General features: G+C 34.8%; 116 protein-coding genes, 2 tRNA genes, 1 pseudogene and 1 CRISPR repeat array (2 of these 120 cut by a window edge). Of the genes and pseudogenes, 63 read left to right on the forward strand and 56 right to left on the reverse strand.

Annotation, left to right across the window (positions count from 1 at the left end):
• Positions 1-84: the start of a Cas10/Cmr2 second palm domain-containing protein gene (locus Dongsha4_RS17650; RefSeq protein WP_330203593.1), read on the reverse strand. The gene continues 1,464 nt to the left of window position 1, outside the view; only the first 84 of its 1,548 coding nucleotides appear in the window; it begins with the start codon at positions 82-84; the stop codon falls past the left edge of the window.
• A gap of 268 nt (positions 85-352) precedes the next feature.
• Between Dongsha4_RS17650 and csx18 the strand changes: the two genes are divergently transcribed.
• The 6 genes from csx18 (at position 353) to Dongsha4_RS17680 (ending at position 6,419) form a co-directional block, all read left to right on the forward strand.
• On the forward strand, positions 353-652 hold the full coding sequence (gene csx18 / locus Dongsha4_RS17655; protein ID WP_330203594.1) for a CRISPR-associated protein Csx18: 300 nt from the start codon (positions 353-355) through the stop codon (positions 650-652).
• Entirely contained in the window at positions 649-1,641 is a 993-nt protein-coding gene (cas1, locus tag Dongsha4_RS17660) for a CRISPR-associated endonuclease Cas1 (protein ID WP_330203595.1), read from the forward strand. Before csx18 ends, cas1 begins: the two co-directional genes overlap by 4 nt.
• On the forward strand, positions 1,641-1,922 hold the full coding sequence (gene cas2, locus Dongsha4_RS17665; RefSeq protein ID WP_330203596.1) for a CRISPR-associated endonuclease Cas2: 282 nt from the start codon (positions 1,641-1,643) through the stop codon (positions 1,920-1,922). Before cas1 ends, cas2 begins: the two co-directional genes overlap by 1 nt.
• Positions 1,923-2,103: 181 nt before the next feature.
• Positions 2,104-3,910: a CRISPR direct-repeat array (repeat unit 36 nt; unit sequence ATCGCTATCTTTTTAGGTAGTGGAATTAATGGAAAC).
• 247 nt (positions 3,911-4,157) lie between these two features.
• The gene (locus Dongsha4_RS17670; protein WP_330203597.1) at positions 4,158-4,694 is read left to right on the forward strand and encodes a hypothetical protein; all 537 of its coding nucleotides are present in this window, start codon (positions 4,158-4,160) and stop codon (positions 4,692-4,694) included.
• Positions 4,695-4,737: 43 nt separating this feature from the next.
• Positions 4,738-5,895, forward strand: coding sequence for a DNA-processing protein DprA (gene dprA, locus Dongsha4_RS17675; protein WP_330203598.1), 1,158 nt, complete (start codon positions 4,738-4,740; stop codon positions 5,893-5,895).
• 20 nt (positions 5,896-5,915) lie between these two features.
• Complete coding sequence (locus Dongsha4_RS17680) at positions 5,916-6,419, forward strand: HAD family hydrolase (protein ID WP_330203599.1); 504 nt, start codon at positions 5,916-5,918, stop codon at positions 6,417-6,419.
• Positions 6,420-6,522: 103 nt separating this feature from the next.
• Here Dongsha4_RS17680 and Dongsha4_RS17685 read toward each other — a convergent pair whose 3' ends face one another.
• Positions 6,523-7,017 (reverse strand): DUF2808 domain-containing protein, encoded by a 495-nt coding sequence (locus Dongsha4_RS17685; protein WP_320000969.1) that lies wholly within the window; start codon positions 7,015-7,017, stop codon positions 6,523-6,525.
• A 220-nt stretch (positions 7,018-7,237) separates the two neighbouring features.
• Between Dongsha4_RS17685 and Dongsha4_RS17690 the strand changes: the two genes are divergently transcribed.
• From Dongsha4_RS17690 to Dongsha4_RS17705, 4 genes are all read left to right on the forward strand, one after another.
• A complete protein-coding gene (locus Dongsha4_RS17690; RefSeq protein ID WP_330203600.1) occupies positions 7,238-8,341 on the forward strand; it encodes a metal-dependent hydrolase in 1,104 nt (367 codons plus the stop codon).
• Between the two features lie 47 nt (positions 8,342-8,388).
• A complete protein-coding gene (locus tag Dongsha4_RS17695) occupies positions 8,389-9,486 on the forward strand; it encodes a hypothetical protein (RefSeq protein ID WP_330203601.1) in 1,098 nt (365 codons plus the stop codon).
• On the forward strand, positions 9,476-10,486 hold the full coding sequence (locus Dongsha4_RS17700) for a hypothetical protein (RefSeq protein WP_330203602.1): 1,011 nt from the start codon (positions 9,476-9,478) through the stop codon (positions 10,484-10,486). The genes Dongsha4_RS17695 and Dongsha4_RS17700 overlap by 11 nt, the downstream gene beginning before the upstream one ends.
• A 126-nt stretch (positions 10,487-10,612) precedes the next feature.
• Positions 10,613-11,260 (forward strand): hypothetical protein, encoded by a 648-nt coding sequence (locus tag Dongsha4_RS17705; RefSeq protein WP_330203603.1) that lies wholly within the window; start codon positions 10,613-10,615, stop codon positions 11,258-11,260.
• Between the two features lie 70 nt (positions 11,261-11,330).
• On the opposite strand, the gene Dongsha4_RS17710 is transcribed toward Dongsha4_RS17705, so the two are convergent.
• Entirely contained in the window at positions 11,331-11,492 is a 162-nt protein-coding gene (locus Dongsha4_RS17710) for a hypothetical protein (protein ID WP_330203604.1), read from the reverse strand.
• A 17-nt stretch (positions 11,493-11,509) separates the two neighbouring features.
• Here Dongsha4_RS17710 and Dongsha4_RS17715 point away from each other — a divergent pair, with 17 nt between their 5' ends.
• The 9 genes from Dongsha4_RS17715 to Dongsha4_RS17755 all read left to right on the forward strand — a co-directional run bounded on the left by Dongsha4_RS17715 (position 11,510) and on the right by Dongsha4_RS17755 (position 19,910).
• The gene (locus Dongsha4_RS17715) at positions 11,510-12,196 is read left to right on the forward strand and encodes a hypothetical protein (RefSeq protein ID WP_330203605.1); all 687 of its coding nucleotides are present in this window, start codon (positions 11,510-11,512) and stop codon (positions 12,194-12,196) included.
• A gap of 41 nt (positions 12,197-12,237) precedes the next feature.
• Positions 12,238-15,303, forward strand: coding sequence for a hypothetical protein (locus tag Dongsha4_RS17720; RefSeq protein WP_330203606.1), 3,066 nt, complete (start codon positions 12,238-12,240; stop codon positions 15,301-15,303).
• Positions 15,300-15,869: a thermonuclease family protein gene (locus Dongsha4_RS17725; RefSeq protein WP_330203607.1), complete on the forward strand. Its 570-nt coding sequence runs from the start codon at positions 15,300-15,302 to the stop codon at positions 15,867-15,869. Before Dongsha4_RS17720 ends, Dongsha4_RS17725 begins: the two co-directional genes overlap by 4 nt.
• Positions 15,869-16,993, forward strand: coding sequence for an ATP-binding protein (locus Dongsha4_RS17730; RefSeq protein WP_330203608.1), 1,125 nt, complete (start codon positions 15,869-15,871; stop codon positions 16,991-16,993). The genes Dongsha4_RS17725 and Dongsha4_RS17730 overlap by 1 nt, the downstream gene beginning before the upstream one ends.
• Positions 16,977-17,660, forward strand: coding sequence for a hypothetical protein (locus Dongsha4_RS17735; protein WP_330203609.1), 684 nt, complete (start codon positions 16,977-16,979; stop codon positions 17,658-17,660). Before Dongsha4_RS17730 ends, Dongsha4_RS17735 begins: the two co-directional genes overlap by 17 nt.
• Positions 17,661-18,158: 498 nt before the next feature.
• Positions 18,159-18,416 carry a hypothetical protein gene (locus Dongsha4_RS17740; RefSeq protein ID WP_330203610.1) on the forward strand — a complete coding sequence of 86 codons (258 nt, stop codon included), beginning with the start codon at positions 18,159-18,161 and terminating at the stop codon, positions 18,414-18,416.
• A gap of 617 nt (positions 18,417-19,033) precedes the next feature.
• Positions 19,034-19,210, forward strand: a complete 177-nt coding sequence (locus Dongsha4_RS17745) for a hypothetical protein (RefSeq protein ID WP_330203611.1) — start codon at positions 19,034-19,036, stop codon at positions 19,208-19,210.
• Positions 19,211-19,267: 57 nt separating this feature from the next.
• The gene (locus tag Dongsha4_RS17750; protein ID WP_330203612.1) at positions 19,268-19,609 is read left to right on the forward strand and encodes a hypothetical protein; all 342 of its coding nucleotides are present in this window, start codon (positions 19,268-19,270) and stop codon (positions 19,607-19,609) included.
• Between the two features lie 73 nt (positions 19,610-19,682).
• Entirely contained in the window at positions 19,683-19,910 is a 228-nt protein-coding gene (locus Dongsha4_RS17755) for a hypothetical protein (RefSeq protein ID WP_320000958.1), read from the forward strand.
• Between the two features lies 1 nt (position 19,911).
• Here the strand turns inward: Dongsha4_RS17755 and Dongsha4_RS17760 are convergent, their stop codons facing one another.
• Together Dongsha4_RS17760 and Dongsha4_RS17765 are read right to left on the reverse strand one after the other, a co-directional pair.
• A complete protein-coding gene (locus tag Dongsha4_RS17760; protein WP_330203613.1) occupies positions 19,912-20,037 on the reverse strand; it encodes a hypothetical protein in 126 nt (41 codons plus the stop codon).
• 415 nt (positions 20,038-20,452) lie between these two features.
• Positions 20,453-20,653, reverse strand: a complete 201-nt coding sequence (locus Dongsha4_RS17765; protein WP_330203614.1) for a hypothetical protein — start codon at positions 20,651-20,653, stop codon at positions 20,453-20,455.
• Between the two features lie 175 nt (positions 20,654-20,828).
• On the opposite strand from Dongsha4_RS17765, the gene Dongsha4_RS17770 reads away from it, so the two are divergent.
• From Dongsha4_RS17770 to Dongsha4_RS17790, 5 genes are all read left to right on the forward strand, one after another.
• On the forward strand, positions 20,829-21,059 hold the full coding sequence (locus Dongsha4_RS17770) for a hypothetical protein (RefSeq protein WP_330203615.1): 231 nt from the start codon (positions 20,829-20,831) through the stop codon (positions 21,057-21,059).
• A 74-nt stretch (positions 21,060-21,133) separates the two neighbouring features.
• A complete protein-coding gene (locus Dongsha4_RS17775) occupies positions 21,134-21,637 on the forward strand; it encodes a hypothetical protein (protein WP_330203616.1) in 504 nt (167 codons plus the stop codon).
• A gap of 75 nt (positions 21,638-21,712) precedes the next feature.
• On the forward strand, positions 21,713-22,198 hold the full coding sequence (locus tag Dongsha4_RS17780) for a hypothetical protein (RefSeq protein ID WP_330203617.1): 486 nt from the start codon (positions 21,713-21,715) through the stop codon (positions 22,196-22,198).
• A gap of 88 nt (positions 22,199-22,286) precedes the next feature.
• Positions 22,287-22,571 (forward strand): hypothetical protein, encoded by a 285-nt coding sequence (locus Dongsha4_RS17785; protein ID WP_330203618.1) that lies wholly within the window; start codon positions 22,287-22,289, stop codon positions 22,569-22,571.
• Positions 22,572-22,670: 99 nt separating this feature from the next.
• On the forward strand, positions 22,671-23,078 hold the full coding sequence (locus Dongsha4_RS17790; RefSeq protein ID WP_330203619.1) for a hypothetical protein: 408 nt from the start codon (positions 22,671-22,673) through the stop codon (positions 23,076-23,078).
• On the opposite strand, the gene Dongsha4_RS17795 is transcribed toward Dongsha4_RS17790, so the two are convergent.
• The 3 genes from Dongsha4_RS17795 to Dongsha4_RS17805 form a co-directional block, all read right to left on the reverse strand.
• Complete coding sequence (locus Dongsha4_RS17795; protein WP_330203620.1) at positions 23,070-23,264, reverse strand: hypothetical protein; 195 nt, start codon at positions 23,262-23,264, stop codon at positions 23,070-23,072. The genes Dongsha4_RS17790 and Dongsha4_RS17795 overlap by 9 nt on opposite strands.
• On the reverse strand, positions 23,252-23,599 hold the full coding sequence (locus tag Dongsha4_RS17800) for a hypothetical protein (RefSeq protein WP_330203621.1): 348 nt from the start codon (positions 23,597-23,599) through the stop codon (positions 23,252-23,254). Before Dongsha4_RS17800 ends, Dongsha4_RS17795 begins: the two co-directional genes overlap by 13 nt.
• A 230-nt stretch (positions 23,600-23,829) precedes the next feature.
• Positions 23,830-24,348 (reverse strand): hypothetical protein, encoded by a 519-nt coding sequence (locus tag Dongsha4_RS17805; protein WP_330203622.1) that lies wholly within the window; start codon positions 24,346-24,348, stop codon positions 23,830-23,832.
• Positions 24,349-24,545: 197 nt separating this feature from the next.
• Between Dongsha4_RS17805 and Dongsha4_RS17810 the strand changes: the two genes are divergently transcribed.
• The 9 genes from Dongsha4_RS17810 to Dongsha4_RS17850 all read left to right on the forward strand — a co-directional run bounded on the left by Dongsha4_RS17810 (position 24,546) and on the right by Dongsha4_RS17850 (position 27,767).
• On the forward strand, positions 24,546-24,905 hold the full coding sequence (locus Dongsha4_RS17810) for a single-stranded DNA-binding protein (RefSeq protein WP_320000949.1): 360 nt from the start codon (positions 24,546-24,548) through the stop codon (positions 24,903-24,905).
• A gap of 42 nt (positions 24,906-24,947) precedes the next feature.
• Positions 24,948-25,184 (forward strand): hypothetical protein, encoded by a 237-nt coding sequence (locus tag Dongsha4_RS17815; protein WP_320000948.1) that lies wholly within the window; start codon positions 24,948-24,950, stop codon positions 25,182-25,184.
• On the forward strand, positions 25,159-25,347 hold the full coding sequence (locus Dongsha4_RS17820; RefSeq protein ID WP_320000947.1) for a hypothetical protein: 189 nt from the start codon (positions 25,159-25,161) through the stop codon (positions 25,345-25,347). Before Dongsha4_RS17815 ends, Dongsha4_RS17820 begins: the two co-directional genes overlap by 26 nt.
• 52 nt (positions 25,348-25,399) lie before the next feature.
• A complete protein-coding gene (locus Dongsha4_RS17825; protein ID WP_320000946.1) occupies positions 25,400-25,807 on the forward strand; it encodes a four helix bundle protein in 408 nt (135 codons plus the stop codon).
• A 70-nt stretch (positions 25,808-25,877) separates the two neighbouring features.
• Entirely contained in the window at positions 25,878-26,405 is a 528-nt protein-coding gene (locus Dongsha4_RS17830; protein ID WP_330203623.1) for a siphovirus Gp157 family protein, read from the forward strand.
• Positions 26,406-26,463: 58 nt separating this feature from the next.
• Positions 26,464-26,673 carry a hypothetical protein gene (locus tag Dongsha4_RS17835; RefSeq protein WP_320000944.1) on the forward strand — a complete coding sequence of 70 codons (210 nt, stop codon included), beginning with the start codon at positions 26,464-26,466 and terminating at the stop codon, positions 26,671-26,673.
• 19 nt (positions 26,674-26,692) lie between these two features.
• Positions 26,693-26,899, forward strand: a complete 207-nt coding sequence (locus Dongsha4_RS17840; RefSeq protein WP_320000943.1) for a hypothetical protein — start codon at positions 26,693-26,695, stop codon at positions 26,897-26,899.
• Positions 26,900-26,913: 14 nt separating this feature from the next.
• Positions 26,914-27,108 (forward strand): hypothetical protein, encoded by a 195-nt coding sequence (locus tag Dongsha4_RS17845; protein ID WP_330203624.1) that lies wholly within the window; start codon positions 26,914-26,916, stop codon positions 27,106-27,108.
• An 11-nt stretch (positions 27,109-27,119) separates the two neighbouring features.
• Complete coding sequence (locus Dongsha4_RS17850; RefSeq protein WP_330203625.1) at positions 27,120-27,767, forward strand: hypothetical protein; 648 nt, start codon at positions 27,120-27,122, stop codon at positions 27,765-27,767.
• 33 nt (positions 27,768-27,800) lie between these two features.
• Here Dongsha4_RS17850 and Dongsha4_RS17855 read toward each other — a convergent pair whose 3' ends face one another.
• The 6 genes from Dongsha4_RS17855 to Dongsha4_RS17880 all read right to left on the reverse strand — a co-directional run bounded on the left by Dongsha4_RS17855 (position 27,801) and on the right by Dongsha4_RS17880 (position 31,527).
• Entirely contained in the window at positions 27,801-28,631 is an 831-nt protein-coding gene (locus Dongsha4_RS17855; RefSeq protein WP_330203626.1) for an ATP-binding protein, read from the reverse strand.
• Positions 28,632-29,159 (reverse strand): hypothetical protein, encoded by a 528-nt coding sequence (locus Dongsha4_RS17860; RefSeq protein WP_320000940.1) that lies wholly within the window; start codon positions 29,157-29,159, stop codon positions 28,632-28,634.
• Positions 29,160-29,297: 138 nt separating this feature from the next.
• Positions 29,298-29,546, reverse strand: coding sequence for a hypothetical protein (locus Dongsha4_RS17865; protein WP_330203627.1), 249 nt, complete (start codon positions 29,544-29,546; stop codon positions 29,298-29,300).
• Between the two features lie 64 nt (positions 29,547-29,610).
• Positions 29,611-30,888: a hypothetical protein gene (locus tag Dongsha4_RS17870; protein ID WP_330203628.1), complete on the reverse strand. Its 1,278-nt coding sequence runs from the start codon at positions 30,886-30,888 to the stop codon at positions 29,611-29,613.
• Positions 30,875-31,012: a hypothetical protein gene (locus tag Dongsha4_RS17875; protein WP_330203629.1), complete on the reverse strand. Its 138-nt coding sequence runs from the start codon at positions 31,010-31,012 to the stop codon at positions 30,875-30,877. The genes Dongsha4_RS17870 and Dongsha4_RS17875 overlap by 14 nt, the downstream gene beginning before the upstream one ends.
• Positions 31,013-31,122: 110 nt before the next feature.
• The gene (locus Dongsha4_RS17880; protein ID WP_330203630.1) at positions 31,123-31,527 is read right to left on the reverse strand and encodes a hypothetical protein; all 405 of its coding nucleotides are present in this window, start codon (positions 31,525-31,527) and stop codon (positions 31,123-31,125) included.
• 140 nt (positions 31,528-31,667) lie between these two features.
• Here Dongsha4_RS17880 and Dongsha4_RS17885 point away from each other — a divergent pair, with 140 nt between their 5' ends.
• Positions 31,668-32,042, forward strand: a complete 375-nt coding sequence (locus Dongsha4_RS17885; RefSeq protein ID WP_330203631.1) for a helix-turn-helix transcriptional regulator — start codon at positions 31,668-31,670, stop codon at positions 32,040-32,042.
• A gap of 8 nt (positions 32,043-32,050) precedes the next feature.
• Here Dongsha4_RS17885 and Dongsha4_RS17890 read toward each other — a convergent pair.
• A pseudogene (locus Dongsha4_RS17890) lies at positions 32,051-33,121 on the reverse strand (YifB family Mg chelatase-like AAA ATPase); the annotation flags it as partial.
• Between the two features lie 150 nt (positions 33,122-33,271).
• Here Dongsha4_RS17890 and Dongsha4_RS17895 point away from each other — a divergent pair.
• Positions 33,272-33,343, forward strand: a tRNA-Lys gene (locus Dongsha4_RS17895).
• 175 nt (positions 33,344-33,518) lie between these two features.
• On the opposite strand, the gene Dongsha4_RS17900 is transcribed toward Dongsha4_RS17895, so the two are convergent.
• Complete coding sequence (locus tag Dongsha4_RS17900; protein WP_330203633.1) at positions 33,519-34,139, reverse strand: hypothetical protein; 621 nt, start codon at positions 34,137-34,139, stop codon at positions 33,519-33,521.
• Positions 34,140-34,220: 81 nt separating this feature from the next.
• On the opposite strand from Dongsha4_RS17900, the gene Dongsha4_RS17905 reads away from it, so the two are divergent.
• Positions 34,221-36,122, forward strand: a complete 1,902-nt coding sequence (locus Dongsha4_RS17905) for a response regulator (RefSeq protein WP_330203634.1) — start codon at positions 34,221-34,223, stop codon at positions 36,120-36,122.
• A gap of 79 nt (positions 36,123-36,201) precedes the next feature.
• Here the strand turns inward: Dongsha4_RS17905 and Dongsha4_RS17910 are convergent, their stop codons facing one another.
• Complete coding sequence (locus Dongsha4_RS17910; protein ID WP_330203635.1) at positions 36,202-36,927, reverse strand: Tic22 family protein; 726 nt, start codon at positions 36,925-36,927, stop codon at positions 36,202-36,204.
• Between the two features lie 427 nt (positions 36,928-37,354).
• On the opposite strand from Dongsha4_RS17910, the gene Dongsha4_RS17915 reads away from it, so the two are divergent.
• Positions 37,355-38,650, forward strand: coding sequence for an aminopeptidase P N-terminal domain-containing protein (locus Dongsha4_RS17915; protein WP_330203636.1), 1,296 nt, complete (start codon positions 37,355-37,357; stop codon positions 38,648-38,650).
• Positions 38,651-38,741: 91 nt separating this feature from the next.
• On the opposite strand, the gene Dongsha4_RS17920 is transcribed toward Dongsha4_RS17915, so the two are convergent.
• Positions 38,742-40,364: a DUF2079 domain-containing protein gene (locus Dongsha4_RS17920; RefSeq protein WP_330203637.1), complete on the reverse strand. Its 1,623-nt coding sequence runs from the start codon at positions 40,362-40,364 to the stop codon at positions 38,742-38,744.
• Positions 40,365-40,533: 169 nt separating this feature from the next.
• Between Dongsha4_RS17920 and crcB (Dongsha4_RS17925) the strand changes: the two genes are divergently transcribed.
• Positions 40,534-40,941, forward strand: coding sequence for a fluoride efflux transporter CrcB (crcB, locus tag Dongsha4_RS17925; RefSeq protein WP_330203638.1), 408 nt, complete (start codon positions 40,534-40,536; stop codon positions 40,939-40,941).
• A gap of 196 nt (positions 40,942-41,137) precedes the next feature.
• Here the strand turns inward: crcB (Dongsha4_RS17925) and crcB (Dongsha4_RS17930) are convergent, their stop codons facing one another.
• Entirely contained in the window at positions 41,138-41,527 is a 390-nt protein-coding gene (gene crcB, locus Dongsha4_RS17930) for a fluoride efflux transporter CrcB (RefSeq protein ID WP_330203639.1), read from the reverse strand.
• A gap of 92 nt (positions 41,528-41,619) precedes the next feature.
• Here crcB (Dongsha4_RS17930) and Dongsha4_RS17935 point away from each other — a divergent pair, with 92 nt between their 5' ends.
• Positions 41,620-43,245, forward strand: coding sequence for a Ppx/GppA phosphatase family protein (locus tag Dongsha4_RS17935; protein ID WP_330203640.1), 1,626 nt, complete (start codon positions 41,620-41,622; stop codon positions 43,243-43,245).
• Positions 43,246-43,347: 102 nt separating this feature from the next.
• Here Dongsha4_RS17935 and Dongsha4_RS17940 read toward each other — a convergent pair whose 3' ends face one another.
• From Dongsha4_RS17940 to recG, 4 genes are all read right to left on the reverse strand, one after another.
• Positions 43,348-44,328, reverse strand: coding sequence for a succinylglutamate desuccinylase/aspartoacylase family protein (locus tag Dongsha4_RS17940; RefSeq protein WP_330203641.1), 981 nt, complete (start codon positions 44,326-44,328; stop codon positions 43,348-43,350).
• Between the two features lie 38 nt (positions 44,329-44,366).
• Positions 44,367-45,254 carry a hypothetical protein gene (locus tag Dongsha4_RS17945; protein WP_330203642.1) on the reverse strand — a complete coding sequence of 296 codons (888 nt, stop codon included), beginning with the start codon at positions 45,252-45,254 and terminating at the stop codon, positions 44,367-44,369.
• 162 nt (positions 45,255-45,416) lie between these two features.
• Positions 45,417-47,510 carry an elongation factor G gene (gene fusA, locus Dongsha4_RS17950; protein WP_330203643.1) on the reverse strand — a complete coding sequence of 698 codons (2,094 nt, stop codon included), beginning with the start codon at positions 47,508-47,510 and terminating at the stop codon, positions 45,417-45,419.
• Between the two features lie 437 nt (positions 47,511-47,947).
• Positions 47,948-50,437, reverse strand: coding sequence for an ATP-dependent DNA helicase RecG (recG, locus tag Dongsha4_RS17955; protein WP_330203644.1), 2,490 nt, complete (start codon positions 50,435-50,437; stop codon positions 47,948-47,950).
• A gap of 740 nt (positions 50,438-51,177) precedes the next feature.
• Here recG and Dongsha4_RS17960 point away from each other — a divergent pair.
• Genes Dongsha4_RS17960 through Dongsha4_RS17970 form a run of 3 tightly spaced genes read left to right on the forward strand, consistent with a single transcriptional unit; the run spans position 51,178 to position 55,061 of the window.
• On the forward strand, positions 51,178-52,995 hold the full coding sequence (locus Dongsha4_RS17960) for a glycosyltransferase family 2 protein (protein ID WP_330203645.1): 1,818 nt from the start codon (positions 51,178-51,180) through the stop codon (positions 52,993-52,995).
• 49 nt (positions 52,996-53,044) lie between these two features.
• A complete protein-coding gene (locus Dongsha4_RS17965) occupies positions 53,045-53,863 on the forward strand; it encodes an ABC transporter permease (protein WP_330203646.1) in 819 nt (272 codons plus the stop codon).
• A complete protein-coding gene (locus Dongsha4_RS17970; RefSeq protein ID WP_330203647.1) occupies positions 53,853-55,061 on the forward strand; it encodes an ABC transporter ATP-binding protein in 1,209 nt (402 codons plus the stop codon). The genes Dongsha4_RS17965 and Dongsha4_RS17970 overlap by 11 nt, the downstream gene beginning before the upstream one ends.
• A gap of 182 nt (positions 55,062-55,243) precedes the next feature.
• Here the strand turns inward: Dongsha4_RS17970 and Dongsha4_RS17975 are convergent, their stop codons facing one another.
• The 10 genes from Dongsha4_RS17975 to Dongsha4_RS18020 form a co-directional block, all read right to left on the reverse strand.
• Positions 55,244-57,169: a GTPase gene (locus Dongsha4_RS17975; protein WP_330203648.1), complete on the reverse strand. Its 1,926-nt coding sequence runs from the start codon at positions 57,167-57,169 to the stop codon at positions 55,244-55,246.
• A 215-nt stretch (positions 57,170-57,384) separates the two neighbouring features.
• Complete coding sequence (locus Dongsha4_RS17980; RefSeq protein ID WP_330203649.1) at positions 57,385-58,230, reverse strand: hypothetical protein; 846 nt, start codon at positions 58,228-58,230, stop codon at positions 57,385-57,387.
• A gap of 284 nt (positions 58,231-58,514) precedes the next feature.
• Positions 58,515-58,631 carry a photosystem II reaction center protein J gene (locus Dongsha4_RS17985; RefSeq protein WP_015218560.1) on the reverse strand — a complete coding sequence of 39 codons (117 nt, stop codon included), beginning with the start codon at positions 58,629-58,631 and terminating at the stop codon, positions 58,515-58,517.
• Between the two features lie 29 nt (positions 58,632-58,660).
• The gene (locus tag Dongsha4_RS17990; protein ID WP_169245740.1) at positions 58,661-58,780 is read right to left on the reverse strand and encodes a photosystem II reaction center protein L; all 120 of its coding nucleotides are present in this window, start codon (positions 58,778-58,780) and stop codon (positions 58,661-58,663) included.
• Positions 58,781-58,790: 10 nt separating this feature from the next.
• Positions 58,791-58,925: a cytochrome b559 subunit beta gene (gene psbF / locus Dongsha4_RS17995; RefSeq protein WP_015218558.1), complete on the reverse strand. Its 135-nt coding sequence runs from the start codon at positions 58,923-58,925 to the stop codon at positions 58,791-58,793.
• A gap of 31 nt (positions 58,926-58,956) precedes the next feature.
• Complete coding sequence (gene psbE, locus Dongsha4_RS18000; RefSeq protein ID WP_015218557.1) at positions 58,957-59,202, reverse strand: cytochrome b559 subunit alpha; 246 nt, start codon at positions 59,200-59,202, stop codon at positions 58,957-58,959.
• A gap of 55 nt (positions 59,203-59,257) precedes the next feature.
• Positions 59,258-60,283: a photosynthesis system II assembly factor Ycf48 gene (locus tag Dongsha4_RS18005; RefSeq protein ID WP_330203650.1), complete on the reverse strand. Its 1,026-nt coding sequence runs from the start codon at positions 60,281-60,283 to the stop codon at positions 59,258-59,260.
• 45 nt (positions 60,284-60,328) lie between these two features.
• On the reverse strand, positions 60,329-60,676 hold the full coding sequence (locus Dongsha4_RS18010) for a rubredoxin (RefSeq protein ID WP_330203651.1): 348 nt from the start codon (positions 60,674-60,676) through the stop codon (positions 60,329-60,331).
• Positions 60,677-60,853: 177 nt separating this feature from the next.
• Positions 60,854-62,455 carry a CTP synthase gene (locus Dongsha4_RS18015; protein WP_330203652.1) on the reverse strand — a complete coding sequence of 534 codons (1,602 nt, stop codon included), beginning with the start codon at positions 62,453-62,455 and terminating at the stop codon, positions 60,854-60,856.
• A gap of 304 nt (positions 62,456-62,759) precedes the next feature.
• Positions 62,760-63,389 carry an SMI1/KNR4 family protein gene (locus tag Dongsha4_RS18020; protein WP_330203653.1) on the reverse strand — a complete coding sequence of 210 codons (630 nt, stop codon included), beginning with the start codon at positions 63,387-63,389 and terminating at the stop codon, positions 62,760-62,762.
• An 86-nt stretch (positions 63,390-63,475) separates the two neighbouring features.
• Between Dongsha4_RS18020 and Dongsha4_RS18025 the strand changes: the two genes are divergently transcribed.
• Positions 63,476-65,404 carry a long-chain fatty acid--CoA ligase gene (locus Dongsha4_RS18025; protein WP_330203654.1) on the forward strand — a complete coding sequence of 643 codons (1,929 nt, stop codon included), beginning with the start codon at positions 63,476-63,478 and terminating at the stop codon, positions 65,402-65,404.
• Positions 65,405-65,428: 24 nt separating this feature from the next.
• Positions 65,429-65,860: a YlqD family protein gene (locus Dongsha4_RS18030; protein ID WP_330203655.1), complete on the forward strand. Its 432-nt coding sequence runs from the start codon at positions 65,429-65,431 to the stop codon at positions 65,858-65,860.
• 27 nt (positions 65,861-65,887) lie between these two features.
• Here the strand turns inward: Dongsha4_RS18030 and Dongsha4_RS18035 are convergent, their stop codons facing one another.
• On the reverse strand, positions 65,888-66,223 hold the full coding sequence (locus tag Dongsha4_RS18035) for a DUF86 domain-containing protein (protein ID WP_330203656.1): 336 nt from the start codon (positions 66,221-66,223) through the stop codon (positions 65,888-65,890).
• Positions 66,210-66,536 carry a nucleotidyltransferase family protein gene (locus Dongsha4_RS18040; RefSeq protein WP_330203657.1) on the reverse strand — a complete coding sequence of 109 codons (327 nt, stop codon included), beginning with the start codon at positions 66,534-66,536 and terminating at the stop codon, positions 66,210-66,212. The genes Dongsha4_RS18035 and Dongsha4_RS18040 overlap by 14 nt, the downstream gene beginning before the upstream one ends.
• A 316-nt stretch (positions 66,537-66,852) precedes the next feature.
• Between Dongsha4_RS18040 and Dongsha4_RS18045 the strand changes: the two genes are divergently transcribed.
• The 3 genes from Dongsha4_RS18045 to Dongsha4_RS18055 all read left to right on the forward strand — a co-directional run bounded on the left by Dongsha4_RS18045 (position 66,853) and on the right by Dongsha4_RS18055 (position 69,432).
• Positions 66,853-67,824, forward strand: coding sequence for a glycosyltransferase family 2 protein (locus tag Dongsha4_RS18045; protein ID WP_330203658.1), 972 nt, complete (start codon positions 66,853-66,855; stop codon positions 67,822-67,824).
• Positions 67,825-67,902: 78 nt separating this feature from the next.
• A complete protein-coding gene (locus Dongsha4_RS18050) occupies positions 67,903-68,535 on the forward strand; it encodes a DUF3038 domain-containing protein (protein WP_155082736.1) in 633 nt (210 codons plus the stop codon).
• Positions 68,536-68,628: 93 nt separating this feature from the next.
• The gene (locus Dongsha4_RS18055; RefSeq protein WP_330203659.1) at positions 68,629-69,432 is read left to right on the forward strand and encodes a hypothetical protein; all 804 of its coding nucleotides are present in this window, start codon (positions 68,629-68,631) and stop codon (positions 69,430-69,432) included.
• A gap of 245 nt (positions 69,433-69,677) precedes the next feature.
• On the opposite strand, the gene Dongsha4_RS18060 is transcribed toward Dongsha4_RS18055, so the two are convergent.
• Entirely contained in the window at positions 69,678-71,012 is a 1,335-nt protein-coding gene (locus tag Dongsha4_RS18060; protein WP_330203660.1) for a four-carbon acid sugar kinase family protein, read from the reverse strand.
• Between the two features lie 118 nt (positions 71,013-71,130).
• Between Dongsha4_RS18060 and Dongsha4_RS18065 the strand changes: the two genes are divergently transcribed.
• The 5 genes from Dongsha4_RS18065 to Dongsha4_RS18085 all read left to right on the forward strand — a co-directional run bounded on the left by Dongsha4_RS18065 (position 71,131) and on the right by Dongsha4_RS18085 (position 83,660).
• Positions 71,131-71,793: a TIGR00266 family protein gene (locus Dongsha4_RS18065; RefSeq protein WP_330203661.1), complete on the forward strand. Its 663-nt coding sequence runs from the start codon at positions 71,131-71,133 to the stop codon at positions 71,791-71,793.
• A gap of 199 nt (positions 71,794-71,992) precedes the next feature.
• Positions 71,993-72,694 carry a TIGR00266 family protein gene (locus Dongsha4_RS18070; protein WP_330203662.1) on the forward strand — a complete coding sequence of 234 codons (702 nt, stop codon included), beginning with the start codon at positions 71,993-71,995 and terminating at the stop codon, positions 72,692-72,694.
• Between the two features lie 70 nt (positions 72,695-72,764).
• Complete coding sequence (locus tag Dongsha4_RS18075; protein ID WP_330203663.1) at positions 72,765-73,472, forward strand: TIGR00266 family protein; 708 nt, start codon at positions 72,765-72,767, stop codon at positions 73,470-73,472.
• A 314-nt stretch (positions 73,473-73,786) separates the two neighbouring features.
• Complete coding sequence (locus tag Dongsha4_RS18080; RefSeq protein WP_330203664.1) at positions 73,787-81,796, forward strand: CHAT domain-containing protein; 8,010 nt, start codon at positions 73,787-73,789, stop codon at positions 81,794-81,796.
• Between the two features lie 232 nt (positions 81,797-82,028).
• Complete coding sequence (locus tag Dongsha4_RS18085) at positions 82,029-83,660, forward strand: ShlB/FhaC/HecB family hemolysin secretion/activation protein (protein WP_330203665.1); 1,632 nt, start codon at positions 82,029-82,031, stop codon at positions 83,658-83,660.
• Between the two features lie 55 nt (positions 83,661-83,715).
• Here Dongsha4_RS18085 and Dongsha4_RS18090 read toward each other — a convergent pair whose 3' ends face one another.
• Both Dongsha4_RS18090 and Dongsha4_RS18095 read right to left on the reverse strand, forming a co-directional pair.
• On the reverse strand, positions 83,716-84,612 hold the full coding sequence (locus Dongsha4_RS18090) for a hypothetical protein (protein WP_330203666.1): 897 nt from the start codon (positions 84,610-84,612) through the stop codon (positions 83,716-83,718).
• A 202-nt stretch (positions 84,613-84,814) separates the two neighbouring features.
• Entirely contained in the window at positions 84,815-85,156 is a 342-nt protein-coding gene (locus tag Dongsha4_RS18095) for a hypothetical protein (protein ID WP_330203667.1), read from the reverse strand.
• 60 nt (positions 85,157-85,216) lie between these two features.
• Here Dongsha4_RS18095 and aat point away from each other — a divergent pair, with 60 nt between their 5' ends.
• The gene (gene aat / locus Dongsha4_RS18100) at positions 85,217-85,789 is read left to right on the forward strand and encodes a leucyl/phenylalanyl-tRNA--protein transferase (protein WP_330205469.1); all 573 of its coding nucleotides are present in this window, start codon (positions 85,217-85,219) and stop codon (positions 85,787-85,789) included.
• Positions 85,790-85,920: 131 nt separating this feature from the next.
• On the opposite strand, the gene pflB is transcribed toward aat, so the two are convergent.
• From pflB to Dongsha4_RS18135, 7 genes are all read right to left on the reverse strand, one after another.
• Positions 85,921-88,197 (reverse strand): formate C-acetyltransferase, encoded by a 2,277-nt coding sequence (gene pflB / locus Dongsha4_RS18105; protein WP_330203668.1) that lies wholly within the window; start codon positions 88,195-88,197, stop codon positions 85,921-85,923.
• Positions 88,198-89,401: 1,204 nt separating this feature from the next.
• Entirely contained in the window at positions 89,402-89,866 is a 465-nt protein-coding gene (locus Dongsha4_RS18110) for a DUF2214 family protein (protein ID WP_015219713.1), read from the reverse strand.
• 83 nt (positions 89,867-89,949) lie between these two features.
• Positions 89,950-90,540, reverse strand: a complete 591-nt coding sequence (gene cbiT, locus Dongsha4_RS18115) for a precorrin-6Y C5,15-methyltransferase subunit CbiT (RefSeq protein WP_330203669.1) — start codon at positions 90,538-90,540, stop codon at positions 89,950-89,952.
• Between the two features lie 173 nt (positions 90,541-90,713).
• Positions 90,714-91,034: a hypothetical protein gene (locus Dongsha4_RS18120; protein WP_330203670.1), complete on the reverse strand. Its 321-nt coding sequence runs from the start codon at positions 91,032-91,034 to the stop codon at positions 90,714-90,716.
• 76 nt (positions 91,035-91,110) lie between these two features.
• On the reverse strand, positions 91,111-91,569 hold the full coding sequence (gene smpB, locus Dongsha4_RS18125; protein WP_015219710.1) for an SsrA-binding protein SmpB: 459 nt from the start codon (positions 91,567-91,569) through the stop codon (positions 91,111-91,113).
• Positions 91,570-91,754: 185 nt separating this feature from the next.
• Complete coding sequence (locus tag Dongsha4_RS18130; protein ID WP_330203671.1) at positions 91,755-92,237, reverse strand: cupin domain-containing protein; 483 nt, start codon at positions 92,235-92,237, stop codon at positions 91,755-91,757.
• Positions 92,238-92,535: 298 nt separating this feature from the next.
• The gene (locus tag Dongsha4_RS18135; RefSeq protein WP_330203672.1) at positions 92,536-92,871 is read right to left on the reverse strand and encodes an antibiotic biosynthesis monooxygenase family protein; all 336 of its coding nucleotides are present in this window, start codon (positions 92,869-92,871) and stop codon (positions 92,536-92,538) included.
• Between the two features lie 408 nt (positions 92,872-93,279).
• Between Dongsha4_RS18135 and crtD the strand changes: the two genes are divergently transcribed.
• On the forward strand, positions 93,280-94,776 hold the full coding sequence (gene crtD, locus Dongsha4_RS18140) for a C-3',4' desaturase CrtD (protein WP_330203673.1): 1,497 nt from the start codon (positions 93,280-93,282) through the stop codon (positions 94,774-94,776).
• Positions 94,777-94,968: 192 nt separating this feature from the next.
• Here crtD and Dongsha4_RS18145 read toward each other — a convergent pair whose 3' ends face one another.
• The 3 genes from Dongsha4_RS18145 to Dongsha4_RS18155 form a co-directional block, all read right to left on the reverse strand.
• Positions 94,969-95,976 carry a phosphoribulokinase gene (locus Dongsha4_RS18145; RefSeq protein WP_330203674.1) on the reverse strand — a complete coding sequence of 336 codons (1,008 nt, stop codon included), beginning with the start codon at positions 95,974-95,976 and terminating at the stop codon, positions 94,969-94,971.
• A gap of 471 nt (positions 95,977-96,447) precedes the next feature.
• Positions 96,448-96,966 carry a DUF1269 domain-containing protein gene (locus tag Dongsha4_RS18150; protein WP_330203675.1) on the reverse strand — a complete coding sequence of 173 codons (519 nt, stop codon included), beginning with the start codon at positions 96,964-96,966 and terminating at the stop codon, positions 96,448-96,450.
• A gap of 84 nt (positions 96,967-97,050) precedes the next feature.
• Positions 97,051-97,833 (reverse strand): M15 family metallopeptidase, encoded by a 783-nt coding sequence (locus Dongsha4_RS18155; RefSeq protein ID WP_330203676.1) that lies wholly within the window; start codon positions 97,831-97,833, stop codon positions 97,051-97,053.
• Positions 97,834-98,011: 178 nt separating this feature from the next.
• On the opposite strand from Dongsha4_RS18155, the gene Dongsha4_RS18160 reads away from it, so the two are divergent.
• A complete protein-coding gene (locus Dongsha4_RS18160; protein ID WP_330203677.1) occupies positions 98,012-99,160 on the forward strand; it encodes a methyltransferase domain-containing protein in 1,149 nt (382 codons plus the stop codon).
• A 212-nt stretch (positions 99,161-99,372) separates the two neighbouring features.
• Here the strand turns inward: Dongsha4_RS18160 and Dongsha4_RS18165 are convergent, their stop codons facing one another.
• The gene (locus tag Dongsha4_RS18165) at positions 99,373-100,548 is read right to left on the reverse strand and encodes an HhoA/HhoB/HtrA family serine endopeptidase (RefSeq protein WP_330203678.1); all 1,176 of its coding nucleotides are present in this window, start codon (positions 100,546-100,548) and stop codon (positions 99,373-99,375) included.
• A gap of 420 nt (positions 100,549-100,968) precedes the next feature.
• Here Dongsha4_RS18165 and Dongsha4_RS18170 point away from each other — a divergent pair, with 420 nt between their 5' ends.
• Positions 100,969-102,597 (forward strand): ABC transporter substrate-binding protein, encoded by a 1,629-nt coding sequence (locus tag Dongsha4_RS18170; RefSeq protein WP_330203679.1) that lies wholly within the window; start codon positions 100,969-100,971, stop codon positions 102,595-102,597.
• 183 nt (positions 102,598-102,780) lie between these two features.
• The gene (cobO, locus tag Dongsha4_RS18175; protein WP_330203680.1) at positions 102,781-103,392 is read left to right on the forward strand and encodes a cob(I)yrinic acid a,c-diamide adenosyltransferase; all 612 of its coding nucleotides are present in this window, start codon (positions 102,781-102,783) and stop codon (positions 103,390-103,392) included.
• A 58-nt stretch (positions 103,393-103,450) separates the two neighbouring features.
• Here the strand turns inward: cobO and arsJ are convergent, their stop codons facing one another.
• Together arsJ and Dongsha4_RS18185 are read right to left on the reverse strand one after the other, a co-directional pair.
• A complete protein-coding gene (gene arsJ, locus Dongsha4_RS18180; RefSeq protein ID WP_330203681.1) occupies positions 103,451-104,692 on the reverse strand; it encodes an organoarsenical effux MFS transporter ArsJ in 1,242 nt (413 codons plus the stop codon).
• 208 nt (positions 104,693-104,900) lie between these two features.
• Positions 104,901-105,899 (reverse strand): ArsJ-associated glyceraldehyde-3-phosphate dehydrogenase, encoded by a 999-nt coding sequence (locus Dongsha4_RS18185; protein WP_330203682.1) that lies wholly within the window; start codon positions 105,897-105,899, stop codon positions 104,901-104,903.
• 308 nt (positions 105,900-106,207) lie between these two features.
• Here Dongsha4_RS18185 and Dongsha4_RS18190 point away from each other — a divergent pair, with 308 nt between their 5' ends.
• The 3 genes from Dongsha4_RS18190 to Dongsha4_RS18200 all read left to right on the forward strand — a co-directional run bounded on the left by Dongsha4_RS18190 (position 106,208) and on the right by Dongsha4_RS18200 (position 108,062).
• Entirely contained in the window at positions 106,208-106,384 is a 177-nt protein-coding gene (locus tag Dongsha4_RS18190; RefSeq protein WP_330203683.1) for a hypothetical protein, read from the forward strand.
• Between the two features lie 255 nt (positions 106,385-106,639).
• The gene (locus tag Dongsha4_RS18195) at positions 106,640-106,933 is read left to right on the forward strand and encodes a hypothetical protein (RefSeq protein ID WP_330203684.1); all 294 of its coding nucleotides are present in this window, start codon (positions 106,640-106,642) and stop codon (positions 106,931-106,933) included.
• Between the two features lie 316 nt (positions 106,934-107,249).
• On the forward strand, positions 107,250-108,062 hold the full coding sequence (locus tag Dongsha4_RS18200; protein WP_330203685.1) for a response regulator transcription factor: 813 nt from the start codon (positions 107,250-107,252) through the stop codon (positions 108,060-108,062).
• A 143-nt stretch (positions 108,063-108,205) separates the two neighbouring features.
• Here Dongsha4_RS18200 and Dongsha4_RS18205 read toward each other — a convergent pair whose 3' ends face one another.
• Positions 108,206-109,615: a cobyrinate a,c-diamide synthase gene (locus Dongsha4_RS18205; RefSeq protein WP_330203686.1), complete on the reverse strand. Its 1,410-nt coding sequence runs from the start codon at positions 109,613-109,615 to the stop codon at positions 108,206-108,208.
• 261 nt (positions 109,616-109,876) lie between these two features.
• Here Dongsha4_RS18205 and Dongsha4_RS18210 point away from each other — a divergent pair, with 261 nt between their 5' ends.
• Complete coding sequence (locus tag Dongsha4_RS18210; RefSeq protein WP_330203687.1) at positions 109,877-110,458, forward strand: hypothetical protein; 582 nt, start codon at positions 109,877-109,879, stop codon at positions 110,456-110,458.
• A gap of 15 nt (positions 110,459-110,473) precedes the next feature.
• On the opposite strand, the gene menC is transcribed toward Dongsha4_RS18210, so the two are convergent.
• Together menC and Dongsha4_RS18220 are read right to left on the reverse strand one after the other, a co-directional pair.
• Entirely contained in the window at positions 110,474-111,583 is a 1,110-nt protein-coding gene (gene menC, locus Dongsha4_RS18215) for an o-succinylbenzoate synthase (protein ID WP_330203688.1), read from the reverse strand.
• Positions 111,584-111,655: 72 nt separating this feature from the next.
• Entirely contained in the window at positions 111,656-112,159 is a 504-nt protein-coding gene (locus Dongsha4_RS18220; RefSeq protein ID WP_330203689.1) for a DNA recombination-mediator protein A, read from the reverse strand.
• A gap of 139 nt (positions 112,160-112,298) precedes the next feature.
• Between Dongsha4_RS18220 and Dongsha4_RS18225 the strand changes: the two genes are divergently transcribed.
• Positions 112,299-112,372 (forward strand) — tRNA-Val (locus tag Dongsha4_RS18225).
• A 93-nt stretch (positions 112,373-112,465) separates the two neighbouring features.
• Here the strand turns inward: Dongsha4_RS18225 and Dongsha4_RS18230 are convergent.
• Positions 112,466-113,452 (reverse strand): GGDEF domain-containing response regulator, encoded by a 987-nt coding sequence (locus tag Dongsha4_RS18230; protein WP_330203690.1) that lies wholly within the window; start codon positions 113,450-113,452, stop codon positions 112,466-112,468.
• A 10-nt stretch (positions 113,453-113,462) separates the two neighbouring features.
• Entirely contained in the window at positions 113,463-114,659 is a 1,197-nt protein-coding gene (locus Dongsha4_RS18235; protein WP_330203691.1) for a response regulator, read from the reverse strand.
• 129 nt (positions 114,660-114,788) lie between these two features.
• Between Dongsha4_RS18235 and Dongsha4_RS18240 the strand changes: the two genes are divergently transcribed.
• Positions 114,789-115,343, forward strand: partial view of a homocysteine biosynthesis protein gene (locus tag Dongsha4_RS18240; RefSeq protein ID WP_330203692.1) — the 5' end (the start) only. 615 nt of this gene lie beyond the right edge of the window; only the first 555 of its 1,170 coding nucleotides appear in the window; it begins with the start codon at positions 114,789-114,791; the stop codon falls past the right edge of the window.

The raw sequence follows: 115,343 nt of genomic DNA on the forward strand, positions 1-115,343 counted from the left end.
TGCACCGTATAAGTCACGCAGTTTACGAGACTTTTCGATAAATCCTTGTACTGGTGAAAAAGTAATTGCTGTATAAATCACCATATTGGCTTATTCCTTAGCTTCATTACCATTAACTTATCCTATTAATTTTTCTCTGTTTGCTATTTTTAAGCGAATCACAAAAAAATTAATATTGTTTTATCTAAATAATCTTTTTGTTTCAATATCTTTGCAAATAGTAGTATTTGTTAATAAAAAAGTAAGATTTTGATGTTCGCATTAAATTAATAGAATTAAAACAAATTTATTTTATAGTTATTTACTATTGGTGATGGAGGTATCGTTAGTTAATAATAATTAATTTATTATCATGTCAATTTCTTGTGAAGGAAGTCTCATCAAAAGTATTACCGTTGCATTTTTTTATGGTTTAATTACTCTATCTTTATTATTAATTGCTCCTCTGGGATTAACCTCTGTAATTACAAATACTATTGATGTTAGTATTTACAGTTTAGCTGTAACAATAGCATTTGATTTGATTACGGCATTGTTATTAAAATCTTCCGCAAATAAATTTTTAGATTATTCATATCAAGACTTAAAAACTGGTGCGATTAAACTTAATAAAATTAATAATATTCTCCAGAAAAAATACGAAGATAAATGAATACTCTTTATGTTTCCGTTCAAGGTTGTTATCTCTATTTACAAAAGGATTTACTTATAGTTAAACGAGGTAATAACATTATAAATAAAGTCCAATTACCTTTGTTAGAACAAATCCTTATTTTTGGGAAATCTCAGATTACTACCCAGGCTATTAGAGTTTGTTTGTGGCGTAATATTCCTATTGTTTATCTTTCTCGTATGGGTTATTGTTATGGTCGTGCCATTGCTATTGAAAGAGGTTATCGTCAACTATCTCGCTACCAACAACAGTTAAGTTTTTCTGATAAATTAATCACTGCTAGAGCGATCATTAAAACAAAATTAATTAATCAAAAAGTTATCTTACAAAGAAGACAGAAATTAAGAGGTCATTACGATTTCAGTCAATGTTTTAACATCCTTAATTACCTTATTGATAAAATTAATTATGCTGACAGTATTGAAAAAATAATTGGTTATGAGGGTGCTGGAGCAAGTACTTATTTCTCTGTATTTGGACAGTGTATTAATAACCCTGATTTTATATTTTTTGCCCGTAGTCGTCGCCCTCCCGGTAATCCTGTTAATGCCATGCTAAGTTTCGGTTATCAGATTCTCTGGAATCATTTATTGACCTTAATTGAACTGCAAAATTTAGATCCCTATTATGCCTGTTTACATCAAGACAATCAACGTCATGCTACCTTAGCATCAGATTTAATGGAGGAGTTTCGATCGCCCCTTATAGATTCTTTGGTACTTTATGTAATTAATAGAAATTTAATTAATGGGATAGATGATTTCACCTATAAAAATGGCGGTTGCTATCTTAATAATAATGGTAGAAAAAAGTTTCTGAGTAGTTTTTTACAAAGAATGGAGGAATTGGTGAACACAGGAAAGGAAACCAAACAACCCCGTTGGGATTTGTTGATGAGACAAGTTAAACGTTACAAAGAATTTGTTTATAATCCGATTATTGGTTATCAACCCTATCAAATTCGCTGATGTTATTTTATCTTATCGCCTATGATATTCCCGATGATAAACGACGCAAAAAAATTGCAGATATTCTGACAGGATATGGCTCAAGGGTACAGTATAGTGTTTTTGAATGCGTGTTAAATCTAAAACAATATAAAGAATTGAGAAAAAGATTAAAAAAAGTTTTTAAACAAGAAGAAGACAATTTAAGATTTTATCCAATATCTGCTCATACTCTTAAACAAGTGGAGATATGGGGACAAGGTTCGGAACTGACAAATCCGCCTAAATCAACCATCATATAACTGCGACCCTCAACCAAAATGACCTCAAATTAAGTAGATGCACTGTGAGCCTCGATACCATACTAGGTAAGACTTTTAACTATGTACATCAAAGTAAAGGAAAAGCAATCTGAAGAAAATTTAGCGAAGGTTCGCAAACCGTCGCTAGACATCAAACAGGGTAAAGGGTTAGAATATAACTATCGCTATCTTTTTAGGTAGTGGAATTAATGGAAACTCAATATTCTTCTCTGTATATGCTAGAGCGAACTGGCCTAGTTGGATCGCTATCTTTTTAGGTAGTGGAATTAATGGAAACATGACCTTTATAGACGATAAAAATAGTTTACAAACTTATTTAGAAAATCGCTATCTTTTTAGGTAGTGGAATTAATGGAAACAGGTGGAAATCACCAAATGGAATCAATCCCTGTTCGCTACAATCGCTATCTTTTTAGGTAGTGGAATTAATGGAAACAACTACCTTCCCTGTCTCTGTACCGTGACAAACAACATCGCTATCTTTTTAGGTAGTGGAATTAATGGAAACTGTTTTACAGGGGTTGATAAAGATAAACAAGTTTGCATCGCTATCTTTTTAGGTAGTGGAATTAATGGAAACACGCTTTGCTAACTTGGAGGAAGCCCGAAGAGTAGACGACGATCGCTATCTTTTTAGGTAGTGGAATTAATGGAAACATAGCTTTAGCCGTTAAATCGTCTTCTTGCTTGTAGTCAAATCGCTATCTTTTTAGGTAGTGGAATTAATGGAAACCCCATTAAAATGAATCCATCGCCGTGTTGTCTTCCTAAAAATCGCTATCTTTTTAGGTAGTGGAATTAATGGAAACTAGTTACTAGCCACGTGGTGTTTATACCATTGTCGGGCTAATCGCTATCTTTTTAGGTAGTGGAATTAATGGAAACAGTAGAAGGTGATCGCACTGCAAAGACAATGTAGTCCTCTCTAATCGCTATCTTTTTAGGTAGTGGAATTAATGGAAACACTCCTTTTATACTGAAGACCTTTAGGTCAGATGGGGCTATCGCTATCTTTTTAGGTAGTGGAATTAATGGAAACGACTCTAATTAGCAATAGAGACAATACATTAACTGGATGGAACTATCGCTATCTTTTTAGGTAGTGGAATTAATGGAAACCTCTACCTCTTTTCTCTACTAATGCAACTCCATAACCATCGCTATCTTTTTAGGTAGTGGAATTAATGGAAACTTAGCGACTTGGTCTTTGACACCTTTGGTATGAATGCGTTTGATCGCTATCTTTTTAGGTAGTGGAATTAATGGAAACTTTTTGGGAACACGGATCGTCCAATTCTTTTTGATGGAAGCATCGCTATCTTTTTAGGTAGTGGAATTAATGGAAACCAAAACCCTTCTAGCCCCGTCACTGGGCAAGTAGTCTTGTACCAGTAATCGCTATCTTTTTAGGTAGTGGAATTAATGGAAACCTAGATTGATTTCTTCTTACTGAGCTTTGAACGTAAACATCGCTATCTTTTTAGGTAGTGGAATTAATGGAAACAAGCAGATGGCACTATCCCATTTGTCACCATTTTTCCAAGCATTAGTATCGCTATCTTTTTAGGTAGTGGAATTAATGGAAACTGCTTCTTCAACTAGATTTAGGTGGAAGTATGTTATCGCTATCTTTTTAGGTAGTGGAATTAATGGAAACCTCAAGCCTATGATAAGGTGGCTAAAGAAGTTTATGGTGAATCGCTATCTTTTTAGGTAGTGGAATTAATGGAAACACAAGCCAGGAGCTGCAATTTGTACAGTATCTCCACTGTCCACATATCGCTATCTTTTTAGGTAGTGGAATTAATGGAAACTCAGGTACTCCGAGGTGATCGCAGTCGTAGGAAACTGCTTCTATCGCTATCTTTTTAGGTAGTGGAATTAATGGAAACCTATATCCGCAAAACCTTTTTGTTTACCAGCTATAGAAAATCGCTATCTTTTTAGGTAGTGGAATTAATGGAAACTTTAATCCTCCTCGTTTGTGGTTTAGCGAGGTTAAATAAATAAGACTTAACGCCTCGCTCTAGGTATAGTACAGAGCAATCACTATTCTTTCAATGAACAAAATACGGATAAGAGGCGATCGCATTTATTGCTTTAGTGATAGATGGATCGTCTTTTTTACTAAGTTTTTTGTGGTTCGCATGAAAAATAGGAATGCTATATTTAATTTCTTTAATCTATAAATTGTAAGGATTAACAGGGAAAAAGATGTTAGCAACAAATAGAGCTTTCCAGAGTTTTGAGAGTATTGGAACATACCATCCTTATCGTAGAGGGAATAATCCTAATTTTGACCACTGGAGTCAACAGATACTAAATTTGAAAAAAAGTAGAGGAGAAGCAATTCGTTTTTTCAAAAATCAGGTTATCAACTATATAGAAAATGAGCTTAATTATGATATTTCTATTATTACTTATGTTCCTTCCCATGAAGCCCATAAAACAAGTAAAAGTGGTATCGCGATAGTGGCGGAAATAGTAGCGGTACAGTGTGATTTACTTTTTGTGGACTGCTTACAAAGAGTGAGAACTATTGATAAATTATCTTATGGTGGTTGTCGTGATATAACAGTCCATATGAACTCAATAGAAGTAGTAAAAAAAGAATTAATTTATAATAAAAATATATTAGTTTTAGATGATGTTAGTACGACAGGAAATTCATTAAAAGCCTGTGCAATTCTACTGAATAATACAGGGGTTAATAATGTATTTTGTCTATCTTTAGCTCAGACAACTTCCTAAGAAAACATAACCTTTATTGATTAAAATAAGAATGGAGAAAACAATGAGTTACGAAGTGAATAAAATAGATTTATTAGCCGTTAAACAAATCAAAGGAATAGGTAATAAAACAATAATAGATATTATCAATAAATATGGTGATAATTGGCAAGGACAGACAATATTACATGAGATATTAACAAAATATTATAAAACGATAAATAAAATATTAAATATTAGTCAACAAGAAATAGACGATGCTTATAATCGAGCTAGAAAATTATTAATAGAACATGAGGAAAAAGATATTCATGTAATTACTTATCTTGACTCTCAATTTCCTGATACTCTCAAAACAATTAATAATCCCCCCACTGTCATATATGTTAAGGGAAATATTGATTGTATTCACCCAGATAATTCTATAGCTATAATCGGTACAAGACAAGCTAGTCATTATGGTAAAGAAGTAGGATATAGAATAGGAAAAACACTGGCAGAAGAAGGTTTTGTTATTGTTAGTGGTTTAGCATTAGGATGTGATACAGTAGGTCATAAAGGATGTTTAAAAGGTGGTGGTAAAACCATTGCAGTATTAGCTCACGGATTGCAAACCATCTATCCAGTGGAAAATAAAAAACTAGCAGGGGAAATACTAGAGTCTGGTGGTTGTTTAATTAGCGAATACCCTTATGGACATCCAATATATCGTAATAATTTTGTGGAAAGAGACAGATTACAAAGTGCATTAAGTAAAGCAATAATAGTAATTGAAACAGATGTTAAAGGTGGCACTATGCACACCGTCAGATTTAGTTTAGAACAAAATAAAATTTTAGCCTGTATCAATCATTCATTAGAACATAAAAATACACAATCAAGAGGAAATGAAAAATTAATTGCCGAAGGAAAAGCAATTCCTATTACTGATAAAAATGATTTAAACCAATTAATAGAACAGATTAAATTATCGCAACAAACTACTCAAGAAATAGATAATGAAAAACAATTATTAATTACTTTTGAAGAAAATCAAGAATTAGCAATAACTCCATTAACAGGAATACAATTAGCCCGAAGATTAGGAGTATCTTCTTCAGCTATTAGTAACAATAAGAAGAAGGGAAATCAACATCTCATGAAATGGAGTAAAGATAAAGACCCAGAGGGAATGGCATGGCAATATTCAGAAGAAAATAAAAAATATATTGTAGTTTCATAAATAGTTTTATCTCTTTTAATATGATCAAAACAGTTTTATTTGACCTTGACCAAACATTAATTGATTCTCGACAGGCAGAAATTTATCGTAAAAATAGAGAATGGTCTAAAGTGTATGATTTAATCCCCCAATTATTACCTTATAACGGTATCAATGAATTATTGTATAATTTAAAGTCAAATAATCTAAAAATAGGGATTGTGACCTCAAGTCCTAAAAATTATTGTTTAAAAGTAATTAATTATTGGATGTGGCATATAGATAATGTAGTTGCATATCATGACACATTTTATCATAAACCACATCCTGAGCCATTATATAAGGCTATACAACAATTATCAGGTGAGGCAAATTCTGTTATTTATATAGGAGATCAAGAAGATGATATGATTGCATCTAGTCAGGCAGGAATTTTATCTGTGTACGCCACATGGGGGTTAACAAAAGTCAATCAAAATACTAATGCAGATTACATTTTTACTCAAGTATCACAATTGTCGCAATTTATTTTTGATTTAATATAAAAGTAGATCAATCAATATTAATTTTATATTTATGGCAAAAGGAATGGTGTAAATATTTACAGGAAGAAAAAATCTTAATATCAATCATTAATTTAATGAATCGTTAAAATCTTCCCCCCGGTTGGTCAAAATGAAATCTTGCAATACCCAGATATAAACTACGAGGATTATTCCCTTGAGGATATGCTGTAACACCAAATTGATAAATACCCCCATAAAGAGGATTACGAGCTTTTACTTCTAGTTTTAGTGTATTTCCTGATGGAATACTCGGTTCTAATTCAATAATAAGTTCATTTTTATTGTCACTAAGATTATTTATTGCTTTAACATTAATTTTTTGTTGATTATTATTAATGATAAAAGCCTTTGTTTGGTCTGGGAAAAAATCTATAGTTTCCATATTTGTTTGCTGATTAATAACAATTTTTTGCAAGGAATTTATTGCATTTTGAGGTATTTCAATTTCCAAAATATAGGTTGAAATAACATTAGGTAAAGTGAAGGTAGTATGTGTTCTTGCTAAACGGGGAGAGGCACGAAAAAAACTAATTTCCTCAGCATAAACAAAGCTAGGAGATGATTTATCTATAGACAAAACTAAAGAAAATAATATAATAGAAAAAAAAGAATATAGTAAATATTTTTTAAAGGTTAACCTCATTGCTATATTTTGTATTAATTTAGTAAGAAAAAATAAAAAAAAGAAAACTATTTATAATCATTATAGATGGAACAAATTAAGAAATATCATTGGATACAATACGAGCAATTAGAAGATTCTCAGTATAAGGGATAAACAGAGAGAATATTTAAGAGTGTGGAAATCTAAATTCCCTGTTCCCCAAATAACAGTTATGAAAAGTATTAGTCATAGTCTTACAGGTATCATTGCCACATCGTTATTAATTACCTCTAACCCTCTATATCTTGCCGTTGCTTCTATGGTTTCTTTACTCCCCGATTGTGACACCTCCACCAGCACATTGGGACGAATACCACCATTTTCCTTTATTGCTAAATATATAGAACAAAGATACCCTCATAGAAGTATAACTCATTCATTTTTGATAACAGGGATAATAACTTTAGTGACAGCCCCCATAGCCTTAATAAACCCTATCCTCTGGCAAACAATTAGTTTATCTTACTTTGTTGGGTGGTTTGGGGATGTATTTACTAAGTCTGGGGTATGTGCTTTTTATCCCTCTCAAGCACGATTAGTTATACCCGGTAATCCTCGGTTAAGATTATCCACTAATTCCTCTGCTGAATATTGGTTAATTGGATTTTTTACTATTATACTTATCCTTTCTCTTTATATCTCGAATTTAGGCTCTATTACTAATACTTTTAATACTATTTTAAAGTTACCTTCAGGAGCTATAGAACAAATAAAACAGGATATTTCTGAGTATGTTTTATATGCTCAAATACAAGGGTATAATAGCATTACTCAAGAGAGAATTAATGATAAATTTGAAGTGGTAGAATTAATAACTGCTAATGATTTTTTAGGGAAAGATTTAGAGGGTAATTTATATAGAATTGGCAACTCTCAAGAATCTAATATTATAGTATCTAAAATGATTATCAAGAAAGGTAAACCAAGTGAACAAATAATTAAAGAAATTACCATAGAAGATGATGATATAATAGACTACATAAACTATGAAGATAACGGTAGAACTTATGTAACAGGTAACTTAATTATAGAAGATGGAGAAGATTTAATATTACCTAAAAGAGCAGATATTTATAACCCAATTACCCTACAACCATCTAATGATGATAGAGTATTTATTAAGATTAATTCTGCACCATTAAATTACTGTAAACAATATCTTACAGATTATAGTGGAACAGGTACAATTATTATTAGACAAGTGAGGGAACAGGGAACGGGGAACAGGGAACAGTGATTTAACTCGCTTACTTTTAATTTCTGCATTCTGTTGAGGGTAAGATTATGATGATAAAAATTATTAAGAAAACAATTATACTATCTAGTTTATGTAGTTTATTTACAGTTCCTGCAATCCTTGCTAATAATAATAAGTTAGAATCATTAACTCCTACCACTAACATAATTGAAGAACCATTAACCTTTGATGACACTCAACCAAAAAGATTAAAGATTACTGTAAATATTTACAGTCCTGAAGATATACAAGTGAAGGAAGGGGAGATAATAAAGAAAGGAGATATAATCAGCGACCGCACCTTATTAAGAAAAAATTTAGAAAATCAGTTAAGGAGTACGAAATTAGCATTAAACAATATAAAGAGTAGTAAAGTATTAGAACCGATTAGACCGATACCTACACCACCCATACAGAATTTACCACCTGCTAATTTTGCTCAGGAGGAGGCACAAGTAGAGACAGCAGAATTAGAGTATGTACAAGCACAAAGAGCTTATTCATTAGCTTTAGAGAATGACCCATTCATCAGTATAAAAGCGAAAGTCAATCATCAACAGACTGAGGTAGAGGAGGCAATAAAAGAGGTACAGAAACAAGGACAGAAGACAGCTAGTATAGCAATGATCAATAATTTACCTCCTGAAGTAATAGAACATGAAAAATATAAATTAGGACAGAAACAATCGGAATTGAGTAAACAACAGGCAAACTTTGACTTGACCCAAGCCGAACTAAAACAGGTACAGGAAAATAGAATTATCGAACTGCAAAACCTACAAGATAAGGTAAATTCTGCTAGAGCTAAACTAGAACTAGCTAACGCTAAACTCAGGAAAGCAAAAAGTGACCGTTCTCTCCTTGAATATAACCACTCCATTAATACCACCGTTCGTATTGAGGAAGCTAATCAAGCACAAATAGCTTATAACCGACAACAACAGGAATATCAACAGCAGGTAAGAGATAAGGAGTATAAAGTAACCCAATTAACGGATAATATCAGTAATCTTGAGGATAAACTATCATCCATAGCGGTAGTTAAAAGCCCCTATTCAGGACAGATTAAGAAGATTAAATACGAAAATCAGACAGATAATACCATCAAAGTAGAAATTACTCTAGTTCCAGATAATGAAAAATAGATGTAAATATTTACACTTATTATTACTTTCTTTTATCACCGTTCCCTATTCCCTGTTGCCCGTTCCCTCAATTGCCCAAAATTTACTGCCGTCAACCCCAGAAATAGAGGAAGTAGAAGAAGAAGAAGGTAACTTAATAACAGACCCTTTAGAGTTAGAGGAAAATCCCTTACTCGAACTATCAGCATTAGATGACATTGTGGACAGAAAAATCAATCAAGATGTCTGGGAAGAACTTAAGGGAGAATTACCCTGTGCCGAAGCTACCAATTCCTGTACTAATCAATTACAATCCCTTGCTATTAATAACTCTTTTGCTGTTAATGAAATTAATGAAAGAATCGAAGAAATAGAGACAAAAATATCGGAAGCACAGGCAAATAATAGAAAATCAATATTCTGGGATCAATTAAGTCCTTTCCTACAGTATTATCTACAGTCCGATTCTGCTTTCTCCGATGTTGATAGAGTATCAGAGACTAGAGTAGATGCTAACGGTAATATTTATACTATCAGACAACCTTCTCCCCCTGGTCCCATCCAAAGAATATTAGGAGACTTAACCAATCCTCTTAATCTGCTTAATAATGCCCTTAATTTAATTGGTTTACCATTTCTACAAAATAGTTTGGGTGGTGGTACTAATCAAGCACAGACCAGAGCGATCGCTATCGGTGATTTACAGATAAAGGTAGCACAATTAAAAAGAGACCAAACAGAATTAAAACAAGCAATTAGGGATAAAGTAGCCATTGAGTTAATTAACCTTGATAAACTAGCTAAAGACTTCCAAGTCTCTCAAGAAATAGGAAGAAGGGATAAACAAAGAATGGAAATTATAAAAATCTCTTACCGTTTTGGAGACTACGATAGTAAATCTTATTTGGGCGAATTAGCAGGATACGACCGCACTAAAGCTACTGTCTGGAATAATTGGGCTAAATTGAGAACGCAGTTAACAAAACTTAATCAAATAGTATTTGATGATGTAGAAGAATAAATGGGGAATGTAGAGGAGAAATAACTGTTGCCCTGCTCTAAACAAGAAAAAGATAGTAACAAGGGGGACAAATCATATATAATTGTTTAGCTTTTTTACTTTCTTATATACAACCCCTATATTACTATGAAAAAACTTTCTAGTTTAATGTTAGCAGGTTTAGTCTGTGGTTCAATTATTCCATCGGTTTCAGCTCAGATTGCAGTGATAGAGGATGATAACGATATTTACTTAAGCGGTCTAGGTTCTTATCAACAGGTAGAGGTAACTTACGAGGGAGTACCGAAAACATCTAAGAAATCAGCTAATGAATGTGGTTATATCAGACTAAGTTCGACTACTTCTACTCCTTTAAACCCTGCCACTGATAGCATTACTTTTAATGGTACAAACTACCTTTTGGCTAGTGTTCCCCTATCTGGTTCTCTCAAATGTACTAATGGAGTATTAAATGGTAACGTAGTAGGAACAGTACAAAAAGATGCAGATGACCGAGTTTATATTACTGGTTTAACTCCTTTTGGTGATTATGAGGTTAGTTTTGATTCTATTTTCACCACCCGTAAAGTAAAAGCTAATACCTGTGGAATTGCCCGAATATCTCATAGCGATAAATATAATAATACGGCTGGAACAATGACCATCAAAGATGTACAAACAGGAGCATCTTTAGGAGTATTACCCGCAACCATTCCTAACGCAGTCGGACCAATTTGTAAGAAAGGTCAAACCTTTTTACCAGACGGTTATCCTAGTGCAAACAATTTACAGTAAATAAAGGGGAGTATTAAAAATGAGTTTATTACTACCGAAAGGGAGCAGAGAACTTTCTCTTTTCCTTTTATTAATACTCTCCGCCCAAATACCGATAATGGTAAAAGCAGAGACACCACAAACACAAAGCGTAGCACCACCAACTAATGTAGGAACAAGAACCGTAGGGAGATGAAAAAGTTACTTTTACTTCTTTATAGGGAATGGTATTTTCCCCTTTTCCTTCTGCCATTTTTCCTTTTCCTGACCTTGCCTAGTTATGCTCAGTCAGTAATTGGGGTTAAAGATAATAAAGTTTATTTTAATGATTTAATCCCAGAAACAGAGTATAAAGTAGAACAGACAGGCTATATAAAAACCAGAACGGTAACGGCAGACCAGTGTGGCTTAATTAAGATGAGTAACACTGATAGTTACCCTATCCTCAATTCTGGTAATTACCAAGACCTTTATTTTAAAGAAAATGATTATTGGTACTATTGGACTAATTATACTGATTTAACTAATTATCCAAAACCTAGTTGTCAGCAGGTGGGGGGTAGTTATATTCTTGACGGAGTAATATGGGATGCAGGAGATGGTACGGGTAGTATCAGTTTTATTGTCACCCCAGAAGCTATTTATCTTTACCATCCCCAATTGATTCAACCTTACTCGACCCACACTGTTTACTGGTACGGTGAGTGGGACGACAGTAACGGTATTTATACGGGAAATACTAGAATCACTAAATTAAAAGCTAATAGCTGTGGTATCGCTCGACTAAATTTAGCTCCTTTCCAGAAAACTGCTTATGACTTCCCCAATACTAATTATCGATGGACTCTTAAACAAGGGGAAACTAAAGTAATGGACTTTAACCCTAACTCCTCTCAAATTAATTACACTCCTATCTGTAAGAAAGGGATTAAGTTTGAGCCTGTTAGTTATCAATAGGGAACTTCGGAACACACAAGTAACTGATTGAAGATAAAACTATGCCTAGAACTAGAGGAACTTCCGCACCATCTATCGGTACTGCGATCGCACTCAGTGATTCTTTACAATCATTATCTAAATCATTGATAGACCGTATTGATACCTATACCTTTACTTTAACGGAGTTACAGAGAGTTTTCTTAGACTTCTCTGCTAATAACCCTTTAACTGTAAATATTTACAGAGATAATATCTTAATTATGTCTGGTAATGAGGGAACAGACTTTAGTAATTTAGAATTAAGTTCAGGTAATTATCGACTAGAACTAAGACCATTAAGCCCCTTACAATATACTTTTAGTTACAGAACTCTGGATATATTACCCACAGACTTTTACACTAATTTAGGAAATAATCCTTTTCTGTCCACATGGGTAAATAATCAGTCAGAAATAATTGGTGGTAATGATACAGAGGATTTCATTAATTTTAGTCTAACTGATAATGGTAAATATCAATTCTCCATTAATTCTGATGATGTTACTATTAAACTATGGAAAGATGGACAGGTAATTAAAGTACCTATTTTTGACCAAGAATATGGGGGAATTTATACTTATTTATGGGAGTTAGAAGCAGGTAATTATCAAATACAAATACTCTCTAATTCTGACCTACAATTTGATTATAATTTTGCTTTAGTTTCTGTTTTACAAGGGAACGGTGTTTTTTTGCAAGGGAACGGGGAACAGGGAACAGGGAACGGTGTTTTTTTGCAAGGGAACGGGGAACAGGGAACAGGGAACGGTGTTATTGATAATAATAAAAGCTATCAAGGAGAGATAAATCCTGTTACTTTATCCGCTAAACAATCTTTTAATCCTCTTAGCATTGATGAATTATTAACTCAAAATATTAATATTAATTCTTATTATAATCAATTAATTATTCCCTTAATTATCACGGATAATAACTATAGAGAATTTAAAATAACCCAGAATAATAATGCTTTTGTAGATGTTTTATTAAAAGATAATGAAGGTAATGTATTGTACCATCCTCTGATAGAAATGGGAGACGGTGAACAAGTATTTGTTTGGCAATTACAACAAGGAGATTATGAAATAGTCATTACTGATTTATCAGGAAAAAATAATATCGGACAATCCATTAATATTGATTTAACAACCATTACAGATGAACATTATGAGAGTTTTAATATAGCGAAGAAAAATTTACCGCCACCACCGCCCCCAGAAATAAGTGGAGAATATAGTTATACTCCTCTCACTAATATTACAGGTACAGGATTATATTATGAACCGATAATTATCCCTCATACGGGTCTTTATCAATTTACCTTAATCATGGAGACTGGTACTGACTACGATTTAGAGATTTATGATAGTAATGAAGAATGGATAAAAGGTAGCTACAGTATTGACCAACAAGAAGAATTAGTCGTTAATCTTAACCCCGGTACTTACTATTTATCAACATGGTACAACACCGATAATTATGATGGAGTACAACAATGGCAGTTAGAGACAGCGCAGATAACAATACCAATTATTAATTTAGGAACAGAGATAACTGATAGTGGTTTCGGTCATTATCTACTCAGAATAGAAGAAGAAAAAGAGATAGAATTTAACCTCAATATTAATGGTGATGATGATTATGATATTGAACTATTTTCTATTGATAATAATTATATTAATGGTTCTTATAATGTTACATCAGAAGAGAACTTTTCTCAAACACTATCCCCCGGTGATTATATATTAGACATCAATATTTATAATAGAAATGAAGAAGTAGATAATTATAATTTATCAGTTATAAAAGTATTGACTAATTGGGAAAAAGCACAACAGAACCAGCTAAGTGCGCCATCAGAAGAAATAACAATATCGTTAACAGGAGATATTTATTATGGGTTTAGTTTGACAGAACCTCAGTTTATTCAATGGTCATCAACAAGTGGAAATATCTATTTTGCCAATAGCGATAATCAAAATGTAGGATACGGTTCTAAAGATATTCAGTTCTTTCCTGCTGGAGATTATTATTTGTCAAGTTGGTATGACACAGAATTAACCATAGAGAATCCCATAATGGGGATAACAGAGATACCAGACACAACCCAAACAGTTTATGGTTTTAGTTCTAACTTTTATCATTTACCTATAGGTGAACGAGGATTTTATAATCTTACTGTAGAAAAATTAGTAGGTAACTCCTATATTGACTTATTTTTGTATGATGAAAACTTAACTGAAATAGCATCGGTAACAGAAGGCTATTATGACCAAAATTTATCACAATTGTTGGAGGTAGGCAATTATATTGTCAGGGTTGACCAAGAAACTGCTACAGATGTTGACTACAATTTATCTTTCAATTTAGTTGATAATTTCCATTATGACCTCGGTAATGAACAAATATATGATATTACCAATATTAAAGATTTCCAATATACCTCTACCCATATTTATGATCTAATTTATGAGGGTGGTTCTCTAGCAATCCAGATAGTTAACAATACAGATAAAATTAACATGGAATTGTTAGATAGTAGTGGTAATCCATTAGCGGTAATCAATAATAATAATGTGCCAGACTTTAATTGGTATTTTGATTCTCTTAATACCACAGATACTAATTTACAGTTAAGGGTAACAGATGATGGAGACTCATTAGGTAGTTATGGGGTCGCTCTTTACAATAATAAACCGAGAGAATGGCATCCTTATAATTATTCTACTGTCAGTAATGAAGGGTTCAAACTACAAACTATTGGTTCTTGGGGTTATCCTAACAATCTTTTAATGGAAGATTTTGTGGACGCATGGGATGAGAGTGACCATTATACTTTCTCTGTTCTCACTACTAAAGAATATTTAGTTAATGATGGTGGTTATGGTTATCTGAACAGTGGTGAAAATTATGACTATACCATTACTGATGTAGAGACTGGTCTAATTATGGAAAAGAACCCAGACACTGACAAAATGTTTTTAGAAGCTGGTAGAGAGTACGCTTTAGACATTTTTTATACAGGTTCACAGCAATACTTCCAAAATATACCTCATACCAATGATTATCACTTCTTTTTATCATGAATATTAATCCTTTATTCTTACCCTTTATCCTCCTCTTTTTCTCTTTCTTTATAGGCTTAACAGGGAATAGGGAACAGAGAACGGGCAACAGTGTTTTACAAGGGAACGGGGAACAGGGAACAGGGAACAGTGTAAATATTTACAGCAATTATACTGTTATTCCTGATTCTATTTATGATGGTGACACCTTCCGAGTTTTTAAGGATAATACTCAATTAAAGATTCGGTTTGCCTGTGTTGATGCTCCTGAAAAAGCCCAACCTTTAGGTATCCCTAGCAGAGATTATTTGCGATCGCTTCTTCAACAATATAATTATCAGGTATCCCTTAATATTACAGAAATAGATAGATACGGTAGGAGTGTAGCAGAGGTATATTTGCCTAATGGTCAGTTAGTACAGGAGTTACAGGTAAAAGTAGGAATGGTTTACCCTTATGAACGCTATAAAGATGATTGTCCGACATGGGGAAAAGTAAAAAAAGCAGGGGTAATCGCAAAGAGGAACAGAATAGGAGTATGGGCAGGTAATTACGAGAAACCGTGGGATTATAGAAGGAAGAAATAATGAACACGCCACCAGTAAAATTAAATATTAGAAGGGAACAGGAAACGGGGAATGGGCAACAGGGAATAAAGTTAGGTGATAATTGTTACTGGAATCCTGAAACCTTACCTAATCAACATATTGTTACCATCGGAGCTTCTGGTTCTGGTAAAACTCAAACATTAAAGGCGATCGCACTTAATTTATATAGACATTATCCGACTGTAAATATTTACATAATTGATTTTCATGGAGACCAGCAGATAGACCGAGAGCGTTATATTCCCCTAAATATGATTAGTGAGTATGGTATTAATCCCTTAATTATCAATCCAGATCCAGAGGGTGGCGGTAGTAATATTCAATCATTAATTGTTACTAACATTCTCAAACAAACTCTTAATCTCGGTTCTGTACAGGAGGGTAAACTATTACTTATTCTCAAGGAATTATATTTAGATGCAGGTATTCAACAAAATGATATTTCTACATGGTCTAATTCTCCCCCTAATTTTTCTCATTTAGAGGATAAAATTAAATCTCTTGCTGAGTCTGGGGATAAAGATGCTCAGAAATTACAATTAAAGTTAGAACCTACTTTTCAATATGGTATTTTCTCCCGTCCTCAATTACCATTACTCTCTAACGGTGGTATTCTCCGCCTTGACCTCTCCAAATTACCTAATTATATTGGTGCTATAGCAGGTGAATCTTTTGCTTCGCAGTTAATGGTTTCTCATAAACTAATGGGTGATGTAGAGGGAACGGGGAACGGGGAACAGGGAACAGGGTTAAGGACATTTATTTTTATTGATGAAGCGAAGGAAATGCCTAAAAAAGATTACTCGGCTATGTCCAGAATTATGGCTGATGGTCGTAAATTTGGTTTAGGTTTGGTTGTTGCTTCTCAATCTGAACGTCATTTATCCCCTGATGTTATTGGTAATTCCTCCACTAAAATTGTTCTCCCCGTTGACCAAACTGAAGTTAAAAAAGTATCCTCTAAATTCCGTTTTGCCGAAGATAAAATTGCTAATCTCCATCCTCTCTCTGCTTTGATTAGAATGGGAAAAGATGCGATCGCATCCTCTATAATACCTTATTATTTATTAAGGGAAGGGGGAAATTATGCAGAGAAATTATAAAATATTAGAACGGAGAAAAGAGGTATTTAAACTCTGTAAAGAAGCGGAAGCGGAAGGGATTACTTCTTATCCTAAAATTGCTAATTATGTTTATGAGAAGACTGGTAAAAAGTGCAGTTATGATACTATCCAAGCCTATAAACTAGATAAAATAGCACAGGAAAAAGCAACTGGTATCTTAATAACAGAAAAACAATTAATTAAACTTTATTTAGATAATCCTAAACTATTATATCCTGAATATTTAGACAATATAAAAAATACTAAATTTACCCTCAAGAAAAATGTTGCTAACATTATAACATGGGCAATAGCAATTATTATTACTGTTAGTGGATATTTAGCATGGAATAACAGACAATTAATTTTAAACTTAGGAAAGAAAACAACAACAGAAGAAATAAGACTAACTTTAAATAAAGATTATACTACCTCTATCTTTAAAGGAATTAATAAACCATTAGCTCTTGTTTATGGTTATTTATACATTGATTTTATTGAGGAATTATCCGCTCCACCACAAGGAATTTTACTTAATAAAGATAAGGGTTTAGTGATTATTAATAATGTCCCTATTACTGTTTTAATTAATTATTTAGATGGTCAATACGCAGAAGGAGAATTAATCATTACGGGAAAACAAGGAATAGTCAACAGGGAACAGTAATTTAATCACTCTGGTGAAGACTGACTACCGACAGGCTTTCTCATTGTAGCACGGCGAAACATTTAGTGGTGGTCGCTATGCTCCATTTATATTAACGCTCGTCAAGGGTTAACACAAGCTACTAGGGGCTATAGTTTTGTGGTGGTCGCTATGCTCCATTTATTTATTTGCCCCTCTTGCCCTATGACTTCGCTAGTTCGCCGTGCATCCAGAGAGACATTGTTCTTTCGTCCGTCCTCGTCGGCGGTTGGTGTTGTGTCTTTGTTGGCTTTGCCTTTGCCCGTGCGTTCTGGTTTGGGGTCTGGGGTGGTCGGTTTTTCTGGTTCTCGGTCGGTCGTTCCTGCTGTGTTGCCGTTGGTGTTGTCGGGGGTGGGGTCTGAGTCCGTTGTGTTTGTCGGTTGTGCGTCGGGGGTTGACTCGGTTGTCCGTTCTGCTGTGCCGTCTGCCCGTGTGTTTCGGGTGGTTGGTGGTGGTCGTCGTGCTTTTGCGTTGCGCTCGGTGCGGTTTGTTCGGGCTTTGGCTTCTTCGGGGGGGGTGTTGTTTTCTTTCCCCTCTGGTGCTTGTCCTGCGGTGGTTGCCCCTTCCCCTGTTTCTTCGGTTTGTTTCTGTGGCGGCGGTTCTGGTTCTTGGGCTTCTCTCGCCTTTGCCTTGGGTTGTGGTGTTCCTTGTTGCGTTTGGTTGGGTGGCGTTGTTCCTCCTGCTTCGTTCGGGCTGGTTGCAGTTGGTGGTGGCTGGTGGGTTTCCCTGCCGTTCTGAGTTGCTTGGGGCGTTGTCCCCTTTTTTTTTTATTATTGGCGATCGCCCCTGCTGTTACTTATGGTTAACTGGTGGGGTCAGCCCGTCTTAGCAAAGTTTAGTCATTTATTGTCATAGAGACTGGTGAGGGCTACGGGCTTTCATAGACCCACCTTCGCTTAATTAATTAGGTGAGGGCAGTATTCATAAAGTTGGGTGAGGGCAATTTTTCAGGTTTCTCAATTTTAGCTACGGGGTAAAGGGTGGTAGTCAACTAAGCTGTACCGTATTTACTAAGGTCTTCTAAAGTGCGAAATTTGATTGTTTTTTTGTCTTATAAAATACATTGGTGAAATACAAACCCACTGGGAGTGAAAATGGAAAATTTCTTACTAAGAAGATCTAAACAAATAGGCTACAAGCAAGTTTTACTAACCATTACAGAAACTGTAACTAACATTTTCTAAAGCTCTAAATTTAATTGTTTTTTGTCGATCAAAGTTCACTGGTATTTATCCTAATTTACTGGTTCGATCTAAGGAAAATTTATCACTAAGAAAAAGGTAACACCCTTGACTCCCTTCGCTGTGTAGAAAACGACAAAAAATATTTGAGGTAACTAGATTATGTTGCAGTTTATGAAGATTGAAATCTATTTTGAAAACAATCTCCTAGATGAATTAGAGGTAGCTTTTAACGGTACTTTTATTAATTGGCAAGGAGAAATAATGAAAGTAAGTGAGATGAAAAACTATATAGAAAAAATTTTTAAAGAGTATGAAGAAAGAGAAACATACTCTGAAATACCTTTTTAAATAATCAGTAATAAGTAATAAGTAATAGATATTTTTATTGAAATTTAGGAGTAAAAAATGATTAAACAATTAAAAGTAGATTATCCGATGATTGCAGTTATTGCACAAAATTCTTCTGCTATCGATTTTTATTGGAGAGAGAGCGATCGCAGTTATACAGGATATGTAGCCGAGGTATGGTTTAAGCAGTTACCGTCAGAGTTTGCATATTTATGGAGTCAAGCGATAGGGGAGTCAGTACTGGTAAGAAAAGTATCAGAGATGAATAGTTATTGTGTGAGTATTCCGTGTAATGTGCCAGATGGTAGCTTAAAAATGAGAAGCAAAAATAAAAAAGTAAGGCTAGTAATTGAAGGAGACGAAACATTAATTAACAGCTATTACCCCGCATTAAGTTAGTTAATGGGCTGGATGCGATGCCTTAAATCCGCATATTTATCAACCAAAAAAAGAAATAAGGAAAATGAACAAAATGAAATCTAAAGTTTATTATAAAGTAGTTGTCGGCAGTAGTCTATATTATCAGTGTCAATCATGGGCATTGAAGCGATCGCACATAAGAGGAGAATGGTTACTGCACCTAGAATTTGAAGGAAGACCAGAGATATTTGTAAGGAAATGGGTAAGGAAAACAGGAAATATCTTGTTAAACCCACTAGGCAACGATAAATGGTTGGTCAGAGTGCCTGTTGCTAAATAATTCATTGGGGGAGAAATCCCCTTTTTTTGGTCAATGCCTCCTCAAAGGGAACAGGGAACAATGATAAAGAATCGATCGCTTTCTTTTTACCACCTACCGCCCCACCCTGTTGTTGTCGCTGTTTCACTGGTGAAGAAAGAAAACGCTTGATGTTAGTTTACCGCTCCATTGATTGTTTTTCCCCACCCGATGGGCGTAAGTGAGATAAAAATAGTTAGTGTTGTTTTTATGGTTATGGGGTGTGTTGGTGGGGAGTCCGAACGCTTGGTAATTCCGCCCTGTCGGACGGTGTGAGAAATTACCAAATAAATATAGTCAGATTTTTACCTTTATGGGTAGGCTGGAGAGCGTATGATCTACCTTGATAACGAAGTATGTCGGTAATAGGTTTATGTCTAGAGTCAGACCATTTAAGAGTAATTTTAAGCTGAACCCTATTGGAATTATTAGGAGTAAATTCGTAGAAAATATCAGGGTTATGCTTAAGAAATTGATTAATAGTAGTGTATTGCATAGGATAAGCCCCCTTCAGGGGCAATAATTTAAGCTACAAACTGATTAAATTTAATTTCTTCTAATTCATTCTCTAGTCTCTCAATGACAAATTCTAAATAGTATTGAGAACGCCCCAAATCACTAGGGAGATGATAACGATTCATTACATCAGCCAATAAGACGGCAATCGCATCTAAGTCAGATAAAGCACGTTCCAAAGATTTAATATTGTTTAGTTCAGTTCTCATAAGTTACCTTGTTTCTTTTCTTGGTTTATATCTTTATTATAACTTAAATTATCATAAATTGCTAATATTTTATTAGCCATGTCTAATAAAAATATGTTAAAATATTAGTAACCAAAAAAAGAGATAAGTATTTATGTATTATGAACTTTATGTTAAATAATGGAGGGGATAGAGAATGATAGTGTCCTATTCCTACTATGTAATGGATCACTGGGTAGATGTGGAAGAAGACGACGGGGAATATTACGAAGAAGAAGATAATTTAGAGGAGTTGTATTGCTGTTATTATCCCCCATACTATGCCGATGAAGAAGTAACGATATGGGTTGACGACTTCAGAAACTTTGAAGAACCAGAACCACAATACCAGAGATGGCAAGAACCATACAATAACGATAATTTTTAACTCTAATTGTCCAATCCTCTGACGACATTAAAAGCTAGGGAAATAAACCAAAAAAAGAAATTAAGGCTCTAATCATGAACTACTTTAAAGAATGCTCAACAGTAGCGGAAGCTAAAAAACTCTATAAAGAATTAGCGATGAAATATCATCCTGACTTAGGTGGAGACACTGCAACCATGCAAGACATTAATCGCCAGTATGAGGAGATATTAAGACAGTTGGACGGGGAAACCACCACCGACAGCGAAGGTAAAACCCACACCTATAAATATAATCATGAAACTGAAACCGCATTAATGGACATTATCGATAGGCTCTTAAGCCTACAAATGAATAATGTTGATATTTACTTAGTCGGTTTATGGGTCTGGATTGATGGAGACACTAAACCCCATAAAGAAGCCTTGAAAGAGCTTAACTGTAAATGGCACGCTACCCGTAAATGTTGGTATTTTGCCACCACTCCAAGCCGTTACCGTAAATCTTCTAATAAAGGTATCGATGATTTAGCCGAAACTTACGGGGCAACAAAAATACGCAATAAAGCAAAACATAATAAAAAAGCTATCATCGCTTAATTTTATTTGTCCAAACCCCTGACGACATTAAAAGCATGGGGAATAAACCAAAAAAAGAAATAAGGAAACTTTATAATGTCGCATATTCTATATAACTTTACTAATATCTGTGCTGTCACATGGTTGGAACGTAAAGAGATTAAATCTATTACCATAAAATCTCCTGACCATTGTTTAGTTAATCTAAAATCTGGGGAAGTCATCACCGTCAGAGCGTCGGAAGTAAGAGAAGCGATCGCCCTCAACAGAAAGGAAAGAACCGCAGATATAGAGATAATCGACAACCCCGACCATAGTTACACTGCTATCAATGAAGGCAAAGGAACAGAATACTTATTAATCCCCCATGATTCTTATATTTTTTGTAACTGTAACGATTACGCCAATCAATCCATCGCTCTTAATAGTAACGAAGTTTGTTGTAAGCATATTTGGTCATTGTTGGGTTATTTCGGCTTTAACGATTTAGCAGAGTATCAGGACTTTAAGGAAGACGAACACTTAGACCATCTCTATCAACTATACCTCGAAGAACAAGACTACTATCATACCTGTTCTTAAAAGGGAACGGGGAGCAGGGAACAGGGAACAGTGTAAATATTTACACCCCTCGTAAGAGGGGAATTACCAAGCGATAAAGGAGAAACTTATGCTACATATTACTATCGGTATTCAGGAACTATTAGCAGATAACCGTCATTTAGCCTTGATTATTAAGCATATAGCAGAGGCGATCACCACTGAAACAATAATCAATGATGAGTTGCTGAGGGATTTTCAAGTCTGGACGGTTAAAGATAATTACTTATATTGTCAGGCAGATAAAGACGAACCACAACTGTTCAAGATGCGTACTTTGTTTATTCCTAACCTTAAATTTTACTGTTGCTTTAATGGTATCGGTTATACCCTCATGTTACCTGAAGAATATTAGTTACAAGGGAATGGGGAACAGTGTAAATATTTACACCCCATAATAACAATCCCCCGTAATGGGGGAAACACATCTATTAGTTTTTGAAAAATAGTTTTTATGAATCCATCATATCAGTTAATTTCACAGCATTTCACTCATTACCTCATCGATAAAGCCTTATGCTACCTTGACCGCAGTCATTATAATTATCGTTATCAAGACCTCAAAACAGAACTATGGTTTAATGGGTTATGGACTAATTTATCAGGTATCATCAGTTATAGAGATTATGCGGAGTTTCTCTTACTCTATACCCAAGCTAAAAGCTATCAATTACCTTATCAACAAGTAGGACATAATATCTATATAGTGCAGGGCAAACTAGAGAAATATTATACTGTTACCCCTTATAGTTGTAATTGTCCTTTATTTCAGTTAAGGAAGAAGCGATCGCAGGAATTACCACAATTCTTTAAACATTTCCCCATTACTTGCCACCATCACCAATTAATTAAATCACTGTAATCTCTTTTCCTCATTATCTATTCCCTGTTCTCCTGTACTGAACCAACGTTTGGTCATTTTCCGTTTAATTAATAGCCGTTGCCTACGTTGTTTAATAATAGGATGAACCAATAATTTTTTCTCCTTGTAAATATTTACACCTGCCCCGTTCCCCGTTCCCTGTTCCCCGTTCCCTACCTTTTCCATAGTTTTGTCAGATATTCTTCAATGGCATGGGCGATAAACTCACTCCTTGTTAGTCCACTCTCTGAAAGAGCTTCATTAAATAATGGTTCAATATCTTCTGGTATATTGGTCGAATAAGAATGTTTTAAACGAGGACGCTCGGACGGAACTAACCAACCTTCATCCCTTTTCGCTTCAATTATACGAGCATTTTTCTTTGGCGGAGACGATACTGCTTTCTCTAAATCCCATCCCCTTTGTAGTCTAGCATAAACTGTAGGAATAGGAACATCATTGGCGATCGCCTTTTCCCTATATTCATCAGGAAGGATTTTACTTGATTTACGCTTAACCATAAAATTTTGAACAAATATCAACAAACTATTAATAAACGGTAGCCAAAACTAGGAAGTATTAGAAATGTTATCATAGAACTATAGAAAACAAGTTCATTAAAAAGTACTTTTTTTCTTTTTTTGGTTTTATTTTGAGGGGAAACTTCCCCTTTCTAATTAATTATAACTCTTTATGGTAAGTATTCCCTGTTCCTTACCCTTACCTAACGATTTAGAGCTTATATCTATCACTAATCATCTAAATCTTGAGTGAAATATTCAGAAGCACCGCAGACAATGAGGACAGCCGCCACCAAAGCTCTTTTCTGAGCCATTTTCATAATTGTATTAACTACAGAATAATCATAAACACCTCTTTTATCGGTACGGTCAAATTTCTTTTCTTTACTAGAAGCTAAACCATCAGCTTGACCGACTAATTCTCCAAAACGATAGAGATTACAACGAAAATGATAATGAAATAAAGGAGATTGATAGTCAATAATTTTATCAACTAAATCAAAGGTAGGACGTAACTTAAATAATCTGCATAATTTTTCAGCACCAGGCTTAAATAAAACTGGTTTATTACCACAATAAGGGATTGTTCCGTAATCTATTTTTTCTTGTAAATGACGCTTAACATATTCCCGAATCGCAGAAAAAATAAATTGAGCCTGTTCGATGTCTTTATCTTCTAACAAATTAAATTTTAATACTGAATAATCCTCAACTATTGTTACTGTTGATGTGTCTTTAATATTTTCCATTATTGTACCTCTTACTTTACTTTCTTTTATTATATTTTAATATAAAATTATCAAACATGGTTAATAAAATATTAGCAATTTTCGATAAAATTAGTTATAATAGAAACATAGCTTAGGGAAGACTAAGAGAGAGAAAAAAGCCTTAGTATAGAACCGAAGTGAAATAAAACCAAAAAAAGAAATAAGGAGTATTAAGAATGATTAATTCTGTGACAATAGCTGGTTATATAGGTAAAGAACCAGAGATGAATATCTACGGAGAAGCGGTAAAAGTTACCTTCTCAATAGCGGTAAATACGGTTATTAAAGGGGAGGAAAAAACATCATGGATACCCGTAGAATGTTGGGGTAATCAAGCATCTTTTGTGGGTAATTATTTACACTCAGGCAGTTATGTAATTGTACAAGGAAAGTTAGAACAGAGTGTATGGGAAACCGATGAAGGAGAGAAAAAATCAAGATTATTTGTCTATGCTAATCATATTGAATCACCTAAACAAGGGAACAGGGAACAGGGAACAGGGAACGGTGTTAAAGGAGGGAAAAAAGGTAAGTAATTAATGATTTAAAGAGGGTTGACCGCCCTCTTGGAGGTAACAATGAAACGTAGTAAATGGTTACAGCGAAGATTAGAGAGAGAAAGACAGGAAAGATTACAACGTTTTCTCGATGGGTTTAAATACAATTACCTACTAAAAGTTGTTCATTACTATGACCTTAATTGTGCAGATACCAGACAGTTACGGTGTATCTACAAATCAATCAAACAAGCAAAATTAGACTATCAAGATATTTGGAGAGCATTAATTTATGAACACAAAAGTAACAGTAATTGAAAAATGTTTACCTAATATTAATCTCAGAGTAGGTGAAGTTATTTACGATAGTAGTACAGAAGAACAATATTTAGTTATTGATTTTAACGAAGACATAGTTATTTTACAGAAATTAGATGTTAGTGATTATGTCCATAAAGATTATTTAGGTTATTCAATTTAGAAAAAAATAGAGGGTTAAATCCCTCTACTCATAACATTATGGAGAAAAAATAATGACAGAAACTAAACAAGGGAACAGGGAACAGGCAACAGGGAACAGTGTAAATGATTATAAAGATCTTCGGGTATGGAAAAAAGGAATTGATATTGCTGAACAATGTTACAGATTAACTCAATCATTCCCTAAAGAAGAAATTTATGGTCTAACCAGTCAGATAAGAAGAAGTGCCGTAAGTATCAGTAGTAATATAGCTGAAGGTTATGGACGCAGAACTACAGCAGAGTATATCAGATTCTTAAACATAGCTCAGGGAAGCTGTAATGAACTGGAGACTCAATTAATTATTGCTCAAAGAATTGGTTACTGTACATCAGAATCTATCCAAGAGATTAACCAAGAATTATTAAGCATTAACAGAATGTTGATTAGTCTCATTAACAAACTTAAAGAGAAATTCTAACACCAAATTTCGGGGAATTAATCACCGTTCCCCGTTCCCCATCATCACCAACAATTAAGGAGAAAAAACCATGAAATTATATGAATTGAGCGATCGCCTTTGTGAATTAGAGGAAACCATAGAGAATTTAGAAGGTATAGCAATCCCTGCTGATTTACACCTAGAATACTTAAAAATTTTAGCCGAAGCAGACCAGACCAGAGATGATTTTAATAATAAAGTTGACTCTATTTTATCATTAATTCAATCTCGTAAAAAATGGTTAGAAATCAGAAAAGCAGAAGCTGAAAGACTGCAAAATCTAGTTAAAAAAGATGAGAAAACTATAGAATGGTTACAAGAATATCTTAAACAACATTTAGAAAAAATAGGAGTAAATAAACTAAGAACAAATAAGTTTAATCTCTCCATCAGAAAAGCATCGACCGCACCCTTAAAATTATTGGTAGAAGATGCTAAAACATATCCTGAACAATACCAAAGAGTAACGGTAGAAGTAGATAAAAAAGCACTTAAAGAAGCAGTAAAAAATGGAGATACCGAAGCTCTAAAATATGCTGAATTTGGCGAAAAATCTACTTATTTAATGATAAAATAGAGGGAACAGGGAACAGTGTTTGATAGGGGAGAAATCCCCTTAATTTAGGAGGTAATAAATGGAATATCTAAAATGGGAAAAAGAAGTAAATCAAAGATTATCTAAATATTTCTCTGAACGCATCTTAAATAAATATAATAGTAGCTATAAGCATCTATTTAACAACAATCAGACACCACAGGAAGCATCTGATTATCTTCATGAGTACATTAATGATAGCGAAGATGCACAAGGAGAATTTTGGTTTGACATGATTGATTTTGATTAATTAATTGAGGAGGTAATAAATGCAATTAGTCTCATCTTTTGAATGGTATAAATTACGTTCAATTATTCAATTATTAGGTTTTATCAAAATTGATGATTTTATAATTGATGCTCCTGAAGGAATAGCAGATAGAGGATTTAATTTATATGTTAATTCCAGTAATTTAGAGTTTGCCAGAGATTTGTTATATAAAGCAGAAATTAACAAGTTTTTAAATAATAAATAATCAGGAGGTAATAAATGCAGTTAATTACTAATATTAAAGACTTAAAACCACATCATTATTATTATGGTAAATTAAATAATGGTCAATTCTTTAAGGATAAATTATTAGCTAAGAAAAACGTTACAACTCTTATTTTTAAATCCTTTACTTGTAATTATTTAGATATTGCAGAAATCAGAAGAATTAACTTTTTAGATTATGTATTTTAGGAGAATAAAAAATGGAAAAACTATTAATTTATGACTGTGAAATAATCAACTTAATCCGTAATATTAAAGAGCCGATGAACCCTAATTATAGTTACTGCTCTCACTGGTCAGATTTTAATAACATGGGAATCTCAGTGATAGGCACATGGCGTAATTTTGATTTAATTACAGTCTTAGGAAAAAACTATATTATTCCTTTACCTTGGGGAAAATATGAGGCTTTTGTTAATTATCAAGGGAACAGGGAACAGGGAACGGGGAACAGTGAATGTTTCCGTAAATTCTATAAATTATATTGTTTGTGCGATCGCCTCATTGGTTTTAATTCCATTAGTTTCGATGATATGCTGTGTAAAAGTAATGGGATGAAGATTAACACAGATTTTGATTTACTCTGTGAGGTAAGGGAAGCTGTGGGAATGCCCAGACATTATGTAAGAGGAAAAACCAAAGGTGGTTATAACCTTAACAATCTAGCTGTAACTAATGGACTAGGTGCTAAATCTGGTAGCGGTAAACTAGCACCCATACTATGGCAAGACGGTAAACATCAGCAGGTAATTGATTATTGTCTTAATGATGTTAAATTAGTGCGATCGCTCTATTTTAAGTTTATTAATGGATTATTGAAAGACCCCCACAGTCTAAAGTTACTGTAAATATTTACACCGTTCCCTGTTCCCTGTTCCCCTCTATTTACCTAATCGAGTACCCTTCTTCGGTAAACTATAGATAAGTATTCTACTAACACCGATGGCAGTAGTGATAATGCCCCCAAGAAGATAAAGACTGGTATTATTAAGACCTAATCCTATAAATCTAATGATTACCAAACACATTAAGAAAGCCATTAATATAGGTGTACCATCAATCCACTGAGTATGGTCTAAACCAGTATTTTCGATGCCTAGGTATTTCTCTTTTACTACCCTCTCTGCTAACATAGGATTACCTCCTGCACTAGCTTGTAGTTTAGCATAGTCAGCAGATTTGAGGGATAATCCTAGTTCTTCAGCTTTTTCTTGCATTATTTGTCTAATATATTTATCTTTAAGGGGATTTAGTTCAATTCTCGGTAATTTCAGGAATATATCTCTAGCTGGTGGTGTGGTAGCAAGGAGAAGGACAGGACAATTCGCTTCATTCATTAATCGTTCTAGCCATATTCTGATAGTTGGCGGTTGTCTGTGAGCATCGTCCACAAGGAAAATAGTCTGATTCGTTTTGCAGTGTTCAATAATATCCTCCTGCATCATCATAATAGTTTTCTTTTTACCCTCTATCGTTTCCTCATCTATGTTTAGTTTTCTACATACCTTTATCGTTATCTGTCTTACTGTCTCTATGGGGATTATTAAATAAGGATAATGAGAAGCAGAAAAGACATCAGCCAATTGCTCACAGAAGAAAGTTTTACCGCTCCCATTTTCCCCAACAATTAATAGTGACTCACAAGCTAGTAGAGCATTGCTAACTTTTTTTAATTCTTCCTTTCTATAGCTTTCTTTCGCTTTTACGGACATTTAACTCAATTCAGACAATAGATGATTAGCAAATTCTTCTGCTGTTACGGAAGTAGGTAAACACTTCTCATCCCAATGGGCTATTTGTTCTTTCAGTTCATCATCTAATAAATCAGGATTAGCAAGATATTTAGCTATTAATGCTCTCTCTGCTATTAATATCCCCCCTGCTTTCTGTTGGGCGATCGCAACTAATTGAGTAATTTGATTAGCAGTACCATCGGAAGTAAAAGAATGAGAAAACGGGGAGTGGTTAGAGGGATATTCTGGACTCTGGACTTCTGAGGGTAAAACATCGGTACATTGTTGAGTAATAAAAGAAGCGATGGAAGCCTTATCATCAGTTTTAAGGTAGTTGTCAAGGTCATCGAGGGTTTGTATCTGTTCATCACTAAGAAAGAGAATACCATCCTGTTTAGTTTCCTTCATTTCTAACTTTCTTAGTCTGGTATATACGGTATTTTCTGTTATGCCGTAACGTTCACATAAGAGTTTGACTAATTCTGTTTTTGATTCAGCTTTTATCATGACTTTCAAAGGATAATGAAGAATATAGGGAACGAAGAAGGGTGATTCCTACGCTATCGTATTCTCCCCAACCCTTCTCCCGTATAGTTATAAATGTTTATACTCCGTTATATATAAGAGAAAAAAGATTAATGAGAATTAATACCAATAGTCTGTAATATTTACATTATGGGCTTTAGGGGTAATAAAATAAAGATTATCTCTCTTTACTATCGCCCCTACAGACAATAGTTTAGATAGTTGTCGCTTAGTTTGTACTACAGATTTATTGATAGCAAGAGCTATTTGTTCAGGATTTTTACCATTATTTTCTGAGAGAAATTTAATGATATTTTGCCTAGTTTGTTCTCCTTTATAGTGACTAGGAAAAATCTTTAATTCCACCATAATATAGCGATATAATCATTCAAAACTAAATTAACTTGTAGGCAGTAGATTATTAAGTATTCTTTTACTCTGGATTTTGCATTTTATTCTCCTGATAATAATTAATGAGTTTACTAATAGCCGTCTGATAATTATTTAATTTATGTTCTGACCTAAAATCTTCTAACTTTTCAATAACAGAGCGGTCGCATAATAAAGAGTAAGTATCTTTACTAATGGGGATAAGTTGAGGATGATTGAAAGCAGATATATCAGTATCAGAAATTGAAGGAGAGAATAAATCAGTCTTACTGTCTAATTCTGGTTCAGTCAATTCATTATCAGCACAAGAAGAAGTGTCATCCTCTTGCTCTAAATCATCATCAAGAAATTTAATGGCATCTTCAGGATATTGGAATTTACTATCATTATTTACTATGTTCCCTGTTCCCCGTTCCCCTTTCCCTTCTTCATAATCTTTAATGCTTTGTAAATTTTTCTGGCGGCGTTCCGTCTCTGCTATTTCAATTCGCATCTTATGGACTAATTGGTGGGAGACTTTAGCTAGTTTTGCTAATTCTCTGGTACTTAGCTGTGACCATTCGGGGTCATTAAGTAGAGCCATAACAGCCTTTCTCTTATCAGCATTATTACGGCGGAGTCCATGGTCAGCATTAACAGAGATGGTATAAAGCATAGCTTCTCGATAAGTACCAGATTTTTCTGTAAAAGGTAACTCATCAATTTTAGCTAACTTCGCCGCCTCCACTCGGTGAAAACCATCGACCAAATATAAGGTTTCACTGTTGCTTGTTCCCTGTTCCTCATTTCCTTCTATACATCGCCAAACAATAATAGGCGGAAATTCCTCTCCTTCAGATAGTGCGATCGCATAATCAGCAACAGTATCTTGGTTAAGTTTAACTCTCTGTTGTAAGGCAGGGTCAATAGTGAGAGTATAAATATTGATAGTGGGGTGTGAGGAACGACTATTAAGTTTAGACTGTAATTGCTCAAGGGAGAAAAGAATAGGTAAACCAGAATCCTTAATTATTTGTGCTTTAATTTGATTGTCATGGTAAATAAAAGAATGGATAAAACCATCATTAACCCTAGTAGCAACTAAATCATGGAAATTATAGGGAATAAAAGGGATTTTATCTAAATCTTTAGCAATCTCAGCAATAGGAACAGTAGCACTGGAATCACACCATTTAACCCAAAACTGTAGAACTTTACTACCATTAACGGGTACTATATCAGTCACTAACCCAATTTGATTATTCTTGATTACAGTGTCACCGATAGAGATATGGTTAGGATTGACAGATAAATCAGGAGCAGGTAACTTAATCTTCGACATAGCTGACTCCTTTATTAATTGTTATGACGGTTCTTTGTTTTGCCCCTGTCCAGTTTTTTAGATTTTCAATATCAACTATTAGAGTGTTAATGAATCTTGTTGATTCTAATTTATGACCGTGCATTGTGTTAAACTCCTATTATGATTACAGTTTTGATAATGCTGTAGTTTTATTGACTTTGCTTAGTTTCCAGCTTGGAGTTTGAAAAAATTGGCTCTAAGACTCAGGAAACTTTATGCTATTAATTTTTCGGCTTTTTCTCTGTTTATCTGTAATTGCTCCACAGTTTTAATCATATTTTTCCCCTTTTTGATGATTGAACTTAAATAGCGAACGATGGTATCTTCAGTTTGTAAAGATGATTCTTTGCTATCACAAACAAATAATGCTAATTCATCCATCTCGTTCGATAAGCCAATAATTTGTTCCCATACTTTGTAGTAATCCCAATTTTTATCGGCTAATCCTATTCTTTCTATTTTCTTAATCATTAAAGTTCTCCTTACTTGATTAACTCGGATTTTGTAACAAGGACAGTTCCCACAACATTCTTTTGCCCCCGGTAATTTACAGCAAGAACTTGGTAGGGATGCGATCGCATCTGTATAGTCCTCTACTGCTTTCTTGATTAATCTCATTTCTTTCCATGCTCTCTGATTTTTGTTTTTACAGCATTATCACTAAAATACTATCTAGTAATTAGTAGCTACTAATTATTATGATTAGCTACTAATATTGTAGCCATAAAAAGTAAATAAAGAGGAAAAAAAGGAATAAAATGGAAATAGAAACGAATAGTTTTGACAATTTAATGCCAGAAATAAACAAGGAAAAATTAAAAAAACTAATTACAGAATTAAGGGGAGAAGGAACTCAAAAAAGTTTAGCAGAAAAGCTAAATGTAGCCCCTTATACAATTAGCTCATGGGTTAATAAAATATCGTCTCCTTCAAGGGAAAACCTAGATGTAATAGCGGATCATATGGGAATATCTTTAGATATTCTTATGAGTAAAATTACTGATAATTCTAATATTTATTCTCATGATAATATTCCTAAAACCCCTCAAGGATTTTCGAGTCTGTTAGACTATTACCTGTCCAAAGAACAGCAATTAGAACTTGCTAAATTAATCCTTAATAAATATTATTAATTTTTATACCCCCATTGTTGACAAGGACAGGGATTGGTACTAGCGACTAAGGTAAATTGAGCAGGAAAAGCAACAGATTGACGAGCACGAGAAATGGTCACAAATCCATCTTCCAAGGGTTGACGTAAAAATTCTAAAACACTACGCTTGAATTCCGTCAACTCATCTAGAAACAAGATACCATTGTGAGACAATGAGATTTCCCCCGGTTTTGGAAAAGACCCACCTCCCACTAAAGCAACTCCACTAGCTGAGTGATGAGGACTACGAAAAGGGCGTTCTTGAATCAGTTTACCCTGATTTTTTAGCAATCCTGCCACTGAATAAATCTGAGATACCTCCAAAGCCTCCGAAAAGCTCAAAGGGGGGAGAATGGAAGCCATACGCCTTGCTAACATGGTTTTTCCAGCCCCCGGAGGTCCCACAAAAATGAGATTATGCCCCCCTGCCGCCGCAATTTCCAAAGCTCGACGAGCATGATGTTGTCCTTTAACATCTCTCAAATTATAATTACTTTGTTGAAAACTATCATCGAAATTAAGTTCTGGAATAGTCGGAGAAAAAGCAGAAGGATTTTGTAAAAAATCTGCCACCTCATTAATGTTATTTAGACCATAAACTTCTATCTGCTCCACCACAGACGCTTCTTGGGCGTTATCTTTCGGCACAACAATACCCTTAAAACCTAACTTAGAAGCCGTTACCGCCATTGGTAATACCCCTGCGATCGCTCTTAAGCTCCCATCAAGGGAAACCTCCCCCAAAAATAAAAACTCCTCTAAATAGGTAGGATCAACCTGTTCTGAAGCGGCCAAAATACCGATACTAATGGGTAAATCAAAAATCGGTCCTTCTTTCCGTAAATCCGCAGGACTCAAATTAATCGTTATTTGTCTCACGGGAAAAGCAAAACCAGAATTTTTAAGAGCGGCTTTGACTCTTTCTCTCGATTCTTGGACGGCGGTATCTGGTAAACCAACTACAGTTGTTTTTGGTAAACCTCCCGATACATCCACCTCAACTCCTACCTTCACTCCCTCGATACCAAAAATTGTTGCACTCCAAACCCGACTAAGCATCTTTTTTTATCTCATCAGTCCTGATATTCTTTGCTATCTGTAAGATATTACAACAACAGAAAAATAACAACCCTAAAAAATTTTCACCGATTCCCTTGCAATTTTTGGAATCCTTCGTTATATTAGTTAATGTCGTGAAAAACGGCAAAAGGGTCGCTAGCTCAGTGGTAGAGCACTCGGCTTTTAACCGATTGGTCCTGAGTTCGAGTCTCAGGCGACCCATTTTTTTTAGAGTTGAAGGATAATGTCGAAGTATTTAGCTTATACAAAGCAAGTTTAGGGTTTATTTGGGCTTAATTTTTGTTTAATTACCGTTATAAGGATTCGTTACCCAATTACCCGGTATGATGTATAAAAAATAAGTCTTTGGGAAACACTATAGACAGCAATATTTTATTTATTCGCTCATTTCGATCGCTTTTTTTACATCCTTGTTATATTGATCAATATTATCTAAACTCTCTAAAAGTTGATCCTCAATGGTTACTTTGCCGTTGTTATCATTATAATCATTGACATTATTAGGTTTTGTGTCGTTATTTATGGACATTTCGGCAATGGTTTGACATTCTTCAGAGGTTTTTTGAGGGTCTTTTTCACAGACTTTTACTAATTGTTTAATTTTCTCTTTGTGTTTATATTCATCCTGCATGGCTTTTAATTTCTCTAAAAAACCCCCTTTTTTCGGTTTGCCTGATGTTTGGCTATCTTTGGGTAAAAACTCTGCAACAGTTTCAACACTTATTTGCCATAGTTTTGGAAGAAAAGGAAGTGCGATCGCAATCAGTGCTATACTAATCAAAGTTGAGACTAACGTTTTTATACTGCGATTTTGTGACTCTTGATGCTTTAGTTTTTGAAATTCTTGATTTTGTTGTCTTAGCCATTTTTTCTTAACCTGACGCAATTGTTTTTCTTCATCTTCCCCATTTTCCCCCCATAAAGGTTGAGAGTCAGAAATTTCTTTTTGCAGTCTTTCGGTTTTCTTTGATAAGTCGTGGAATTTAAAATAAGACATGGCTAAATTCTGTATAACTATGTATTGTCTCACGAAAATTATAACCTATATATCCGTAATTATCACGAGAAAATTTGTTCTATGAGAATCTTGCTAGTAGATGATGATGAAATTCTCATTGATATTTTAGAAAAAACGCTCCAAAACCAAAACTATACCATTGATGCAGTGATGGATGGACAACAGGGGTGGACTTATGTTTCTACTTATAATTATGATCTGATTATTCTCGATTGGAGTTTACCTAAATTAGATGGTATTAGTTTGTGTAAACGCATTCGTCATTATGGCTATGATATGCCCATTATGATTCTTACTGCCCGTCATAGTAGTCAGGAAAAAAGTTACGCCCTTGATGTCGGAGCTGATGATTATCTTTGTAAGCCTTTTGACATTGAAGAATTAATGGCGAGAATTAGAGCTTTATTGCGACGTAGCCAAAGTTATGATCAATCTTCTCCCTTATTAAATTGGGGAAGCCTATATTTAGACCCCTGTATTTGTCAAGTTAGTTATCAGGGTAATACTATTCAACTTACCACAAAAGAATATCAATTATTAGAATTATTTTTACGTCATCCCCATGAGGTATTTAGTATTGAAGCTATTATCGAAAATTTATGGTCTTCTATTGAGTATCCCTCAGAAGCAACAGTGCGATCGCATCTTCGTTATTTAAGACAGAAATTAAAACAAGCAGGATTATCAGAAAATCCCATCGACACCATAAGAGGAAGAGGATATTGTTTGAAATCTCAACCCATGAAAACAGAAATAAAAACAGAACAAAACACCCTCGTATTTCCCTCAGAAATTGAAAAGGAAAAACACTTACAACAATTAACCGCACTAAATAATATTTGGGAAAAATATCAAGATAAAAGAGAGGAACAATTAAACATTTTACAAACTACATTAAACCAAATCAAGGAACAAAAAATTAATAAAAATCAACTTAAAAAAGCCATTGATAATTGTCATAAATTATCAGGCAATTTAGGTATATTTGGCTTTAATGAAGCCTCATATTTAGCTTCTCAACTAGAGCAGTTATTGAAAGAAAATTTAGAAAAAAAGCTAGATAAAATCAAACAATTTGAGACTATTTTAAATAACTTAATTTGGCAAATCAATCCTCAAAAAGATGAGAAATTAAACCATTTAACCAATCAAATAATTGACCATTGCTCTTTAGTTTTAGTAATCAGTGAAGATGTCCAATTTAAAAAAATTTTTAATCAAGAAGCCGTAAAAAAAGGAATTATTACCATTACCATGACAGATTTAGAAACAGTAAAAATATGGTTTAAGTCTTTAGAAAAAGAGCAGTTTCCCGATGTCGTTATCATGAGTATAGCTTTTAATCAATGGCAACAAGAATTAGTTGAAGAATATCTTGCCTTTATCACAGAATTAAATCTGCAAACTCCTCCTATTCCTAGTATTATAATCGGCGATCGCTACGAACGTAACTTTTCTCATCGCACATCCACCGAAGAAAGACTATTAATCGCAGAAAAAGGAGGCACATTTTATCTAAAAAAACCCGTCACTCCTCAAGAAGCCATTAAATTTTGTCAAATAGCCTTGAAAAGGTATGCCCAAGGAAGAAAAATCATGATTATTGATGAAGATGAAGAATTATTGCGTCTTTTACCTATTTATTTACAGCCTTGGGGTTTTAATATCACAACCCTCCATGATACCCGTCAATTCTGGGATGTGTTATGCGCGATCGCACCTGATGTATTAATATTAGAAATTGAAATGCCCTATCTTAACGGTATTGAAATTTGTAAAATGTTGCGTACTCATACCCAATGGTATCAACTACCAATAATTTACTATACAAAGCATACAGAACCAATAATTCTCGAAAAAGCCTTTAATAGCGGAGCTAATGATATTATCCCGAAAACCTTTACAGAAAGAACATTAGCACAACGTATCATCAAAAATATAGAATTAGGAGTTAGGAGTTAAAATAAAAAAGGAATTTTTCCCCCATTTCCTAAAACTCCAAGCCCCTATCATCCATTTTCCTAAACTCGAAAAGCCCTTTCTATTTAGGAGTATTAGAGCGTAAAAACTCAAGAGACTCTTTAGAAGGCCATAAAACAATTCTCGTCAACATTTCGTCATCCCCTTGCTTCATAGCATCCAACATTCCTTCTAAAATAACAACCTCTATTTGTACAGAATTAGCTAAATCGGGTTGTGCTTTTTTGAAGTTTTCCACTAATTGTTGTACTTGTTGCTTCTCAAAAAAGAAAGGTATAACTTCTTGATCATTTTGTTTAATAGTTAAATAACCTTGGTCTTCCCCTGCCTTAGCTACAAACAAAGGTACTCCACCTTGATATTGATTATTAAGTTGTTGTGCTTGTTCTATTTGTTGAGAGGATGGCACATAGGCAAATTGTACACCATCTTGTTGTTGACTATTTCTTTCCGACAATTGATAAACTTCTGCTAAAGACACAGGCACAACCTGCACTTGTTTTCCTAAATCAGGATTATCTTTTTTCAACCTTTCAACAAAAGAATTGGCATCTTTTTCGCTGATAAAAACTCCTGCAACTCTGCTATTATCATCTGTGGAAGCAATTAATGGTGCGCCTTGAGAGTCAGCGATAGTAAATACAGGTATAGGCTTAAGTTTCTCTAAAATGACTTCTTGAGGTAAAGCTAATATTTTAGTAGTTTGAATTAACCAACAACTAGCAACTGTTGCACCGATAACACTTAACTTTTTGATTTTGTTTAAAAGAGATTTTTGTTCTGACATAATTAATATAAGAATTTTATGCTTACTTGGCAGAGACGATTTTTTCTCTGGATAGTTTCTAAGCTGATCTTTATACTTGAGTATCTTAGCAATTTATTTTTCTTTTTCTCATTACTGTATCTTTTTTTTATGATGATTTTAGCTTTCAATATGCTTTAACTTCTCATTCATCAGACTTCTTGCTATCTCAGGCACTCATGCACAATCAAAGGGCAAGGGGCAAACCCTTCTGTGTCTCCCCTTAAAAGAAATCCCCTTTATCCTTCTTAGAGAGGGGAGAGTAAAAGTGTTTAATTAACGCAAACCCTAACACCCGAAACCCGAAACCTAAAACCTTTTTTTAGTATAACTGCTCAATTGCGCGAACTCAGTTGGTAATGGTCAATGATAGAATTCTAAAAACAATGTATATGGCAAACTTTTCAAGATGATTTCTCCTTTGGAATATAAACAACGTCGGCAAAAATTGATGTCCGCAATCGGTAAAGGTGTAGCAGTGTTTAATAGTGCTCCTTATGCGGTGATGCACAATGATGTAGAATATGTTTACCGTCAAGATAGTGATTTTTATTATCTCACTGGTTTTAATGAGTCTTCTGCTGTTGCAGTATTAGCACCTAATCATAGTGAACATCAATTTATTCTTTTTGTTCAACCGAAAGACTTAGCCAAGGAAATTTGGACGGGTTATCGTGTGGGAGTGGAAGGGGCAAAAGATTTATATGGAGCTGATGCAGTTTATTCCATCGAAGAGTTAGATGAAAAATTACCTAAATATTTAGTTAGTGGCGATCGCATTTATTATCATTTAGGTAGAGACTTAAACTTTAATGCCCGTATTATTCACTATTGGCAAAAACTAACAGAATCTTACCCTAAAAGGGGTACGGGTCCCACTGGTATTGAAGATAGTAATTTTGTTTTACATCCTTTGAGAATGATAAAAAGTCCAGCAGAAATCGAGATGATTCGCAAGGCAACAGAAATTTCAGTCAAAGCCCACAAAAAAGCCCAAGAAATTGCTCAACCGGGTAAATATGAGTATGAAATTCAAGCGGAAATTGAACACACTTTCAGAAGTTTAGGAGGAGACGGGGTTGCTTATCCTTCTATTGTTGCCTCTGGGGCAAATGCTTGTATTTTGCACTACATTGAAAATAATCGCAGAATGGAAGCAGGAGACTTGCTATTGATAGATGCAGGTTGTTCCTATGGCTATTATAATGGCGATATTACCCGTACTTTTCCCGTTGATGGCAAATTTGACCCTCGCCAGAAAGACATCTATCAGCTAGTTTTAGAAGCCCAATTAGCTGCGATCGAAATGGTGAAACCGGGTAATACATATAACCAATACCATGATAAAGCAGTGGAGGTATTAGTAGAGGGCTTAAAAGAATTGAAACTGTTACAAGGAGACAGTAAAGAGATTATAGAGGAGAAAAAATACGAGCCTTTTTATATGCACCGCACGGGGCATTGGTTAGGATTAGATGTTCACGATGTAGGCAACTATAAACAAGATAAGGAAAATTGGACGACATTTCAAGCAGGACATATTGTAACTGTTGAGCCCGGTATCTATATTTCTCCTTACATCACCCCCGCCGAGGGGCAACCCGAAATTCCCGACTATTGGAAAGGTATTGGTGTCAGAATTGAGGATGATGTTTTAGTGACAGAATCGGGTAATGAGGTTTTAACCGCAGGAATTGGTAAATAATAAGCCGTTAAAAAGGATGATTGGGGTTTAGGGTATTGGGGTATTGGGGAGATAAGGTTTCAGGTTTCAGGGAGTAATGAGTAATTATCAACTATTCACCTTTGCCCCTTGCCCTTTTCCTACTGGCTTGTTTTTTTAACAAAATTACCTCATCTTTTTGAGCAACAATCTTATATTCTTCTTTCTCTGTTACCTCTTTAATCAACCCTTGTATGGCTTCTAACCATCCTTTTTCTTTGGTAAAAACAACGCTATAACGTTCTAATTCCCATAAATCAGCGATAATATAGTCAACGGTTTGAGGTTGGTGGCTTGTGTCTAAAAACTCTATCATTGGTAAGCGAATAATTGCCTCTCTACCACTCAGATGAGGAATAATATTATTAGTTGCACTCGCACTGGCATCTTTAGGGATTTGCTTTAAAAGCTGATAAATAGAAGCGGAATGTTGCCATTGACGAGGTAAGGATACATATACTAAGGGTTGAAATGAATCTGGCATGATGAAATAAAAAGCACGGCTTAATTCTGTTGCACTGGAGGTAAAACCTAATAGTAAAGAGATAACAATACAACTAAGCCAAAATCTTTTAAATCTTGCTCCTAATTTTCTCGGTTGAAGTGCTTTTAAATCTTGATAAAAATTGCCAAAAGATTGCCCTCGCCACCATAAAATTGTTCCGTAAAATAGTCCGGGGGTAATCATCATAGCATAACGAATATTTAGGGATAAAATAGATTTTCCTTGACCAAGTAAAGGAGTAAGGAGAGGGAAAAAAGTTATTATCCATGAAGTAGGAGAAAGGGCTGGTATTAAGCCTAAAGATAGCCATTGTCCTAATAAATATTCGATGGTATTATCAAAGGGAGAAATTAATTCTTTTAATACTAATAAAGGTTGAGTTACCATACCCCAAATTACTCCTACGGTGGAGGGGTTATTATCCTGCAAATACTGCCCGAATTTATCTACCATGAATCTTTCCCCAACATCTTTCGTGAATTGGGGCATAATCACGTTAGTAATAAAAATCATATAGATGAAGGAAAAAATAGCCATTATTAATCCTTGAATCCAATGGCGACGGGTGATAATTAAATAAATTCCTATTCCAAATAGATTTAATCCTGCTTCTTGTCTTACACCCAAAAGCAATAAGGAAAATAAAGCGACGAAACCCCATCGATTTTTTTCCAAACATAGGAGAAGACTGAAAGCTAATATGGGCAGTTGAGATATATTATCAAAGTTGGATAAAGTGGGTACAAAAATTGCGATCGCACTGTAAAAACTGACTACAATTAATAAAGAGATAAAATGGGCTATGTGTTGTCGTGCCAGAAAATAAAGGACAATTCCAGCCCCCGTAATTAATAAACATTGTATGATTACTAAAGTGGCAGGGGAAGGGAAAAGAAAATATAGCGGTAAAAATAGTAATAGATTAGGGCTAAAATGATGACCTAAGTAACTGTCATCAACTAAGGGTAAAGATTCGCCACTGGTGACATGAGTGGAAATACCAGAAGCAAGAGAGCTATGATAAAAATTTCCATGTAAATTATTCCAAAAAATTTGATTGAAAATTCCCATATCATAGGATGCAAAAAAACTATAGTAACGATTTAGCCCCAGAAGTAATATTATTATTAAGAAAAAAGTGCTAATTTTGTATAAATTCCTTAATTCATGACTTTTTATATTTTGTTTCACGATAAATAAATATATTCACTAATTCTAAATTTTAGCGTTTTTTATCTGTTTAGAATCAGCTTGATTATATATTATGGTTTTAATGCAATAAAAGCTATTTAATATCAGTTAAATGAAGTGTTATATTTTTTATTAATTTCTTTTCACAAAACTTTATCGTCATTATAATATGGTTAAAAATCCACAAATACGCATTCCTATAATTATTTCTCTAGGTGCGATCGCAGGAGTTTTATGTAGATATTATATAGGCTTGTGGTTACTTCAAAATTTTGAAACTAAATTCCCTATTGACATTTTTTTGATAAACATTAGTGGCTGTTTTCTTATGGGTTTTTTATCTACTATTCTGGCGAGAAAATATCCTTTACATCCCGAATTAGTTTTACTATTAATAACGGGATTTTTAGGAACTTATACAACTTTTTCTACCTATGAATTAAATACCGCAGTCAACTTAAATAATATATATCGAGATTTGCTATATTGGGTTGGTAGTCCAATTATAGGATTATTTTGTCTTGAAATAGGCATTAAATTGGCTCAAATTACTTTATCTATTAAGTCGAGAAGTTAGATTTTTTACATAATTCTAGGAATAATAAATTAGTTGAAATAACTAAAAAAAGGTTAATTTATAATTAGTAATGAGCAATTTACAGAGCCTACAAAATAGCGAAGATGCTTCGTTACACAATCGATTAATAATTATTTTTTCCCGAATTTCCTACTACCCCAACATTTTCCGATTTACTTTGAAATAACCCTGCTCATTAACCTCCTAAACTATAATAAATTCTGGCTGATATAATACCTAATTCGATACAAATAAAACCGATAAGAGGTGTCCCTATCCAATAGAAAATTGCATCTATAAATCTCTTTTCTCGATATAAATTTGAAGTATCAAGAATATAAGAAGAAAACGTTGTATATGCTCCAAGGAAGCCGATTAAAATAAATTGTTGTAATTCTAAAGAAATAATTTTGTAAAAAATAATAGTGGAAATAAAACCTATTAAAAAAGATCCTGATAAATTAGCAAATAGTGTTCCATAACTATATTTATTACCCCACTTATTGAGACAGAATAAAGTTAAATAATATCTACTTAATGCCCCTAAAATTGCACCTAAAGCGATAAAAAAATAAGTCTCTTTCATTATTTAATTGACAATAAATAACGGATCATGAACAATAAGATAATCAGGAATTAATTGTAATCGGACGATCGACTCTCTCTCATCTCAAAGTCATGACTTATACTAATCAGTTATCTTATCAAAGTGTCCAGAAAAAAGCCTTACAAGATTGTATCTTAGGTGCGATCGATATTGGTACTAATTCTATTCATATGGTAGTAGTACATATTAATGCTCAGATACCTTCTTTTTCTATCATCGCTAAAGAAAAGGATACCGTAAGATTGGGCGATCGCGATTTGGATACGGGAAATTTAACTGATAGTGCTATGAATAGAGCATTAGAAGCCTTAAAACGTTGTAACGACTTAGCCAAGAGTTTAAAAGTTAATCAGTTGATAGCAGTTGCCACCAGTGCCACAAGAGAAGCCCCCAACGGACGAGAATTTTTACAAAGAGTTGAAAATGAGTTAGGGATTACTGTTGATTTAATTTCTGGGCAAGAAGAAGCAAGAAGAATTTATTTAGGAGTGTTGTCTGGGATGGATTTTGGCGGAAAAGTCCATGCTGTAATCGATATTGGTGGTGGTTCAACAGAAATCATCTTAGGAGATGCCCAAGAAGCAAGATTTTTGAGTAGTACAAAAGTAGGTGCTGTACGTTTAACTCAAGATTTTATTCAAAGTGACCCCATTAATAGTAAAGATTTTATTCGACTTAGTGCTTATATTCAAGGGATGTTAGAACGTCCTGTGGAAGAATTTAGAAATGCTCTTCATACAGGGGAAAAAGTCATGTTAGTGGGTACATCTGGCACTGCGGAAACCCTCGCCATGATTCATGCCCTTGATGGCAATAGTGTTGAACCCATAACCTTGAATGGCTATAAAATGCCTTTAAAAGATATAGAAGAAATCCTCGTTAAATTAACCAAAATGGATTACAACGAAAGAGTATCCATCACAGGGATGTCTGAGCGTCGGGCGGAAATTATTATTGCAGGTGCAACTATTTTAGTGGAGGCGATGAGAATGTTGGAAGTGGATTCATTGACTGTATGTGAGAGAGCATTGAGAGAGGGCGTTATAGTTGACTGGATGTTGCAACATGGATATATTGAAAATCGTCTTGCTTATCAAGGGGAAGTGCGCCCCCGTAACATTTATAAAATTGCCCATAAATATCAAGTGGACTTACCCCACGCTGAAAGAATAGCTGATTTTGCTTTAAATATTTTTGATAGTATGAAAGGTCAACTGCATTCTTGGGGAGACTTAGAAAGAGAATATCTCTGGAGTGCCACTATTTTGCATAATTGCGGTTTATACATATCCCATTCTGCCCATCATAAACATTCTTATTACTTGATTCGCAATGCTGAATTATTAGGTTTTAGTGAAATTGAAATTGAATTAATTGCTCAAATTGCCCGTTATCATCGTAAGAGTAAGCCAAAACGTAAACATGAAAGTTATGCTTCTTTATCGGATAATCATCGTAAAATGGTTAAGCAACTGAGTGCGATATTAAGACTTGCGATCGCACTTGATCGAAGACAAATAGGGGCGATTAAAGACTTGGAATGTAGATATGATGAAGAATATAAGCAGTTACATCTCCATTTACATCCTACCATTGTTGGAGACGACTGTGCTTTAGAATTATGGAATTTAGACTATAAAAAGCCCATTTTTGAACAAGAATACGGAGTTAAGGTTTTAGTTACACTACACAGATGATTTGGGGTTGTGAGGATTAAAGGGCAATGGTAAATAAGAAAAAACAAAAACATCTGCCACCTGATACCTGATACCTGATACCTTTTTCATAACTCTGAACCCCTAACTCGGGTTAATGGGAGTCATAGCAATATGAATTAAAGCATCTCCCTGATTGACCAATGGATTTTGCACATGAGAAATGACAATACCTTCAATATTACTTTTCACCGCAATGGTTTTATTGCCAAAAGCATCCGTAATCGTACCCACCAACTGTTTTTTTTCTACCCTCGCTCCTAATTTTGTTCTCAACTGAAAAATTCCACTTTGAGATGCCCGTAACCATTTTGATTGGTTAACCCTCACTGACACTTCATCTTTTCCATTTTCCACAGGATTATCATACATCCCTAAAGTTTTCATCACCCGAAAAATACCTCTTACCCCAACTGCGATCGCATCTTGGTCAAATCTTAAAGCCTCTCCCCCCTCATAAAGTAACGTAGGAATACCCTCAGAACTTGCCGCCTGTCGCAATGAACCGTCACGGGTTGTAGCATGAATCATAATCGGACTATTAAAAGCCTTAGCAATACGCATTGTCTCAGGATCATCTAAATTTCCCCTAATTTGCGGTAAATTAATACGATGAATCGCCGCCGTATGAATATCAATCCCGTGAGTACATTTGCCCACCACTTCCCTCATAAAAATATTCGCCAATCGAGAGGCTAAAGAGCCAGTTTCAGAACCCGGAAAGCAACGATTTAAGTCACGGCGATCGGGTAAATAGCGAGATTGTTCGATAAAACCAAATACATTGACAATGGGTACAGTAATCAAAGTACCCTTTAAAAGCCGAGGATTGACATGATTTGCTACTTGACGGATAATTTCTACTCCATTAATTTCATCCCCATGAATTGCCGCATTAACCCATAATCTCGCCCCTTTTTCTAAACCATTAATCACAGTTACAGGCAGACAAATTAAAGTTTGAGTAGGCAATCTTGCCACAGGAATTTCGATTTGCTTAACTTGCCCCGGTTTAATAATTTCTCCTGCAACTTTTATCTTATATTCTTTATTTTTTTCATCCATTTTTTTTGAAAATTTTATAAAAAACGTTAAATATTATTTTATTTATTGACCAATTGACTTAAATCCATTTCATACAAATCCTTTAAAGATATATTAAAGTTAAGATTTAAAAAACGATTAATTTTTAGTAATTCAGTAGCAAAATTAGCTAAATCATAGTTATTTTCTTCTAGCTTTTTCACCAAGCGATAGTTTTTATTTTTCTTGATAAAATCTTCTTCTAATTGTTTTTCTTCCTCCGTTAATTTATCTAAACTTAATAATAATAAAATACCCTCTTTAATTCTTTTTATTTGTTCTAAATTAAGAGGAACATTTTGTAAAATACTTTTTTTAGATTCTTCTTTTTTAGGATGTTTTTCAGTAGGATTATTTTCTGACTCACTATGACTAAAATACTCTTGAATTAAATGAATGTACTTTTCCTTCTGCTTATAAAATTCCCGATGAATAATTGCAATACGAGTGGCATCCCCCACCGCCGTATGAAGTTTTAACGGTAAACGATTTTCCTTTTTTAAATAATTAGTTTCTTTAATCAACTCATCACTAAGGTTAAATAATTTATCTGCATAAACTAGAGATAAGCGATTATTATTGACTATTTCTGCAATATTTTTTTGTAAATCCTCAATCTGAAAAACTTTAAGGTCAATTCCCGCCTGTTCCAATATTTTCAAATCCTGACGATAATCCCAAAATATCAAAGTATCGAAATTATATTTTTTTGTAGCGTCTATAATAACTTTCTTTAACTCTGATAAAACTAATTTTATGTCTTGATTATAGTCAAAATGAAAAGTTTTAAAATTCAAATATTTTTTATTGCTAAACCACGCATAAGCCAATTCAGTAGGTTGTTTATATCGATTATCCCCGTCTTGTTTGTCCTTAAATTCTAAATCTAAATAGGCAATTTTTGTCATTTATACACTGGGGAGGTTTTCAAACTAAGGGAGTGGGGAGTCGGGCGGTTTTCAAAGTAGGGGAGTAGGGAGTGGGGAATAGGGAGAAAATAAATTCTTCATTCACTTGACACCTGCTCATGACTAACATAACTCCGAACCCCGAACTCCGAACCCCGAATCTTACTTAGCTGCGGCTAATTCTCTTTCCTTAACTTCTTTAATTACCTCATCAGCAACATTTCTAGGACAAGGTGAATAGTGAGAAAATTCCATGGAGAATTGACCACGGCCAGAAGTCATAGTTCTTAAGTCACCGATATAACCAAACATTTCGCTTAAAGGAGCTTCAGCTTTGATTCTGACACCCATAGGAGTAGTGTTTTGGTTTTTAATCATACCACGACGACGGTTAAGATCACCAATAACATCCCCCACATGATCTTCAGGAGTAAATACATCCACATTCATAATGGGTTCTAGTAACTGAGGACCTGCTTTGGGTAAAGATTGACGATAACCTGCTCTGGCGGCAATTTCGTATGCGATCGCACTTGAGTCAACGGGGTGGAAAGCACCATCAGTTAAGGTAACTTTCAAATCCACACAGGGGAAACCAGCGAGGACACCTTTATCAATACTAGACTCAAAACCTTTGTTAACCGCAGGCCAGTATTCACGAGGAACATTACCACCAGTTACTTTAGACTCAAACTGGAAGCCACTACCGGGTTCACCTGGTTCGATGGTGTAATCAATACGAGCGAATTGACCTGCACCACCAGACTGTTTCTTATGAGTATAAGAATCGTTGATAACTTTGGTAATAGATTCACGATAAGCAACTTGGGGCTTACCAACTTCTACTTCTACGCCGTGAGTACGTTTGAGAATATCGACTTTAATATCAAGGTGTAATTCACCCATCCCTTTGATAATGGTTTCACCGCTTTCTTGATCCGTTTCAACGTAGAAAGAAGGATCTTCTTGTACCATTTTGGAAAGAGCAAGACCCATTTTTTCGTTACCACCTTTTTGTTTCGGCTTAATGGCAATAGAAATCACAGGATCAGGGAATACCATTGGTTCAAGAGTTGCAGGATTATCAGGATCACATAAAGTGTGACCAGTTTGCACATTTTTCATCCCGATGATGGCCACAATGTCCCCTGCTTGGGCTCGATCGATTTCTTCACGGTTATTAGCGTGCATTTCCACCAAACGACCAATACGCTCGGTTTTACCAGTAGCAGTATTTAGGACCGTCATACCTTTTTCTAACACCCCAGAATAAATACGGGTGAAAGTTAAAGCACCATAGCGATCGTCCATAATCTTGAAAGCTAAGGCTTTTAAAGATTCATCAGGATCAACTTTAGCAAACTCACCAGTTTCATTACCTTCTAAGTCAACAATGGGTTGAGGAGGAACTTCATTAGGAGCGGGTAAATAGTCAACCACAGCATCCAATACTAATTGAACCCCTTTGTTTTTGAAAGAAGAACCACAATAGGTAGGGAAGAAAGAAAGATTCATTGTACCCTTACGGATGCAACTTTTAATTTCATCAATGGAAATTTCCTCACCTTCAAGATATTTTTCCATTAAACTGTCGTCTTGCTCTACCGCAGTTTCGATCAACTGTTCACGGTACATCTCCACGTCTTCTTTCATATCTTCAGGAACATCCTCAATGACGTATTTTTCTGGATCTCCAGAGTCATCCCAAATCCATGCTTTACGGGTTAATAAATCCACAACCCCTTTAAATTCAGTTTCAATACCGATGGGTAATACCATAACCAAAGGTTTAGCGGCTAAAATGTCTTCTACCTGCTTAACCACATTGTAAAAATTAGCCCCAGTACGATCTAATTTATTCACATAAATAATACGAGCAACCTTAGATTCGTTCGCATAACGCCAGTTTGTTTCGGACTGAGGTTCAACCCCACCAGAACCACAAAATACTCCGATACCACCATCAAGTACTTTTAAAGAGCGATATACTTCGATGGTAAAGTCAACGTGTCCAGGAGTGTCAATAATATTGAATTGGTGATCTTTCCAAAAACAAGATGTAGCGGCGGACTGAATTGTAATCCCTCTTTCTTGTTCCTGTTCCATGAAGTCTGTGGTAGCAGCTCCTTCGTGTACTTCCCCTAATTTATGGATTTTACCAGTTAACTTAAGAATTCTCTCTGTGGTTGTAGTTTTACCCGCATCAACGTGGGCAAAAATGCCTATATTTCTATATTTACTTAGGTCTTTTTTCATAATAAGTGTTTCTATAAAATGGTTAGAGAAATTGAAGAATCAGCAAACTTCTTTATATATCTGATCCTAATGGTTGATAGTTGAGTCGATTTCTATTCACGTCCAACAACATCGATTTTAAAAATTTAGCATTTTCTGGACACTAAATTTCTGATGATGGACATTTAGCAGTTGATATTAGACTATAAACTGATCATACGTTATTGTAACAAAATGTGAAAGAGTTAGAACTAATAGGTAACTAATTTCTGTCTTGGCAGTTACTAGGAGCAGTGGAGATGAGTTAGGAGTTCGGGGTTCGGAGTTCGGAGTTCGGAGTTCGGAGTTAGAGATTATTCATTATCAACTATTTACCCTTTGCCCCTTGCCCTTTGCCCTTTTAACTTTGCCCTTTTAACTTTGCCCATTGCCTTTTTAACTTTGCCCTTTATTAATTCCTATGTCAAAATTTCACTGCCGATTAATTTTTGATAACGTCTTTCTAACTCATCTTTAAGACTATTCTCCCATTGCATATATTTATCCTGCAACAAAATTTTTTCCGCCGCTTCCCTTGCCAATACTAACACCTCTTGATCTTCCACTAAACTGGCGAGAGCAAAATCTGGCAAACCCGATTGACGACTACCTAATACTTCACCTGGTCCTCTTAATCTTAAATCCATTTCGGATATAAAGAAACCATCTTGAGATTGTTCGAGGACATTTAAGCGTTGAATACTATCAGGGGTTTTACTGCTTGTAACTAGCAAACAGAAAGATTTATGACTACCTCTACCCACTCTCCCTCTTAACTGATGTAATTGGGATAAGCCAAAACGTTCCGCATTTTCGATTAACATGACCGTAGCGTTAGGTACATCTACTCCCACTTCTATCACCGTTGTGGAAACAATAATTTGGGTATGGTTATCTCTGAAGGCGTTTAAAGCCTTATCTTTGTCTGCTGATGACATTCTTCCGTGTAATAAGCCAACATTGAAATTAGGGAAGATTTTTTCGCTAAACTTTTCATATTCTGCGATCGCAGCTTTGACATCTAATTTTTCTGATTCTTCAATTAAAGGGAAAATCACATAAGCCTGTCTTCCTTGAGCCACTTCTCGCTTAATTAATTCGTAGGCTTGGGGGCGTTGTTTCCCTGTTAAAACCGTTGTTTGAATGGGTTGTCTGCCGGGGGGTAACTCATCAATTTGACTCACATCTAAGTCACCATGAAGGGTTAAGGCAAGAGTACGGGGAATCGGTGTTGCGGTCATACTTAAAACGTGGGGCGATCGCCCTTTGGATAGTAATTTTGCCCGTTGTTGCACCCCGAAGCGATGTTGTTCATCGATGACAACTAAACCCAGATTACAGAATTGTACAGGATCTTGGATCAGGGCGTGAGTGCCGATTAAAAGGGGTAATTCACCGCTTTCGAGTTGGGCATGGATTTCCCGACGTTTAGCGGTTTTCGTTGAACCTGTGAGCAATTCTACAGGCAAATGAAGCATATTAAACCAACTTACTATTTTACGGTAATGTTGTTCTGCTAATACTTCTGTAGGCGCCATTAATGCCCCTTGATACCCTGATTGTAAGGCAGTTAAGATGGCAAATACAGCAACGATGGTTTTACCTGCCCCTACATCTCCTTGTACTAAACGATTCATGGGAGAAGGGGACTGGAGGTCTTGGATTATTTCTTCTATGACTCTTTGTTGAGCGTTGGTGAGGCTGAAAGGCAAAATTTTGTTAAATTCCTCAATTAGCCTACCATTAGGGGTAAATGACACCGCTAGACGGCTCTGTTTTTGTTCCTGTCTTCGCTGTAAAAATCCTAGTTGCAGATAGAAAAATTCATCAAAGATTAATCTGCGCCTTGCATGGGATAATTGATCTTGATCTTCAGGGTAATGAATCCGTGCGATCGCCTCTTGCAATTCCATTAAACCATATTGTTGCTTAAGAATAGGGGGAAGAGGATCATTAATTTGTGGTAAAGCCACCATCGCTTCCATCACCCCATTGCGAATTACATCGGCGGGAATACCATCAGTAAGGGGATAAATGGGCAGTAAACGACCTATTTTGAGGGAATTAATATTTCCTCCCTGAGAGTCTAGCACCTCAAACTCAGGATTCTCTAAAGTGATACCATACTTATTCTGTTTCACCAAACCCGAAGCCGCCACGATAGCATTACGGGGAAATTGTCGCTTCATTTTTTCTTGCCATCCCCGATTACTATAAAAATGTCCTGCAAAAAACCGACTGATTTTGACTTCTCCAGTGCGATCGATAATAATAAGACTAAAGATAGTTAACTTCTTATTTTTAGGACTACTGAAACAGTCACATTTTTTGATTTTTCCCACAATGGTAACGGTTTCCCCTGCTACCAAATCCTTAATATTTACTTGGCGACCATAATCAATATGATCTCTGGGATAATAGAAAAGCAGATCTCGAATAGTAGCTATTTGCAACTTTTTCAACAACTCCCCTTGTCTAACAGAAATAGCCTTGAGTAAAGTAACAGGATCATCTAATTTAAGAGTAACAGGAGGAGCAGAGGTACTAGAAGAAGGAGGCTTTACTTCAGCCACTGCCAGAGGTTTTATTTCTTGTGCTACAGGATGATAATAAGGTTTATTAACAATCATCTCTTTCACCTCCCCAATCAAATTAAGGGTTTGACTAATTAAATCTTCCCTTTCAACGGTAGTAAGATGAGAATAACGAGCAAATTTTTTAGCGGTTTCTTGCCAACGAAAAGCTATCAGAAGATTTGTGACGGGTGGAATTTCACCAAAAGTTAAACAAAGAAATTCACTGAAGCGATACTGTTTTCCTTGAATATTTTTATAGCCATATTCCGACTCTACTTGTAAGGCTTTTTCTATCCTCTCCCAGTCAAACTTTTCAGGGTTAATCCTACTCATTCTCCTGATGATTTGTTATTTGTAATCAACATTGTACCAATTTTTGCTTAAGAGAATTTATACTTAAAAACAAAATTTTCTGATTGATTCACTACAGGTAAACTAAATTTTATGAGAACTATTGTGTTATATAAGTCAAGCCGTTAATAACCAAGAATTAGAGAAAACATCATGATCAGAATTTGAGAATTTGAATGACTCTTCAGAGTGTGAGTATGACAAAATTTTATAAAATAATTAATATAAACTTTAACTAACAAGGGTTTGCTCAACTCAAAAATGTAATTCTTATAAATAAACAATTTTAATTTAACCTAAAACCTGATCCCTTTTTTCAGGGATAATTTATCATATCCAAAGTAAGAGAACCACTTTAATTATGAGTGTTGAAAAATTGCTGATGACATTCTTTTCTAAACAAAAATAATAACCTAGAAAAATGATGTAGCTGTATGGTAAACTACTTTGTGATATTTTACAGGTAAGTAATATTTTTGCTCCAACTAAATAATCTAAATAATAACTTGTGTAATTTTAGTTATTGGAACATAAGTAATCCAGCTCAAGAAAACCATTAGTATTAACAAACGGAGAAACTCTGCGGAGGAAACATATTGAAGAAGAATAGTATAAGCATAATTAGAAGAATAACATGGTATTTGTATCTGTTTTCAGTACCTTTGGGTAAAATCTTAAAATATTTGAGAAAAGTTTTTCACAATCCGCAACTCCTGTCTCAAATGCCTTCAATAGTTGATTTATACGGTTGGAAAGGGTTTTTTATTTGGTTATTTGATTATGGAGATATGCCTCAGAAATGGTACGACATATGGCTTGATAAATATGAGATTAAAGCAAAAGATTATCCATATTACAAAAATAAGATTAATTCATGGAATCAAACCCCTCTTATTTCGATAATTATGCCTGTTTATAATACCAATAATGTCCACCTAAAAGAAGCAATTGAAAGTATTAGACAACAAGTTTATCCCTACTGGCAATTATGTATTGCTGACGATGCCTCTTCAGAAGATTCTGGGGTAAAAGATATATTGCGTCATTATGAAGAAGTTGACTCACGTATCAACGTTGTATTTCGCACAACTAATGGTCACATTTCTGCGGCAAGTAACTCAGCATTAGATTTAGCAAAAGGGGAATTTGTGGCACTAATGGATCATGACGATATGTTACATCCATTAGCTCTTTGGTTTTTGGCAGACTCTATCATAAAAAATCCCCAAGTAGGTTTAATTTATACGGATCATGATAAATTATCATTCACAGGAAGGCGCTGTAATCCATATTTCAAGTGTGATTTTAATCATGAAATCATGTTAGCTCATAATCTTGTTGCCCATCTGTCTTGTTATCGTCTTAGTTTACTAACTGAAATAGGAGGCTTTCGGCAAGGATTTGAGGGTTCTCAGGATTATGATCTGGCATTGAGATGTATTGAACGCCTACCAAGGGAGCATATTATTCATATTCCTTTTGTGTTATATCATTGGCGAAAAACACCTAATAGCACATCTTCCGATCCTCTCGCTAAACCTTACGCTTTTAACTCTGCCCTAAAAAGTGTCTCAGATTATCTAAAAAGGAATGATATACCGGGTAAATTAGATGCTCACCCAAAAATTATCGGTGCACATCGTCTCAAACCGGAGTTTTCAAAGCCTCACCCTTTAGTTTCTATCATAATTCCAACTCGAGATAGAGTTGACTTACTAAAACCTTGTATTGATTCAATCTGGTCTCTAACAACTTATTCTAATTACGAGATAATAATTGTTGATAATGGCAGTATAGAAACTGAAACACTTAATTTCTTCGAAAAAATACAAAAAAAAGGAATTCGCATTATTCGAGACGAAAGAGCATTCAACTATTCTCGTTTAAATAATCTTGCCGTCAAAGAAGCTAATGGTACACTCATATGCCTTCTCAATAATGATATAGAAATTATCTCTCCTGATTGGCTTGAAGAGATGGTGTTTTTTGCTCAACAATCAGACGTTGGAGTTGTTGGTGCTAAATTATGGTATCCAAATAACAAGCTACAACATGGGGGTGTAATATTGGGTTTAGGTTTACACGGAAGAGCGGGTCATGCTTTTGTTGGTTTGTCACGAGATGCGGTGGGATACATGGGGAGAGCTTCTATACAGCAAGAGCTTAGTGCCGTCACAGGTGCTTGTCAAGTAGTGCGTAAAAAGGTTTTTGAAGAAGTAAATGGTCTCGATGAATCTTTGCCTGTGGGATTTAATGATATAGATTTTTGTCTTAGGGTACGTAAGGCTGGTTATCGCAACATATGGACACCATTTGCGGAAATGTATCATCATCAATCTGCATCTCGTGGGACAGATAAGACTGTCGATAAGATTAAAAGATTTCTGCAAGAAAGTGAATTACTTAACCAACGTTGGGGAAATCTTTTACTTAATGATCCATGTTATTCCCCTAATTTAAGCCTAAAAATTAGTTATTATCTTGCTAGTCCTCCTAGATGTCATAACACACTAGATACTTCAAAGAAAAATAAATACTAGGTCAATTTTTTGAGGAGATTTAGCGAGAAATTGGATAATAACAAATCAGATGAATATCAAAATTAGTTTTTATCGTTCTTATTTAATACCATGGCGTGAAAGATGGCTATTACAACTTTTTATATCTAGGCAGATACAGATAAGGTATCGTGGTTCGGTATTAGGCTTTGCTTGGAGTTTAATAACCCCATTATTTCAATTATTGGTATATGTAGTTGTATTTCAGTATGGTTTAAGATTACGTTGGACTGCAAATGATGGGAATGGCCTAAATTTTGCATTATTCATGTTAACTGGATTAGCTGTCTTCTCATTGTTTTCTGAATGTATTGTACAAGCACCAATGTTAATTTTAGATCAACCTAATTTAGTGAAAAAAGTTCGTTTCCCAACAGAAATTCTTGCTTGGGCATTGCTTATATCGAGTGCTTTTTCTAGTGTTATCTTAATGACGCTCTTACTTTTAATTTGTTTGCTATCTGGTGTTACAACCTTTACCTTTACTTGGTTTGTACTTCCCGTTATTTGGCTACCTTTAATACCGTTAATATTAGGTATCACTTGGAGTTGTTCTGCTATTGGGGTCTATTTTCGGGATTTAAGACACATCGTTGCTCTGATTATTCCTCTGCTACAATTTTTAAGCCCTATTTTTTATCCTGTTTCAGCTCTTCCTATCAGATTTCAGAAAATTATATATTTAAACCCTTTGACTTTAATTATTGAGCAAAGTCGTCTGGTAATTTTTTCTCGGATGTGGCCTAGTTGGGAAATGTGGGGAGTTGAGTTAATCGCTTGTATGGGAATTGCTTTGTTAGGAGCTTTACTCCATTATCGTTTACGAAGAGGATTTGCTGATGTTGTCTAAACGAAGACTTATTTGTGCTCGTGGTGTAAGTAAGACCTATGAAATTTATAAGTCACCTTTTGCTCTTATTTCTCATTTGTTATGGCCTCGCCCTCACAAAGTAGAATCTTTTAATGCACTTTGTCAATTAGATTTAGATATATATTCTGGTCAGTCAATCGGCATTATCGGGCAAAACGGAGCGGGAAAATCTACTCTTTTACAACTTATTTGTGGCATACTCACGCCAACGAAGGGAAGGATAAAAATAAATGGTCGTATTGCACCTCTTTTGGAACTGGGGGCAGGTTTTAGCTCAAGATTTACTGGAAGAGAAAACATCTTTCTCAATGCGGCTTTGTTGGGTCTTTCTCGGGAGGAAACTTTTGCAAGACTTGAAGATATTATCGCTTTTGCAGATATTGGTTCTTTTATTGATCAACCCGTTCGAACATACTCTAGTGGTATGTATGTCCGTTTAGCTTTTGCGATCGCAACCAGTATTCGTCCTGATATTTTAGTCATTGACGAGGCTATTGCCGTTGGAGATGGTTCATTTGCTCGTAAATCTTTCGATCGCATTTTTCAATTGAAAGAAGAAGGAGTAACCTTGATTTTTTGCTCTCATTCATTATTTCAGGTAGAGGCTTTATGTGAAGAAGCAATATGGCTTCATCGAGGCAAAGTACAGGTACAAGGGGTTACTTCATCAGTAATTACAGAATATGAAACTTGGATGAATCAACAATCACAAACTACGACAGATTCGCCAACATCTATCAATAAAAGTATAGTACAAGGACACGCTAAATTAACCGATATTAAAGTTTTTTGTGATGGTATTATAGGCAATCGCTTCACAGCTATAAATAATTTTAGTACACTAGAAATACGGACATCTTTTCAATTTGATCCACAATTACCAACTCCAACAATTGCTGTGGCGATTTATACTGCCGATGGAAGAGTGATAACAAGTAGCTGTAGCTGGGTTGATGATGTGGTACTTGAGAGTACCCCTGAAGGAAAAGGAAATATAAGATTAACTTATCCGAATTTGCCCCTATTAAAAGGAAAGTATTCTCTTTCAATCTTTCTGATGTGTGAACGTGGTATTCATGTTTATGACTCAGCTGAATATATTGCGACAATTATTGTCAAACAGGAACATATCCTACAAGGATTGTTTACAATTCCTCATCAATGGTTTGTGAAATAAATGGCTCTATTACTTCTCCTCACGTAAATTATTGGTTAGGGTAGGCAAAGGGTAAGAAGCAAAAGGCAAAGGTAAAGGTAAATAGTTGATAATTAATAACTTCTAACTCATTGTTTCTCCCCAATCCCCCAACAATCTGACACTTACCCAATATTCTTAAAGCGAACTGAAGTTAATTCAGGTTATTTAAGGGAGATTTGTTGATAGTAAAAATTATATCTTTCTTCTAATGTTTGAAAGTTAAGATTTTTTGTCCAAAATTCAACTAAAGCATGACCAAAAGCCCAAGCATCATCTTCAGGCAAACCTTTCATATCAATGATTAAAGTCCACAAAGATAGTAAATCAAATTGCTTATTTTGCCTGTTATTATCGTTTAGTAAATTGAATAACTCATAGGCTAGTTGTAATTTGCCAATCACTACAGGTAATTGTTCTATGGGTATTTTTTCTGCTAATAAGTAGGCTAGACGAGGTGAGCCTGTGCTAAGAGTAGAAATAAATTGCAATACAGGACTTTTCAGTAGGGCTGTTAACCCTTGACTGGTTGCCATTTGAAAGGTATATTTGTCAATTATTTTGGCGGCGGTAATACTTTTTACTTCTAGGTTACGGAAAAATCTTGCCAATCTTACTTGTTTTGCAGGTGCGATCGCATCTAAAATAGTTAAAGCTAAAATATCATCATTCCAAGGTAGTCGTGGATTTTCTCCATAGTTAGCAGTTACTAGGGGAATAATTTTTTCACTGAATTGCCCAATACTTTCTTGACGATATTGCCATGCTTCCCGAATGGAAATTTCTTTAGTTTTATCTCCCGTTTGCCAATTATAAGGAGGTTGCCATTCTCGCACTGGACGGAGGCGATCGACTTGAGTCATGATAGAAATAATTGGGATTTGCTGTAAATCTTGGGGTAAATTAACCAAAAAATCTCGATCCATTTCCAAAGAAGGGTCAAGGGCAGGATTTAAAAGTAAAATAATGTCGGCACTATGGGCATAATCTAACACCTGTTGACGATATTCGGGGCGATTTACTTGCTCATAACCGGGGGTGTCAAGGAGATTGAGGGTATCCCCGTTGGCTTCCCATTGATAGGCTTTTATTTCTGTGGTGCTAGGCAAAATATCCACTTCTGCAGTGTGGGCATTGAATAAGGTATTGATTAAACTGCTTTTTCCTGCTCCTGTTCTACCTACTAATAAAATATTAACAGGTTTGCTCTCAATGGTTTCAGGTTGTTGTGCCTGAGATAAAATTGCTTGTAAAGTTTTGGTTTTAGCAGGGGGTAAAATATCCTTACCATTGGATGAATTAGTAAAAGGTAAATTATCGCCTCCATATAATAAAGCGGATTGACGGGCTAAATTTTTAAGAGCCACTTCTCTGACTGCCTGATTGAGATTAACTAATAACTCTTGATTTGCTTGATTGCTAAGAGGCTCACTTGCTAATTTTGTTGCCGCCGTTATGGGGTTAATTAACCATTGCGCCCAATTCCACAACTGTAATATTTTTCTAGCTGAAGGTTCTAAACGTCTATATATTTGATAGGCTTGATACCCTTGAGCAACGGTAATTTTGTTCAATGCAGGAGATAGCTGACTCATCCATTTATCCACGTCATCAACGGTGTTGCGAATTAATCCGTAGGCTTGAGGGATATAAATATTTAAAAGGGGATATTCTACCTCTGGATGGTAAATTTGTGCGATCGCTTCTACTAATTCCTGACATCTTTGGAAAAATAAAGAAGGATCAACCCAAATCGGCTCATCATTTCTCGTTTTTTTGATAATTTCTTGGGATACCTCTTCTAATCGTGTAATAACTTCTTGATTATCAGGAGGGAAAAATTTAGCTGAAGAAGTATTGTTTAATTCCTCCTGTGCCTGTACGATAACGTTATCAAAATCAGAATGGGATGTTTTCGTCCATTTTCCCAACAACCAACGCCACAAAACAAAAATTAAGATAAACACTCCCCATATCCAGTTAATGCCCCATTGGTGAATTTGTAACCCTGTGGCAAGGAAAAAAAAGCTAATAATTACAATGACGGGAAAAGCAAGAATGAATATTTGCCAAGATTTTAATTGAAACATTGTTACAAAATAGTGAATAGATTTCAAAAGGGCAAAGATAAATAGTTGATAATTAAGAACGAAGAATTAAAAATTAAAAGCCCCGTTCACGACCGAAGGGAGTACAAGAGCCTTCGGTGCGAACTCTCCGAACTCTGACATCTAATACCTGCCACCTGACACCTACTCTTATCCGATATTCTTAAACCGAACTGAGGTTAACTTATTACTTATTTCTATAATTCTGAGGGCAATTCTAAACAAAATTGGGCGTGAATAAGTGTTTGATAATATTTTAAAGCTATCATAATTAAAGCAAGTCTTGCTAAGGAAATATCTTTATTATTTTTTAATACTTTTCCCCAAATTCGGCAATGTTTTTCTACATCTAAAATTTTGTTAGTTAAGTTTTCTAAAGATGTTAAATAATTTATTTTATTAGCTTCTATTTTATCAATAATAATTACTAATTCTCTAATTAATTTAGATTCATAACCTTTATAAAAATTAAGAGAATTGAAATTTATATCTTGTGTTTTTTGCCAATACCAATTATTTATTTTAAAGTCTAAATTATTGAGTTGAATTAGATTTTGTTTATGGGCAGATGTTAAAATTGAACAGCAACGAGCATGAGTATAATAGTAAATAAATTTAGGTTTTTTTTCTGTTTTATCAACCTTATTTTTCTGCTTTATTATATTGATTTTTGTTACTATACTCAAATTATTTAACCATTGATTTAAGAGGCGTGCTGTGCAGTAGATACCTTCGGGATCGCACACTGATATTTCTAACCAATGGGAAGAATTAATTTTTAATTTAAAATCTCCATAACTATAATTTTCTTCAAACAAAATCAACAATTTTTGAGTCAATAAACTTCTTAATTGTGGAGAATTGATTTTCAACTGTTCAAAAATAGGAGTTTTATACACAAAACTATCAGTATCTGTGCTTAATTGAAGAGATAAATTAGACAATGATAATTGAGAATGAAGATTATTAATATCAATGGCTTTAATTAAATTGATTAAAAAACTTTTTACCACATAATTAAGAGAATATTGTTCTAACTGCATTGACTGATAAATGATTAATTGGGAGTTGATGAAAAAGTGATGTCACTAAAAGTAGGCAAAGGGTAAAGAAAAGCAATTAATTAACAATTGTAAGAATGAACTTCTCCCCAATTCCCCAACACCCTAAGCCCTTATTTTCCTCGCTCATTACCATATAAAATGTAAAAACCACCCTAGAATTTAATCCAGAGCAGTTTTTAGATGTATTCTTATTGAGTAAAAAATTACCCTAAATTGATTAATTTGGAAAATTAACTAACTAATTAATTTTAATTAAAATTAGATTATAAAGAAGAACCTAGCCCTGCATAAGCACCATAAAAGAAAAGTGCTACTACAGCTAAAACACCCATACCAGCAACTGTACCCACAATCCATAAGGGAATTCTTGCATCTCCCATGACTAAACCTCCTAAATTTTGATTAATTTTTAGTTGAAGAAATAACTAGAGAATAACACGCCAAGTACGGCAATAAGTAAAAGCCCTAAATAAAGGGATGTACGGTTTAATTCGACTGGCTGTCTGTTTGGATTTTGATTTCTGTCCATTAATAAACTCCTATCGTTGAATAAATTGCATTGCAGTAATTGCACCGATAAAGAAGACACTAGGCACAGCTAAAGTGTGTACAGCTAACCATCTTACGGTGAAAATAGGATAAGATACAGGTTGATTAGGATTATTACTTGTCATTTTATTTACCTTTTTAATGAATCTTCACTAACTATTTATTAAATTGTTCGATTTGATTTTTCGCTTCATAGCGATCATTAATAATGGGTAACTCTTGACGGGTTTGGGTAAAATACTCATCAGGGCGAGGAGTGCCAAAAACGTCGTAAGCTAAACCAGTACTTACAAATAACCAACCAGCAATAAACAGCATAGGAATAGTGATGCTATGGATAACCCAATAGCGTACACTGGTTACTATATCGGAAAACGGACGCTCACCAGTAGTTCCAGCCATAGTTAAAGTTTGCCTCCTAAATTTTGATTGTTAACTAATTTACAACATTGAGAGCTTAAGTAGCACTTGATTGACTAACATCAGCACTCTGAGTATTATATTTTAACAGAACACCACGCTCTCCTAAAATAAAACCTTTATTCTCACCCACAAAAACAATTTTGTAGAGGTTTGATGGTACTGACTCTATTTCTCTGTCTTTGAACCAAGATTGTCCATTATCTTTACTCAATAAGAGATTTCCACTACCCCCTGCTAACCAAATTTGTTCTTGATTTTGCACGGTTAAATCCAAAAAGCCCCAACTGGTAGCATATTCAGGAGTAATTGCTTCTTCCCATTCCTCAAAATTATTAGGTTGACTGAATTGTATTTGTCCTCCTCTTGCAATCAACCAGAGGCGATCGCCCCCATCAAGAAAACCCATATTTTGTAAGCGTCGAGAAGATGTACGTTGATGAGGAGTCCATTCAGTATCTCCCGGTTGCCATGTAGAATAGAAATTACCTCTGGCACTAACTGCAACATATTTTCCATCTTCAGAGCGGGTAATACTACGGGCAACACCGACTGCACCTTCTACTAGGGCTTTCCAAGTCTTACCACCATCGGTAGTTTTGTAAATAGCACCTAAATTTGTTACCATCTCGGCAGTTTGGTCATCAAGAGCGGTAATATCATAGGGAGAGCCGGGTAATTTTTCACTCAAAGGTATTCTTTCCCAAGTTTCTCCTCCATTGTTTGTATGGAGAAGTACAGAAGGCATACCTGTAATCCAACCTTCATTGTCATAAAAGCTAACACCAGTGAAATTAACTTTTTCTTCCCCTAAATCGATAATTTTTTGTTGCCAATTATCACCGCCATCTTTTGTTTCAAACAAAGTTGCTCTTGTACCCACTAACCAACCATGATTGTAGTCGTTAGTAAAGTCTATATCTGCAAAAGTCGATTCTGCATCCAAAGAGATTAATTGCCAAGGATTATAACTAAGAGAAGGCAAAAAAGCACAACTTACACACAAAAAGCCAATTAGTATAGATACTAAAAATGGTTTTAATTTATTTAAAAATAATTTCATTTGTATTCCCAACAATAAAAATTAATGGACTAATCAGAGAAAAATCTAGTTCAATCCATATAAGCTAAGGAAAAATAAAACTCCCAAAGCTAAAGCACTAAAAATAAGTAAATTTTTCTGCCCCGGAGTTAAGCGATTAACACCAAAGCCATAATCTAGGTTTTCCGCAAATCCTGAAGGAGCGTCAATTGCACCTATATTTACAAATACAGTTCTACTTGCACCACACACAGGACATCGCCAGTTACTAGGTAAGTCCGTGAATAGAGTTCCCGGAGGGATATTGGTTTTACTATCACCTTTAGAAGGCACATAGGTATATCCACAAGAACGACACTCGTAGCTCGATGGTGCTTGTTCGGCTAGGGTTTTTTCTTTACCTGCTTCACTCATGATTTAATTTGTCAAAGCAAATCTTAAAAGTTCTTTAAGAATTATTACATAAAAACCCTCACTCCGCAGATTATTTTCAGAAAAGGGCAAGGGTAAATAGTGAATAGTAAATAATTATTAATTATTAATAACTTCTAACTTTTAACTCCGAACTCCGAACCCCGAACCCCATTCAGGTTAATTATTAATGGTGAGACAAGCCTTGATAAATCCTAAAAATAAAGGATGAGGTTGACTGGGGCGAGATTTGAACTCTGGATGGAATTGAGAAGCGATGAAAAAAGGATGATTTGGTAATTCAATAATTTCCACTAATCTACCATCGGGAGAAGTTCCACTTATTTTGTAACCAGTTTCTAAGAATTGATTACGGTAAGCATTGTTAAATTCATAGCGATGACGATGACGCTCGTAAATGACTTCATCTTGATAAAGGGTATGAGCAAGGGTTTCTGGCACTAAACGGCAGGGATAAACTCCTAAGCGCATTGTACCGCCTAAATCCACCACATCTTCTTGCTCAGGCAATAAATTAATTACTGCATCAGGGGTATTTTCATCAAATTCGGCACTATTTGCTTTTTCTAAATGGGCGACATTCCTTGCCCACTCGATAACGCTACATTGCATCCCTAAACATAAGCCGAGGAAAGGAATTTTATTTTCTCTGGCATATTGAATGGCTTTGACTTTACCGTCAACTCCTCGATTTCCGAAGCCACCCGGTACTAAAATACCATCGGCATTACTCAGATATTTTTCCGCCCCTTGCGTTTCGATATTCTCCGCATCTACCCAAGTTAATTCCACTTCTGTTTCTGAGTCAATCCCCGCATGAGTTAAGGCTTCTACTACCGATAAATAAGCATCACTTAATTGTATGTATTTACCAACAATCGCAATTTGTAACTTATGAAGAGGCGATCGCATCTTTTCCACTAAAACTTCCCATTTACCTAAATCTGGGGTGCGATTAGATAGATTTAATAATTTTAATACCTCTTCTGCTAACCCTTCTTTTTCCAAAATCAAAGGAACTTCATAAATGCTACTGGCATCGGAAGAAGTAATCACCGCTTTACTAGGGACATCACAAAATTCAGCAATTTTATCTTTAATATGGTTAGGAATAGTGCGATGACAACGGCAAACTAAAACATCAGGTTGAATGCCCAATGAGCGTAATTCTTTCACCGAGTGCTGAGTAGGTTTTGTCTTTAACTCTCCTGCGGCGGGAATCCACGGAATTAAAGTAACGTGCATATAAATCACATTATCCCTACCTACATCCTTGCGAAATTGACGAATTGCTTCAAGAAAGGGTAAAGATTCGATGTCACCAACAGTACCACCTATTTCGGTGATTACCACATCTGGGCTATTATTTTTTGCTACTCGATGGATTCTATCTTTAATTTCGTTGGTGATATGAGGTATAACTTGTACTGTTGCCCCCTGATATATTCCTCTTCTTTCCTTATTGATTACAGCCTGATAAATTGAGCCAGTGGTAACACTATTAAATCTCGAACTAGAAGTATCAGTAAAACGCTCATAATGTCCTAAATCTAAATCAGTTTCTGCACCATCATCAGTCACAAAAACCTCACCATGTTGATAAGGACTCATTGTACCCGGATCGACGTTAATATAAGGATCTAATTTAACAATAGACACAGAATAATCACGAGATTTTAATAAGCGCCCTAAACTAGCGGCAACAATACCTTTACCGATACTAGAGACAACCCCTCCCGTGATAAAGACAAACTTAGTCATAAATTTTAGTTATTCATAAAGCATAATCATAGATATAGATAGTTTATCAACGAAGGGGATTGGGGGAAATAAGTAACCTCAGTTCGGTTTAAGAATATCGGGTAAGAGTTCGGGGAGTTCGCTGCGCTCGTACACTCCTTTCTGTCGTGAACGGAGTTCGGAGTTATGAAAGAGGTTTCAGGTTTCAGGTGCTAGGGTGTTAGGGTATTAGGGAGAAACAAGTAATGAATAATGAGTTAAGAGTTAGAAGTTATTAATTATTAATTATTAATTATCAACTATTTGCCCTTTACCTTTTTAAAAATCAATAGCGGTAATCACAACTATCTTTCAGGCTATATAAAACTCTCTCCTTTTCCGCAATCATCATTTGGGCAAAAGAAGGATAACGATTTGCACCGGGTAACTCATTGCCGAAAAACCATGCTTCCCATTCTCCATCATCAGTAACTACTTGGGGATTTAATAAATATATTGCTGAGTCAATTAATGGGCTTAAAGCCAAAGCACTACATAAATATTCTGTTCTCAAATAAATGCAATCTTGCTCCTCTCCGTAAACAAAATACTTCTCATCAGATACATAATTATTTGTGCCATTATGCCAAGTTTCCACTAATTCAGGTTCTTGTTTTATTAACCAATCAACTTCTTCCGTTGACCATAATATACCGTCTTCCGCATCCATTGCTAATTGTACCCAACCATTGCTAGTTCTCAAAAAATCCTTATATGAAGGGGGTAGTTTTTTCTTTAAGCGATTTTCTAAGTTTTCAATTTGTGATGGTGTTGCTGGAGGTTTGAACAGGGTTTTTGTGGTTAAAAACTCTAATTCAGATTCAGTTAAATAGGAAATATTCTCTTCTTTTTGTAGAGATGAAAGTATTTCTAGTGCTTCCTGAGACCATTTTTCCAGAAAATCTAACCAATTCATAGGCAAATCAGTTTTTTTGATTCATCATAGCAATTAATATTAATCATGAACGAATTGCAAACTAATTTTAATAATTGCTCATAAATATGACTATGAATCAAAATGTAACTCCAGATTATTTTTCTCTCAATTCTCTGGGGGAAATGTGGGATTTATTACCTAGCTATTGCGGTGATATAATTGCTTTATCTGACCCTCATAGTGAGCCAGAAGTGAGGTTAACTTATGAAGATGTGGCAAAAACTATTAAACAATTTGCTTCAGCTTTACAGTCTTTAGATATTAAATCTGGTGAAAAAATTGCCCTTTTTGCTGATAATAGTCCCCGTTGGTTAATTGCTGATCAAGGTATTATTATTAATGGTTGTGCTGATGCGGTGCGATCGCCTCTTGCAGATCGTGAGGAGCTATTATATATCTTAGAACATAGTGACAGTTCGGTGTTAGTTATTCAAGATGTGGCTAGTCTTGAAAAGTTAAGACCTGAATTAGATGATTTTTCTTTAAAATTTGTGGTTTTACTCTCTGATGAGGAAGTTAGTCGGGATTATCCCCATACTATTTATAATTTCTCTCAATTTCTCCAATTAGGAGCTCAACGCCCTTTTATTTTTGTTCCCGTTGAAAAAGACGCTTTAGCAACTTTAATCTATACTTCTGGCACGACAGGAAAACCGAAAGGAGTAATGTTATCTCATCGTAATTTATTACACCAAGTCTGTCATCTCGACACTATTTTACAACCAAAAAAAGGCGATCGCATCTTAAGTATTTTACCGAGTTGGCATTCCTACGAAAGAGCGGCGGAGTATTTCTTACTCTCAAGGGGAACAACTCTAATTTATACTAATATTCGCTACTTTAAGCAAGATTTGAAGAAAATTAAACCCCATCACATGATTGGAGTGCCTCGTTTATGGGAATCTATTTATGAGGGTGTGCAAAAACAATTCCGTGACGGCAGTAAAACTCAGCAAAAATTAGTCAATTTCTTCCTAACTACCTCTGAAAAATATATCAAAGCCAAACGCATGGAAAAAGGCTTAGATTTAGAACATTTAAACCCTAGTGGTGGAGAAAAACTAACGGCAAAAATTACCTCAACCTTACTATCACCCGTTCATAAACTGGGAGATAAATTAGTCTATACTAAAGTCCGAGAAGGTGTAGGCGGTTGCGTACAGACATGGGTAAGCGGTGGTGGTTCATTAGCGAAACATATTGATAACTTTTTCCAAATAGTAGGTATTCCCTTAATTGTTGGCTATGGCTTAACGGAAACCTCCCCTGTTACTAACGCCCGTCGCATCACTCGTAACATCGTAGGTGCATCAGGGCAACCTATCCCCGAAACAGAAATAAAAATCGTCAACCCTGAAACCCGTGAAACTTTGCCTCAAGGCGAAAAAGGTTTAGTTTTTATCCGAGGCACTCAGGTTATGCAGGGATATTATAAAAATCCTGAAGCTACAGCAAAAGCCATTGACGAGGAAGGATGGTTTGACAGTGGTGATTTAGGTTGGGTAACACCTGACAATGACTTAGTAATTACAGGCAGAGCGAAGGATACTATCGTTTTGAGTAACGGGGAAAATATTGAACCTCAACCCCTTGAGGATGCTTGTGTGCGTAGCCCTTATATTGACCAAATTATGGTTGTAGGACAAGATCAAAAATATTTAGGGGCGTTGATTGTGCCTAATTTGGAAGCGTTACAGCAATGGGGAGAAGAGCAAAATCGTATTCTTAACTTACCTTCGGTGGGGGCAAGTCGAGCAGAAATTGAAAAAAGCGACCTTTACAGTAGTGGGGTTTTAAGCCTTTATAAGCAAGAATTAGCCCGTGAGGTCAAAAACAGACCCGGATACCGAATTGATGACCGTATTAGCGTTTTTGAGTTGATTTTAGAGCCTTTTTCCATAGACAATGGGATGATGACTCAAACTCTAAAAATTAAACGTCCTGTAATAACTAACCATTATCAGGATATGATTAATTCGATGTTTACAAAATAGTTTTTAGGAAAATTTTTAGCTACAATGGACTTACAAAAATTAGTTTTAAAGCGTCCTGTCAATGTTAAGGTTATTGTTACCCCTGCTTGGCAAGATGAGGCACAAAAACAATTACAAGCTCAAATTAACCAAATTGATCAACAAATGCTACAGTTAGATCAACAAGGTCAAAGTGCGATCGCAGAAATTAGAAAACAAGGTAGCCTACAGGCAAACCAGCAGATAGAAAATATCCAAAGCCAAGTTAATCAAAAGAAAAACGAATTACTACAGCAAAAAAACCAATTCTTACAACAAATGCAACAAGTGCAGTTACTAGAATTAGGACAGGAAGTAGTACAAGCTCAAATGGAAAGTTTCTTTGAAGTACAAGTTGGGGATAATCTTCTACAAAAACTAAATATGGAAGTTGTGCTTCGGGATGGAGTAATAGAGGAAATTAGAGGGAATATCTAAGTAAAAAGTGAGGAGAGGTATTAGGGGTTAGGAGTTACAAATTTCTTGAAGAGTTAACAAATTAGGAATATCAACATCTGATGTTTTCCAAACTTCATCTAAGTTTGTCTCTTCATATTCATGAATTAAATTATCTCGCATTCCCGCAATCAAAGACCAAGGAATTTCTTGGTGTATGCTTCTTAATTCAAAAGATAGACGTTTGACTGCTTCGCCAATAATTAAAAGTTGATATAGAATAGCTGATTGGACTTGATCATTTTTGAGAAATGCTTTTTTGTCTAAACCACTTTTATATCTTATGATTTTGCGACAGGCGTTAATTATATCTATTAAATAAGCCTTATCCTTATTCTTTGACATAAATGACTTTGTTAGTTTTTAAAATCTCTTGTTTCCGTAGCCAGTTTTCGCTATTTTCGATAGATTTTCGATTAACTAAATCAACTTTTCTGTTTAAAGTTAGGGCTAATTCTTCTTTCATTTTTACACGATCAAATAAGCTCCAATCAGAATTGTCAGAAAATTTAACTAAACAATCAATATCACTATCTGAATTAAAATCATCTCTTAAAACAGAACCAAAAACAGCAAATTCTACAATCTCCCATTTATGACAAAATTCAGCAATTTTTTTCAGAGGAATATTAAAATTTATGTTTAAGGTTGTAGTCATTTTCCTTAACTTAATTAAAAAATTAAGATACTTATATAATCTCAGTTCGGTTTAAGAATATCGGATAAGGCTAAGTTTCAGGTAGCAGTTTTTAGGTTTTTTTTCTAATGTCTAGTGAATGAGTTCAAAAATTAAAAAGAAGAAAATCGATGAACACACGCTTTTCGTAAATTATTATAACTTTTCTTTCTTCCCTCTTTTTAAATCCGCTATCAAAACCAATAAACTTATTTAGAACTCAGGTTATATAGAGTCCACTTTAAGATATTATACCCCAATTGAAAAATGTCATTTTTAATCAAGCTACGACAAAACTATGTCATCTCAACCAGAATTATCTCTATTAATTCCTTGCTATAACGAGGAGGAGAATTTACCTGTCTTATTTTCTCGCTTAGAATCTGTTTTACAAACCCTTAATCTCAATTACGAAATAGTTTGTATTAATGACGGTAGTAAAGATAACACATTGAAATGTTTGGTTGAATTTCATCAACGGGATAAAAGAATTAAAATTATTAATCTTTCCCGTAATTTTGGCAAAGAAATAGCGATGAGTGCAGGATTAGACTATACTAAAGGCAAAACTGTAATTCCTATTGATGCTGATTTACAAGACCCTCCAGAATTAATTATTGATTTATTAGCAAAATGGCGAGAAGGCTATGATGTTGTTTATGCAGTTAGAAAGACTCGTCAAGGAGAATCATGGATAAAAAGGAAAACGGCGGAGTATTTTTATAGTTTGATTGGTAAAATTAGCACCATTCCTATTCCTGCGAATACGGGGGATTATCGTTTATTAGATGAAAAGGTGGTTAAAGCCTTAAGGAAAATACCAGAAAGAAATCGTTTTATGAAAGGATTATTTTCTTGGGTAGGGTATAAACAAACAGCAATTTACTTCGATCGCCTCCCCCGTTATGGAGGAAAAACCAGCTTTAACTATTGGAAATTGTGGAATTTTGCTTTAGATGGGATTACTTCTTTTAGTTCAATTCCTTTGAAAGTATGGAGTTATTTTGGCTTATTTATATCTTTTATTTCTCTTTTATACGGTCTTTTCTTAGTATTAAAAACAATTATTTTAGGGGTTGATTTACCCGGTTATGCTTCTACCATTGTGGCAATTTTGTTTTTAGGGGGCATTCAATTAATTACTCTGGGAGTGATAGGAGAATATATTGCTCGTATATATGAAGAAGTGAAACAAAGACCTTTATATTTAATTAGGGAAACCTACGGTATTGAAGATGATTTGAGTTCGGAGTTCGGAGTTCGGAGTTAAAATGAGATAAGTACTATTTTCCCATAAAATAGTTTAAAAGAATTTAATTTATATATTTAATTTAATCTGTATTTTTAAATGACTGACTCTAACACCGAATTGATTAATCAGGAAAAATCTGATAAATCAGAAATTACCATCCTTAAGACGCTTCCCGATTTAATTTTGCCTCCTCCTAGTGGCATGATGAGAGTACAACAACAGCTAGATTTGTTATTATTAGCTTTGGAGGCTCTACAGTTAGGTGGTTCAGAGTATATGTTAGCAATAGGTAAAGAGTTAGAATTAAATCCTATTATCAAAAATCGTCTGAGTTTGTGGCGTTTACGTTGCAGTAATCCTTGGCGTAAGTGCTACACAAGAGAATCATTAAACTTAGCACAGGTTAAGGCTTTAACCCTCATTACCGTTAAATGTGCCAAAAAATTTGTGCTTCCTATTCGTCAATTGTTAGTAGCGGCACAACAAATGGAAGATAAAGGAATGCCTTTAGAAAATAATTTTCGTCTTTCTGAATATTTTAGTAGATTTCGATCGCATTTTCTTCGTCGGATGAATCATCGTCGTGCCAAGGTTTCTATTTATGCGTCTTCCCCCGATGAATTGAATAAATTGGCATTATCTTTACTAGAAGAATTGTTATTCTACACTGGTATTCGAGGAGAAGAAAGACTATGGGTGAAAATTTTTGATGGGGAAGTTTTAAATTAGCAATATCAAGAAAATGGGAGACTGAAACATTTATTTTGGAAATATCGTCTTTTAATAAGGATATTATATTTGTTTAAACAGTTAATTAATTTTATGAAATTTAGTTATTTAATCAAATCCCGTTTTTCATACCTATCTTTTTTTCTAATTTTTAGTAGTTTATTAACTCCCTTATCTATTATTTCTTTTCTGGAAAAGCCTGTTATTGCTAGAGAGAATTCTCTGAATTTCATAAGCAGGGGAGAAGGAGTTTTTACTTTAGAAGGAAGACAACAGACGAAAATTAGTTCAGTTTCGTTTAACTCCACCAATAATCAGAATGGTCAAGTTAGTATTATTTTGAATAATAATCAAACTATTAATTTTGATGGTAGAGTATCTCGGCAAAATGCTAATCAGTTAAGAATTCAAGTTACTAATTCAGGTATGGCTAATGCTAGTGGAGTACTTTTACTTGAACATAATGACAATGATATTGTTTTATTAGAAGGAAAAGGTTATTTGGATTCTCAGGGATTTTCAATCATTTTTCGCAATAGAAACGCTAGTTTACCTCCTGTCACTAATTATAGTCCTTTAAATTTAATCCAAAGAGGTCAAGGTTTACTTAATATTCAAGGAAGACAAAATCAACAACTCAATTTTGTTTCTGTGCAAATTAACAGTCAAGGACAAGCTGATATTTCTTTCGGATTACAAAATGGCGATCGCATCTCTTTTGGAGGACAAGAAAGCCACAGAGATAGCACGAATATAAAAATTAGATTAACCAATTCTAGTTCAGCTTCTGCCAGTGGGTTTATGAATATTCGCTATGGTGCAAATAATTCGATTATCAATCTAGTAGGAGATGGGGAAATTGATGGGCAATCCTTTCTTGTTAATTTCTCTCAATAAGTCAGTTTACATTTAAGTCTTGAGGGATTGCGGTATTGGAGTGTTAAGGAGAAACTAATTAATTATCTTTGCCCTCCCCCCTCAAGAGAGAGGATAAAGGGGGTTTCTTTTGAGGGGAGACACAGAGGGGTTTGACTTTTCTTTGCCCTTTACCTGCGGCTAATTAATTATTAATGGCTTTTGATCAAGGTAATAGCATTGTACTAGTAGCTAATAATCAGGCTTTACCTGCGGCTAATTAATTATTAATGGCTTTTGTCTTTGTCATTATTCAATCTTTGATAAACGGTAACTAAACCATTTTCATCCCCCACATTACCGGGGAATAACACAACAGGTAAACTAGGAAAAAGAGGATGATTGTCTGGTGTAATTATTACAGAACATCCAGCTAAAATTTGCCCTAATAATCTTGCTTCTTTTAACGCTAAACCATCACTTAAAACATCGTTGGAAGTAATACCTCCTTTACTAATGAGGAAGCCAATATCTTTAGGTAATCCCCTCACAATATCCATTAACACTGCGGATACTTGTTTCCCAAACTCTAAGCGAGTGTCAATATCAGGAAAACTTAATTCTTGGCGACTGGTGTAAACTACTGGAGTTTTATTTTCTTCAAGAATAGTCTCAACTTTATCTAAAGCAGATTTAATTAGTGATTCTCTATTTTTCAAGTCATCTTTTAATAAATTGACATCAATTTCGATGCCAACAATTTCGGGTTGAGATAATAATTGTTTTAACTGTTGAGTTGTCTTTTTGACATGAGAACCAACTATAATTACACCATTATTAGTATTGGGCTTATACTCTGCCATCGCTTCTGCTTTCACTGGTTGCTCTCCCAATTGGGCAAGGGATGTTAAAATACTGGCGGCACTACGAAATAAAAATTTTTTCCCTTCTTGAGCTACTGTTAATATATCAGTGGAAAGTTGATCTAAGTCTGATTGTTTTTCTCCATCCACCACTACACATTGATTATCTTTTAATTCCCTCAGACGGCTTTTTGTATCATTTCTAATATCATCTAGTAAAAATCTCTGTACTTGATGGGCTTTAATTTTACCGTTTGTTTTTTCTTCTACATAATCAGGCAAGTAACTATAACTGTAACCGAAAACAGAGTCTTGAGCAAATTCGGTTTCATGCACGGGGGTTGGTTTACCGTCAATCATTAAATAGTGAATGGAGTCACGGGTAATTCTTCCTCCTTCAAAAAATGCAGGAATCAAGAAATGAGCGTCAAATTCTCCTAATTCTTGGGCAATTACGTCGGTTTCTAGGGGATAATGTCCTCTAAGAGTAGAATCCGATCGACTTACAACCAAATACTCTTGTATTCTTTCAAGTGCGATCGCATCTTTGAGATTACGACAAACTTCTTGAGTAACTTGTTGGGCTTTTTCAGGAGTTAAAGCACGGGTGTTAGTGAGGATAAAGAAAATAGGGCAAGAATCACGCAAACCATCTCTTAAAGTGTCAATATCCCACTTCATCAATAATAAACAACTATGAACCGTTTGAGAACCCGTAGGATCATCATCAAGAACAATTATTTTCGGTGCTTGAGTCATAATCAAATTTATTTAGTTATCCTTATTAATTTATCAAATTGTTAACAAAATCCATTATTTTCTGAACCTTGACCTATGATGAAAACGTTATCCGCCTAATTGTAGAGGTAACTTCACCGTGAAATATAAAGTTTGTTATCGCCCTGCTTTTGCGGCAGTTTTCGTCACTTTAGAACCTAGAGAACGTATTACTGCTGAAGCTGGTGCAATGGTAAGCATGGATGGAGATATTGTCATGAAAACCGAGTTTTCAGGGGGGTTGATTCCTGCTTTGATACGCAAATTTTTGGGCGGTGAATCGATGTTTGTCAATGTTTTTTATAATCCCACCAATCGCCCTCTGAATTTAGTTTTAACTCAATCTATGATAGGCGACATTGAAGCAATCAAACTAGAAAATAAATCTATCTGTTTTCAACCCAGTGCTTATATTGCCCATACTCCGGGGGCAAAAATGGGGGTAAAATGGGCAGGTTTCGCCAGTTGGTTTGCGGGGGAAGGCTTATTTAAACTTCATTTTTCAGGTAAAGGTAGAGTCTTATTCGGTTGTTATGGCGGTATTACCCGTAGGGAAATTAATGGGGATTTTATCGTTGATAATAACCACTTAGTTGCTTACGATGATGGAATTAAAATGAATATTGCTTTATCGGGTAATCTTCTATCCTCTCTAACTTCAGGAGAAGGTTTTGTCAATAAACTTACGGGTAGAGGCGCGATTTATCTTCAGTCTCGCAGTGTTAGTGGTTTAGTGGGTTTTCTCTCTCCCAAGGTGCGATAATTACTCTATTTCGATGCCAACATATGGGATAAGGGTAGATTGCAGGTATCAGTTTTAGCGATTCAATTTTCTGAATATTAACTATTAAAAACGATTAACAAGAAAAAATCAATTTCCTTACTATTTCTGTCAAAATCTATTAATTTTAACTCCAAAATCTGAACTAAGAACGAATAACTCCGAAATCGGGTGATAATTTATGGATATACAAATTCTACAACAACCAGAAAGTGCGGTCACCAAAGGTGCGGCTGCGCCGATCGCAAAAATTACAATGGAGCAGAATGAAGAATTGATCGCCGAAGCAGGTACAATGATAGCCATGAGTGACTTTATCAATGTCAGCACCACATTAAGACAGGGTAAAGGGGGAGGAATCATGGGAGGATTCAAAAGGATGTTAGCAGGAGAATCCTTATTTCTTAGCGTTTTTCGTTGTTACCAACCCCAAGGAGAAGTATTTTTAGCCCCCTCTCTCATGGGGGATATTATAATTTATGAAATGCAAGGACAAGAATTAATCGTTCAATCCGCTTCTTATCTAGCTTCTGCCTCTACCGTTGACATGGATTTAGGTTTTCAAGGCTTTAAATCTTTCTTTTCTGGAGAATCCATTTTTTGGCTAAGTATAACGGGTTATGGAGCGGTAATTTTAAGCTCTTTTGGGGCTATATATGAAATTGATGTTGATGGAGAGTATATTGTTGACACAGGGCATATCGTCGCTTTTGAAAGAAGTTTAGATTTTCGGATTGGAAAAGTAAATAGTAGCTGGTTGGGTGCATTTTTAGGAGGAGAAGGCTTAATTTGTCGTTTCTTTGGGCAAGGAAAAGTGTATTGTCAAACCCACAATCCGGGCAATTTTGGTAGATTGATTGGCTCAAGATTACCTGAAAGATGAGAAAAAATTAAGAATAAAAAAACTCATCGAAATCTGACACCTTTAAATTATTAATTATTAATTGCTAATTATGTTAAATAAATCAGAAATTAAATATAGAATAGAACACAATCCTGCTTATGGTTTTTTAGTTTTAGAACTTGAACCTAATCAAACTGCTATAGTCGAAGCAGGAGGCATGGCGGCCATGGATTCTTCCATAAAAATGGAATCGAAAATGAAGGGGGGATTTGGTCAAAGTTTTGGCAGAATGTTGGGAGGAGAATCTTTATTTTTAAATGAGTTTACCGCCCAAGGTAGTCAAGGAGAATTATATATTTCTCCCGGAGTGCCGGGGGATATTCAATATTATCATTTAGATGGTAGTAAAGGACTTATGATTCAGTCTTCTGGTTTTGTTGCTTCTGGCAAAAATGTAGAAATTAATAGTAACTTTCAGGGTTTTAAAGGTTTTTTTAGTGGGGAATCAATCTTTCTCTTAAAAGCCACAGGAAGGGGAGATATTTGGTTTAGTTCCTATGGTGCTATCGTAGAAATTGACGTAGAAAATAATTATGTAGTTGACACAGGTTATATTGTCGCATTTGAAGATACACTCAACTATAATGTGGAAATGATAGGCGGTTTATCCTTCCGAAATTTACGCACTGGGATTTTAGGAGGAGAGGGTTTAGTTTGCCGTTTCTCTGGCAGTGGTAAGTTATGGATTCAATCTAGGGGCTTATATCCTTTGCTTAATTTTTTGTATCCGTTTCGCCCTGTCAAAAGTAGTGATTAAATTTCTTGCAGAAGTCAGGCAACAGGCAATAGTGAAAAAAATCAACTCCTACCCCATAGAAATTGATTTTAATTCTAATTCTGTATTGGTGTCTATTAAGAAAAAACAATATTTAATTATTTTTTAATGATTGTCGGAGAAAATTATGGGATATAGATTGTAAGAGTATCTTTTTTGTTTCAATAGACTTACTATTATCATCAGTGTTGACGGGATAATATCCTCTACATAGACTTGAAATAGCTTAAGATAATACATTCTTTGGCTTTATTCCTATATGAAAACTATATCCGTCTCAAATTTGAGGTGTTGCTATGTGGAAAAAATCTCATTTGCTTATCTCGTTACTGTCTTTAATTTTCGCTGGTAATTTACCCACTGCACAAGCCCAAGAAATTAAGATAGATGGTAACACTGCCACTATCGTCACCAGAGACGGAAATCAAATAACTATTGATGGTAATACTTTATCTAGGGATGGAAAAAATCTTTTTCACAGTTTTCAAGAATTTGGTTTAACTCCTCAACAAATCGCCACATTTTTAACCAATCCCAACATCCAAAATATTTTAACTAGAGTAACTGGAGGGAATCCTTCTTATATCCAAGGTTTAATAGAAGTAACAGGGGGTAACTCTAATCTCTTCCTGATGAATCCTGCCGGGATTGTTTTTGGGGAAGGTGCTAGTTTAAATGTACCTGCTGATTTTACCGCAACGACAGCAACGGGAATTGGTTTTGCAAACGGAATGTTTAATGCGGTGGGAGATAATGATTATCAAAATTTAACGGGAAATCCTAATAGTTTTATCTTCAATACGAATAAACCCGGTAGCATTATCAACGCAGGAGATTTGGCCGTAGCAGAAGGGCAAAATTTAACGCTCATTGGTAGTAATGTCATCAATACGGGAACAATAGAAACGCCTAACGGCAAAATTAATATACAGGCAGTTGAAGGCACATCAAGGATAAAAATAACCCCTGAAGGTAGTTTGTTGAGCTTAGAAGTTGATATACCAGTAGATGAGCAAGGAAATTTACTAGGGTTCACCCCTCAAGATTTGCCTTCTTTATTAACAGGGGCAAAAAATTCAGGAGTTGTAACCGATGGAGTTGCACTTAACCCGAACACTAAAAATGTAGAAGTTTCAGAGATTGTAATTCCGAATGAATCTGGATTAAATATCGTTTCGGGAGAGTTAAGCACTTCGTCACAAGATTTAGGGGGAGAAATTACCCTTTTAGGGCATAAAGTGGCGGTGATTGATGCTCAAATTTCCGCTAGTGGCGTTAATGGTGGTGGTGAAATAAAAATTGGGGGAGATTTTCAGGGTAGTGGCACAATTCCTAATGCTTCTTTGACAGTAATTAATTCTGATAGCAAAATCGAAGCTAATGCTTTTGACAAGGGTGATGGCGGAGAAGTAATTATTTGGTCTGATGGAGATACTTATTTTACAGGAGTTATTGAGGCTAAAGGGTTTCTTAATGGTGGTTTTGTGGAAGTTTCGGGGAAAGACAATCTCGTTTTCAATGGAAAGGTTGACACTTCCGCAGTTAATGGTAATTTAGGTACATTATTATTAGATCCTGAAAACATTATAATTTCTAATGATCCAAGTAACCCAAACGATCCTTTAATTCCGCCAACAGTTGACGGTAGTTTGCCTGAAATTACTATAAATGATTTTATAGGTCAAGACATAACGATTAATGCCACTGTTTTAGGAAGTCAAACGGCAAATATCATCCTTGAGGCAAATAATGATATAGATATTAATGCAGATATTAATGTGATTAATACTGATGTTGATTTTACCGCAAGGGCTAATCGTTCGATTCGGGTTAATAATGGTGCAGATATTATCACTAATGGGGGTAATATTACCTTAAATAGCGATCGAGATGGCTTAAATGGCGGTTCAATTGATATTCAAGGGGTAAATATTGATGGTATTTTAGACCTTTCGGTTATTAACGCTAATGGCGGAGATATAGTTCTCGGAGGGGGTATAAGTCCTTTGACAACTCCTGCTGTAGGCGTAGCGAATCAGGGGATTAATCCTAATGATAGAAACAGTGGAATCTATTTACAAGATGCAAGTTTAATTACTGATGCCACTGGTAATATTAGTTTAAGGGGAACTGGACAAGCTGGAACAGGCAATAGCAATATTGGTATTCATTTAGTTGGACAAACAACCCTTCAAACCGTAGATGGTAATATAAATCTAGTCGGCACAGCAGAAGCTAGTGGGGAACTTAATCATGGTATTGGTATTACTTCTCCAGATATATTAAATGATCGAGTTATCGTTGAAGCAACAGGCTTAGGTAATATCGAATTAGTTGGTATTCACGAGGGTAATGGAGTAAATAGTAATGTTGGTATCCTCACAGGAGGAGATGACTCGGCAAACCTAACAAGAATTATATCTAATCTGGGTACGATCGCATTAAATGGTTTAACGGATGCTTCTTCTAACACATCAAGGGGAATATCTATTCAGGCTAACTCTCAAGTTAATTCCATTGGAGGGGGAAACATTAATGTTAATGCTCATTCCATCAACAATAATGATGCTGTAGGGGTATTTGATAATGGGGCAATTATTACTGCGGGATTAACTACTTTTGACACTCTTTCTCTTAATAATGGCAATGGCGGTACAACTATTTTTCCTATAGGCAGTGAAAAAGATATTTCTATTAATTCCAATTTTTTGAGTGATTTTGCTTCTGTTACTCTTAATAATGGTAGAAATGTCGCCATTAATGATGCTAATGATGTTATTTTCAATGAATTTTCTATTGTGGGGGATTTAACTGTTAATGCGACAAACACAAGTATTTTTAATGGAGTTAATGCTAATAGTCTGACTACTGGTGAATCTGGTACAACCCAATTAAATGGTGATGTTACCACAGCGTTAGACCAAATTTATAATAATCCTGTGGCATTACAAGCAGATGTTAATTTGAGAGGTAATGATATAAGTTTTAATAGCACTATTAATTCTCTTAATTCTATACCTCGCACTTTATCGATTACAACATTTGATGTAACTGGTGATGTTAACGATATTGGTGATATTAGTTTTGGAAATGGTATCGGAGATGATAGGGTTGGAGCTATATTTCCGTTGTCAAGTTTGACTACTACGGCAGAAGGAGAAGGGGTTAGCAATCTTAATATCAATCTTGATAGTATAGCGGGGAATAATATTAATTCTATTGTGGCTCAGGTTGACCTAGTATATAACAACCCAGTGGTTTTAAGAAGAAATACGGCAATAAATGCCAATAATAATGTAACTTTCAATGCTTATATTGACTCTTTTGATATTCCTTATGATTTAAGTGTGACCGCAGGTAATAATATTAACTATGGTAACGGTTTAGGAGAAGATCGCATCGGTGCAGTTATTGGCTTAAATAATTTTAACAGTTCTGCCCAAGATATATTCATTAATATTAATCTGGCAGGATTGGAAGAAAATGTTTTTAGTATAAACACTTTAGGAGATCAGAATTATACAACAGTTGCCAATGGCGAAACTATCTTCTTATTGAACGATACGACTATTAATGCTAATAATTTGAATGTAGATAGTAGTATTCAAGTTGATTCTAATGTAATTAATCCTGTGTCTTTAACTATCAATGCTACGGGCAATGTCATCATAGTCGGTGAAACTGCCGATGTTAATACCTTTCCTGTTGGTATTGATTTGGCTTTACCTAATACTAGCGGTGATGTGACTATAAATGCAGGAGGCAATATTGATATTAATGGTTTTGTACAAACTACTTCTCAATTTAATGGTGTCTTTACTTTAGATGCAGGAGATGTGAGCCTTTCTAGTACTAACAATGGTAATGTATTCGTGGGTGCGATCGCAACTTCGGGAGTAAATACATCAGGGTTAGTAAGTTTAAGTGGAAATAATGTCTTAACAGGGGCAATTATTACTTCTTTGGCGGGGGTAGCCTCTGGAGAAGGAGGTACAATCAATCTCAATGGTACAAATAATTATGTATTAGGAGAAATACGGGGACAATCTCTCATTGTTGATGGTGATTTAGGTTTGAGTAATTTTACGGTTTTAAATGTACCAATTCCCACGGATGTACCTTTTTTAGCAGTTTCCAATATCACAACTACGGGAAATCAAACTTATAATGGCAATGTCTTTATTGACGATAACGTTGTATTTACGGGGGATAATACCAGTTTTAATGGTGGTGTCGATTCCTTTGATTTAAACATCAATATTACAGAAAATACCACTTCCACTGAAGTTATTAACGCCTTTTCTACGGGAATTCAAAACCGCCAAGGGGCAACACCTCAAAATGTTGGTATTAATAGTAATATAGTAAATCTAGGAGATGGTACAGGAGACGATCGCATCGGTGCAGTGGCAGGTTTAGGAAGTCTTATCGTTGAGAATGGACAAACTAACGTCAATATTAATACCCCAGCCGATGGAAATAGTATTAACACTATTGGGGATCAAGTCTATAATGACCCTGTAATTCTACAACGGGATACTGTAATTAACACTAATAATTTAGATGCTCTAGTTATTAAAGTGGCAGATGACTCACCTAATATAGCTTCATTAAGAATCAATGCCAATGATAGCGTAACAATTACGGGAGAAGAAAATAATCAAACTAATATCAAATTAGGTCTTTCCACCGCACGTATTGGGGGGCAACCTGCAGGGGATATTTCTGTTAACGCTTCAGGGAATATTGACATTGATGGTATAGTTAACACCACTGGCATTAATCAATTACCTCCGACTTTTGCGTCTGAAGCAGGAGATATTTCTATTACTTCCACTAACGGTGATGTAGTTATAGGTGCGATCGCATCTTATGGTACTGTTTCATCAGGTGCAGTAAACATCACAGGAAATAATGTAGATTTAGGATTTATTGTCAGTAACAAACCAGATATTACACCTCAGCCACTACCCGAAACTCTGGGAGGAATAATTACTATTGATGGCACAGCCATAACGATACGAGGAGAAGTGACGGGAGAATCTTTAACTACTAATGGGAATTTAACTTTAATTAATAATTCCAATCCTTTAATTATTCAAGGTCAATCTTTCTTTGGTGATTCTACTATTAAGACTATTGGAAATCAAGATTATAACGGCAATGTAACTCTAGCCGATAATCAAATCGCACTTTCGGGCAATAATATCGATTTTGCTAATGCGGTGAATAGTGAAACAGGAGAGAATAATAACTTAACGGTTACGGCAAATAGTGCTAGTTTTAATCAAGCCATAGGCAATAATCAACCATTAGGAGATTTAACTTTAAATGTATCGGGAGAAACTCAATTAAATTCAGTCAATACTAATAGTTTAACCACTGATGAGTCAGGTTTAACCCAGTTAAACGGGGATGTAACTACCACAGGAAATCAAACTTATGGAGATGAAGTAATAGTAGGAGATGCGATCGCACTTTCGGGTAATAATATCAATTTTGCTAATACAGTCAATAGTCAAACAGGAGAAAATAATAACTTAACCGTTACGGCTAATAATGTTAATTTTGGAGATGGCTTGGGCAGTGATTTAATTGGGGGAGTTGCCAGTTTAAATCGTTTAATTGTAACTAGCCCGATAACTAATATCAATATTAATACTCCTGCGAATAATAGCAGTATTCGTACCATAGAAGGGCAAACATATACAGGTAAGGTTAATACTTTACTTGACACAACCTTAACAAGTATAAGGGGAAATCTTAATTTTAATAATCTCGAAGCCTCTGATAATAGAGATTTAACCCTAGAGAGTTTTAGTAGTGTTAATTTTTTACCTAATAGTCAAATCATAGGTAACGGTGGCGATTTAACTATTCAAAATAACAGCGATCGCACTACTATTATAGATAACTCCATAAATAGAAGTGATTTACTATCTTTCAATATTCGTAATTTGGGACAAGTAGAAGGCTTTGAAAATATAATTATCGGTACAGAAAGAAGTGGTAGAATTGATGTTAACCAAGCTCTAGTAATTCGTGATCCTTTAACTCTCAGAGCTAGTGAAATTAACGTAAATGAGAACATTAATGGTAATGGTAACGCTTCTGTCACTATTGAAGGTTCAGGAACAACTACTACTTTAAATGCTAATATTACGACTCAGGGCAATGCTATCACTATCGATGATAATGTGATTTTGGGTGATGATATTATTCTTAGCACCAATTCGGCTCGTGGTTCAGCAGATATTGATATTTTCGGTACAATTGACGGGAATCACGATTTAACCCTCAATGCTAATGGTAGTAATATTTTCATAGAAGGTGCGATCGGCTCTTCTCAAATTCTCAATAATCTCGAAACTAATAGCAGTTTATTAATCCTTGATGGTAATTCTGTTTCTACTAATAATAGTCAAATTTTCAATAGTGACTTACAAATAGGAACAAATATTTCCTTTAATACCCCCGATTCTTTTCGTAGTGGAGACATTAACAGTGGTGGTAGTAGCCTGAATATTTCCGCTCAAACCATTACCACAGAAAATATCAACACTGAAGGAGGAGATGTAACCCTAAACGCTAACAGTGACATACAAGTTAGCACCATTAACACGTCAAACCCACAACAAGGAGGAGATGTGGAGATAACAACCCTTGGCAACTTTCAAGCCACAGGAATCGAAAGCGGTACAAGTATTAATACCAGTGGTGGAAGTGGCGGGGCTGTGACTATTGATTTATTTCCGGGGAATTTAGAAAATGAAATCAGAGAAGATAGTCGTTTACCCTTTATTATCGGTGATGCTAGTGAAAATGGTACGGCTGGACTTATTACTAATGGTCGATTTACCCTAGGGCGAGGAGAATATTTCATAACCACAACCGAAGGTAATTTAACCCTAAGACTTCTAAATAACTTACCCTCATTTATAAACAATACGCAAGTAGTTCAAGAAACTCCTATAACCCCAACTCCTGAAATTGCCCTTTCATCTCCCCCTATTCCCATTGCTACTATTGATCAAGCAAAAGAAATCTTAACCGCCATAGAAAGAGAAGCGGCGGAAAAACCTGCTTTAATTTATGTTAGTTTCACGCCAAAAGGTTATCAACCTCAAGATTTAGACGCAGAATTTGCTAGAAGAGAAGCCACCAACACTCAAGAATATAGTCGAGTCAATATTAATCAGGCTAGTTTACAACCTAGTCTTAATATACAACCAACAGATGAAGACCAATTAGATATATTAGTAGTCACCAAAGATGAAAAACCTTTAAGAATAGTCGTACCAGTTAACCGTAAACAAGTAGTTGAAACCGCAGGCAATTTATGGGCGACAACTTCCGATGTTTTTGCTCTTGATGATGGTTATAAGCCCTACGCTAGTGATATGTATGATTGGTTAATTAAACCTCTGGAAAAAGAATTAGAGGCGAGGGAAATTTCTAATCTTCTGTTTATTTTGCCAACGGATATGCGCTTTATTCCTGTTGCCGCTTTATATGATAAAGAAAATCAACAATTTTTAGTGGAAAGATATAGTAGCGGTTTAGCACCTAGTTTAAATCTGAATGATAACCGTTATCGCCCTATTAAAGATTTAAGTTTATTGGCAATGGGGGCATCAGAATTTGCTGATGATAGTGTTGTGCCTTTACCGGCCGCTCGTTTAGAATTGCCGAGTATTCGTAAGGTTTGGACAGGAGAAACCCCTGCAAATTATCAAGAATACCTCAATGAGAATTTTACTCTCGAACAAGTAAGAAGTAACTTAAATAGCCAAGCCTTTGGAATTGTTCATTTTGGTACCCATGGAGATTTTAACCCATCTGAAACAGATGACAGTTTTTTACAATTGTATGACTCTCGTTTAAATATTACGGAAATGCGTCGTTTGGGCTTGGATAATCCCTTAGTCGATTTAATGGTATTAAGTGCCTGTGAAACTGCTTTTGGTAATGAGATTGCAGAATTAGGATTTGCAGGTTTAGCGGTACAAGCAGGAGTTAAAACCGCATTGGGTAGCGTTTGGCAAGTCAGTGATACTGGTACACTTGCATTAATGACTGATTTCTATAGTAAATTAAAAAATACCACTACCAAAACAGAAGCCTTACGCCAAGCACAATTAGATATGTTGAAGGGCAAGGTTTATAAAACCAGTGATGGTAATACGATTGTTACTCCTAATTTAGATATTTCTTTAGAAGATTTACCTGATACTTCTCGTTTTCCCGAAGATTTTTCTCATCCCTTTTATTGGGCTCCTTTTACGATGATTGGTAATCCTTGGTAAAAGTAAATTAACAAACAATTAGTAATTAAATTATATTTTTCTGTTAGGTGTGTTGTGGTTTTCATGAGTGGAGAGGTTTGAGATGTTAAACTCTTGAATATTTTTATTTATTATCTACTACTTAAAAAAACCGAGCAATTTTGCTGATAACAAAAATTATTATTTTTTGTCAATTTTGTCGTTATAATCTAATCAAAATATCTTTTATACTTATTAAAAATCAATAAAAATTATGGATAAAGTTAATTTATTAAAGTTTTTTTTAACTCTTAATTCTATTCTATTATTGGGAGTATTTTTAGATAAAAATATAGCTTATGCTCAAGATTATCCTAATCATAATAGTTTTTACATTGCTCAAAGTTTAGAAGAAAAATTAAAAATTAGTGAGATAAAAGTCGTTAATAATACTATTTTTGAAGAAGAAATTAAAGGAATTATTGAACCTTATAAAAATAGTGATTTAACCCTAAAACAATTAGAAGATGTCAGTAATGAAATTACGGCTCTTTATCTCAACAATGGTTATATCACCACTAGGGCAGTTTTGGAAAATATTACTCCTGATAATGTAGCGATTATTCGAGTGGAAGAAGGACAAATAGAGGAAATTAATATTGAAGGGGCGCAAAGACTGGAAAATTACGTCAGAGAAAGAATTGGATTAGGTACACAAACTCCTCTTAATAGTGGTAAGTTAGAAGACCAATTGCGTTTATTAAAAGTTGATCCTTTAATCGATAATATAGAAGCTAGTTTGCGCAAGGGTAGTGGTGAAAGACAAAGTATTTTAGATATAAGGGTAACAGAAGCTAATCCCTTTTTTGGTACTGTGGGTATTGATAATTATTCTCCTCCAAGTATTGGCGGCACTCAAATGACGTTTAATTTGGGTTATGGAAATGTATTTGGTTTGGGGGATAGTTTTGCTGTTTCTTATCGCCCTCGTTTGGAGGATTGGACTGGTACATATAATCTTGATTTTAATTACTCTGTACCTCTTAACCCAATGAATGGTACTTTACAAGCAAGGGTGTCTCTTCAAGAAAATACTGTGGTAGAGGGAGATTTTCAGGAGTTAGACATTAGTGGTGAGAGTCAATTTTATGAAATTAGTTATCGTCAACCGATTTTACGTAATCCGAGAGAAGAATTTGCTCTATCTGTGGGTATGAGTTACCGTAATGGACAAACTTTTACTTTTCAAGGTCCTACTCCTTTCGGTTTTGGTCCTGATGAAGATGGTATTAGTCGCACTAATGTGGTTTCTTTTGGTCAAGATTATGTTAAACGTGAGCCAACGGGGGCTTGGGGGGTGCGATCGCAGTTTCGCTTAGGGGTAGGTTTATTAGATGTTACCACTTCGAGCCGACCAAATGATCCTGATGGTTATTTCTTTGCATGGTTAGGACAAGTACAAAGAGTACAATTAATTAACCCTGATAATTTATTAATTATTCAAGCAGATTTACAATTGAGTGACAGTCCTTTACTTCCTTCAGAGCAGTTTGTTATTGGTGGGGGGCAATCAGTGCGGGGTTATCGTCAAAACGTAAGGGCAGGGGATAATGGTTTTCGTTTTTCTATCGAAGATCGTATTACTCTTGTCAAAAATGATGAATTGCTTCCTGTGTTTCAATTAGCCCCATTTTTTGATATGGGTTCGGTGTGGAATGCCCCAGAAAATCCTAATTTTCAGGCTGATGAGCGGTTTATTGCAGCTTTGGGTTTAGGTTTGATTTGGCAACCGATAGATGGTTTAAATCTTCGTATTGATTATGCACCACCTTTAATTGATTTGGTAGATAGGGGTAATAATATTCAAGATGATGGTCTGTATTTTAGTTTGAAATATAATTTTTAATCTCAGATTTCTTAAGGGAGCGAGATGCTCCCACTAAAAACTTTTCAGCAACTATTTAATTCACTAATTTCTCAAAAATGCTCATTAATGATTCTGCATTTTCATTACTGTTTTTATAGATTTCCATAGATTCTTCTAGTTTTTCTTCTATTTCTTGGTTGCGATCTCCTATTTTTTCTTGATAATTATTCAAACATTCTAGGAGTTTTTCTTCTATTAAATTAAATAAATTTTGATACTCCTCGCTGATTTCCCCAGAATCTGAGCTATATAACGTCATTAAAGTTTCCGTGGCTTCTTCTATTATTTCCTGATTTTCTTCACTCACATCCATTATGGTTGAAAGAATGTTATCTAAAGTAGAGGGAATTTCTGCAATATTTTCTTCAATAAAGTTATTCAAATAGTCATCATAAAAACGAACAAAATTTTCTGATTCTTTATCTATAACTTCTTGATAATTACTTATAGCTCTTAATATAATTTCTTCAAGAAAACGGTGGGTATTAATCAGATTTTTTGTTAAAGAAGGTTCTATTTCTTTGACATTTTCATTAAATAAATTAACTGTTTCCTCAAATTCTTCTAACTCTTCAACAATATCTTGACCATTACTATTTATTTTTTCTGCTAGGTTAATAATATCTTCTTTAATTTCAACAGTTATCTCTTCATTTTCCGTAATAAAATCCTCTATTTTAACCTCTAAATCATCTAATTCCGTTAACATTTTTTCAACTTCATTAGTAAAATTATCTTCAAGATTCGTCATTTCATTAAGTAATGATTCCGTTGTTTCCGTCAAGTTATCCCAAATTTCTTCAATAGTGGTATCTGTTTCTGACAGAAATTCTCGCAAGTCTTCAATATTTTCATAAGTTTCTTGTTTTTCTGCCTCAAAATTCAGTAAACTCTCATGAATCGTTAAAACATAATCGGCGAATTTCAACATAATTATACTGACCGTTTTCGCAAATATATTTTCAGTATAATTTATTTATTAGACTTATTCATAAAATTGAGAAACAGGGTACAGGCAAAGGACAAAAGAGTTAATATAGATACTTTCTTAACAAGAATTGATTTTTATTTTAAATTTGATCGATGTTTATTAACATAAGACGATTCATAACTAATTGCTAATTGCTATTGCATCAAATATTTTGACTATTGCCACAACAAGTATCTATACCTAAACTTTGTAAGATAATATCACTTACTGCATTTGCGATCGCAAACTCACTATAAAAACTTTTCTGAAAATCAAAAGATTGCATTTCCGTAACAATAGCAATAACTAATGAACCAAGGTCATTTTCTCCCTCTAAACGATGGCGGATAAAAATTTGAGCGGCACGATTAGCAATGGTTTCATTAACTAACTCAGGGATGAATTCATTATCTAGCCATTGATGTAAAGATTTTTTTAACCAAGTGCGCTCTTGTTGTGGATTTTCCACAGGAGGTAAAACAATAGGTGGAATTGGTTGAGACATGATTAAATATTAGTATATGTTTCCTTCTTTAATAGAAATTATATACATTTGGTTGTGCACATGATCGATGTTCCCTCCATCATTCAGGGATATGCCCACGGTAATTTTTTAATGGCGGATGATAAACAACAACTAGGATGGTATTCTAGCAATCAAAGAGCCTTAATCCCTCTTGATAATCAATTTCGCTATCCCAAATCCTTACGGAGGGTAATCAATCAAAATCGCTTTTCCGTAGCCATTAATCAAGATTTTTTAGGAGTATGTTGTGGTTGTGCGCAAAGAGAAACCACATGGATTTCACCAGAATTAATTCAAATTTACCTAGAATTAAATAAAGCAGGATGGGCTTATAGCTTTGAAACTTGGCAAGATGGAAAACTGGCAGGGGGAATTCTCGGCATTGTAATTAGAGGGGCATTTATTGGAGAATCAATGTTTTATCATATACCAGATGCTTCAAAGGTAGCAATGGTAAAATTAGTGGAACATCTAAGACAAAGAAATTTTATTCTGTTTGATGCTCAGATGCAAAACCCTCATTTAGAAAGATTTGGTTCTTATATTATCGATAATCGTAAGTATATGGGTTTATTGGCAAAAGCCCTTGAAGCTAGTTGTGATTTTATCTAGTTCAGGGCTTAGGGTGTTGAGGAATTGGGGGAAGTAGGGGCTTAGGGTGTTGGGGTGTTAGGGAAAAACTAATAATTACCTTTGCCCTTACCCTTTGCCGTCACCTAAAGCAAAAGCTATCAACTAAATCATTACATTTGTTTATGGAAAGTACGGTTAATTACGTCTAATTGCTGTTCACGGGTTAGTTTAATGAAGTTAACAGCGTAACCTGACACACGAATGGTTAATTGAGGATATTGTTCAGGATGATCCATCGCATCAAGGAGAGTTTCTCGGTTAAATACGTTAACATTGATATGATGTCCTGTGTCGTGGAAATAACCATCTAACATCCCTGCAAGGTTATTGATTCTCGCTTCAGGAGTTTTACCCAATGCGTCGGGAATGATGGAGAAAGTATAGGAAATACCGTCTTGCGCATCTTCATAGGGTAACTTAGCAATGGAAGCCATAGATGCGATCGCACCTTTAGTATCTCTGCCGTGCATGGGATTCGCACCGGGGGCAAATGGTTCACCTGCTTTACGTCCATCGGGAGTGCTACCTGTTTTCTTGCCATAGACTACATTGGAAGTAATAGTCAAAATGGATTGAGTGGGAGTTGCATTACGATAGGCTTTGTTACGGCGCACTTTGTTCATAAAATCACTAACTAAGTTTACCGCAATCTCATCAGCGCGATCGTCGTTATTACCAAATTTGGGATAATCTCCCTCTACTTCATAATCTACCGCTAAACCTTGTTCATTACGAATTACTTTCACTCGACTATATTTAATAGCTGATAAAGCATCCGCTACCACAGACAAACCAGCCATACCACAAGCCATTGTCCGATAAACGTCACGGTCATGTAATGCCATTTCAATGCGTTCATAACTATACTTATCGTGCATATAGTGGATCACATTGAGGGTGTTAACGTAGAGTTTAGCTAACCATGTCACCAATAAATCAAACTTAGCGGTTACTTCCTCATAATCAAGGTAATCGCCTGTTATGGGTGCATAGGGTGGTGCAACCTGCATTCCCGTGTTTTCATCTTTACCGCCATTGATAGCATAAAGTAAGGCTTTGGCTAGATTTACCCGTGCTCCGAAAAACTGCATCTGTTTACCGATTTTCATAGCCGAAACGCAACAAGCAATACCATAATCATCCCCGTATTCAGGGCGCATCAAATCATCATTTTCGTATTGAATAGAACTAGAGTCAATGGAAACTTTAGCACAATAACGTTTAAATGCGATGGGTAATTTTTCTGACCATAAAACCGTTAAATTCGGTTCAGGGGCAGGACCTAAATTATACAATGTATGCAAGAAACGGAAACTGTTTTTAGTAACTAAAGGACGACCATCTTCACCCATACCGCCAATTACTTCCGTAACCCAAACTGGATCTCCAGAGAAAAGCTGATTGTATTCTGGTGCGCGTAGAAAACGAACCATACGCAATTTGATTACAAATTGATCGATCAATTCTTGGGCTTCAGTTTCAGTTATTAAGCCTTTTGCCAAATCTCTGACTATGTAAATATCAAGGAAAGTAGAAGTACGACCGAGAGACATCGCCGCACCATTTTGTTCCTTAATCGCCGCTAAATAGCCAAAATAAGTCCATTGGATAGCTTCTTGGGCGGTAGTAGCAGGTTTAGAGATGTCAAAACCGTAGCTTTGTGCCATTTCCTTCAATTCATTTAAGGCTTTAATCTGCTCAGTAATTTCCTCTCTTAAACGAATGGTATCTTCATCCATGAAATCATATTCGAGGGAAACTAATTGACTTTGTTTATCTTGAATCAGCAAATCAACGCCATATAAAGCCACTCGACGATAATCACCGATAATCCTTCCTCTACCATAAGCATCAGGCAAACCAGTTATAATTCCTGATTTACGGGCTTTTCTCATTTCGGTAGTGTAAGCAGAAAAGACACCATCATTATGGGTTTTACGATACTTAGTGAATATATCACGGGTTTCGGGATCAATATCATAACCATAGGCTTTTAATGAACCTTCTACGACTCTGATGCCACCAAAGGGCATAATAGACCGTTTCAAAGGTTTATCGGTTTGTAAACCAACGATTTTTTCTAAATCTTTATTGACATAACCTGCAGGATAGGCGGTGATAGTGGAGGGGATTTTGGTTTCTGTGTCTAAAATACCTTTTTCCCGCTCTTCTTTCATCAATAGTTTTACTTCTGTCCAAAGGTTATTAGTGCAGGGTGTCGCATCTGTTAAAAAAGATTCATCGCCAGTGTAGGGAGTATAGTTTTTCTGAATAAAATCTCGAACATTAACTTCTTTTGTCCATTTACCCGTTTTGAATCCTTGCCAGGGTTGAGTTAAAAATTCTTCTCTAGCGTGGTCTGTAGGTTTGTCTGTAAGGTGAACCATACTTTTTTACCTCGCAAAATATTTGGTTAATAATTTATGTTTCCTTACTTATTATTATAAACTATATTTGCTTATTAACTCATCAAAAAAAATCTTTTTATTTGTGAAAGATTATATTTATTTAACAGAAAAAATGCTGAAATTAATAAGTCTGTTATATTTTTTTACATATTATTTCTCTGTAGTAAAAATTCTCTTTATTCTGTTGAAATAGTTGCTATAGGATAGTTTATCTTGATTCAGATCTCTGACGGTTATATTTTTCTCTTATATTATTCAATTATTCTTAACAAGAATAAAAAATATAATATGTTTTTTTCTATACAATTTTCTAGGTTCAATTACAAATTAATAACAGCTAAGTAACTATATTTCTTTAATATTTTTTTAGATTATTGCTAAAACTTTATAAAAGTTAATATTTTTTCAATATTGTAAATTTTTCTCAATATTTTCTCATTTTTTATCTTTTCATTGATTAATAGATTCGGAGAGTATAAACAAGGGGCTTAAACCCCCTGCCTACACCAGGGCTGTTTCATTCTAAAATTTTTTGGTTAAGGCAGGAAATATCTGAGTTCGGAGTTCGGAGTTCGGAGTTAAAAGTAATAATTATTGACAAAAAAGCTGAATAAATTGATTTTAAATGAGTTTTTCCTAAATTTAATAATTTTTTATTCCAAAATTGGCTCGATGATAACTCGAGGGCGCTTTATTTTTCGATACTTTTTTCATCGAACTCAGGTAGGGAATAGGCACTCTTGCAATAGTTTTTAATGGTTTATGGTTATAAATTGATAATCTCAACATTTTTAACTACTTCTTAATCCTCAAAGCTCTAAAACCCTATATTCTTTTACTGGCAATAGTTTTAGCGTTTTTGTATTTCTACTTTGAAACAGCCCTGCTGCCTACACCACTAACCAATCAGCAAAGATGGAGTTAAGTTGTCATTTTGATCAAAATAAACCTCTTGCCAAATGGAAATTAAAATCAACTTTGGGCATTGTTAGAGTGAGAGTTTGCACCCCCGGCTCTTACACTGCCTTCGGTCGTGAACGGGGTTTTTAATTCTTAATTCTTAATTATCAACTATTTAACTTTACCTTTTGCCCTTTGCCTTTTGCCCCTTGCCCCTTGAGCTTTTCGCCATCACTGATAGATGAAAATTTATCCCGAACTCAGGTAATATTAATAGTCAGGTTTAAGAAAACCATTCTGAGCCGATTCCCCTTGCCATCATGGAAGCCATTAAGGGAATTAAAGTAAATCCTACTAACTCAAAGGCAATAATTCCTTTTAATATTTTATATTTGTTAAGACTTATTTCGGGGGCTTTATCTTCTAGTAAAGATTTAACCCAAAGGATAAAAGAGATGGTGGGGTATAAAGATACTGTACCAACAATGAAATAAAGGGCTATTTTTGCCCAAAATACGGGTTGGTGCATATAGTAAGCGGTATCTTTCGCAAAATATAAAACTCTTAAGATTCCAGTGATTAAGATGACTACTGCGGCCGCACCATAGGCACTGTCTGCCCAAACTATACGCCATGCTTCTTTCGTGGTTAATTTTTCTTTGAGGGTCAAAAATTCGATCGCCAAGGATGCAAAAATAACTCCGATACTTAAATAGTGAAAATAGGCTGTAATGGCACTAGCCCACATAATTAACTCCTTATTAATGATTTACAAGAATAACAGTTTTAATTTTATCCCAGTATCGTTGTCCTTTTTTATGTTTGTTAGGACTAACTAATCTTTTCTCCACTGAGAATAAAAATAGGTGCGATCGCAGCAAAAACTTGACTTAATCCTCTTTTTTCTAATCTATTAATAGAAGATTGAACTACCTCAATATTACAAGCCCTTAATTCGGCTAATCCCTCAGAAATTTGATAAAGGTTTTCTAAATTACTCGCCGTTGCCACTAATCTTCCTGCTTCAGGTAAATAGCCCCAACAAGAAGTTAAAATATTTTTGATTGATTTGCCACCACCAATACAGATGCGATCGGGTTTTTTTGGTAAGGTATCGAAACAATCTGGAGCATTTCCTTCCACTACTTCCACATTTTCTACCTCAAAACGCCGACAATTTTGCCGTATTAAACCTGCTACTTCTGGGTCTCTTTCTATGGCGATAATTTTTGTATTTGGGCATAACAAGCCTATTTCAATGGAAATTGTCCCCGTACCTGCACCTATATCCCAAATAACTGATTTTTCTTCTAATCTTAACCCAGATAAAATTAGTAATCTTACCTCTCTTTTTGTCATAGGAATACCGGGGAGGCGATCGAATAATTCATCTGGAATACCGGGAGTTTTATATTGCCACATATTGTTGAATAACCTCAGTTCGACATTAGTAATTGTGGATTTGCTTAGGTTTTAGGCTGTAGTTTAGGCAGAGCAAAGAGGAAATAAGTAAGGACAAAAGAGGATGGGGAGAGAGGGAGACGAGTTTAGAGTAGAGGGAGAAATAAATTCTTAAGGAGTAACTGTTTCAACCTTTATCTTTTCGACTTTTGTGTCCAAACACCAGAAATAAGAATAAAGCACATCAGAAAATAGATAGTTGTTACAACTCCATTTAAGTATAGTAAACGCACCGCCCAAATATCAGAAGTGATATTGCCTCCGACCCATAAACTACCATAAACCATCAGCCAAACTAATCCCCACCTTAAAGATAAACGAGCGGTTTTTCTTTCTTTCTGCTCTAAATTAGATTTATAGTTTAAATTGACTAAAGACCAAATAGGTCCCAATAATGGCATTAGATAAAGAGATAGTTGAAATTTGTCTAATTTATCTTGAGGATCTTCTTTCATAGATTAGTTAAAATGATGGAATCTATAGGGTTAAGGGGAAACATCAAGATTGAAAACAAAATTTAAACAGGAATATCTAAAATCTTTTCAATGCCCTTTGCATTTCTCTTTGATCTTCCCTACGTTTAATGGTTTCTCTTTTATCATGAAGTTTTTTCCCTTTACCTAGCCCTAAACTAACTTTAACCCATTCTCCTCTTAAATACATCTTTAACGGAACTAAAGTTAAACCTTTCTCCTGTAATGCACCAATTAGCTTATTAATTTCTTTTTTGTGTAATAATAATTTGCGATCGCGCTTTGGTTCATGATTAAAGTATTTACCAGTGGTATCATAAGGGGAAATATGCACATTAGTTAACCATGCCTCCCCATTGCGAATTAAAGCATAACCATCTCTCAAATTGACTCTTCCCGCTCTAATAGACTTAACTTCCGTACCCACTAATTGAACCCCAGCCTCATAAGTCTCTAAAATCTCATATAAATATCTTGCCTGACGATTATCACTAATTATCTTCACTTTGTCACTCATTTAATAACCTTCTATCACATCTTTTTATCGACAATCCTTTCATTCTAACAAAATTGGCAAAACCTTGAACCTAGAACCAATTGCAATATTAAGTGTAATAGGGAGATAAAGTTTTATCATTCTGGGTTTTGCTACACAGCACACACTCGACGATAGAGGCTTTCCTTAGTAGTTTTAATACATATTTATTCATCTAATACGCCAAAGGGTTTAGCATCAGAAGTATCATAAATCTCCACTGAATCTCCACGACGGAGCATCCGTTTTTTCAGATGTGGAAACTCCGCAACTTCTACTTCCAAATTTTCTCCCCCCACTAAATACACTAAATCTTCATCCCCTATATTTCTGAGATGATGAGCGACAGAAGGAGTAGGGAATCCCATAAAATCTCCTGAACCCACTTCAAATTCCTCGCCGTCAATTTCTGCAATACCCCTACCTGATAAAATATAAATCCATTCTTCCTCCCGATAGTGGGAATGATAAACAAAAGACTCCTTACCGGGGGCAATCCTCGCAAAATTAACTCCAGTACGCTTTAATCCAACTGTACGTCCAAGATAGACTCCAGAGATTTCAGATTTTGAGTTCCAAGGGTGAGAAAAAGTTTGGATACTGTCTGCAATTTCTTTTGCCCGTAAAATAAAAGTTTTTTTGCCTTCCATAGTGTTCTAAGGTTTTTGACTTTTGTTTTTTAATTTAATAGTAAGCATCAACTCATAACTTGACAACTAAGACCACTTTAACATCAGCTTAATTCAGCAATGCCAGTATTCAAGAGTTTGGAGATGCCCGACACAAAAAATCTGTAGAAGATGCTCATGCCAAAATCCCAAAACTTGTACGAAAGTTAAAAAAAGTCGGAGATAAAGAATAAAAATACTAGCAAAAAAGATAATTGACCTCATTTTTGATTTTTATGTAGAGCAGTCTAGCAAGAAGCAGAAATACCAAATTTTTCTGTTAACTATTTTTTGCTCTATTATTAGGGGTAATATGTTCTAATTTACCATCTCCATAAGAGTGCTGAACTTCAGAAATAACAACATGAAATCCTTTATACCATTTAGTGTATTGACGTTTAGCTTCAATGTGTTTTGGATGTCTGGAAAATTCTTTGAGTGCGTCCATATTTTCCCAATAATATATAGCATTCTTTCTTTTTCCATCAACAGACTCCCATGATTCTCTTCCTAGAAAGCCATTCACTGATGCGGCCGCTTCATGTATTTGATTGTCCAAAAAATAAAACTGTTCATCATATTCTCCGGGTTCAAAAATAAATGCACTTGAATACATGACTTTATCTTTTGCTTTAACTATTAAACCATAATTTTATCTCAAGATAGTTGAGTTATTATTTTAATCATCTTAGGTGCGATCGAGCATTGACTAAGTTTGTTGTTTATTTTGTTTTTGTATCAAAAGTAGTAGGATTATGTACTTTGTGCAAGATAGCACAAGATCAGATATGTTATGATACATCAAATTATTATGATTGTGTACTACTGTCTCCTTATAATTTTCATTTCTTTATCGGTAAGCCCGTATATAATGAGCTACCCTATTATCAATAATCTGCTTTCCACTGCTCTACGTATTGAATAAGAGATAAAACGAATTTGCCCTAAGCTCCATGACATATCCTAAATAAATTAAGTTATGTTAAGATTTGTTAAGTAAGGGTATATTCGAATAAACTCAACTATGGGGCATAAAGAGAAAGTTATTGTTGTCGGTGCAGGAATTGGAGGATTAACCGCAGGTGCATTACTAGCTCGTTATGGTTATGACGTAACTATTTATGATCAAGCCATTGTTTCTGGTGGTTGTGCCTCTACTTTTAAGCGTAAAGGTTTTATCTTTGATGTGGGGGCGACTCAAGTAGCGGGTTTAGAAGCAGGGGGAATTCATCATCGAGTGTTTCAAGAGTTGGGAGTAGATTTACCCTTCGCTACAAATTGCGATCCTGCCTGTGCTGTTTTTTTACCCCAAGAGAAACAACCGATTATGGTATGGAGAAATCAGGAGAAGTGGAAGATGGAAAGAGAAGGGCATTTTCCTGATAGTGGAAGATTTTGGGAGTTAATGAGAATTTTGTTTGAAGCTAGTTGGCGTTTTCAAGCCCGTGATCCTATTTTACCTCCTCGCAGTCTCTGGGATTTAGCTCAATTATTACAAGCGATAAGATTAGATACTTTTATCACTGCACCTTTTACTTTTATGACGGTAGCTGATGCTTTAAGATTACTGGGTTTAGCCCATGATAAAAGGTTAAAAACTTTCCTTGATATGCAGTTAAAGTTATATTCTCAAGTGGATACAGAGGAAACGGCTTTATTGTATGCGGCTACTGCTTTATCTGTTTCTCAAGAGCCTCAAGGATTATACCATCTTCAGGGTAGTATGCAAGTGTTGTGCGATCGCCTCGAAGAAGGTTTAAATAAACATGGCGGAAAACTGCTAATGAGGCACAAAGTGGATAAAATTCATACGGAAAGAGGTAAAGCGGTGGGAATAAGGGTAAAAAATCTCAAGACTGGGGAAATAAAAGAAGAAAAAGCAGATTATGTCATCGGTAATGTCACAGTAAATAACTTAGTAACAATGACAGAAAATATTTCCCGTGGTTATGCCCAAAGGGTGAAAAAATTACCTCCTGCATCTGGTGCTTTTGTGGTGTATTTGGGAGTTGATGAGTCCGCCATTCCTTCTAATTGCCCTCCCCATTTACAGTTTTTATATGATTATGAAGGGGAAATCGGGGAAATTAATTCTTTGTTTGTCTCTGTCAGTAAACCCGGAGATGGTAGAGCCCCTGAAGGCAAAGCAACCATTATCGCTTCTTCTTTTACCGATGTTAATCGTTGGTGGAATATTTCTCAAGCAGAATATCAAGCTCTCAAACTTAATTATACTCAAGATGCGATCGCACGTTTGGCAGAATATTTTAATCTTACTCCCGAAACCATTATTCATCAAGAAAGTGCAACTCCCGTAACTTTTGCTAATTATACAGCTAGAGAAAAAGGAATTGTTGGCGGAATTGGTCAAAGAATCAATACTTTTGGCCCCTTTGGCTTTGCTAATCGCACCCCTATTAAAAACCTTTGGTTAGTAGGAGACTCAACCCATCCGGGAGAAGGCACAGCAGGAGTTAGTTATTCGGCTCTAACGGTAGTTAAATCAATTATGAAATTTTAAGTATTTTATCTCAGTTATTTAGCAAGAATAATTGATTATTTCAAGATTCTTTATTATTACTTAAAATCTACAAGACAAAAATTCCCCTAATCTCTTAACACCCCAAGATTTTAAACAACTTACTTTGAAACAGCCCTGCAATAAAAAAGGGGGCTTAACCCCCAATTAATCATCGAATTGTCAAAACATTGATTAGACTTGAGCAACTTCTTCTTCTGTGGAGAAAGTAGCACTACCAGTTAACTTTTCGTAGGTTTCACGCATTTTTAAACCAACCAAAACTTGGAATAAACCAGTACCATTATTAGAACCGGGATAGTCTTTATGTTTTAATAGTAGTTCTGTCATTTCACCGTAGTATTTAGTACCTGTTCTGCTTAAATGACTTTCAACATAAATAATTTCTTCGAGATTATCAAATTGACCATCAATCTCTAAAATAGAAACTTCATTACCCATGTAGTTATCAGGACCATAATACATCTTCAATCCGGGATAAGCACAGGTTAATTTACGTCCGCAGGGGCGCCAATCAATGGTTGAACCTTCATCGAATAAATAAGTAGGCTCGAAGTGTTCAATACCTTCTTTTTCAATTAAACGTACTCGTAAAATCTTACCTTCTTTCTCTTCAATTAACTGAGTTGGTAACACCTGAATAACGATGTCTGCATATTGTTTTTGAGGTTCAATATAGGCAGTAAAGTCAGGTTTTCTAGCATTAATGGAAGCCAAAACATCTTCATAAGTATGACCTCTTTCAGCCATATCACGCTGAATTTTCCATTGGATTTTAACTTCTTCACTGATGTCTAAATATACACCGAAGTCAACTAAATCTCTGACTCTCTCATCATAGAAAGGATGTAAACCTTCAATTACAATTACCTTGTTAGGTTCAATTCTTTCGGGAGGATCAATTTCTCCAGTTTCATGATTATAAATAGGTTTATCAATAGCTTGACCATTTTTTAAAGCGGCAATTTGTTCTGCCATAAGATCAAAGTTATTCGCTTTTGGATCAAGTGCAGTAACACCTGCTTCTTTTCTCCCTTTACGATCTAAACTATGGTAGTCGTCAAGACAGATAACGGTCATAAATTCTTTTCCGAATAAATCTTCTAAACGACGTAAAAAAGTGGATTTACCGCAACCAGAGTCACCAGCAACTCCGATAATAACTACTCTATCTTGAGTCATATTTTCCTCTTATATGTGAAACTAATTTTACTTATATCAGTAATCTTGCTATTGTTTGTTATCTTATCAGTCAACTGCACACCTTACCATAGTTAATTAATTTAATTCCTATTTTCGACAACTCATAATTGATGGTGAATTGGTAGTTTTAGGCTAATTGATGTCTATGGCTACCCTGATTATTGATGAAGAGGGGGTGCAGGGTGCACCCGGAAATGAGAAATGAGGAATAACTATATTATTAATTATTCCTTGTAATTTTGTCAATGAGTAGGGTGTTTGGGGCAGGGTAGGGAAGACGAGAGTTCGCTGCGCTCGTTCCGCAAAGCGGTACGGGGTTCGGGGTTCTGAGTTCGGAGAGTTTGCACCGAAGGCTCTTACACTCCCTTCAGTCGTGAACGGGGTTTTTAATTCTTAATTATCAACTATCTACCTTTGCCCCTTGCCCTTTTAACTTTGCCCTTTTATCGTTTACGACATTGCGGACTCATCTAAGGGTAAAACCCCACGATTATTTAATACTTCTTGTAATTGTTCTTCATCATCTTTACTGAGAGAAGTACGAAGAATCTTGCCACCATATTTACTTACTTCATCTAAAACCTTATCTGGAGTGACTTTTTTTATCAAGATAAATAATGCAGAGGTATCGGGGCATAAAGTTTCCCCTAATTCACGCATAAATTCATCATCTACACCAATGTCACTCAATGCACCACCGATCGCACCTGTTGCCGCACCTACCGCCGCACCAAATAAAGGCACTAAGAATAATGTTCCAATTAATAAACCCCAAAAACCTCCACTGGTTGCCCCTGCGGCGGTTAAGTTAATGGCTTGTTTAAGTTTGACTTTTCCTTCTGCATTTTTGACTACTACTGCCGCATCCTCTAATTCGATTAAATGTTCTCTTTGTAGTTTTGCGAGGGTTAGTCTTACTTCTTCTGCCTTGAATATATCATCATAGGCGATCGCAATTAAATGACTCATAATACTTTTTTATGTGAGTATAGTTTTGACTAGATTTAATGTAACAATTATTACTATCGTTAGATCTAAAATTTTTTGGAAGACTTACATTTGCGGTTGTAAATTAGTCTTTAATTCACGGGCTTTATAAAAGGTTTCTAAGCTATGGGTATCCCCTACAAAGCGCCAATGCCAAGGCTCATAACTAATTCCTTGTAAATTATCTTCAGGAAAAGATAACTCAAAGCTATATTTCGCCGCATTAGCTTCTAACCAACGAAAAGCGGCTGTTTGTTCAAAATTAGTGTTTAGATTTGTTGCAGGAGCATTTCCATCTCCAATATCTACCGCATAACCAGTATGATGTTCACTATAACCCGGAGGCGCACTTACTTCGGCCCGTTTTGAGGTTTCCTGTTTTCTTTGTTCTTTGATATTGAAAAATAGATATTCTTGCTCATCAATGGTTCTGAATCCTGAAATAGCTACCAAGATAATACCATTTCTCCTCGCATCAGACTGCATTTGTAAAAATTTCTCTGCGGCTTTTGCTCTCAACTTGATTCTACCATCGGCTGTAATAGATTTTAACTCGCTCACAGGTGCTTGTTTATAGCCTAAATGTCCGAGGATGTTTTCTGGTATTTTAACCGTATCTGACGAAGAAGGATTATTTTCAGTAGTGGCTATATTTTCTGGGATTGTTTCTGAGGCGGTTACTGACGGGGTATCTTGTTGCTGAGATTGAGATGATTGAGTTTGAGAAAATAACCAAAAAAGAGACATGGTAATGATTGCACTTCCCAAAACCAAGAAAATACTAAATGGGAAAGGCTTATTCTGAGGCGTAGTATTAATTTTTCTTTGGGCAACGGGTATCTCATCCATAAAAGACACTGAGGGTTATTTGTTGATAATTTTTAATTTTACACCATTATAATATATCAGTTTTAGTATTAATTGTTAGCTTAATATCTTGTTTTAAATTAATCTTATTTTTATTTTTTTTGATATATTTAAGTTTATACTAAAGATAGTAAAAATATTGATAAAATTACCATAAATCATGAGTTATAATGTAGAAAATTCTGTACTAGAAAGATATGAGTTAGGAGCAAAAGAACATCAACCTAGTTTATGCTGTCCAACAGATTATGATCAATCTTATTTAGCTGTTATTCCTGAAGAAATTATCACGAAAGATTATGGGTGTGGCGATCCTACTCGTTATGTTAATTTAGGAGAAACGGTTTTAGATTTAGGTTCAGGAGCAGGGAAAAACTGTTATATTATCGCTCAGAAAGTAGGAAAAAATGGACGAGTAATCGGGGTAGATTTTAATGATGAGATGTTAAGTTTAGCTCAAAAATATCAATCAGAAATAGCTCATAAAATTGGCTATAATAATACTGCTTTTATGAAAGGAAAAATTCAAGATTTACAGTTACCTTTAAACAAAATTGAATCTTATTTAAACCTTCATCCTATTCAGAATTTATCACAATTAAGAAACTTTGAAGCAGAGTGCGATCGCCTCCGTCAAGAAGAAACTTTAATTAAAGATAATTCTATTGATGTTGTGATTTCTAACTGTGTTTTAAATTTGGTCAAAACAGAAGATAAAAAACAATTGTTTGCAGAAATTTATCGAGTGTTAAAAAAAGGTGGTAGAGCAGTTATTTCAGATATAGTTTGTGATGAAGATTTGCCTCCAGAAATTATCAATGATCCTGAATTATGGAGTGGATGTATTGCTGGTGCTTTTAGAGAAGATTTATTTTTAGAAATGTTTGCAGAAGCAGGATTTTATGGCATCGAAATACTAACAAGACAAGATTCTCCTTGGCAAGTAATTAATGGCATCGAATTTCGCTCATTAACAGTTAGAGCTTATAAAGGTAAAGAGGGAGAGTGTTTAGAAAGAAATCAAGCAATTATTTATAAAGGTCCTTGGAAAAAAGTTGAAGACGATGATGGACATACTTTTTACAGAGGAGAAAGAATGGCGGTTTGTGATAAAACTTTTCAGATTATGACCCAAGAAAATAGTCCTTATTCTTCATCCATAATAGGTATTAATCCTTTAGAAGAAATTTCTTTAGAAAAGGCTCAAAATTTTAATTGTAATAGTGATATTAAACGTGATCCCAAAATAACTAAAGGAAGTTTTTATCAAGAAAATAAAATTATTAATAAAAAGCAAAGTTGTTGCTAATATTAAACCTTAAATTACTTGAGTTCAGAGCAAAAATTTAGGGATATGAATAAAACCTGTAATTTCTTTTATGCTGAATCAATGGATAGTCAATTTTCCAACTTGAAGTATTAGTTACTGACTTCCACGACCTAGAGGTTGAATATATTCAACCCCTACCCACTTTTAAAAATCCCCTAACACCATCAGACACTCCCAACTCAGGTATTAATTTATTGCTGAGTTCTCATTTGTGCTGTTTTTAAGCTCAATTGTAATTGTTGTTGATTACGAATGACGGTAAAACGAAGACTTTGATTAATACTGGTGTTTTCTACCAATTTTTGTAATTGGTTAGCATCTTTGATGGCTTGATTATCCACTTTGATGATGACATCTCCTCGACGCATTCCTCCAGCTTCTGCAGGGGTGTTTGGTAGAACTCTCATGACTAAAACTCCTTCTACTTCGGGAATTAAAAAAGTCGTATTGGGATCTTGATTATTTTTTCTGGCTAATTCTGGGGTAATATTTACCATCTGAATACCGACATAAGGATGAGGTACTTCTTTTCCTGCCACTAATGTTCCCTGTAACTGTTTAGCCTTATTAATGGGGATGGCAAATCCAATTCCCATGGCATCAGCACGAATAGCTGTGTTAATACCTATGACTTCTCCTTGGGCATTTAAAAGGGGGCCTCCTGAATTACCGGGGTTAATGGCGGCATCGGTTTGCAAGAAATCAATTCTTTTATCGAGAATACCCACTTCTGAAGAAGGACGATTTAAGGTACTAATAATCCCTAAAGTTACGGTATTATCCAAACCAACAGGGTTTCCAACTGCGATCGCCCAATCTCCTACTTTAACTTGATCAGAATTACCTAAAGATGCTACAGGTAAACTTTGCCCTTGAGAATTAATTTTTACCACCGCTAAATCTGTTACCTCATCAGCACCTTTAACTTCTCCTTGAAAACTGCGCCCATCTTTGAGAGTGACTGTGACCCTATCTGCTCCACTTACCACATGAGCATTAGTCAAAATTACTCCATTATTATCAATGATAAAGCCAGAACCTAATCCCGTCACAACTCTTTCTCTGGGAACGGTATTACGAAATTGATCGCCGAAAAATTGACGGAAAAAGGGATCATCGAAAAAAGGATCAAACGACCTTGTTACTGTTTTTTCTGTATCGATACGTACGACTGAATTACCTGTTTTTTCTACTGCTCGTGCTACAAAACTATCTTCTGTGATGGTGGTAGGAATTTGTGCAACTATTCCATCGTTAACCAACGTTTGGGCACTTAAATGACTCATTCCTGAAAATGTCAGAGCAACTCCCACGATAATAGCTGTTAAATGGGAGGCAAATTGACCAATAGACTTAGAAATTCTCATAAATTTATACAAGATACAATGATATTTATATTTTTTCTTATCAAGAGACGTAAAGGAATAAGATAATGGTTTCCTTGTTTATAATCTTTATTTTTTATTGTAAAAGGAAGAGCTTTTTCTTTGGGTTGTTCAATTGTAGTGTTTTCCCCAAAAAGATGATAGATGCGATCGCACAACCTCACTTCGTGGTCGCACTCTTGGCATTTGGCACGACATTTAATGATAAATAATAGTGGGAATTAAAGGAAAACTATGATAAATTAAGTCAATTTTTTTGGTAATTTAGTAACTTTAATTAACTTTTCTATTTATTTTGGTTATATTCTCCTTCTCTTAACCTCCTAATTTTTCTTCGTGTCGAACTCAGGTTATTATTGATTAATTTGAGAAGATTTATTTTTGAATTGTCTAAAATTAAGCATGGTACAAATAAAAAAATTATTGAAGTATATCGGTTTAGGATTAATTTGTTGCAGTTTGATAATTGCGTGTAGTGGAAATCCTAGTAATCAGAATACTTCCAATGGTTCAGCCTCGGAGAATGGTAGAATTAGTATCGGTACAACCTTAAAAGCGAGAACTTTAGACCCTGCAGACAGTTATGAAACAGCAGGATTAAATCTTATTTACAATATAGCGGAGAGTCTTTACACATATAAACTAGGGACGACAGAATTAGTACCCTTGTTAGCTGAAGCTATGCCTACTATTAGCGACGATGGTTTAGTTTATAAAATTCCCTTGAGACAGGGCGTTACATTCCACGACGACACGCCTTTTAATGCAGAGGGCATGAAATTTTCTTTAGATAGGTTTATGCAAAATGGTGGTAAACCATCATTTCTATTGAGTGATACTATCAGAGAAATTCAAGTAACGGGAGAGTATGAATTAACAATTACTCTTTATAAACCTTTTTCTGCTTTCACTGCTTTGTTAGCATTTCCCGGGGCGTGTGCTGTTTCCCCCCAAAATTATACCATTGGTGAAGGGGAATTTAAGCCTAGCGAATTAATTGGTACTGGCCCCTATAAATTAAGTGCTTTTAATAGCGATTCTGTCAGTTTGGAAATATTTGAGAATTATTGGGGAGAAAAACCTGTTAATAAGGGTATTGATATTCAAATTTATGCGGGAAATTCTGCCAATTTATACAATAGCTTTTTAACTAATGCCATTGATGTGGCTTATCAAACTTTTGCTCCTGAACAAATTACCACTTTGTTAAAAGAGTCCGAAAATGGTGCTTTTAATGTGATTGAAGGTTCTGGTACTGTGGTAAGTTATATGGTATTAAATCGTAATCAACCTCCTTTAGATCAGTTAAACGTTAGAAAAGCGATCGCACTTTTAATGAATCGTAGTTTAATGATTGAAAGGGTTTTACAGGGACAATCTGAACCTTTATATAGTTTAATCCCTACGGTATTTGACTCTTATCAACCTGTTTTTCAGACAGAGAATGAAAATGATAATATTCAACAGGCTAAACAATTATTAACAGAGGCAGGTTATTCTCCATCAAATCCTGCAGTTGTTGAAGTTTGGTATCCTTCTGCGTCTAAAACCCGTAGTGGGGTTGCTTCTACCTTAAAAGCGATCGCAGACCAACAATTAGAGGGTATAATCCAGTTTGTACCTAGTGGGGTAGAAAGTGCTACTGCTTTTAGTAATCTTGGCAAAGGGATTTATTCCAGTTTTTTAGGTGACTGGTATCCTGATTTTCTCGATGCAGATAACTATATCCAACCTTTTTTGCAATGTGTGCAAGGTAATGAAACAGAAGGATGTTTGGAAGGAGGAGCGCAAACTCAAGGCTCTTTTTTCTACAGTGAGAAAATGAATGAATTAATTGATCAACAAAGGCAAGAAGAGGATTTAGCTAAAAGAAAGGCAATATTTGCCGAAATTCAGAATATTTTAGCGGAGGAAATTCCTTATATACCCCTTTGGCAAAATAAAGATTATGCTTTTTTCCATAGCAATATTGAAGGGGTGAAAATTAATCCTAGTCAACAGTTTCCTTTTTGGACAATTAAAAATAATTAACTTCAGCTCTTAAAATATCGGATAAGGGCAGGTTTCGGGTTTTAGGTGGCAGGTTTGTTCGGGGAAAGATAAGTTATAATATTTCAAAATTAACAGCAGTTATAGGCTTTATTTTCTATTAACTTATCATCAACACTACAACCACCTAGAAGAAGCAAAAAGTAAAACATTTAAAAGAATCTAATGAATAACTCAATTACCACAGAAGATTATAAAAAAAAGATGCAACGCCGTAAAGAAATTCAAGATAAACGGTTAGCAAATATGAAATCAGAAAAAGGTTTAATTATTGTCAATACAGGAGATGGAAAAGGAAAAACAACGGCGGCTTTGGGTATGGTAATGCGCAGTTTAGGTCATGGTTATAAGGTTGCTATTATACAGTTTATTAAAGGAGCGTGGGAACCTGCCGAGAAAGAAGTATTAGAAAAATGGTCTGGGCAATTAGAGTTTTATGCTATGGGAGAAGGCTTTACATGGGAAACTCAAGATCGAGAAAAAGATATTTTTATGGCAAATAAAGCATGGGAAAAAGCTATAGAATTTATCTTAAATCCTGACTATAAATTAGTATTATTAGATGAGATTAATATTGCTCTAAAATTAGATTATTTAAACTTAGAAGAAGTGTTAAAAACTTTACAACAAAAACCTCAAGATAGTCATGTTATCTTAACAGGAAGAGGTGCAAAAAAAGAGCTGATAGAAATGGCTGATTTAGTAACAGAAATGAAGTTAATTAAACACCCATTTAAAGAGCAAGGAATTAAAGCACAACCCGGCATCGAATTTTAATTATTACTTTAAGAAAGGAGTCAGGAGTTTTTAATCATTAATTGCCCTTTGCTTCTTTTTACGTCTCATGTGTTAATTCATTCCCACTATCTAAAGCTCTAACTGGAGGCAATTTTGTCGAGACTAAAGCCGCAACCAAGACAAATACACTGGAAAACCATAAACAACCTTCAATACCCATAGTTTGGTAAACGATACCAGAGGTAATTGTACCAAGTAAACGCCCTCCAGAGTTTGCCATATAATAAAAGCCTACGTTTAAGGCAACGTCATCATCTTCTGTATAGGCTAACACTAGATAAGAATGCACCGCCGAGTTAAAGGCAAAGACGATTCCAAAGATAATTAAACCTCCTGTAATCACAATCTGGGGCGGAAAACCTGCCATAAATGCAAGTGCGATCGCGGCTGGTATAATAGTTAAAATAGAAGTCCAAATTTGGATAGTTTTTCCTTGAGGGGCTTTGCCTTCTTGATTTTGTCTTAGAATTATTGGAGACAAAGATTGTACGATACCGTAACCAATTACCCAACAAGCCATATAAGTACCTACTTGGATAAAACTCCAACCCAATTCTGTGCGAAAAAATACGGGTAAAGCAACGACAAACCATATATCTCTTGCACCAAATAAAAAAAATCTGGCGGCGGATAAAATATTAATGGCTTTACTCTTAGAAAATAACTGTTTAAATTTAACCTTTGCTTTAATTTTGCCCAAATTTTTCGGTAAAAACCTACCACTTAAAAAGATGATAAATAAAACCGCCGCTTGATAAAATAATGCCTTTTCAAAACCGAATAATTGTAGTAAAGTTGCCCCCACAAAAAAGCCAATTCCTTTTAACGCATTTTTTGAACCAGTAAGGATTGCTACCCACTTAAATAGCTTTGATTCTGCTTCTTTAGGCACAACTAAACGCACGGCACTTTTTGAACTCATCTTCGTCAAATCCTTTGCAATTCCTGAAAAGGCTTGGGATGTCATGACGTAAGTAACCTGAAACCAAATTGCCCAATTCGGATTAATTAAACCTAACATAACTAGGGCAAAAATCTGTAAACCAATACCACCATAAAGGGTTAATCTTAAGCCAAATTGTGAGCCAATCCAACCTCCTAAAAAGTTAGTGACAATGCCAAAAATTTCATAAAAAAGGAATAAGAAAGCAATTTCTATGGGAGTAAAACCGAGTTTATTAAAGTGTAGTAAAACCAACATTCTTAATGCCCCATCAGTGACGGTATAACCCCAATAGGCGGAGGTTACGAGGGCATAATTCTTTATATTATTATCCATAATTTTTCATAAGTAAATATGATTGTTATTTAAGTTTTCAGAAATAAAAATTAGGAGATTTACGAAGATATAAAAGTATGAGTTAATTTTTTATAACAATATCTATTAAACTTGAGTTAATAATTAAGAGAAAACGAATTTATAATAGTTTTTTGTCAATATATATTTAATTTAACTCCGAACTCCGAACCCCGAACTCCGAACTCAGTTAATTTGCTATTTTATTAACTAATTCAATAAGACGATTTGAATAACCCCATTCGTTGTCATACCAAGCTAAAATCTTCACTTGGGTGTCATCAATTACCATGGTGGAAAGGGCATCGATAATACTCGATCGCGCATCGTCTTTGTAATCTATTGAAACCAATGGGCGTTCTTCATAACCTAAAATGCCTTTTAAAGGGGCGGTTTCTGAGGCTTCTTTCAATAGTTGATTAACTTCAACTACGGTAGTTTTACGATTGACTTCAAAAACACAATCCGTTAAGGAAGCATTTAACATCGGCACTCTGACGGCTATGCCGTTTAATTTTCCTTGTAACTCAGGATAAATAAGTACGATCGCAGTTGCTGACCCCGTAGTGGTAGGAATAAGAGATTGTAAACAAGACCTCGCCCTTCTCAAATCTTTATGAGGTGCATCCACAACGGTTTGAGTATTGGTGACATCGTGAATAGTAGTGATAACCCCGTGTTTGATACCTAAACCCTCATGAATTACTTTTACCACAGGGGCTAAACAGTTTGTAGTACAAGAAGCGGCAGTTAAAAGATGATGTTTTTCAGGATTGTAGAGATAATCATTTACTCCTACTACAACATTAAGAGCATTTTCCTTCACTGGTGCGGCAACAACAACTTTTTTCACACCATTTTCAAAGTAGGAGTTAAGGGTTTCTGGGGTACGAAATTTACCTGAACTTTCGATGACTAAATCCACCCCCAAATCTTGCCAAGGTACTTCTTGAGGGGTAGCATAACTGCTGAAAGAAATATATTGACTATCAATACATATTTTCTCATGTTCTATGGTAGGGGATTTATGCCAACGTCCATGCACCGAGTCAAATTCCAACAAATGAGCGGCCGTTTCAACACCCCCTTTTAGTTCGTTAATATGGACAAATTCAAGGTTTGGATTACCCCAACCAGCCCTTAATGCTAATCTACCAATTCTGCCAAAGCCATTAATACCAATGCGCATATTATTAACCAATCAAATAATATTGTTATATTTTTTGTAGTTGATAAACTATCAATACTCTTTTTCTTTTGAATATAGATAATTTGAGAGGTTTCAATTATTCTCTGTCTTGATATATTATAGTCTCATATCAAAATAAATTGATTTAAGGATAGGTTAAGAGTATCGCAAAAACTTTGGATTGTGGGAGAGAGGTAATAGGTAATAGTTGGGAGTCAGGAGTCAGAAGTTAGGGTGTTGGGAGATTAGGGAGGGGAAACTAGCTCTTAATTCTTCATTCCTAATTAAAATCTATTTCACTAGAGTAAATGGCTAAAATAAAAAAACTAAAAAGTTGTGATTACTGTAATCAATTAGTTAATCTTCGTTATCGCATTCAATATGATGAGAGTAATAAATGGTATCAAGTTTGTCCTAATTGTTGGAATATCTTAGCAAAAGACAATTCTTTTTATCGTTATGGAGGCACTTGGAAAGCAAAATAATTTTTACAGCAGATAAAATACGTCATTAAATGTTAATTTTTGATAACAATCATCACCTTACTGCCTGATGTTTCTGTATCATAATATACAGATTTTGATTTTTTGTTTGTTGTCAACATAAGATAATTTTTCAGTTATGGCAATTAATTAAAACTTGATGAATTATTTTCTATTGTTTAAAGTAGTGCTTTCTTAATTCTGACGATTAATTGTTAATAACTGAATGTTATAGGTTACATTGATGGAGAAAAACCTATGTCTGTTCAAGTAAGATCGATTAATTGTTCTGTTGGATTAAATCATCTAAGTACAAGTAAAGAGAAATCCCTTGCTATTCATGATGATGTTAGGGCGGATAATCTTTTGGGCTGGAATCCTGTTTGTTTAATTACCTATAATCGGGATTCGTGGGTTAAATTAAATCAAGCACCAAATCCCTATGCAGAAGAAGAGGCTTTATTGTTGTGTGAAAAGGCTCCTGGTGTTTGGGTAAGTTGGATACCGGGGCATGGTGAAACGTTGTTGGATAAAAGTGAATTTTACTGTTAAGTCACTATTATTATTTTTAGATTTTTTGATAGGAATTAGAAGGATAAAAATCAATTAAGATATATTTTTGTTTAATTATTAGACAATTAGTATAAAAGTTTATACTTGACAAATTTCTACTACTAAAGATTTTATTTTCAACTTAGGTGTTGTATAGTCCCACATTATTTGTAGGGGCTTTTTGTTTTGCTAAAAAACTACTTATTATGTTTCTTTGTACTAACGTGCTGATAGAAAATAAGTATTCTATGTAACAGTATCCTGACAATAGATTGATTATGCTTAGTTATCAAATTTAGTTAATGGATGGGTAAAAGTGGTTTGTATAGCAATTATAGAAGGTAATCCTCATTTGCGATCGCTCTTAGGATGGCATTTACAGCAAGTCGGCTATATAATCAACCAGTGTGGAAGTATTCAACAGGCAAAACAAAATTTAGCTAATCAATCACCAACTTTAGTTGTTTTAGATTCAGATTTACCCGACGGCGACGGATTTGAGTTTTGTCAATGGTTATGTCAGTGTCACCAACCCTTAATTCTGATGTTGTCAGCACAAACCACAGAAAAAGATGTTGTGAAAGGATTAAAAGCAGGGGCTGATGATTATCTGAAAAAACCTTTTGGAATGCAAGAGTTTTTAGCTAGAGTCGAATCCTTATTGCGTCGTTTTCGGACTAATAACGCTCCTTTAAGTCTTGATTTTGGTGATTTAAAAATAGATTTAGTACAAAGAAGAGTAGAGTTTCGAGGACAATTTATCGATTTAACACCCCAAGAATTTAGTCTTTTATATGTTCTTTCTCAGGCACAGGGAATTCCCCTCAGTCGCTCGGAATTATTGAGAAAAGCATGGCCAGAGGCGATCGAAAATCAAAGAACTATTGACACTCATGTGTTATCATTGAGGAAAAAGATAGAATTAGACCCTCGCCAACCAAATGTAATTCAAACAGTTAGAAATGTGGGTTATCGTTTTAATTTAGAAGCACTGCAAAAACAAAGTTATTATCTACCATCAGAAAATATTACCCCTTCTAACAATAATCATCATTCTCTAAATCATAATAGCCACTATTCTTATAATAATAATGGTCGAGTTTTTCATGATAAAGTAATGGGAAGTTAACAGGAAAAACTATTTATAATTTAGAGGTTGCTTAATCGCGACATAACACATAATTAAATCACTCTAAGTATTTAACACTCAAAATATTATTACTATTCCCCATTCCCAATCTCAACTGAAAATTATAGCTTAATTTATTAACGTTATAATCTATTTTTTGCTCTATCTCGCCAACTTAAACAACCCTGTAAAAATGTTTCTAATTGAGGTATTAACTCGCCAAAATGAAGGTGTAAATAAGAACCAAAAACATTGTATCTTTGCCATCCTTGATAGGAAATAATTTTCTGAGTATAATAGTCTTTGAGTTCCAACATGGGAGCAGATGATTTATCTATCTGATAGGGTGTTGGTTGAAAACTATCTACTGCTCGATGAAATTCGTGACCCATTAATGTTTGATTAATATTGATAAAATCATTGGCAATTAGAGTTTTTACTTGTCTAAAACCGATAGTTAATTTATTACTCATAACAGTAAAATGAGGTAAAATACCCACCATTTCCCATTTATCTCCTCTAAAATCTTCAATTCCTGCCGATAAATACATCATTCCACCACACTCGGCATAAGTAGGAATACCATTTTCAATTTTCTTTTTAATACTCGTTTGAAAGGATTTATTTTCGGATAACTGAGATGCAAATATTTCTGGAAATCCTCCTCCTAAATAAATGCCATGAATGTCTGATGGTAAATTTTTATCTTCTAAAGGACTAACTTCAATTAATTCGATACCTAAATATTTTAATATATCCAAATTATCTTGATAGTAAAAATTAAAACTTTTGTCTTTAGCAATGGCGATTTTGAGAGGGTATTTATTATTATTTTTAAATAAAAAATAATTAACTTTTTTTGTTAATTTATCACTATATAAATACTGATTTAATAGTTGCCAATTAATATTTTGTTTTGCCAATTCACCTAACTGCTGAAATATTTGCTGATGTTGAGTTACTTCTTCTGTGGGAATTAAACCTAAGTGTCTTGATGGCAACTCGATTTTTTGATGCTTAAACCATACCCCCATGATAGGAATATTTAGTTTTTCTAGTCCCACTTTTAATAAAGATAAATGTTTTTCACTGGCAACTTTATTTAGAATTACTCCTACTATTTTCACTTCTGGATCAAAATTTATATATCCAGATGCGATCGCACTTATACTTGAGCTTATTTTACTACAATCAAGAGTTAAAATTACAGATAAATTTAATAGTTTAGCAATATAGGCTGTGCTACCATAATGTGCATTCTGAGAGTTAGGAACTCCATCAAATAAACCCATTACGCCTTCAACAATGGCAATATCTTTATCCTGAGTATAATAATCAAAGCACCATTTAACATAGTCTGGGGAGGTTAAAATTGGATCAAGATTACGACACGATTTACCGGTAATTGCAGTGTGAAACATAGGATCAATATAATCAGGACCCACTTTAAAAGATTGTATAGACTTCCCTAGACGAGTTAACCATGACAATAACGCTAAAGTAATTGTTGTTTTACCGACTCCACTTCTTTCACCAGCAATGATTATTCCCATAACAATATTTTAGTAATACTAAATCAATTTTAATGAATTTTAAACAATTATTTTTTACTTTAAATTTTCCTAAAAATTCCCTAAAGTGTTATTTTTATAATTATTAGTAATTCTAGTATTTGCAGAAAAAGATAGTCAAATTTTATTTGTCAATTTTATACTTTTTTGGCTTTTTATTATTATCATAAGGTTTATAATTACTCTTAAATAATTAATATTAAATAACTCTCTTTATTCTATCACCAAAAGAATCCCTATACTATGAATGATCAATTAAAAATAGATAATTTAGATGACTTAAATAGTGTTTTAAAAACAAATAATATTGACATAAATCAATGGAACCATGAGCAAGGAAACAAAACGATTGAAGAATTATATCAAGAAATAAAAGAAGGAGAATCACAATTAAAATTAATTCAAGGAAAGCTAGTTAGACTTATGAAAGTAAGTGCGATCGAAGTTATTTTTAATTTAGGAAATAATTATTTTCAACTGATTGAAGATAAGCAAATATTTTTAACTGGAATAGTAAGAAGAAGAGAACAAAATTTTATTACCGAAAAAATAAAGGGAGGAGAAAATTCTCTCCAGGGTGCATATAGAGGTTTAGAGGAAGAAATAGGATTAAAAACTGAGAAAAAATTAAATCTTATGAGGGAAACAGTGTGGGAAAAAATATCTCCTAGCTATCCAAATTTAATGACCTTTTATAAAGTCTTTAATTACCGTATCATTTTGGAAGAAGAAGAGTTAAAACAAATACGATTTTCTGAGTATAGAGAACAAGAAAAAATTATTAGTTTATTTACTCTAATCCCCACTAAATTTTTATCAAAATAGATTTTTCAGCAACTTTTAACCATAAGTATCACAAGCCTGTACAAATTTACTAAAACTTTTTTGATTGATGTCAACCCCGATACCAAATCCTTGGGGTACATCAATAGTAGAATCAGAACTGTTAAGAGAAAAAACCTGATGAATTATATCTTCATGAAAATAGCGGTTAGTGGCTGAAATATCCGCAGGAAGAGTAAAATTACTAAGACTGGCTAAATGTAAGTTTGTTGCCCTACCAATGCCTGATTCTAGCATACCTCCACACCATAATTGAATTTCTGCTTTCTGGCATAGATCATGAATTTGTAAAGCATGACTAATACCTCCTACTCTTGAGGGTTTAAGGTTAATTATTTTCCCAGCTTGAAGTGCGATCGCAACTCGTGTATCATGTAAGCTATTAATACTTTCATCAAGACAGATAGGAGTTTTAATTAAAGTTTGTAAATAAGCATGATCTAATAAATCATCGTAAGCTAAAGGTTGTTCAATCATCAACAAATTGAACTCATCTAAGACTTTTAGTGAGTCTATATCATTAAGAGAAAAAGACGAATTAGCATCCGCCATTAACGTCAAATAAGAATATTTTTCCCGAATAGTTTTTAAAGGTTCGATGGCATAATTAGGGGCTATTTTTAACTTAATTCTTTGATAACCTTGTTGGAGATAATCGTCTATGCGTTGTAATAAGTAACTCAAATTATCTTGCATTGAAACACTAACCCCCACCTGAATCCGTTTCTTCTCTCCCCCCAAGAATTGAGATAATGACATAGAATTGGCTTTCGCTAATAAATCCCAAATAGCATCATCTAAACAAGACTTAGCCATATTATGACCACGAACACGAGAAAATACTTTACTCAGTGCCACAGGAGAATCAATACTTTTGCCGAGGAGTTGAGGAATAAGAAAATCTTTGAGAATATGAGACGCTGTAGCAATTGTTTCATAAGTGTAACAAGGAATAGGAAATACAGGACATTCCCCCCAACCAATTATTCCCTCACTTTTAACCGCAACAATTAAGCAATCATGACTATACAATTCACCATTACTAAATTGAAAAGGACGAATAAAGGGAATTGATAATTGATAAATTTGTATTTCTTCTATCTTCATAAACAAGCCCATACAGCTTGAGACAAGACAAAAAATTGTCTTGAGCCTCTTGCTTTATAATCATTAACCCCCTTAGTCAAAATAAAATCGAGTCACAACTTTTCGTTGTTCATCTGCTTCTTTACAAGTTTGAATGAGAGTGTGACTATCATGAAAAGCAAAGCATATTAATTGTTGACAACGAGAGATAATATCTCGATTGCAAATAGCACTGGCTTCCCCTAAAGAAAGATTATCATAGTCAGGATTTTCTACAAGATGAATTACTTGTTTTAACTGTTCCTGAGATTCTCTAGGTTGACGAGCTAGACTTTGGGGTAGAATAACAGTGAGCAGATTCGGATCAGCGCGCATTGCCCCTTTTATAGCTGCGGAATTAGTACCTGCCGCCCCAGAGGTAATGATTCTGTTTCCTTCTAACACGAGGGCATAACTCATCATTTCGATTAAATGTTGATGAGTAATTGGCACATGACGAGAACCTAAAAGGGCTATTTTTTTTGAGCCAGTTTGCTGGATAGCCGCTAATTCTTGTGCCAGAGTATCAAGTTTTGGAATTTCTAGTGATTGACTCAAAGACTGTTAATTGATCTTTAAATTTTCCTTGTTATTCTAACAAATGATTGTGCTTAATCCTAATATTCTATGGATAATTTCCTTTTTTCCTTTTTTACTTGCATTATCTATAGTTCCTGAGTATAATGTTATATTGCTAGGACGTATAGCTCAGTTGGTTAGAGTACATCGTTGACATCGATGGGGTCACTGGTTCGAATCCAGTTACGTCCACTCCTTGTCGTACATTAGTTCATTGATCTGAAAACTGCTGTAAGTATGATAGAAGTCATCTATTTGTGAGAAATAATTTTTACTTCAATGGAGTTATCCTAAAAGAACATTAACTTGGTTTCGTCCCTTTGTTTTTGACTGATATAAGGCTTTGTCTGCATTTTTTAATAAATCATCAGGGTTATTTTTTTGATCGGGAATGGTACAACTTGCCCCGACACTTAGGGTTACATATTCAGATGTATTCGAGGTTTCGTGAGGAATTTTTGCTCCTAAAACTTGATTACAAACGGATTTTCCTAAATGTAATGCCCCTTGCCAAGAAGAGTAGGGTAGAATAATGGCAAATTCTTCTCCGCCATAACGGGCTAGTAAGTCTGTTTTTCTTTTTGTACTAAGTGATAATACTTGAGCAACACAACGCAAACATTCATCTCCTTTTTGATGACCATAGGTATCGTTATAGAGTTTAAAGTGATCTATATCACAAATTATGAGAGAAAGGGGTTTTTGTTCTCTTTTCATTTGTTGCCATTGTTGAGATAAATATTGATTGAAATGACGACGATTAGAAACTTTTGTTAGATCATCAATGATTGCTAATTCTTCTAATTTTTTATTGGCTTGGCGTAGGGATGTCTCTGCTTTTTTCCTTTTTTCTATTTCTTTTTGAAGGGAAAGATTTTGATTAATTAGTTGTTTTTTTTGTTCTTGAATTGTCAACTGATTTTTGGTTCTAATTAAAACTTCTTCGGGGTAAAATGGTTTTGTAATGTAGTCTGACCCACCTAAGTTAAAAGCTCTAATCTTGTCATCTGAACGATCGCACCCACTAAGAAAAATAATTGGAATTTCTTTGGTTATAGAATTAGACTTGATAATTTCACAAACTTGATAACCATTAATCCCCGGCATATTTATATCTAAAAGAATCAAATCTGGTTTTTTTTTGGCGATTTCTTCTAGGGCATGAGAGCCATTAATAGCTTGACGAATATGATAACCTTGAGTGGCAAAAATTTTTTTTAATAACTGAATATTATTGACAATATCATCAACTATCAAAATATCATAATTCATATTTTTACCATTAATTTTCGAGGAGAGATAAATGTTTATTGACGATGACTAATACTTCTTCTGGATTAATTGGTTTAGCCATGAAATCGGAAGCACCAATTATTTTACTTCTCACCCTTTCAATCATGCCGTCATTAGAGGTTAAAACTATAATGGGAGTATTACGAAAGAAAGATAATTTCCGTAAACTGGCACAAATTTCATAACCATTCGTATCAGGCATTACTAAGTCTAAGAAGATCATATCTGGTTTTGAGGCTAAAATTTTGGCGATCGCCTTTAAGGGTTCTGTAATACCCAAAAATCTATATCCTGCTTTTTTGAGAATAATATTCATGGTTTCGCAAATTAAAGGACTATCATCGATACAAGCAATTAATGGTGTTCTTGTTTCCGCTTCTTGGACTTCTGTAACTGGGGAAATTGGTGCTGGTAAATCAGCCACAGAGACTAAATCAATATAGCCTTGTTGGATATAAGGTAGTAAAGAACTACTAAACTGAGGTAAATCTCGTTTAAATTGTACCGCTAAATCCCTTAGAGTGTTCCTGCCATTAAATAGTTTTTGAAAAATCTCATAGGTTTTTGGTGATGTTTTTGCCTGTAATTGTTTTGCAGAACGTATTATAGGAGCTTTATTGGGACTGCGATCGCCCAATCTGAGGTTAACCCATTGTTGCCATTGTTGCCATGCGGGTACGATAACTTGACTAGCATCAAGGAGAAAAATTTGCTCCTCAAGGGGAATATGTACCTTACTATTAAGGAAAAAACTTATTTCAATGGTTTGATTGAGATCAAAAAAAATCTCGATCAGGATATTATTCACCATTTTAATAACGCCATCCCGACTAACTTTGCCCTCTAAAAGCCAATGGCGCACCAACTCATATTCCCAACAAAACTTAACTTTTTCCGAAGATATAGACTTAATTTCCTGCTCTAAAAAGACTTGATCTGAAGCCACTTCTGGAAGAAAAGCCGCTAAATTACGACGCCAACGCCTGACGGAGTGATTTCCTCCTGTAGCACAAATTAATCTACCCATATAAAGATAAAATCGCCATTGTTCTTTTCCCGGATGTACCAACTGTAATTCACCACTAAACTGATGTTTTTTTAGAACATTAAACAGATAACTTTGTTTTGATGCCACAAAACCTTTAATGGGAATACTACTATGATTTTCTTGGTTTGGCGTTTCCATTAGCGGTATGTCAAATCTATTCGAGCTTTTATTATGTTGATCTTAGTATAATATTTCAATGAGGAATTAGTAATTATCATCTAAAATCACAGACCTAAAACCCGACAGCAAAAACTCTACACCTAAACAATGCGTACTATTAACGAAATTAACGAAAAAATACTACAGAAAAAAGCAAAGGTTTGCACCATCGAAGAATTAAAGGCGAAAGTCAAGAAAATAGGTATAAAGAAAACTTATGAAAAAGTCGATGTTATCTGTACTGGTACTTTTGAACCGATGGAATCTTCGGGGGCAATTTTAAATCTTGGTCATACAGATCCCCCTATGAAAATACGTCATTGTTGGTTAGATGGTGTTCCTGCCTATGCTGGTTTTGGGGCAGTGGATCTTTATTTAGGGGCAACGGCTTTGCCTGATGTGAATGATGCGGAAAATACCGTTATTCCTGAAAAGGGAGGGGCTCATGTGATTGAAAGCCTCATTGCTGGAAATTCTGTTTCTGTTAAAGCCATCGGACAGGTTACTGATTGTTATCCCCGTGCTTCTTTTGATGCAACCATTAATATTAACTCCATAAATCAGTTTTATTTATATAATCCTCGCAATTTGTATCAAAATTTTATTGTGGGGGTGAATGGAGGCGATCGCATCTTATATACTTATTTAGGACCTTTGTTGCCT

This window comes from Cyanobacterium sp. Dongsha4 (assembly GCF_036345015.1).
Lineage (GTDB): Bacteria > Cyanobacteriota > Cyanobacteriia > Cyanobacteriales > Cyanobacteriaceae > PCC-10605.

Bases quoted from the DNA above. Each gene is read 5' to 3' on its own strand.
- Dongsha4_RS18025 (WP_330203654.1), top strand. From the start codon at position 63,476: ATGACTATGAATCAAAATGTAACTCCAGATTATTTTTCTCTCAATTCT.
- Dongsha4_RS18050 (WP_155082736.1), top strand. From the start codon at position 67,903: ATGACTGACTCTAACACCGAATTGATTAATCAGGAAAAATCTGATAAA.
- Dongsha4_RS18070 (WP_330203662.1), top strand. From the start codon at position 71,993: ATGGATATACAAATTCTACAACAACCAGAAAGTGCGGTCACCAAAGGT.
- cas2 (WP_330203596.1), top strand. From the start codon at position 1,641: ATGTTATTTTATCTTATCGCCTATGATATTCCCGATGATAAACGACGC.
- Dongsha4_RS17845 (WP_330203624.1), top strand. From the start codon at position 26,914: ATGCAGTTAATTACTAATATTAAAGACTTAAAACCACATCATTATTAT.
- fusA (WP_330203643.1), bottom strand. From the start codon at position 47,510: ATGAAAAAAGACCTAAGTAAATATAGAAATATAGGCATTTTTGCCCAC.
- cbiT (WP_330203669.1), bottom strand. From the start codon at position 90,540: ATGTGGCAATATAAAACTCCCGGTATTCCAGATGAATTATTCGATCGC.
- Dongsha4_RS17880 (WP_330203630.1), bottom strand. From the start codon at position 31,527: ATGAGATTAATCAAGAAAGCAGTAGAGGACTATACAGATGCGATCGCA.
- Dongsha4_RS17870 (WP_330203628.1), bottom strand. From the start codon at position 30,888: ATGTCGAAGATTAAGTTACCTGCTCCTGATTTATCTGTCAATCCTAAC.
- Dongsha4_RS17745 (WP_330203611.1), top strand. From the start codon at position 19,034: ATGAAGATTGAAATCTATTTTGAAAACAATCTCCTAGATGAATTAGAG.
- csx18 (WP_330203594.1), top strand. From the start codon at position 353: ATGTCAATTTCTTGTGAAGGAAGTCTCATCAAAAGTATTACCGTTGCA.
- Dongsha4_RS17765 (WP_330203614.1), bottom strand. From the start codon at position 20,653: ATGAGAACTGAACTAAACAATATTAAATCTTTGGAACGTGCTTTATCT.
- Dongsha4_RS17940 (WP_330203641.1), bottom strand. From the start codon at position 44,328: ATGGATGAAAAAAATAAAGAATATAAGATAAAAGTTGCAGGAGAAATT.
- Dongsha4_RS17855 (WP_330203626.1), bottom strand. From the start codon at position 28,631: ATGTCCGTAAAAGCGAAAGAAAGCTATAGAAAGGAAGAATTAAAAAAA.
- Dongsha4_RS17850 (WP_330203625.1), top strand. From the start codon at position 27,120: ATGGAAAAACTATTAATTTATGACTGTGAAATAATCAACTTAATCCGT.
- crcB (WP_330203639.1), bottom strand. From the start codon at position 41,527: ATGAAAGAGACTTATTTTTTTATCGCTTTAGGTGCAATTTTAGGGGCA.
- psbF (WP_015218558.1), bottom strand. From the start codon at position 58,925: ATGACAAGTAATAATCCTAATCAACCTGTATCTTATCCTATTTTCACC.
- Dongsha4_RS18165 (WP_330203678.1), bottom strand. From the start codon at position 100,548: ATGAGAATTTCTAAGTCTATTGGTCAATTTGCCTCCCATTTAACAGCT.
- Dongsha4_RS18005 (WP_330203650.1), bottom strand. From the start codon at position 60,283: ATGAAATTATTTTTAAATAAATTAAAACCATTTTTAGTATCTATACTA.
- recG (WP_330203644.1), bottom strand. From the start codon at position 50,437: ATGAGTAGGATTAACCCTGAAAAGTTTGACTGGGAGAGGATAGAAAAA.
- smpB (WP_015219710.1), bottom strand. From the start codon at position 91,569: ATGAGTGACAAAGTGAAGATAATTAGTGATAATCGTCAGGCAAGATAT.
- Dongsha4_RS18155 (WP_330203676.1), bottom strand. From the start codon at position 97,833: ATGGATGAGATACCCGTTGCCCAAAGAAAAATTAATACTACGCCTCAG.
- Dongsha4_RS17820 (WP_320000947.1), top strand. From the start codon at position 25,159: ATGAACACAAAAGTAACAGTAATTGAAAAATGTTTACCTAATATTAAT.
- Dongsha4_RS18055 (WP_330203659.1), top strand. From the start codon at position 68,629: ATGAAATTTAGTTATTTAATCAAATCCCGTTTTTCATACCTATCTTTT.
- Dongsha4_RS17835 (WP_320000944.1), top strand. From the start codon at position 26,464: ATGGAATATCTAAAATGGGAAAAAGAAGTAAATCAAAGATTATCTAAA.
- Dongsha4_RS18235 (WP_330203691.1), bottom strand. From the start codon at position 114,659: ATGGAAACGCCAAACCAAGAAAATCATAGTAGTATTCCCATTAAAGGT.
- Dongsha4_RS18085 (WP_330203665.1), top strand. From the start codon at position 82,029: ATGGATAAAGTTAATTTATTAAAGTTTTTTTTAACTCTTAATTCTATT.
- Dongsha4_RS17710 (WP_330203604.1), bottom strand. From the start codon at position 11,492: ATGGCAGAAGGAAAAGGGGAAAATACCATTCCCTATAAAGAAGTAAAA.
- Dongsha4_RS18020 (WP_330203653.1), bottom strand. From the start codon at position 63,389: ATGAATTGGTTAGATTTTCTGGAAAAATGGTCTCAGGAAGCACTAGAA.
- Dongsha4_RS17770 (WP_330203615.1), top strand. From the start codon at position 20,829: ATGATAGTGTCCTATTCCTACTATGTAATGGATCACTGGGTAGATGTG.
- Dongsha4_RS17990 (WP_169245740.1), bottom strand. From the start codon at position 58,780: ATGGACAGAAATCAAAATCCAAACAGACAGCCAGTCGAATTAAACCGT.
- Dongsha4_RS17805 (WP_330203622.1), bottom strand. From the start codon at position 24,348: ATGGAAAATATTAAAGACACATCAACAGTAACAATAGTTGAGGATTAT.
- Dongsha4_RS17905 (WP_330203634.1), top strand. From the start codon at position 34,221: ATGAGAATCTTGCTAGTAGATGATGATGAAATTCTCATTGATATTTTA.
- Dongsha4_RS18145 (WP_330203674.1), bottom strand. From the start codon at position 95,976: ATGACTCAAGATAGAGTAGTTATTATCGGAGTTGCTGGTGACTCTGGT.
- Dongsha4_RS18185 (WP_330203682.1), bottom strand. From the start codon at position 105,899: ATGCGCATTGGTATTAATGGCTTTGGCAGAATTGGTAGATTAGCATTA.
- Dongsha4_RS18040 (WP_330203657.1), bottom strand. From the start codon at position 66,536: ATGACTACAACCTTAAACATAAATTTTAATATTCCTCTGAAAAAAATT.
- Dongsha4_RS18090 (WP_330203666.1), bottom strand. From the start codon at position 84,612: ATGTTGAAATTCGCCGATTATGTTTTAACGATTCATGAGAGTTTACTG.
- Dongsha4_RS18060 (WP_330203660.1), bottom strand. From the start codon at position 71,012: ATGACTCAAGCACCGAAAATAATTGTTCTTGATGATGATCCTACGGGT.
- Dongsha4_RS17700 (WP_330203602.1), top strand. From the start codon at position 9,476: ATGAAAAATAGATGTAAATATTTACACTTATTATTACTTTCTTTTATC.
- Dongsha4_RS18035 (WP_330203656.1), bottom strand. From the start codon at position 66,223: ATGTCAAAGAATAAGGATAAGGCTTATTTAATAGATATAATTAACGCC.
- Dongsha4_RS17975 (WP_330203648.1), bottom strand. From the start codon at position 57,169: ATGTTTCAATTAAAATCTTGGCAAATATTCATTCTTGCTTTTCCCGTC.
- Dongsha4_RS17720 (WP_330203606.1), top strand. From the start codon at position 12,238: ATGCCTAGAACTAGAGGAACTTCCGCACCATCTATCGGTACTGCGATC.
- Dongsha4_RS17980 (WP_330203649.1), bottom strand. From the start codon at position 58,230: ATGCAGTTAGAACAATATTCTCTTAATTATGTGGTAAAAAGTTTTTTA.
- crcB (WP_330203638.1), top strand. From the start codon at position 40,534: ATGGTTAAAAATCCACAAATACGCATTCCTATAATTATTTCTCTAGGT.
- Dongsha4_RS17775 (WP_330203616.1), top strand. From the start codon at position 21,134: ATGAACTACTTTAAAGAATGCTCAACAGTAGCGGAAGCTAAAAAACTC.
- Dongsha4_RS17705 (WP_330203603.1), top strand. From the start codon at position 10,613: ATGAAAAAACTTTCTAGTTTAATGTTAGCAGGTTTAGTCTGTGGTTCA.
- Dongsha4_RS17960 (WP_330203645.1), top strand. From the start codon at position 51,178: ATGCCTTCAATAGTTGATTTATACGGTTGGAAAGGGTTTTTTATTTGG.
- dprA (WP_330203598.1), top strand. From the start codon at position 4,738: ATGAGTTACGAAGTGAATAAAATAGATTTATTAGCCGTTAAACAAATC.
- cas1 (WP_330203595.1), top strand. From the start codon at position 649: ATGAATACTCTTTATGTTTCCGTTCAAGGTTGTTATCTCTATTTACAA.
- Dongsha4_RS17965 (WP_330203646.1), top strand. From the start codon at position 53,045: ATGAATATCAAAATTAGTTTTTATCGTTCTTATTTAATACCATGGCGT.
- Dongsha4_RS17985 (WP_015218560.1), bottom strand. From the start codon at position 58,631: ATGGGAGATGCAAGAATTCCCTTATGGATTGTGGGTACAGTTGCTGGT.
- pflB (WP_330203668.1), bottom strand. From the start codon at position 88,197: ATGGTTCACCTTACAGACAAACCTACAGACCACGCTAGAGAAGAATTT.
- Dongsha4_RS17735 (WP_330203609.1), top strand. From the start codon at position 16,977: ATGCAGAGAAATTATAAAATATTAGAACGGAGAAAAGAGGTATTTAAA.
- Dongsha4_RS17680 (WP_330203599.1), top strand. From the start codon at position 5,916: ATGATCAAAACAGTTTTATTTGACCTTGACCAAACATTAATTGATTCT.
- Dongsha4_RS17755 (WP_320000958.1), top strand. From the start codon at position 19,683: ATGAAATCTAAAGTTTATTATAAAGTAGTTGTCGGCAGTAGTCTATAT.
- Dongsha4_RS17780 (WP_330203617.1), top strand. From the start codon at position 21,713: ATGTCGCATATTCTATATAACTTTACTAATATCTGTGCTGTCACATGG.
- Dongsha4_RS17785 (WP_330203618.1), top strand. From the start codon at position 22,287: ATGCTACATATTACTATCGGTATTCAGGAACTATTAGCAGATAACCGT.
- crtD (WP_330203673.1), top strand. From the start codon at position 93,280: ATGGGGCATAAAGAGAAAGTTATTGTTGTCGGTGCAGGAATTGGAGGA.
- menC (WP_330203688.1), bottom strand. From the start codon at position 111,583: ATGAAGATAGAAGAAATACAAATTTATCAATTATCAATTCCCTTTATT.
- Dongsha4_RS17875 (WP_330203629.1), bottom strand. From the start codon at position 31,012: ATGCACGGTCATAAATTAGAATCAACAAGATTCATTAACACTCTAATA.
- aat (WP_330205469.1), top strand. From the start codon at position 85,217: ATGATCGATGTTCCCTCCATCATTCAGGGATATGCCCACGGTAATTTT.
- Dongsha4_RS17795 (WP_330203620.1), bottom strand. From the start codon at position 23,264: ATGGAAAAGGTAGGGAACGGGGAACAGGGAACGGGGAACGGGGCAGGT.
- Dongsha4_RS18095 (WP_330203667.1), bottom strand. From the start codon at position 85,156: ATGTCTCAACCAATTCCACCTATTGTTTTACCTCCTGTGGAAAATCCA.
- Dongsha4_RS18110 (WP_015219713.1), bottom strand. From the start codon at position 89,866: ATGTGGGCTAGTGCCATTACAGCCTATTTTCACTATTTAAGTATCGGA.
- Dongsha4_RS18120 (WP_330203670.1), bottom strand. From the start codon at position 91,034: ATGAAAGAAGATCCTCAAGATAAATTAGACAAATTTCAACTATCTCTT.
- Dongsha4_RS17860 (WP_320000940.1), bottom strand. From the start codon at position 29,159: ATGATAAAAGCTGAATCAAAAACAGAATTAGTCAAACTCTTATGTGAA.
- Dongsha4_RS18150 (WP_330203675.1), bottom strand. From the start codon at position 96,966: ATGAGTCATTTAATTGCGATCGCCTATGATGATATATTCAAGGCAGAA.
- Dongsha4_RS17670 (WP_330203597.1), top strand. From the start codon at position 4,158: ATGTTAGCAACAAATAGAGCTTTCCAGAGTTTTGAGAGTATTGGAACA.
- Dongsha4_RS18015 (WP_330203652.1), bottom strand. From the start codon at position 62,455: ATGACTAAGTTTGTCTTTATCACGGGAGGGGTTGTCTCTAGTATCGGT.
- Dongsha4_RS17815 (WP_320000948.1), top strand. From the start codon at position 24,948: ATGAAACGTAGTAAATGGTTACAGCGAAGATTAGAGAGAGAAAGACAG.
- Dongsha4_RS18030 (WP_330203655.1), top strand. From the start codon at position 65,429: ATGGACTTACAAAAATTAGTTTTAAAGCGTCCTGTCAATGTTAAGGTT.
- Dongsha4_RS17865 (WP_330203627.1), bottom strand. From the start codon at position 29,546: ATGGTGGAATTAAAGATTTTTCCTAGTCACTATAAAGGAGAACAAACT.
- Dongsha4_RS17840 (WP_320000943.1), top strand. From the start codon at position 26,693: ATGCAATTAGTCTCATCTTTTGAATGGTATAAATTACGTTCAATTATT.
- Dongsha4_RS17790 (WP_330203619.1), top strand. From the start codon at position 22,671: ATGAATCCATCATATCAGTTAATTTCACAGCATTTCACTCATTACCTC.
- Dongsha4_RS18210 (WP_330203687.1), top strand. From the start codon at position 109,877: ATGAATGATCAATTAAAAATAGATAATTTAGATGACTTAAATAGTGTT.
- Dongsha4_RS18045 (WP_330203658.1), top strand. From the start codon at position 66,853: ATGTCATCTCAACCAGAATTATCTCTATTAATTCCTTGCTATAACGAG.
- Dongsha4_RS18130 (WP_330203671.1), bottom strand. From the start codon at position 92,237: ATGGAAGGCAAAAAAACTTTTATTTTACGGGCAAAAGAAATTGCAGAC.
- Dongsha4_RS17885 (WP_330203631.1), top strand. From the start codon at position 31,668: ATGGAAATAGAAACGAATAGTTTTGACAATTTAATGCCAGAAATAAAC.
- Dongsha4_RS17900 (WP_330203633.1), bottom strand. From the start codon at position 34,139: ATGTCTTATTTTAAATTCCACGACTTATCAAAGAAAACCGAAAGACTG.
- Dongsha4_RS18230 (WP_330203690.1), bottom strand. From the start codon at position 113,452: ATGAATTATGATATTTTGATAGTTGATGATATTGTCAATAATATTCAG.
- Dongsha4_RS18080 (WP_330203664.1), top strand. From the start codon at position 73,787: ATGTGGAAAAAATCTCATTTGCTTATCTCGTTACTGTCTTTAATTTTC.
- Dongsha4_RS18205 (WP_330203686.1), bottom strand. From the start codon at position 109,615: ATGGGAATAATCATTGCTGGTGAAAGAAGTGGAGTCGGTAAAACAACA.
- Dongsha4_RS17800 (WP_330203621.1), bottom strand. From the start codon at position 23,599: ATGGTTAAGCGTAAATCAAGTAAAATCCTTCCTGATGAATATAGGGAA.
- Dongsha4_RS17730 (WP_330203608.1), top strand. From the start codon at position 15,869: ATGAACACGCCACCAGTAAAATTAAATATTAGAAGGGAACAGGAAACG.
- Dongsha4_RS17695 (WP_330203601.1), top strand. From the start codon at position 8,389: ATGATGATAAAAATTATTAAGAAAACAATTATACTATCTAGTTTATGT.
- Dongsha4_RS18160 (WP_330203677.1), top strand. From the start codon at position 98,012: ATGAGTTATAATGTAGAAAATTCTGTACTAGAAAGATATGAGTTAGGA.
- arsJ (WP_330203681.1), bottom strand. From the start codon at position 104,692: ATGGATAATAATATAAAGAATTATGCCCTCGTAACCTCCGCCTATTGG.
- Dongsha4_RS18190 (WP_330203683.1), top strand. From the start codon at position 106,208: ATGGCTAAAATAAAAAAACTAAAAAGTTGTGATTACTGTAATCAATTA.
- cobO (WP_330203680.1), top strand. From the start codon at position 102,781: ATGAATAACTCAATTACCACAGAAGATTATAAAAAAAAGATGCAACGC.
- Dongsha4_RS17750 (WP_330203612.1), top strand. From the start codon at position 19,268: ATGATTAAACAATTAAAAGTAGATTATCCGATGATTGCAGTTATTGCA.
- Dongsha4_RS17830 (WP_330203623.1), top strand. From the start codon at position 25,878: ATGAAATTATATGAATTGAGCGATCGCCTTTGTGAATTAGAGGAAACC.
- Dongsha4_RS18170 (WP_330203679.1), top strand. From the start codon at position 100,969: ATGGTACAAATAAAAAAATTATTGAAGTATATCGGTTTAGGATTAATT.
- Dongsha4_RS18135 (WP_330203672.1), bottom strand. From the start codon at position 92,871: ATGTATTCAAGTGCATTTATTTTTGAACCCGGAGAATATGATGAACAG.
- Dongsha4_RS18195 (WP_330203684.1), top strand. From the start codon at position 106,640: ATGTCTGTTCAAGTAAGATCGATTAATTGTTCTGTTGGATTAAATCAT.
- Dongsha4_RS17725 (WP_330203607.1), top strand. From the start codon at position 15,300: ATGAATATTAATCCTTTATTCTTACCCTTTATCCTCCTCTTTTTCTCT.
- Dongsha4_RS17945 (WP_330203642.1), bottom strand. From the start codon at position 45,254: ATGACAAAAATTGCCTATTTAGATTTAGAATTTAAGGACAAACAAGAC.
- Dongsha4_RS18075 (WP_330203663.1), top strand. From the start codon at position 72,765: ATGTTAAATAAATCAGAAATTAAATATAGAATAGAACACAATCCTGCT.
- Dongsha4_RS17935 (WP_330203640.1), top strand. From the start codon at position 41,620: ATGACTTATACTAATCAGTTATCTTATCAAAGTGTCCAGAAAAAAGCC.
- psbE (WP_015218557.1), bottom strand. From the start codon at position 59,202: ATGGCTGGAACTACTGGTGAGCGTCCGTTTTCCGATATAGTAACCAGT.
- Dongsha4_RS17910 (WP_330203635.1), bottom strand. From the start codon at position 36,927: ATGTCAGAACAAAAATCTCTTTTAAACAAAATCAAAAAGTTAAGTGTT.
- Dongsha4_RS17825 (WP_320000946.1), top strand. From the start codon at position 25,400: ATGACAGAAACTAAACAAGGGAACAGGGAACAGGCAACAGGGAACAGT.
- Dongsha4_RS17810 (WP_320000949.1), top strand. From the start codon at position 24,546: ATGATTAATTCTGTGACAATAGCTGGTTATATAGGTAAAGAACCAGAG.
- Dongsha4_RS18010 (WP_330203651.1), bottom strand. From the start codon at position 60,676: ATGAGTGAAGCAGGTAAAGAAAAAACCCTAGCCGAACAAGCACCATCG.
- Dongsha4_RS17970 (WP_330203647.1), top strand. From the start codon at position 53,853: ATGTTGTCTAAACGAAGACTTATTTGTGCTCGTGGTGTAAGTAAGACC.
- Dongsha4_RS17915 (WP_330203636.1), top strand. From the start codon at position 37,355: ATGATTTCTCCTTTGGAATATAAACAACGTCGGCAAAAATTGATGTCC.